Origin of the sequence: Robertkochia solimangrovi (assembly GCF_007279655.1) — a bacterium.
Taxonomy (GTDB): Bacteria; Bacteroidota; Bacteroidia; order Flavobacteriales; family Flavobacteriaceae; genus Robertkochia; species Robertkochia solimangrovi.
The window spans coordinates 1-86,953 of the sequence record NZ_QKWN01000015.1 but is presented as its reverse complement, the minus strand read 5'-3'; the positions used below and the strand labels follow the sequence as shown (position 1 = coordinate 86,953).

General features: G+C 41.3%; 67 protein-coding genes, 1 tRNA gene and 1 riboswitch. Of the genes, 52 read left to right on the top strand and 16 right to left on the bottom strand.

The features are described 5' to 3' along the window. Positions 1-356: 356 nt before the first annotated feature. Positions 357-430 (bottom strand) — tRNA-Arg (locus tag DMZ48_RS17835). A 248-nt stretch (positions 431-678) separates the two neighbouring features. Here DMZ48_RS17835 and DMZ48_RS17830 point away from each other — a divergent pair. From DMZ48_RS17830 to DMZ48_RS17790, 9 genes are all read left to right on the top strand, one after another. After that, positions 679-2,571 carry an Nramp family divalent metal transporter gene (locus tag DMZ48_RS17830; protein ID WP_143956531.1) on the top strand — a complete coding sequence of 631 codons (1,893 nt, stop codon included), beginning with the start codon at positions 679-681 and terminating at the stop codon, positions 2,569-2,571. A gap of 141 nt (positions 2,572-2,712) precedes the next feature. Next, positions 2,713-2,809: riboswitch (TPP riboswitch) on the top strand. A 99-nt stretch (positions 2,810-2,908) separates the two neighbouring features. Further along, entirely contained in the window at positions 2,909-3,112 is a 204-nt protein-coding gene (gene thiS, locus DMZ48_RS17825) for a sulfur carrier protein ThiS (RefSeq protein WP_143956530.1), read from the top strand. A 38-nt stretch (positions 3,113-3,150) separates the two neighbouring features. Further along, positions 3,151-5,007, top strand: coding sequence for a phosphomethylpyrimidine synthase ThiC (gene thiC, locus DMZ48_RS17820; RefSeq protein ID WP_143956529.1), 1,857 nt, complete (start codon positions 3,151-3,153; stop codon positions 5,005-5,007). 3 nt (positions 5,008-5,010) lie between these two features. Continuing rightward, positions 5,011-5,592, top strand: coding sequence for a thiamine phosphate synthase (locus tag DMZ48_RS17815; protein WP_143956528.1), 582 nt, complete (start codon positions 5,011-5,013; stop codon positions 5,590-5,592). Then, complete coding sequence (locus tag DMZ48_RS17810) at positions 5,576-6,340, top strand: hydroxymethylpyrimidine/phosphomethylpyrimidine kinase (RefSeq protein WP_143956527.1); 765 nt, start codon at positions 5,576-5,578, stop codon at positions 6,338-6,340. Before DMZ48_RS17815 ends, DMZ48_RS17810 begins: the two co-directional genes overlap by 17 nt. Next, the gene (locus tag DMZ48_RS17805; RefSeq protein WP_143956526.1) at positions 6,337-6,984 is read left to right on the top strand and encodes a thiamine phosphate synthase; all 648 of its coding nucleotides are present in this window, start codon (positions 6,337-6,339) and stop codon (positions 6,982-6,984) included. The genes DMZ48_RS17810 and DMZ48_RS17805 overlap by 4 nt, the downstream gene beginning before the upstream one ends. Beyond that, entirely contained in the window at positions 6,969-7,742 is a 774-nt protein-coding gene (locus DMZ48_RS17800) for a thiazole synthase (protein ID WP_143956525.1), read from the top strand. Before DMZ48_RS17805 ends, DMZ48_RS17800 begins: the two co-directional genes overlap by 16 nt. Next, positions 7,735-8,847, top strand: a complete 1,113-nt coding sequence (gene thiH / locus DMZ48_RS17795) for a 2-iminoacetate synthase ThiH (RefSeq protein WP_143956524.1) — start codon at positions 7,735-7,737, stop codon at positions 8,845-8,847. The genes DMZ48_RS17800 and thiH overlap by 8 nt, the downstream gene beginning before the upstream one ends. After that, the gene (locus DMZ48_RS17790) at positions 8,838-9,890 is read left to right on the top strand and encodes a ThiF family adenylyltransferase (protein WP_143956523.1); all 1,053 of its coding nucleotides are present in this window, start codon (positions 8,838-8,840) and stop codon (positions 9,888-9,890) included. The genes thiH and DMZ48_RS17790 overlap by 10 nt, the downstream gene beginning before the upstream one ends. A gap of 84 nt (positions 9,891-9,974) precedes the next feature. Here DMZ48_RS17790 and DMZ48_RS17785 read toward each other — a convergent pair whose 3' ends face one another. After that, positions 9,975-10,589, bottom strand: a complete 615-nt coding sequence (locus tag DMZ48_RS17785; protein ID WP_143956522.1) for an RNA polymerase sigma factor — start codon at positions 10,587-10,589, stop codon at positions 9,975-9,977. A 125-nt stretch (positions 10,590-10,714) separates the two neighbouring features. Between DMZ48_RS17785 and DMZ48_RS17780 the strand changes: the two genes are divergently transcribed. From DMZ48_RS17780 to DMZ48_RS17750, 7 genes are all read left to right on the top strand, one after another. Next, entirely contained in the window at positions 10,715-11,863 is a 1,149-nt protein-coding gene (locus tag DMZ48_RS17780) for a FecR family protein (protein WP_143956521.1), read from the top strand. A 141-nt stretch (positions 11,864-12,004) separates the two neighbouring features. Continuing rightward, entirely contained in the window at positions 12,005-15,589 is a 3,585-nt protein-coding gene (locus tag DMZ48_RS17775) for a SusC/RagA family TonB-linked outer membrane protein (protein ID WP_143956520.1), read from the top strand. A gap of 12 nt (positions 15,590-15,601) precedes the next feature. Then, complete coding sequence (locus DMZ48_RS17770) at positions 15,602-16,993, top strand: RagB/SusD family nutrient uptake outer membrane protein (RefSeq protein WP_143956519.1); 1,392 nt, start codon at positions 15,602-15,604, stop codon at positions 16,991-16,993. A gap of 31 nt (positions 16,994-17,024) precedes the next feature. Next, on the top strand, positions 17,025-17,993 hold the full coding sequence (locus DMZ48_RS17765; RefSeq protein WP_143956518.1) for a hypothetical protein: 969 nt from the start codon (positions 17,025-17,027) through the stop codon (positions 17,991-17,993). Between the two features lie 58 nt (positions 17,994-18,051). Next, the gene (locus DMZ48_RS17760; RefSeq protein WP_143956517.1) at positions 18,052-19,236 is read left to right on the top strand and encodes a TlpA family protein disulfide reductase; all 1,185 of its coding nucleotides are present in this window, start codon (positions 18,052-18,054) and stop codon (positions 19,234-19,236) included. A 518-nt stretch (positions 19,237-19,754) separates the two neighbouring features. Next, positions 19,755-20,693, top strand: a complete 939-nt coding sequence (locus DMZ48_RS17755) for a helix-turn-helix domain-containing protein (protein WP_143956516.1) — start codon at positions 19,755-19,757, stop codon at positions 20,691-20,693. Between the two features lie 108 nt (positions 20,694-20,801). Beyond that, the gene (locus DMZ48_RS17750) at positions 20,802-21,569 is read left to right on the top strand and encodes an SDR family oxidoreductase (protein WP_422395445.1); all 768 of its coding nucleotides are present in this window, start codon (positions 20,802-20,804) and stop codon (positions 21,567-21,569) included. 67 nt (positions 21,570-21,636) lie between these two features. Here DMZ48_RS17750 and DMZ48_RS17745 read toward each other — a convergent pair whose 3' ends face one another. Further along, on the bottom strand, positions 21,637-22,341 hold the full coding sequence (locus DMZ48_RS17745; RefSeq protein ID WP_143956514.1) for a DsbA family oxidoreductase: 705 nt from the start codon (positions 22,339-22,341) through the stop codon (positions 21,637-21,639). Between the two features lie 113 nt (positions 22,342-22,454). Beyond that, positions 22,455-23,312, bottom strand: a complete 858-nt coding sequence (locus tag DMZ48_RS17740; RefSeq protein WP_143956513.1) for an SDR family oxidoreductase — start codon at positions 23,310-23,312, stop codon at positions 22,455-22,457. A 110-nt stretch (positions 23,313-23,422) separates the two neighbouring features. On the opposite strand from DMZ48_RS17740, the gene DMZ48_RS17735 reads away from it, so the two are divergent. Then, positions 23,423-23,794 (top strand): winged helix-turn-helix transcriptional regulator, encoded by a 372-nt coding sequence (locus DMZ48_RS17735; RefSeq protein WP_143956512.1) that lies wholly within the window; start codon positions 23,423-23,425, stop codon positions 23,792-23,794. A gap of 85 nt (positions 23,795-23,879) precedes the next feature. Here DMZ48_RS17735 and DMZ48_RS17730 read toward each other — a convergent pair whose 3' ends face one another. The 6 genes from DMZ48_RS17730 to DMZ48_RS17705 form a co-directional block, all read right to left on the bottom strand. After that, the gene (locus tag DMZ48_RS17730) at positions 23,880-25,280 is read right to left on the bottom strand and encodes an alpha/beta hydrolase family protein (RefSeq protein WP_143956511.1); all 1,401 of its coding nucleotides are present in this window, start codon (positions 25,278-25,280) and stop codon (positions 23,880-23,882) included. A gap of 14 nt (positions 25,281-25,294) precedes the next feature. After that, positions 25,295-27,265 carry a TlpA disulfide reductase family protein gene (locus tag DMZ48_RS17725; RefSeq protein WP_143956510.1) on the bottom strand — a complete coding sequence of 657 codons (1,971 nt, stop codon included), beginning with the start codon at positions 27,263-27,265 and terminating at the stop codon, positions 25,295-25,297. A gap of 57 nt (positions 27,266-27,322) precedes the next feature. Further along, positions 27,323-28,738 carry a RagB/SusD family nutrient uptake outer membrane protein gene (locus DMZ48_RS17720; protein WP_143956509.1) on the bottom strand — a complete coding sequence of 472 codons (1,416 nt, stop codon included), beginning with the start codon at positions 28,736-28,738 and terminating at the stop codon, positions 27,323-27,325. A gap of 9 nt (positions 28,739-28,747) precedes the next feature. Beyond that, positions 28,748-32,341, bottom strand: a complete 3,594-nt coding sequence (locus DMZ48_RS17715; RefSeq protein ID WP_143956508.1) for a SusC/RagA family TonB-linked outer membrane protein — start codon at positions 32,339-32,341, stop codon at positions 28,748-28,750. A gap of 84 nt (positions 32,342-32,425) precedes the next feature. Then, a complete protein-coding gene (locus DMZ48_RS17710) occupies positions 32,426-33,625 on the bottom strand; it encodes a FecR family protein (protein ID WP_143956507.1) in 1,200 nt (399 codons plus the stop codon). 99 nt (positions 33,626-33,724) lie between these two features. Next, positions 33,725-34,219, bottom strand: a complete 495-nt coding sequence (locus DMZ48_RS17705; RefSeq protein ID WP_143956506.1) for an RNA polymerase sigma-70 factor — start codon at positions 34,217-34,219, stop codon at positions 33,725-33,727. Positions 34,220-34,583: 364 nt separating this feature from the next. Here DMZ48_RS17705 and DMZ48_RS17700 point away from each other — a divergent pair, with 364 nt between their 5' ends. The 6 genes from DMZ48_RS17700 (at position 34,584) to DMZ48_RS17675 (ending at position 43,434) form a co-directional block, all read left to right on the top strand. Further along, a complete protein-coding gene (locus DMZ48_RS17700; protein ID WP_162558757.1) occupies positions 34,584-35,120 on the top strand; it encodes an RNA polymerase sigma-70 factor in 537 nt (178 codons plus the stop codon). 72 nt (positions 35,121-35,192) lie between these two features. Continuing rightward, positions 35,193-36,158 carry a FecR family protein gene (locus DMZ48_RS17695; protein ID WP_162558756.1) on the top strand — a complete coding sequence of 322 codons (966 nt, stop codon included), beginning with the start codon at positions 35,193-35,195 and terminating at the stop codon, positions 36,156-36,158. Between the two features lie 93 nt (positions 36,159-36,251). Continuing rightward, positions 36,252-39,626, top strand: a complete 3,375-nt coding sequence (locus DMZ48_RS17690; RefSeq protein WP_143956503.1) for a TonB-dependent receptor — start codon at positions 36,252-36,254, stop codon at positions 39,624-39,626. A gap of 12 nt (positions 39,627-39,638) precedes the next feature. Then, complete coding sequence (locus tag DMZ48_RS17685) at positions 39,639-41,051, top strand: RagB/SusD family nutrient uptake outer membrane protein (protein ID WP_143956502.1); 1,413 nt, start codon at positions 39,639-39,641, stop codon at positions 41,049-41,051. Next, positions 41,051-42,088, top strand: a complete 1,038-nt coding sequence (locus DMZ48_RS17680) for a dipeptide epimerase (protein ID WP_143956501.1) — start codon at positions 41,051-41,053, stop codon at positions 42,086-42,088. The genes DMZ48_RS17685 and DMZ48_RS17680 overlap by 1 nt, the downstream gene beginning before the upstream one ends. A 2-nt stretch (positions 42,089-42,090) precedes the next feature. Beyond that, entirely contained in the window at positions 42,091-43,434 is a 1,344-nt protein-coding gene (locus DMZ48_RS17675) for a serine hydrolase domain-containing protein (protein ID WP_143956500.1), read from the top strand. Between the two features lie 29 nt (positions 43,435-43,463). Here DMZ48_RS17675 and DMZ48_RS17670 read toward each other — a convergent pair whose 3' ends face one another. After that, entirely contained in the window at positions 43,464-44,861 is a 1,398-nt protein-coding gene (locus tag DMZ48_RS17670) for an acyltransferase family protein (protein ID WP_338420317.1), read from the bottom strand. A 144-nt stretch (positions 44,862-45,005) separates the two neighbouring features. On the opposite strand from DMZ48_RS17670, the gene DMZ48_RS17665 reads away from it, so the two are divergent. The 12 genes from DMZ48_RS17665 to DMZ48_RS17610 all read left to right on the top strand — a co-directional run bounded on the left by DMZ48_RS17665 (position 45,006) and on the right by DMZ48_RS17610 (position 65,258). Continuing rightward, on the top strand, positions 45,006-46,769 hold the full coding sequence (locus tag DMZ48_RS17665) for a carbohydrate-binding domain-containing protein (RefSeq protein WP_143956499.1): 1,764 nt from the start codon (positions 45,006-45,008) through the stop codon (positions 46,767-46,769). Between the two features lie 102 nt (positions 46,770-46,871). Beyond that, on the top strand, positions 46,872-47,978 hold the full coding sequence (locus DMZ48_RS17660; RefSeq protein WP_143956498.1) for a sensor histidine kinase: 1,107 nt from the start codon (positions 46,872-46,874) through the stop codon (positions 47,976-47,978). Further along, positions 47,975-48,700 carry a LytR/AlgR family response regulator transcription factor gene (locus tag DMZ48_RS17655; protein ID WP_242009249.1) on the top strand — a complete coding sequence of 242 codons (726 nt, stop codon included), beginning with the start codon at positions 47,975-47,977 and terminating at the stop codon, positions 48,698-48,700. Before DMZ48_RS17660 ends, DMZ48_RS17655 begins: the two co-directional genes overlap by 4 nt. 117 nt (positions 48,701-48,817) lie before the next feature. Further along, positions 48,818-49,552 carry a sulfite exporter TauE/SafE family protein gene (locus DMZ48_RS17650; protein WP_199288022.1) on the top strand — a complete coding sequence of 245 codons (735 nt, stop codon included), beginning with the start codon at positions 48,818-48,820 and terminating at the stop codon, positions 49,550-49,552. A gap of 459 nt (positions 49,553-50,011) precedes the next feature. Then, on the top strand, positions 50,012-53,176 hold the full coding sequence (locus DMZ48_RS17645) for a SusC/RagA family TonB-linked outer membrane protein (RefSeq protein ID WP_143956497.1): 3,165 nt from the start codon (positions 50,012-50,014) through the stop codon (positions 53,174-53,176). Between the two features lie 65 nt (positions 53,177-53,241). Further along, positions 53,242-55,035, top strand: coding sequence for a RagB/SusD family nutrient uptake outer membrane protein (locus tag DMZ48_RS17640; RefSeq protein ID WP_143956496.1), 1,794 nt, complete (start codon positions 53,242-53,244; stop codon positions 55,033-55,035). Positions 55,036-55,115: 80 nt separating this feature from the next. Continuing rightward, entirely contained in the window at positions 55,116-55,787 is a 672-nt protein-coding gene (locus DMZ48_RS17635) for a basic secretory protein-like protein (RefSeq protein WP_143956495.1), read from the top strand. A gap of 75 nt (positions 55,788-55,862) precedes the next feature. Next, a complete protein-coding gene (locus DMZ48_RS17630; protein ID WP_162558755.1) occupies positions 55,863-57,674 on the top strand; it encodes a discoidin domain-containing protein in 1,812 nt (603 codons plus the stop codon). Positions 57,675-57,961: 287 nt separating this feature from the next. Beyond that, positions 57,962-59,020 carry an efflux RND transporter periplasmic adaptor subunit gene (locus DMZ48_RS17625; protein ID WP_143956493.1) on the top strand — a complete coding sequence of 353 codons (1,059 nt, stop codon included), beginning with the start codon at positions 57,962-57,964 and terminating at the stop codon, positions 59,018-59,020. Between the two features lie 24 nt (positions 59,021-59,044). Then, positions 59,045-62,116, top strand: coding sequence for an efflux RND transporter permease subunit (locus tag DMZ48_RS17620; RefSeq protein WP_143956492.1), 3,072 nt, complete (start codon positions 59,045-59,047; stop codon positions 62,114-62,116). A gap of 6 nt (positions 62,117-62,122) precedes the next feature. Continuing rightward, entirely contained in the window at positions 62,123-63,430 is a 1,308-nt protein-coding gene (locus DMZ48_RS17615; RefSeq protein ID WP_143956491.1) for a TolC family protein, read from the top strand. Positions 63,431-63,503: 73 nt separating this feature from the next. After that, positions 63,504-65,258: a family 43 glycosylhydrolase gene (locus tag DMZ48_RS17610; protein WP_143956490.1), complete on the top strand. Its 1,755-nt coding sequence runs from the start codon at positions 63,504-63,506 to the stop codon at positions 65,256-65,258. A 13-nt stretch (positions 65,259-65,271) separates the two neighbouring features. Here DMZ48_RS17610 and DMZ48_RS17605 read toward each other — a convergent pair whose 3' ends face one another. The 3 genes from DMZ48_RS17605 to DMZ48_RS17595 all read right to left on the bottom strand — a co-directional run bounded on the left by DMZ48_RS17605 (position 65,272) and on the right by DMZ48_RS17595 (position 69,004). Continuing rightward, positions 65,272-66,690, bottom strand: a complete 1,419-nt coding sequence (locus DMZ48_RS17605) for a hypothetical protein (protein ID WP_143956489.1) — start codon at positions 66,688-66,690, stop codon at positions 65,272-65,274. A 34-nt stretch (positions 66,691-66,724) separates the two neighbouring features. Next, positions 66,725-67,879, bottom strand: a complete 1,155-nt coding sequence (locus DMZ48_RS17600) for an acyloxyacyl hydrolase (RefSeq protein WP_143956488.1) — start codon at positions 67,877-67,879, stop codon at positions 66,725-66,727. A 144-nt stretch (positions 67,880-68,023) separates the two neighbouring features. Then, positions 68,024-69,004 (bottom strand): GlxA family transcriptional regulator, encoded by a 981-nt coding sequence (locus tag DMZ48_RS17595; RefSeq protein WP_143956487.1) that lies wholly within the window; start codon positions 69,002-69,004, stop codon positions 68,024-68,026. A 133-nt stretch (positions 69,005-69,137) separates the two neighbouring features. On the opposite strand from DMZ48_RS17595, the gene DMZ48_RS17590 reads away from it, so the two are divergent. The 5 genes from DMZ48_RS17590 to DMZ48_RS17570 are packed head-to-tail and all read left to right on the top strand — an operon-like array spanning position 69,138 to position 71,502. Then, positions 69,138-69,695 (top strand): dihydrofolate reductase family protein, encoded by a 558-nt coding sequence (locus DMZ48_RS17590; RefSeq protein ID WP_143956486.1) that lies wholly within the window; start codon positions 69,138-69,140, stop codon positions 69,693-69,695. A gap of 45 nt (positions 69,696-69,740) precedes the next feature. After that, on the top strand, positions 69,741-70,169 hold the full coding sequence (locus DMZ48_RS17585) for a VOC family protein (protein ID WP_143956485.1): 429 nt from the start codon (positions 69,741-69,743) through the stop codon (positions 70,167-70,169). A 15-nt stretch (positions 70,170-70,184) separates the two neighbouring features. Further along, positions 70,185-70,631, top strand: a complete 447-nt coding sequence (locus DMZ48_RS17580) for an SRPBCC family protein (protein WP_242009248.1) — start codon at positions 70,185-70,187, stop codon at positions 70,629-70,631. A gap of 27 nt (positions 70,632-70,658) precedes the next feature. Further along, the gene (locus tag DMZ48_RS17575) at positions 70,659-71,087 is read left to right on the top strand and encodes a VOC family protein (RefSeq protein ID WP_143956484.1); all 429 of its coding nucleotides are present in this window, start codon (positions 70,659-70,661) and stop codon (positions 71,085-71,087) included. Beyond that, positions 71,080-71,502 carry an SRPBCC family protein gene (locus tag DMZ48_RS17570; RefSeq protein ID WP_143956483.1) on the top strand — a complete coding sequence of 141 codons (423 nt, stop codon included), beginning with the start codon at positions 71,080-71,082 and terminating at the stop codon, positions 71,500-71,502. Before DMZ48_RS17575 ends, DMZ48_RS17570 begins: the two co-directional genes overlap by 8 nt. A 479-nt stretch (positions 71,503-71,981) precedes the next feature. Here DMZ48_RS17570 and katG read toward each other — a convergent pair whose 3' ends face one another. Next, positions 71,982-74,225 carry a catalase/peroxidase HPI gene (gene katG / locus DMZ48_RS17565; protein WP_143956482.1) on the bottom strand — a complete coding sequence of 748 codons (2,244 nt, stop codon included), beginning with the start codon at positions 74,223-74,225 and terminating at the stop codon, positions 71,982-71,984. A gap of 743 nt (positions 74,226-74,968) precedes the next feature. Here katG and DMZ48_RS17560 point away from each other — a divergent pair. The 12 genes from DMZ48_RS17560 (at position 74,969) to DMZ48_RS17505 (ending at position 85,584) form a co-directional block, all read left to right on the top strand. Continuing rightward, complete coding sequence (locus DMZ48_RS17560) at positions 74,969-75,352, top strand: hypothetical protein (protein WP_143956481.1); 384 nt, start codon at positions 74,969-74,971, stop codon at positions 75,350-75,352. Positions 75,353-75,362: 10 nt separating this feature from the next. Next, the gene (locus DMZ48_RS17555; RefSeq protein ID WP_143956480.1) at positions 75,363-76,154 is read left to right on the top strand and encodes an LOG family protein; all 792 of its coding nucleotides are present in this window, start codon (positions 75,363-75,365) and stop codon (positions 76,152-76,154) included. Beyond that, the gene (locus DMZ48_RS17550) at positions 76,132-76,377 is read left to right on the top strand and encodes a hypothetical protein (protein WP_162558754.1); all 246 of its coding nucleotides are present in this window, start codon (positions 76,132-76,134) and stop codon (positions 76,375-76,377) included. Before DMZ48_RS17555 ends, DMZ48_RS17550 begins: the two co-directional genes overlap by 23 nt. Positions 76,378-76,732: 355 nt before the next feature. Beyond that, a complete protein-coding gene (locus tag DMZ48_RS17545; protein WP_143956478.1) occupies positions 76,733-77,173 on the top strand; it encodes an Hsp20/alpha crystallin family protein in 441 nt (146 codons plus the stop codon). Between the two features lie 63 nt (positions 77,174-77,236). Beyond that, the gene (locus tag DMZ48_RS17540) at positions 77,237-77,677 is read left to right on the top strand and encodes a hypothetical protein (protein ID WP_143956477.1); all 441 of its coding nucleotides are present in this window, start codon (positions 77,237-77,239) and stop codon (positions 77,675-77,677) included. A 223-nt stretch (positions 77,678-77,900) separates the two neighbouring features. Then, on the top strand, positions 77,901-79,148 hold the full coding sequence (locus DMZ48_RS17535) for a PAS domain-containing sensor histidine kinase (RefSeq protein WP_143956476.1): 1,248 nt from the start codon (positions 77,901-77,903) through the stop codon (positions 79,146-79,148). After that, the gene (locus tag DMZ48_RS17530; protein ID WP_143956475.1) at positions 79,145-80,185 is read left to right on the top strand and encodes a response regulator; all 1,041 of its coding nucleotides are present in this window, start codon (positions 79,145-79,147) and stop codon (positions 80,183-80,185) included. The genes DMZ48_RS17535 and DMZ48_RS17530 overlap by 4 nt, the downstream gene beginning before the upstream one ends. Before the next feature lie 84 nt (positions 80,186-80,269). Further along, a complete protein-coding gene (locus tag DMZ48_RS17525; RefSeq protein ID WP_143956474.1) occupies positions 80,270-81,115 on the top strand; it encodes a universal stress protein in 846 nt (281 codons plus the stop codon). A 93-nt stretch (positions 81,116-81,208) separates the two neighbouring features. Then, positions 81,209-82,099, top strand: coding sequence for a dienelactone hydrolase family protein (locus DMZ48_RS17520; RefSeq protein ID WP_143956532.1), 891 nt, complete (start codon positions 81,209-81,211; stop codon positions 82,097-82,099). 138 nt (positions 82,100-82,237) lie between these two features. Then, complete coding sequence (locus DMZ48_RS17515; protein ID WP_143956473.1) at positions 82,238-83,329, top strand: NADH:flavin oxidoreductase/NADH oxidase; 1,092 nt, start codon at positions 82,238-82,240, stop codon at positions 83,327-83,329. A 387-nt stretch (positions 83,330-83,716) separates the two neighbouring features. Further along, complete coding sequence (locus tag DMZ48_RS17510) at positions 83,717-84,253, top strand: lipid-binding SYLF domain-containing protein (protein ID WP_143956472.1); 537 nt, start codon at positions 83,717-83,719, stop codon at positions 84,251-84,253. 296 nt (positions 84,254-84,549) lie between these two features. Beyond that, the gene (locus tag DMZ48_RS17505; RefSeq protein ID WP_143956471.1) at positions 84,550-85,584 is read left to right on the top strand and encodes a TlpA disulfide reductase family protein; all 1,035 of its coding nucleotides are present in this window, start codon (positions 84,550-84,552) and stop codon (positions 85,582-85,584) included. A 222-nt stretch (positions 85,585-85,806) separates the two neighbouring features. On the opposite strand, the gene DMZ48_RS17500 is transcribed toward DMZ48_RS17505, so the two are convergent. Beyond that, on the bottom strand, positions 85,807-86,685 hold the full coding sequence (locus DMZ48_RS17500; protein WP_143956470.1) for a cation diffusion facilitator family transporter: 879 nt from the start codon (positions 86,683-86,685) through the stop codon (positions 85,807-85,809). Positions 86,686-86,953: the final 268 nt, after the last annotated feature.

Genomic DNA, 86,953 nt, shown 5'->3' with positions numbered 1-86,953 from the left:
TTTTTTTTTTGCCCCATAAATTAAGCTCAAGCGCTGGCTTGGTTTTGAAAGAAGACTAAGGATTATCTCTGTGATCCTGAATACGCTCCCTACTGCAAATAAAAAAGTCAGGTCTGCTACCGCATCCCTGTTTTTTTTTGCCCCATAAATTAAGCTCAAGCACTGGCTTGGCTTATAAGAAAAGAAGAGGATTACTACCGTGATCCTGAAAACGCTCCCTACTGCAAATAAAAAAGTCAGGTCTGCTCTCGCATCCCTGTTTTTTTTGCCCCATAAATTAAGCTCAAGCGCTGGCTTGGCTTAATTTATAGAACAAAAAAAAGCCGGTGCATCCGCACCGGCTTTTTTGAGTGATGTGATCGAGACAGGATTCGAACCTGTGACCGTCTGCTTAGAAGGCAGATGCTCTATCCAGCTGAGCTACTCGACCAGTTCGATTAAAGGCTAGCTTTAACCTCACATGCTTTATTTGTAAAGCGGTGCAAATATAAAGACCATATTCGAACCGCACAATATAAATTTCAAAAAAAATGAAACCATTTCAATTTAAGAAATTAATTGATTAAAAATCAGTTCTTTAGTTCTGGTTTTGAGAAAAATATTTCATAATTACCATCATGTCAGTGACTTCAATTACTTTTGTTAGGTAAGCGATTGCATTATTACCAACCAAAACCTATGCGTAAAACTCATCACCATCGCTCGTTAGATGAAGTTCATGAATCGGTAGATACCTCTGGGAAACGATCCCGGTTCGGACGTATACTCGCTTTTTTAGGTCCGGCATACCTCATCAGTGTCGGTTATATGGATCCCGGAAACTGGGCTACCGATCTGGCCGGTGGGAGTCGATATGGTTATGCGCTTATCTGGGTCTTACTCATGTCGAATATCATGGCACTCTTACTGCAAAGTCTTAGCGCCCGACTGGGAATTGTTCGCGGACGTGACCTGGCTCAGGCTTCTGCAGAGACCTATCCGCCAGTCGTGAATTTTTTCCTGTATTTCCTCGCGGAGATCGCTATCGCTGCCTGTGACCTTGCCGAGGTGATCGGGATGGCTATCGGACTCCAGCTACTTTTCGATATTCCATTGATCTGGGGTGTTTGCTTAACCGTCTTCGATAGCTTTATCTTACTTTTCCTCATCAGTAAAGGAATGCGTAAGATGGAGGCTTTTATCATTGCGCTGATCTCGGTGATCGGACTTTGCTTTGTGGTAGAAATGATCCTGGCAAAACCGGATATGTCTGAGCTGGTAACGGGATTTGTGCCGACGTTACCCGATGACGGCGCATTGTATATCGCAATTGGAATCATCGGAGCCACCGTAATGCCGCATAACCTTTACCTGCATTCTTCCCTGGTGCAATCCAGGAAGTTCGAACATAACCGTTCCGGAATACGGCAGGCGATTCGTTTTAATTTTATAGATTCCGCGATTGCACTCAACCTGGCTTTCTTTGTCAATGCGGCCATCCTCATCCTTGCAGCAGCTGTCTTTTATAACAGCGGTCATTTCGAAGTGGCGGAAATTCAGGATGCGCATCAATTACTGCATAATCTTCTTGGAACCAAATGGGCTCCCATACTTTTTGCCCTTGCCCTGATTGCAGCTGGTCAAAGTTCAACGCTTACCGGAACTCTTGCCGGCCAGATCGTGATGGAAGGTTATCTCAATCTCCGGATACAACCCTGGGTAAGGCGTCTAATCACGCGTTTGCTGGCGATAGTTCCGGCTTTGATTACCATATTGTGGTTCGGACCAGATTCGACGGGAGAACTGCTTGTATTAAGCCAAGTAGTACTCAGCCTGCAACTCGGATTCGCCATGATCCCACTGATCCATTTCGTAAGCGACAAGAATCTGATGAACGGATTCGAGATCAAATGGCCCACAAGAATAGTTTCCTGGCTCGTTACCCTTGTGATCGTCGGACTCAATGCCAAGTTGGTCTTCGATGAAATGATAGGGTGGATTCAAAATTCGGAGGATCCGATCTGGATCTATGCGATCGTTCTTCCTTTAGTGATCGGCGCTGTAGTGCTGTTATTATACATCACCTTTATGCCCTGGTTACGTTCTAAAGGATACGTAATGCGTCCATCCGGTATACCCCATAGCTATCCGGTTGATATTTCCCTGACCAGGACCGATCGGTTCTACAAACAGATCGCTATTGCCATCGATTTTACAGATTCTGATAAGAAGAGTTTGACCACCGCTTTTCGTCTGGGAGGTACTGATGCAACCTACCATTTAATTCATGTGGTAGAAACTGCCGGTGCTCTTGTATATGGGAAGCAGATCGATGATCTCGAAACCGAGAAGGACCTTGAAATGCTCAATGCCTATGTACAGGAATTCGAACGAAACGGAAGTCAGGCGAAGGGCATTCTTGAATTCGGTAAACCTTCCAAGGCGATCGCAGCTGTGGTGAACGCTCCGGAAAATAAGATCGACCTCCTGATCATGGGTCGCCATGGTCACGATAACATCACCGACCTGATCTTCGGTACCACCGTCAACCGGGTTCGGCATAAAGTTAAAATTCCGGTTTTTATAACCTGATCATCCCCAGTTGTATTAGGATCACTAATGCCACTAGTGCCACCAGTATCACCAATGTCACTTGTGTCACCAATGTCACTTGTGTCACCATTGTCATCATTGTCACTATGTTATTCCATGTTTTTATTTTATATTTGACATCGTAAACTTTAGGGGTGTCGGTTAAGTCCGGCTGAGATAATACCCTTTGAACCTGATCCAGGATAATACCTGCGAAGGGAAAAGTTAACCGATCTTTTGCTGTTTTTGTTTTACTTAATAAACGTATCAGTAATTGTATCACTTTTCTACAGGAACAATTCCCTAAAAGTTTACAGCTATTAAAATTTTAAAAATTATGATAACTGTAAACGTAAACAATCAATCCCATTCATTCGAGGGTTCTCTGAATCTTGAGGAACTTCTTTCCGTACTTTCAATGACTTCAAGAGGAGTCGCCATCGCTGTTGATGAAGAGATCATCACCCGGTCGTTATGGCAGAAATATCGGCTTGCCGACGGAAATAACGTGGTCATTATTCAGGCTACTCAGGGAGGTTGACGGTTACAGCATTTAAAAACGCGTAAATCAATCAACTTATGAAGAATGATCAAATGCCCTCCGGGCAAAGCATCAGCAGGGATCCTTTTCCCAATGCTGAAAAGATCTATGTGAACGGTACTCTGTACCCGGAGATCCGGGTGCCGATGCGTAAGATCGTACTCGACGATACCGTAGACAAATTCAAGAATACCCGAACGCCAAACGAACCGGTTTTGGTTTATGATACGAGCGGACCTTATACCGATCCAACCATTGAGATCGATGTTCGCAATGGGTTACAGCCGGTGCGTCAGCAATGGATTGCTGCCCGGGAGGATGTCAATTTATTACCGGGGCTTTCCTCAGAATTCGGACGAGAAAGAGCTTCAGACCCTAAATTGGAGGAATTGCGTTTTCAGGTGAACCGAAAACCACTGAAAGCGAAAGAAGGGAAGAATGTTACCCAGATGCACTATGCTAAAAAAGGGATCATTACACCGGAAATGGAATACATCGCCATTCGGGAAAATCAGAGATTACAGGAACTAAAAGAAATTACCCCGCAGCATAATGGTGAATCCTTCGGGGCTTCGATTCCAGAGGTGATCACACCGGAGTTCGTAAGGGACGAGGTTGCCCGTGGAAGGGCAGTGATTCCTTGTAACATCAATCACCCGGAAAGTGAACCCATGATCATCGGTCGAAACTTTCTGGTAAAGATCAATGCCAATATCGGTAATTCAGCGGTTACCTCTTCTATCGAGGAGGAAGTGGAGAAAGCGGTTTGGGCTTGTCGATGGGGAGCCGATACCATCATGGATCTTTCCACAGGAAAGAATATTCATGAAACCCGGGAGTGGATCCTTCGAAATTCTCCGGTACCAATTGGAACCGTGCCTATTTACCAGGCTCTCGAAAAGGTAAATGGTAAGGCCGAAGACCTGACCTGGGAGATCTTCCGGGATACCTTGATCGAACAGGCAGAGCAGGGCGTGGATTATTTCACTATCCATGCCGGGGTACGACTTCGCTATATTCCCCATACTGCAAAGCGGGTTACAGGTATCGTTTCACGAGGTGGTTCGATCATGGCAAAATGGTGCCTGGCGCATCATCAGGAAAACTTCCTTTATACTCATTTTGAAGAGATCTGTGAGATCATGAAAGCTTATGATGTGTCTTTTTCCCTGGGTGACGGATTACGACCTGGAAGTATAGCGGATGCAAATGATTATGCACAATTTGCAGAATTAGAGACGCTTGGAGAACTGACGAAGATCGCCTGGAAGCACGATGTACAATGCATCATTGAAGGCCCGGGCCATATTCCGATGCACATGATCAAAGAAAATATGGATAAGCAACTGACTGAGTGTGGAGAAGCTCCCTTCTACACATTAGGACCGCTTACCACGGATATTGCACCCGGCTATGACCATATCACCAGTGGGATCGGAGCCGCGATGATCGGCTGGTACGGATGTGCTATGTTGTGTTATGTAACCCCAAAAGAACACCTGGGATTGCCGGATCGTGAGGATGTAAAGACCGGAGTTATTACTTATAAGATCGCTGCTCATGCTGCGGATCTTGCGAAAGGCCATCCCGGAGCACAGCACCGTGATAATGCGATGAGTAAGGCGCGTTTCGAATTCCGTTGGAACGATCAGTTCAACCTTTCCCTGGACCCTGATACCGCAAGGGAATTCCATGATGCAACACTTCCGTCGGAAAATGCAAAGGTGGCCCATTTTTGTTCGATGTGTGGACCCCATTTCTGTTCGATGAAGATCACTCAGGATGTACGGAACTATGCAGAAGAGCACGGACTCGAAACCGAAGAAGCGCTGGAGGAAGGGATGAAGAACAAGTCCAGAGAGTTCAGGGATAAAGGAAATGAGGTCTATCTGTAAATCATGATCATCCTAATAACACAGGAGATAGGTATAAAAAATGAGATGGTCCTTTTGCAGGAAATGTTTCGGGAAGGACTATCCCGTTTGCATGTTCGTAAACCAGGTATGAACAGAGAAGGGTTGCGCGAATGGCTACAGGGATTTGATGCGGAATTCCATACCAGAATGGTAATACAAGATCACTTTGACCTGTTAGAGGAATTCAACCTGGGTGGCAGACATCTCAAGGAATCCATGCGAAATTCGGATTTACCCGAAGTATACCCTTTTGAGATGACGGGCGGATTGATCAGTACCGCGGTTCATGATCCGGATTCTCTGGAAAAAGTAACCACATTCGATTACGCTTTTCTGAGTCCGGTTTTTGATTCCATTTCGAAGGATAAATATCACGGAAGGAAATTTCATCTATCGGATCCTCCTTTGCCGGTTTTTGCTTTAGGGGGAATTACCGCGGAAAATGTTGGAGCTCTACCTCGAATGGGATATTCGGGAGCTGGGGTATTAGGAAGCATATGGAATAGGGAAGACCCGATAAAAGAATTTATAAAAATTAGAGAAGCCAGTGAAAACATCTTTTAACCGAGCAATGGTGCTTTGTGTCTCAGGTTTTGATCCTTCGGGGGGAGCGGGTATGCTCGCAGATATCAAAACTGTAAATTCTCTGGGGTGTTATGGAACCGGTGTCTTAACCGCAAATACTATTCAGACACCTGAAGAATTCTTTTGCTGTGACTGGATTCCCGATCATACCGTTTTGAAACAATTGAAAGTACTGCTTAACTGTAACAAGATCAAGGCAATTAAGATCGGTATTGTTCAGAATCTTGCCTTACTCGACAAAATTCTCGATCAGATCCGGATTACCGAACCCGAGATCCCGGTTGTCTGGGATCCTGTGATCAGTTCGAGTACTGATTACCGTTTCACCAAAGATGAGATGCTGCAGGATCCCTATTTGCCGGAGGTACTGAAAAAGATCACCATGATCACTCCAAATATTCCGGAGATCCGACAATTCGCATCCTCTTCTTCAGTCTCAGAGGGCATGAAATATGTAACCAGATTTACGCATTGTTATCTCAAAGGAGGACATAGTGAAACAGAAAAAGGAACAGATGTACTACATCTTAAAGGGGGATCGACTTATAAGATCTCCGGAGAGGAAAGAATACTTCCGCCAAAGCATGGAAGCGGATGCGTGTTGTCTTCAGCATTGACTTGTGGACTTGCAACAGGAGGTGATTTTTTGACCGCATCCAGGTTGGCAAAAGACTTTACTGAAAGATTTCTGAGTAGTCACCCATCATTAACAGGATATCATTTATGATCGCAAAATTACATTATATCAGTCAGGGCGAGTCGTCGGCCCTTCATCTGGAAAATATCGGGAGAATGCTCGATGCCGGGTGTAAATGGGTGCAGTTACGTTTAAAGGATTACCCGATTGAAATTATTGAGGATACGGCAAGGGCAGCAGTAAAACTTTGCAGGAATGCTGGAGCTACGATCATCATCAATGATCATGTGTCGATCGCAGCAAAAGTGGGTGCGGATGGCGTACATCTCGGTAGTTCGGATACCGATCCGAAAGTAGCAAGAAAAATTCTGGTATCCGGATTTATTATAGGAGGTACGGCAAATACCCTGGAAGATTGTATTCGTTTACAGCTTGCCGGTGTTGATTATATAGGACTTGGTCCACTGCGATTTACGACTACCAAAAAAAAATTGAGTCCGGTACTTGGAATCTCAGGCTATCGAAAACTACTACAGGAGTACAGGCAGGATGGTGGATCGCTACCGATCATTGCGATCGGTGGAATCATTGCTGCAGATCTTCAAGATTTATATAGGGCAGGCTTACATGGGGTTGCCGTTTCCGGATGGCTTACTGAATCAGATTTCCCATCCGAACGTATAGATCAAATCAACAGAACATTCGAAAAAGAAAGCATATGGAGTCAGTTTTAAAAATAGCGAATAAAACATTTAATTCCCGCCTTTTTATGGGTACGGGAAAATTCAGAAACAGTCAGGAAATGAGAGAAGCTGTGATCAGTTCTGAAAGCGAATTGGTAACTGTTGCACTCAAGCGGGTGGAGGCCGGAAGTCCTGAAGATGATCTGCTCTTACATCTTGGTATTGAGCAAGTATCTTTATTGCCGAATACATCTGGGGTTCGTACCGCTGAGGAAGCAGTATTTGCGGCCCGAATGGCACAAGAGGCTCTGGGCACGAACTGGGTAAAGGTTGAGATTCATCCCGATCCTAAATATTTGCTTCCGGATCCGGTAGAGACACTTAAAGCATGTGAAGAATTGGTGAAGCTTGGTTTCGTAGTGATGCCGTACATCCATGCTGATCCGGTATTATGCAAAAGACTTGAGGAAGTAGGTGCCCAATGTGTGATGCCCCTGGGAGCTCCAATCGGAACAAATAAGGGCTTGAGAACCCTTGATTTCCTGGAGATCATTATCGAACAAAGCAATGTGCCGGTTGTTGTAGATGCCGGTATCGGGAGTCCTTCCCATGCGGCACAAGCAATGGAGATCGGTGCTGATGCCGTATTGGTCAATACCGCAATTGCGGTTTCATCCGACCCTGTGAAAATGGCATCAGCCTTTAAAATGGCCGTGATCTCAGGTAGGATGGCCTTTGAAGCAAAACTTGGAGGAATAAATAATCAGGCTGCAGCCAGTAGTCCTTTAACTCAGTTTCTGTATGAATAGTTTCAAATTGATACTCGACCAGTACCAATGGGATGACATATTGGAGGAGATCATGAATAAGTCGGCGGGCGAAGTAAGGCAAGCCCTGAATAGTGCAAACCCCGGACTTGAAGAGCTAAAGGCCTTGATATCACCGGCAGCCAAACCATTTCTCGAACAGATGGCGATGAGGAGCCAGCAGCTTACCCGCAGGCGCTATGGGAATACCATGCAGATGTATGCACCGCTTTATCTGAGTAACGAGTGTCAGAACATCTGCACCTATTGCGGGTTCAGTCTTACCAATAAGATTCCGCGAAGAACCCTCACGGATGAAGAGATCTTAAAGGAGGCTCGTTTTTTGAAAGCAAAAGGCTATCAGCATATCTTACTGGTGACCGGAGAAGCGAACCGAACGGTAGGGGTTGAGTATCTGTGCAACGCTATCCGACTTTTGAAACCACACTTTGCCAATATTTCAATGGAAGTACAGCCCTTGGATCAGGATGAATATGAACGTTTAATCAGTGCCGGACTCTACGCAACCCTGGTGTATCAGGAGACTTATCACAGGGAGACTTATAAGATGCACCACCCCAAAGGGAAGAAATCAAATTTTGATTATCGATTGGAAACACCGGATCGATTGGGTAGGGCAGGTATTCATAAGATCGGATTGGGTGCTCTATTCGGTTTGGAAGACTGGCGGGCAGACAGTTTCCTTACGGCTTTACATTTGAAGTACCTGCAAAAGACCTACTGGAAAACCCGGTATTCGATCTCTTTTCCGCGATTAAGACCATTTAGCGGAGGACTTGATCCAAAAGTTGAAATGACCGATGCAGATCTTGTTCAATTGATCTGTGCTTATCGCATTATCGATGGTGATGTGGAGCTTTCACTATCAACCCGTGAACGGGAGATCTTCAGGGATCATGTAGTAAACCTGGGAATTACTTCTATGAGCGCTGAATCTAAGACGAATCCGGGAGGGTATGTAGTAGCCCCTGAATCGCTTGAGCAATTTGAAATTTCGGATGAACGTTCGGTGGAAATGATCGCCGATATGTTAAAGCAGCAAGGACTGGAACCTGTTTGGAAAGATTGGGAAGGATCATGGAGTTAGAAAAGACATCTTTAAACGAGCGCTATTCCCGCCATATCAAGTTGAATGAAATAGGATATGCAGGTCAGCAGAAGATCACAGCTTCGAAAATATTGGTGATCGGGGCCGGCGGACTCGGTTGTCCCTTACTTCAATATCTGGTTGCAGCTGGAGTGGGTACCATAGGCATTGTGGATAATGATGTTGTATCCCTGAGCAACCTGCAACGTCAGGTGCTGTTTTCCACTTCCGAAATCGGTAAGCTTAAAGTGAACGTTGCAGCATCACGTTTAAGCGAATTAAATCCTGAGGTCTCTATTATTCCTTATCCTGTAAAATTTCAATCTGATAATGCACTTGACCTACTTGAGGGATATGATATTCTCATCGATGGTAGTGATAATTTCAATACTAAATATCTGGCAAATGATGCTGCGGTTCTTTCTGGCAAACCTTTGGTTATGGCTTCGATATTTAAATTTGAAGGGCAACTCAGTGTCTTCAATTATAAGGGGGGACCTACCTATCGATGCCTTTTTCCGGATCGGGGAGATCCTGAGTTAACTCCGGCATGCAATTCTGTAGGGGTGCTGGGAGTATTACCGGGTATGATGGGGGTGTTGATGGCGAATGAAGTACTTAAAATGATCCTTGAACTGGGAGATATTCTGTGCGGTAAGCTCTTGAAGATCGATCTGTTGACGATGAAGCAACAAGTATTCACTTTTCATAAGGATCCGTCGATTGAGATTACAGCATTGGTATCTGAAAATAGTCTGTGTTCATTAAACAGGGAAATCGATCTGAAGACCTTTCAGATGCGACCTGAAGAATTCTTTTTACTGGATGTCCGGGAAACAGAAGAACGCAAAGTTAAAAGTATAGGAGGTTATCATATTCCGCTCACTGAATTATCCGTTCGCTACGAAGAACTCAAACCTTTTGACAATATACTTGTGTATTGTGCCAGCGGAAAGCGAAGCGAACAGGCTATACAATGGCTTTCAGATAAATACAGGAATAAAGTGTTTTTCAATCTTACAAGGGGCATTGAGGGGAATTGAGAGTTATGAATTAAGAATTAAGAATTAAGAATTATGAATTGAGATTTGAATTATAATCAACCATTTATAATTTACCACTTACCACTAGAAACTTTCAACCCGTTCTTCGCACGCTTTACGGTAAAAATTTTTCGGACTTTTATGAAGGAGCAGAAAAAGAAGGTATTCATTTTCCCCTTTGAAATTTTCCCGGATCTTTTGATAAGCGATTCGCATTTGTGATTCTACGGTTTTGACAGAGATGTTCATTTCTTCGGCTATCTCACGGTATTTGAGGCCTTCTATTTTATTTTTCAGCAATATCTCACGGCAGCGTTCCGGAAGTTCAGCGATTACCGACTTCAGTTTCCTGATTTTATCGGCCATAACTTCTTCATCAGATTCTAGATGTGCTGATAAAGCACGGAATTTAAGATCATCAAAGAATTCCTGTTCCTTCTTTTTTTGTCGGTAATGATCGACATAGATATTATAACATATTCTGGAGAGATAGCCTTTCAAATTGGTGATCCTTTCTGCATTTTCCCGTTGTTCCCATAGAGATATAAATGCCTGTTGTACAATGTCTTCCGATTTGTCATTATCTTTAACATAGGCATTGGTATAGGAGAATAACAATTGATAATAGCGTTCAAAGAGACTTTTAAAAGCTCCCTGATCTCCATCTTTAAGTGCACTTATCAATTGTAGTTCAGTCATCTGAATGGATACTTTTACGCTTAAGGAATCAAGATTGAAAGTGTAAATATTAAAAAAAATTAAATTTCTTTTAAGGGTTTTTACAAATTAGCAAGATTTATTAATAGAACAAGGAATAAATAACATTGGAAGATCTGATTCAAAAATATATCGATGATACCCTTTCGAAGGAGGAAGAACAACGATTACGACTTTGGCTTTCAAACCCGGAGAATCGTCAAATTTTCGACAAAATCCTGAAAGAAGATTTTGATCTTCATTTTGCGATTAACGAAAGAGATACGGGGGAAGCCTATTTACGACTTCTTAAGCGAATGGAGCGAACGCCATTCCAGCGTGAGAAGAAATCGGATTCCCGTTTAGGTTGGTTGAAATATGTTGCTGTTTTCATCGGAATTATTGGTCTGGGATATCTTATAAAACTGAACAATCCATTTGAAACAACTATAATACCTGCAAAAACGGAATCGATCACTTTGGAACTTGAAGATGGGTCTATCGAGATTCTTGATGAAACTGGGAACCGGCAGTTTACTAATGCAAAAGGGGAGGTAATTGGTAAACAGGAAGCTGATCGCCTAACCTATCAGTCCGGAAGTTCAAACGACAAGTTAGCTTATAATACGTTGAAAGTCCCATTTGGAAGGAAATTCGATTTATACTTGTCAGACGGTACCAGAGTGGTTTTGAATTCCGGCAGTGCTATACGTTATCCGGTTAAATTTCTTTCAGGTGATCGCAGAGAGGTGACTTTAATCGGGGAGGCCTATTTCGACGTGGCCAAAAATGAGTCAGCACCATTCAGTGTTTCGACGGAAGAGCTCAAAGTTACGGTGCTGGGTACCGAATTTAATGTGACCTCTTATCCGGAAGATACCAATGTCGATGTTGTACTGGTAGAGGGATCGGTTGCTCTTTCAGCTTTCGATGGTGCATCACGTGCAATGCTGGAACCCGGTATGAAGGGTGCTTTGAATAAGACCTCCGCAGAAAATTCTATTATCGTTTCTCAAGTCAATACAGCGGTGTATACTTCCTGGATGACTGGCCGACTTATTTTCCGGGATATGCCATTTAGAAATATCGCAAGAAAACTGGAAAGACAATACAATGTTAAGATAGTGATCGAAGATGAAGCGCTTTCCTATGAGCCATTCAGTGGAACACTTGATCATGAAGACCTGGAAAAGGTGCTTTCCTATTTTAAAGACCTTTATCAAATGAATTACAGAATAGAGAATGAAATCATTTACATAAGTCAACCTAAAAATTAAGTGCCGATGAATTGATAAAAATTACCAGCTAACTAAAACATTGATCGCACTTTATATAAAAAACGGAAGGTGCTGGAACCACCTTCCGTATGTTTTAAGTGATCAATATTCATTAACCACTAATTATCAACACCTAAAAGTATGAAAAAAATTTTTAGGGAATACGGCTATTTTTGCCGGGTTCCTAAACTTGATCTGAAGATGAGATTAACCTTTTTATTGTTATTTACTGTACTACTCAGTCTTCACGCCAATGATAGTTATGCACAAAAGGCGAGGATCTCACTTGACCTCGAAAATGTAACACTTAAGGAAGCGATCGACAGAATTGAAACTACCTCTGAGTTTAAATTTATCTACCGGTCGAATGAGATCGATCTCAATCATACCATTTCTATACATGCCAGTAAAGAAAGGATCGATACTATATTGAATTCCCTTTTTAAAGGTACTCAGATAGATTTTGAAGTACGGGATACCCAGGTTTTACTACGCGCTAATAAAAAAGGATCTAATCCTGTAAAGATGCCGCACCCTGTTGTATCCGGACAAACAATCATTACGGTTTCCGGAATGATCACCGATGAAAAAGGGGTACCGCTCACTGGTGTATATGTAACTACGGTAGATGATAAACTCGGAACAGTTAGTGATTTTGAAGGAAAATATAGAATTCAGGTTCCTGAGGAGACTACCGGACTAAAATTTCATTATATCGGTTTTGAGGAACAGATCATTGAACTGTCTCAATATCCTAACCTGAGCAATGTGGTAATCACCCTGAAGGAAGAGGTGAGCAAGCTGGATGAGGTGGTGGTTACCGGATATCAGACCATCGCCAAGGAACGTTCGGCCGGATCTTTCGGACAGGTTGGTCCGGAACAATTGCAGACACGTCCTGCATCCATCAACCTATTAGAACGTCTGGAAGGAACAGTTGCCGGACTTGATTATAACAACGGAATCATAACTATCCGCGGAAGAAGTACCATAAATCTCGGATATACCCCATTGGTGGTGGTAGATGGTTTCCCGGTTTCAAACCCATATAATGTCAATGTAAATCCAGAAGATGTTGAATCAGTTAACATTCTTAAAGATGCTTCCGCAGCTTCGATCTGGGGAGCCAGAGCCAGCAATGGAGTGATCGTTATCACGACAAAGAAAGGGAAAGCTAACCAAAAGCTGAAGATCGATGTTTCTACATTCACCTCCATTACCGAAAAGATTGATTATTCCGATATGGACTGGATGAATACTTCCGATCAGATCGATCTGGAGAAGGAATATATCGATAAGGGCTGGAACCTGAATTATAGTACACCACTGAATTTTAATTATTCGGTGACCTTGCTTGATGAAGCTCAGATGTATCTTGACGGGCTTGCACCGAATGGAGATCAATGGACCAATGCGGAATATACTAAGTTTGTAAATGATCTCCGCGGAAGAAATGCCGCAGAACAATGGGAAAAACATCTGTTGAGGAGTCCGATTCTGAACACCTATAATCTCGCAATCTCTTCCGGAAGTGAGCATAATACTACCTACGCTTCCCTGATGTACAATGAGCAGAAAGGTGCTGCGATCGGTAATGCAAATAACCAGCTTATCTTCAACATGCGCGATACCTATCGTTTCAATGATAAGATCGAATTCTATGCCGGACTTACCGGAATTGCTCAAAAAACATTATTTAACGGGATCAATCCGTCAAGCCTTCAAAATGAATCGGCTTATAATGAACTGGTAGATGAATACGGGCAAAGAATTCAATATTATAAGGCTTGGCATCCATGGGCTTCTGAAGAAAGGGAAGCCTTGACGGGTATATCTCATTCTTATAATGCTCTTGACTACATCGAGCATAATGACAATACGGAGGAATCACTTTATCTGAGAGCTCAATTAGGATTAACCGCTGAGGTTTTCAAGGATCTGAAGTTCTCTACCAGTTTTCAATACGAAAAGGGATATAACAATACGGATGAATTCCAGTCGATGGATCACTACGATCAAAGAATTCGTGTGGCCAATATGTATGTGGATGATCCGGCAACTGCGGCGGTTGAAAATCAATTCATGGTACCGAAAGGAACGCGGTATGAATATATAAGAAGAAAATCGAATTCGTGGGTTTTCAGAAATACACTTACTTGGGATAAACATTGGGGGAAGCACGAGTTCAATGTCTTTGGAGGTTTGGAAATGCGCAAGATCACCTCTGAATATCTCACCGACCGTAAATATGGATTCAACAAACAGACCCTTACGTCTGTACCCGTAAATGAACTCGCCTTTGAGGGAGGGATGTTAAGCAACTGGAATGGGAGTCGATTTTATGATTATGGATTTGATTTTGCCAATGGTGATCAGCGTGAATTATCAGGATTTGCCAATGCATCCTATGACTTTGACAATCGCTATGCGATCAATGGAAGCTTCAGAATCGACCAAAAGAACCTGTTCGGAAGTGATCCGGATTTCAGATATAAACCGCTCTGGTCTGCAGGGGTAGCGTGGAATGCAGAAAATGAGGATTTCCTTTCTGGAGTTAACTGGATTAACAGACTTCGTGTTAGAGCCACGCTTGGGGTCAATGGAAATGCCAGTAGCAATCTTTCTCCTTATGCAAGAGCGACTAATTTCTTAAGACAGTGGGGAGGAACGCTGCTCGATATGATGATCCTTACCCAACCTGCCAATGATAAATTAAAATGGGAGGAAACCAGAACTACCAACCTGGGAATTGATTTTGACCTTTTCGGGAGTCGATTGGGAGGAACTATTGAATATTATAACAGACAAAGTGATGACCTTATCGCAAGAAGATCGCTGGATATTACCAATGGTTTTGATAGTGCAGAAGTCAATTATGCATCGATGGTGAACCGTGGGGTTGAATTCACCCTGAACACCTCCATTCTGAGAGCGAAGGATTTCGACTGGAGAATTCAGGCGAACATCGCGTATAATCATAATGAGGTGACCGGAATCGAAGATCAGATTCAAACGCCGAACCAAATCGTGGAGAATGGAAGCCTTGCTGTAGGGAAACCGTTAAACAATTTATATAGTTTCAATTATGCCGGTCTCGATAACGCCGGTACTATACTTCTGGAAAATACCGATGGCACCACTAAGTCCTGGTTGGACAGAGTTGATTCAGAAGAGGAATTGATTTATCACGGAACAACAATAGCACCATGGTTTGGTGGTTTGAGCAGTACAGTGACCTTTAAAGGATTTGACCTGACGGTGAACACGACTTATAAATTTGGTTATGTATTAAACCATAATTATGGTCGGGGATATCTCGGTTGGTCGCAACGTCAGCGTATGAACGAGATCTGGAATGAAAGATGGCAGGAACCGGGGGATGAACTTACCACAAGAGTTCCTAAAATCGCCTATCAGGGTGTGAATCCTTATAACGGACTTAGTGAGAGTAGAACACATAGTTTTAATGCAGATTATTACTATATGTACTCTCAGGATAATGTGATCAAAGGAGATTTTATCCGTGTGAGAGATCTGATACTTGGTTATACGATGCCATCGGAATACCTTTCTTCGATCTTCCTGTCCAGTCTGAGGATCAGTGCACAGGTAAGGAACCCTTTTCTATGGGTTGCCAATGACAGGGGTGTAGACCCGGAGGCCAGATATACCATGGCTTACGATAACCTTAAGACCTTTACGTTCGGACTCAGAGCAACATTTTAAAAATTTTAGAAAATGAAAAACCTATTCATATTAACATTCATTGCCATTCTCTTCGTCTCCTGCAATGCAGATGAATTTCTGGATGTGGTACCTACCGGTTCGAAGATACCGAATACCATTGAAGATTATGACAAACTACTTGAAGATCACCAGACGGCGAATCCTACGTGGGCCAACATTTATTATATGGATCCCGATACGTATCTGACCGATGAGATCTATAATGCGATCACCTATGAATTTCAGCGAAATCAATACCGCTGGAGTCAGGATCAATTCCTGCAAAATGAAGATGATAATAACTGGAAATATAAGTATCAACGCATTTATGTTTATAACCTGATCCTACAGGATGTAGATGAGGCGGATCTCGGGGACCGGACGGAAGAAGATCGCAAGATCATAAAAGGACAGGCTTACGCGCAACGTGCCTTTGATTACTTTTTTCTGGTGAATGAGTACGGACCTCATTATTCAACTGAAAATCTTGATGTTCCGGTAGTTCCTATGCCGTTGGTGCCAGACCTTACCGCTCAGCTCCCAAGAGCTACGGTTGGTGAGATCTATGAGCAAATAGCAAAGGATCTCGATGTTGCAGAACCTTTATTGAGCGAATACAAGCCTGTGGATGAGGTTAATTTTCGTCCCGGAAAGGCGTCTGTAATGGGATTAAGAGCCTGGATCGCTTTGTATCAGGGAGATTTTGATGCAGCAGCACAATTCGCTGATCGTGCCTTAGGCCTTTATGATTTTATGTATGATTATACGCAACTAACCCATAGAACACCCGGGAATCCCTGGTCAGGTCTCTCCACTACGGAGTTCCAGTTCGGGACCGATTCAAAAGATAATATATGGGGAAAATATTACAGTTATTATTTTAACAGGCCCGCCTGGCTCTATAACCCTGATTTGTTATCGCTTTATGATCAGGATAATGACTACCGGTTTGTGATCTTTTCCAGTAATCTTACCTATGGAGGTATGGATGTAAGTCCGAACGTTGCCTATGCCAGAATAAATGCGGAACGTCAGGTAGGACTAACTACCCCAGACCTTTATATGATCAGTGCAGAGGCACATGCAAGGTTGGGACATAATGAGGAAGCGATCACTAAATTGAACACCCTTTTAGAGAACAGGATCCTCAATTTTACACCATTATCAACTTCCGATTTTGTAAATAGCGAAGATTTACTCGATTACATCAAACTGGAGCGGCGTAAGGAATTCTATGCAACCGGAAAAACATGGTTCGATATGAAACGATACCATGCTTATGGAGAGGAAGTGCCGGTATTTACCCGCACGATAGAGGGGCAGACCTATACCCTTGAACCGGGGAGTGAGAAGTACATAGTGCCGATCTCACCTAAGATCCTTGGCCAGAATCCAAATTTGTAAAAGGTTGCATTAATTTAAACTTTAAAGAACAATGAAAAAATTACCATTATATATGCTGCCCATACTTTCGTTATTTACAGTGTTCTCCTGTAGTGATGAAGGCTTTGAAGATCCGGTACGGGAAGCTGTTAACCCGGAAGATCTGCCCTGGATGGCAACGACCAACCTCGAAGTCAGTGGGGTGGAAGAAAAAGAGAATTTTGTATGGGAGACCAACCTGCTTACCTCAGAAGAATACTGGGGTGTCGAGGATGTGGAATATCAGGTTGCTATAAATTCAGAGGTGGAGAAAACCAATTTCAGCAAGATCGAATTCTATATTACGCTTCAGGAAGAGAACGGATATAATTATAGTGCGCCATTTGATTACGAAGGAAAATTAGCGGCTACTGTTAATCAGTGGAATGAAGAGGGAGAATTTTCTTTGAGCTTCAATGTAGAAGATACCTATGCGATGTTTATCGATAATTTGAAATTCGATCGTAGTGCTAAACTTGCAAGAGCAGGAGATCTGTTCGAAGTACATTGGGTGATCTACGGAAAGGATGGAGAGACTTTTGATTCCAGATTGCAATCCGGTGCTAAATATCGATTTACTTTCCTGACCAAGTTACTGGATTTTGCACCGCCCATCTGGGCCGGAACCTATAACTATGAATGGATAGAAGCAACAGCGAATGCAGTTCGATATGGGAGGATCACAGTAGGTCAGACCGGTACGGTAACGATCAGTCAGGTCGAAGGACAAACCTATTATATGAGTAATCTTATGTTTGGGTATTATTATGCCGGAGCTGGAAATGTGGTATATGATTTTCTTGACGGACTTGTTTATGTGGAAGGATCGCGACAGGAAAAATGGCACATCATTAATATTGATGGTCCTTCCATGGATATTGCACTTGAATACCAGTATAGTGCAGGTTATGATGAGTATTGCACGGTAAGGATCACCCGTACCGACGGCACAGACTGGCCAACGCATATCTATACCGAATAATCTTCAATTTCAGAGCAAGGGAGGAAAACTCCCTTGTTTTATTTTTATCAGTTTTAATATGAAAAGATATTATACAGGACTACTCCTGAGTATACAATGTTGCCTGATTTCATGTAAACAGGAATTACCGATGAGCGGTACCCATCATAAATTTCATGTAAGCGGAGAACTGGAATCATCCTATTCCGGAGAATTCTATGCCAGAATTAAAGATACTTCCTTCGAGCAGGGTTTTCGCATGGATACCCTAAGAGTTACGGAAGGAAAATTCGAATATACAGGGGAGGTTATGAGTTTGGAAAAGCGAACTTTTTACTCCAGAGATTCTATTTTAAGAAAGATAATTCCCGGAGGGTATATACCGTCGAAAGCCAATGAACTCGTATTTTATGTTTTTCCTGGTGCTGATCTTTCCGTGTCTGGTAGGTTAGACACTTTTGTGAATGCTTATCCCAACGGTGATCCTGCCAATGCATCTATCGCAGCACTAAACCGATCGATATATCCAATGATCGATGCACGAGCTGAATCGATTCAAAATTCAATATTGACGAAAGACAGTATCTTGAAAACAGCACTAAAAGTAAAATCCGATTCACTCTACGACATGATTCTTTCAACGAAGAGACAATTTATCGATAAAAATCCCGGTACGATTGCTGCCATCGATATTTTTTTAGATATGCTGAGTAGAAAAGAGCTCACTGAAAATGAAGCATTACAGATCTTCGAAAGTTTTGAAGGGGATGCAATCGGGAATTCGATCTATATGGAAGCCGAAAGCCGTATCAAAGGAATTCGATTTACGTCGGTAGGAGAAGAGGTACCAGAAATAAAAACCTACGCTACACTCGATGGTACTATCTTTGATCTGCAATCGCTACGTGGCTACTTCGTGATACTGGACTTTTGGGGAACCTGGTGTGCACCTTGTGTATCGGAAATGCCTGAATTAAGTAAGTTTTATCATAAGCATCAGAAAGATCTCAGGATCGTAGCCATCAATTCAGGCGATACCCCTGAAAGGATTCGAAGTTTCCTAAAGAGCAAACCGGAATATGATTGGTTTCAATTATTGAGTGCAAAAGGAGAAGATCCGGATAATTTTGTAAGTGCGTTTAATGTGACAGCATTCCCCACTAAGATCATCGTGAGCCCGGATGGAAAAATTCTGGCAAAATATGTTGGATATGATGAAGGGTTGTATGTCATTCTTGAAGATCTATTCAAGGAAGAGCGGTGAGCTTGATTAAGTGTTGAGAATAACTGGTGTCTGGTTGGAGACTTCTGGTCTGCTGGTGCATTGGAAAGTGTCGATCCTGTCTGCCGCAGGCAGGCTCTTTCCTAATACAGGCGTCTGTATTAGGTTTCGTCTAGTGTCGTCGCAATTTAGAGCCTTTAGCCCTAAATACTGGAATGACTTGGGGTTAAAGTTTTCTTCGCAGACTCAGGTTTTGAGTGTGATCTTACATTGTAAAAAGTGAGGGCCTGCTTTTAAAATTTATAAGAATTGAAGTTAATTAAGGGACTTTGAGAAGGGAATAGAAATCAGAAAACAGCCTACAGTCTACTGCTATACTGATTTAACAAGTCACTTTGTAACAGGTTTACAGGTAACAAGTAACAGTGTAACCAAAATGAAAGCCTAAAAACGGTCACCGTTATACAGGGATATTGTTAATTTACCATAAACAACCGTCTCCCCGTTCTTCTCACTTGCACTGAAAAATCCGTATCTTTGAAATTTACAAATACATACTTGTGAGACAGATCGAAAATACGTCTATAGAGGATTTTTATAAGGAGATCGCGGAAAATACGGGTATTGAAGTCAATGACCTTTTGCCACCTGACATCAATAAGAATATCGGGCATTTTAATGTTTTTAAGATCGCTGATATGATAAGGGAAGTCAAGCAGACAAAACGGATGCCTTATAACCGAAGGTCCTATTATAAGATAAGTCTTATAAGAGGTAAGAACAGAGCAGAATACGCAGATAAAGTGATTGAGATCGAAACGAATGCTCTTTTATTTGCAACGCCCAGAGTTCCGTATCATTATTATGCCTTAGAAGAAGACCAGGAGGGTAGTTTTTGCGTATTTACAGCGGATTTCCTTTCAGGAAGGAATACTAGTATTGTACCGGATGATTATCCGATATTCCAAACGGGTGGGGCTCCGATATTTGAGATCAGTGAAACACAGACTATGGAATTACAGTCGATATTTGAAAAGATGCAAAAGGAGATCATTACAGATTATCCTTTTAAATATGATCTGATCAGGAATTACGTGATGGAATTGATTCATTACGGGCAAAAACTGCAACCGGCTCCGGTACTTCAAGGATCTCCAAATGCCTCCAAAAGGATCATATCACTGTTTATCGAACTGCTGGAACGACAATTCCCTATCGAATCACCGGCTCAGCGACTAGGATTGCGAACCGCCGGAGATTATGCAGAACGACTGGCCATACATGTGAATCATCTCAATCGTATCTTAAAAGAGAATACGGGAAGGACAACTACGGAGATCATTAATAATCGTATTCTTCAGGAAGCGAAGATACTGTTAAAACAAACCGATTGGAATGTATCGGAAATCGCATACGGCCTTGGATTTGAGGAAGTGGCGCATTTCTCGAACTTCTTTAAGAAAAGAGCTGCGATCACGCCGGTAAGCTTTAGATCTTGAATAACAATGTTTGAAATTTGCAAATAACCGATTGATTGATATAATCAGAAAAGTTCATGCGATAACGACCTTTGCCCCATCAATATTCATAATATAAATATTTAAATGATGGAAAATTCAAAAACAAAAATAGCATTGGTCACTGGTGGTAGCCGTGGTCTTGGTAAAGCAATGGCAATAGCCCTTGCCGGTAAAGGAATCGATGTTATGATTACCTACCATAGTAATGCCGAACAGGCAGATGCGGTGGTGGCAGAGGTGGAATCTCTGGGAAGAAAGGCCCGTGCCTTTCAGCTGGATACTGCTGTAATTTCTTCCTTTGATAATTTCTTTGATGATATCACGAGCTATCTGAGCAGTACTTATGGAATAGGTACCTTTGATTTCTTGATTAATAATGCGGGAGTAGGTGTAAATGCCCCGGTGTTACAGACCACGGAGGAGCAATTCGATCAGATGATCGATATACATTATAAAGGGGTCTTTTTTCTTATTCAGAAAGCGTTATCCTTCATGAATGAAGGAGGAGGGATCGTTAATGTTTCTTCAGGACTGGCAAGATTCAGTGTGCCGGGATATGGTGCCTATGGATCGGCAAAAGGGGCTATTGAGGTACTGACAAGATACCTTGCCAAGGAATTAGGCGACAGGAAGATCAGAGTCAATGTTGTCGCACCTGGTCCGATTGCTACAGATTTTGGAGGGGGAGCTGTAAGAGATAATAAGGAGATGAATGCGATGCTTTCAAGTCTTACTGCATTAGGTCGTGTAGGAAATGCTGATGACATAGGAGGCGTAGTTGCATTTCTATGTACCGAAGATGCCAAATGGGTAAACGGTCAGCGTATCGAAGCTGCAGGGGGTATAAATCTGTAACCAGTATAAATATTGGAAAAAGAAAAGCCCTGTTGAATCAACAGGGCATTTTCATGCTATATTTGAGTTAGCAACAATCTCCGTCCGGAGAACATGATTCTCCCTCGATTACGGAAAGTGTTTGTTTATGCTGATCCTCCCATTCTTTAAAAGAGGTTTGCAAAGACTGTAAAAAGACTTCAGGTGACTGCGCGCCTGAAACACCATACTTTCGGTCAAAAACGAAGAAAGGTACACTTTTGATTCCTAATTTACCGGCGGTTAACTGATCGTTTCTTACCTCATGCGAATACTTTTCAGATGTAAGTGCATCCACAAGTTTTTGAGGATCCAGACCGATTTCACGTCCGATCTCCAAAAGTGTGGAAGTGTCATCGAGATTTTTTGTCTCAATGAAATAGGCATGGAGTAACTTTTCTTTAGCCTCCTCCTGTTTTCCATGAGCTGCGGCAAAATGGATCAATTGATGTGCACGGAAGGTATTGGTGACGGTTGTTTTGTCAAGATTATAGTCCAATCCTTCTTCTGCAGCTGCTGAAGAGACATTATCCATCATCTGTTTGGCTTCTTGTTCTGTAACACCATACTTTTGAGCAAGATGTCCCAGTGTAAAAGTTTCCGGATCGGTTTTAGTATTCGGATCTAATTGGAAACTTTTCCAAATGACCGTTACTTTATCTTTATCTTCAAATGTATCGAGCGCTTTTTCAAACCGTCGTTTGCCGATGTAACACCATGGACAAACCACATCACTCCAAATCTCTATTTTCATGCTACTTCTGTTTATTCGTTCTTGGACGTGTCTAATATACTTTCATTACATTTCACAAAGAAATTTCCATCCCAATTATCCCTAAGATCACCAATATCACCAGTATCACTAATTCAAAATCCGTATAAAGTGCTTAATGCCGCTTTCAATCCTGTGGGCTTTCTCCCCAGTAGTTTTTCAAGATCAGGGAATATCGTTTCATGCTGCCCTTTGCTTATATCGGTAGCAAAGGCAGATACCATTGCTTTCACAAAATCGGGTAATCCAACAGAGGTCAACAATGCTTCATATTCTTTTTTATCAGCATTTACATAGGCGACCTTCTTACCGGAAAGTTCACTGAGTGTGGACGCTATATCTCCAAAGGAGTAAGCCTCAGCTCCGGATATTTCATAGATCTTGTTCTCTTTTATCTCACTGGTTAGCACGTTGGCAATTCCTTCGGCCATTTCGTCTCTTAGCGCAAACGATACTTTTCCGTCACCTGCAGGCAGGTAAATTCCTTTTTCAAAGACTTGTTCTCCCGCAAACATCGGTATGGCATCCATATAGAGGTTGTCACGAAGTATAGCATAGGACAATCCACTTTTTATAATGTATGTTTCTGTCTGGAAATGACTCTTCATAAAAGTATTCACCGTAGACTCCGGATCTTTCATGCTTACACTGGTATAGGCGATAAAAGCAACACCTTGCGATACTGCAGCATCGATCACGTTCTTATGTTGCTGGAATCTCTCCTGGTCCAGACCTGAGATCAATAACACTTTGTCAACACCTTGCATGGCTTGTTTAAGCGATTCAACATCATCATAAGATCCGGTTCGAATCTGGATACCTAATGCTTTTAGTTCTTTTCCTTTTTCCTGGCTTCTAACCAACCCGGCGATTTCATTTGCCTCCGTAGTTTTCAGAAGATGTTTGATCACCGCTGATCCGAGGTTACCGTTGGCTCCTGTTATTAAGATCATAATATCATTTTTTAGTTTTATAAATACAAAATTACCTATATTTGCTATATAAAATATAGCAGTATCCTTTTGTATACTGCTATACAAAAGGATACTTAATCGGAAACTGTATGGAAAACTCATATTTCAATGGCATTAGCTGCCCCAATGAATATGTTCTGGCCTTAAAGGACACATTGAATGTTATCACCGGAAAATGGAAACTGGCGATTGTAACAACCCTATTGTTTGAGAAAAAGCGATTTTCTGATATTCAGCGAATGATTGTGGGGATAACACCTAGAATGTTATCAAAAGAATTGAAAGAGCTGGAGATGAATGGGGTAGTGGTTCGAAAGGTTTATGACTCGACACCGGTTCTTGTGGAATATGAACTCACCGATTCCGGTAAGAAGTTAAAGCATATCATAGATACACTGGTACAGTGGGGTCTTGAACACCGGGAGCAGGCTATTGCGGCATTTGCGGAAGCTGAGGCTTGATTCTTCAGGATACCAATAAAAAAAGCTGCCATTTCTGACAGCTTTTCGGATAAAAATCCAGCTAACTAAATCAAACATTCAAAAATTATTGCTCTTTGAACTGTTGATTGATCCATTTACTGATGGCTGCTAACACTTCTGGGGCGAATACTTCTTGTAATTCTCCCATTTCGCGGTTGGTACAGCTTACACAATGCTGATAGAAATGATTCAGGCCCTGATAGGTAACTGTCGTTAAATTATTTCCCTTGATACCGCTACTGAATCCCTCCAGGTTTTCCTTTGCGGGTACCATGATATCCCGATCACCATTTACTGCTAATACAGGAATATTGATTTTCGCCATATAAGGTTCAGGTTCATAGCGGATCATATATCGGTACCAGGGTGAATTTGCCTGTCGATTATAGCGATACAGGAAATTTTCATCTCTTCCATCTACTAATTGTAATTGTTTTAAAGTCTCTTCATCCTTTAGTGCCATCCATCCTTGTAGACTGTTTTTTATTTCAGTTTCTAAAGAATCTGGGTCTGAATTTTTATAGACTGTTGAAAATAATTCGTTGAATAATTCCATATAGTCACTAACCACTAAAGAATCTATTCCCTGTGCATTAAGGATCGCCTTGTTCTGTAATTCAAGTATCTTCATCCCGCTGACACCTACTCCAGATAGACTGATCATGAAATTTACATGTGGGTTACGGGAAGCTACGATCGTTGAGATTATACCTCCTTCACTATGACCGATAAGTCCGGTCATCTCCGGACTCGCCGATTTATTGTCAATAAGGTATTCGAGTGCTTCTTCGGCATCATCTGCAAAATCAGCGGTGGTTGCCTTTTCAAAATCACCTCCGGTTTCACCAATTCCGCGATCATCGACACGTAAAGATGCAATACCCTTACGCGCCAGTGCATCAGCCAGAACAGTAAAGAATTGATGTCCGGCATAGACATAATCCCGATCTTGTTTACCGGTTCCTGAAATTAGAATCGCAACCGGATAATGTTCTTTATCCTTTGGAGTGGTTAGCGTACCTCCGTAAGATATTCCGGTTTTTTTTCCTGTAAAATTTATCCGGGTCACTTCATAGGGAAACGGAGGAGTAGGATGTTGTGGAAAAGTAAGAGGAAGTACTGAATCAACAATATGAAGTGCAACCTCATATTCCTTAGTATTTGGTAAAGAAAAATTACAATTCCACTGACTATCGTTTTCCATCTTCGCTTTTAAGCTAAAGCCGAATTGCGCATTGGTTGCAATAATACTATCTTCCTTAATGATCACCGGCATAGAAACATTATTGTAGCCATAGTCCGGCAAACTCAATTGTAGCGTGTCATTGGCAGACAGATCCATTTTCCCTTCCAGAACAATTCTTTGCGAAAGGAATTGTCCCTGGCGCACTACCTGAGCTCCTGAAATATTGATCATCAGGAAAATAATTAGCTGCAAAAGGTGCTGCATTATATTTCTCTTCATTGTCTTTTTATCAATTATTCACTTTTAAGATATTCGATGATGATAGCGATCTCATCTGCCAGTTCACTTGGACTTCCATTATAACCGGTAGATCTCCATCGAAGTCTTCCATTTTGATCGATGATCATTTTCTGTGGGATTCCAGAGAAACTGAAGGCTTTAGAATATTTATGATAGGTATCATCCATTTTTCCGGTTTCCGGATTTATGGCATCATAAAGGACATGGAAATCATAACCCTTCTCTTTCAGAAAAGCTTGAATATTCTCCCGGTAGGTCTTAGAAGTTTCCTGTGTATCAACAAAATAAAATTTTACTTTATCATCTTTTGCATACACATTGGATACCATTTGCATTCCAGGCATCGCTCTTTTACATGGGGCACACCAGGTTGCCCAGAAATCGAGTACCACAATGCTGCCTTTCTGTTCTGATAGTGTTACTTTATGCTCTTTATTACTTTCAAGAGTGAAACTCTCAATAGGTTCATCGATCAGTGAGCTCAAAAGTTCACGACGATGTTCATCCTCATTCTCTTTCGATCTTAATGAATTCAGGTAATTTTCAAAATTTTGTGGATCTCCTCCGTTTTGAATATAGAGTTGTTTTAAAGTTTCGAACATTTCCGGTGTAACTGCATTTGATTTTAAAGATTCAGAAATATAGGAAGTGGCTTGCTCCTTGTTTCCGTTTCTCAAAAGCATTCTTGTATATGCAGCGTTGAAATCGGCATTTGAGTAACCCAGAAATGGTTTTATTTTTTCCAGATATTTTTGAGACCGGTCATAATCTTTCGTTTGCTCGAGGATGCGAGCATAGGTCAGATATTCACCTTTAGCTTCCCCTATCAGTTGTTTTTGCCATTCCGAAGGCGTAAGCTTTCCCTGATAGAATTTTGGAACGATCAATTCATTTTTTGTAATCTCAGGTACTATCCTGTCTCCGAACATTTTCAAGCTATCTATAGGCATGGTCTCCCGTGTATAAGGAATAGATACAAGATGCCAGCTGTAGTCTATTAGGTTATAAATATCAGACTTTTCAATAGTATCGAAGATAAAGTCATAACTGCCAGTGTCTACGATATCCTGATATGAGATAGCCTTAATGATCTTGGCGAGATAATTTCGTTCCATACCGGTCATAATTCCATTGAACTTTGACTTAGGAAAATCCTTGATGAATTTGGAATACCCTTTTTTTCGTTCTTTAGCATCGGCAGTTCTGAAAAGTTTCCAGATGGTCTGGTCTCTGCTTAATACGCCTTTCGGATATTTGGCTACAATAACGGTTTCAAGAGAGTCTTTATAGGATTGATCAGTATTTGCTAACAACTCAATGGTTTGTTGTAGTTTCCATTGTTGGAATACGTTCAGGTCCTGCTCCATCAGAAAGGCAATCTCCTCCTTGATCCTGTCATCGATATTGCCTCCATGCATGATCTGTCTGAGTTTCAATCCTTCATAGAATATATTTAGTCTGCTTTCCGGATGAAATTTCATTTCATTATTGATCCACATCATGGTTACCTCTCTTTCGATCATGGCAGTGCTATCTACAATGGCAGGAGTTTCATCCTGAAAATCCGGACTTCTCAATAAACCCCAGGCAAATCTGCTTAAGGGAGTTTTATCCAGCATCCAGCTGTATGTCATATTACCTCCTTTGTCGATGATCGAATCATTCTCAAAAGTACAAGTGATCAATCCGGTGTGTTCAGGAAGGGTGATAGTAGCTTCCCAAGTATTACCTTGCGTATTGGTGAGTTTCAGATCGTCTGCTATCCAATGATTGTTATCAAATATGTACACTTTCCCAGAGATAACTTTACTTTCTTTCAGGGGAGTATTGGATGTATTATAAGTGATTTTCACCCTATCCCCGGGATTTGGAAATTTGGGTGTTACCTTAAAGATATTTTCCTGTGCATTAACAGCCAGACATAGTAATATCAGACTGATTAAAATTATTAATCTGTTTTTCATGAGGGAGTGTATTTTAAGTCCACCTGATAGGGTTCAGGTGGACTTGATTATAAATGTTTAAGGATTTTGCTCCAGGTCAGGGGCATAGGTGAATAGAATCGAAGCAAATGGAAATTGATATCGGTCTGCTCCGGGCTCCAGCGTATATGTTTCCTCCAACCAGGAATGCGTAATGGTTTTTGCAAATCGGGGATCTTTATTCAGACGTTTTAGATCGAACCATCTGAAACCAGCACGGCACATCAATTCTCTTCTGCGTTCTTCCAGTACTTTTATCAACGCCTCTTCTTCATTTTCAGCGGTTAATGCCGTGAAATCTTCGGCGGTGAAACGTTTTTGACGCAAGGTATTGATCGTTGCCATTGCACCGGATATATCACCGGTTCTTGCCAGACATTCTGCTTTGATCAGTAATACCTCAGGAACGGTAGGACCTGCATTTCTAGCCTCTCCGGTCAAAGTTTCATGGCAATATGCCCGACCTTCCGTAAAACTACCCCAGGTTACATCACTTATTGGTCTGGTGAATAGCTGGTATCGGAGATCAGAGGCTTCAAAGGAATTTAAAAGCTCATCGCTTAAGGAAAGCAGGGTCGGTGAATATTGATAAGTCGTTCCGCTCATTTTTGAAAGAATGATTTCCGGATCGGTATCCCTTCTCGGAAAACCATAGTCTGCTACAGAAGTATAGTCTTCAAGAGAAAGAAGCCCGTCCTGAATAGCCAGTGTTCTTTCTGCCGCATCCAGTGCTTCCTGATATTTTCCCATGTAAAGGTAGGCTCTCGAAAGCAGGGCATAGGCTGATGCTTCTGAAGGATAAACCACATCCGTTCCGGAATTGATCGGATTTAATCCGGACTGCGTTGCTTCTGTAAGATCACTGATCACCTGATCATACACTTCCTGAACGGTTGCACGGGTAATCTCCTCTTCAACAGTTGGTGTCGTGAACATCGGTATCCCCGGATCATTGGCAGAAGTATTGGAGTCATAAGCCTTACCGAAAATGTTCACCATGGTAAGGAAAATAAAAGCTCTGTGAACCTGAGCCTCTCCTTTTAAAGCCAGTTTTTCTGCTTCTGTCCCATTCTTACTGTCCATCACCTCATCAATGACCACATTTGCATAGTACAAGGCCGTGTACATAACATTTAGACTGTAATCTTCTTCATTCGTATATTGAATGGAATCTGCCCATTTATAGGTTTGTTTATAAGGTCTGTAATAATCTGAGGTGCCGTAATACTGGTCGAAATAGTTTGCATGGTCATCCCGGATCACAATATCATCGGATGCCAGATCAACAGAAGCATACGATCGGTCCAATACATAAACATTGTTTAACAGGTATCTGAAGTTCTCCGTTTCTTCGGGTACTAATTTACCTTCGGTGGGTATTTCAACATAATTATCACAACCGACCAGGGATAGCGTGGTAATTATTATATATAAGGATCTGATTATATTTTTCATCTCTGATAATTAAAAGTTAACATTGATTCCGATTGAATACATTGCTGTTGGTGGTAATTTGATCAGGTTTCCAGCGGTATAGGGAAGGAAATCTGGATCAATACCTTCGTCATTCTTAGCCCAGATCAACCCGAGGTTCCTAGCGGCAAAGGTCAGCGAAGCATTATTGATAAAGGTGTTTTTCATGTATTCGGTGAGGTCGTAGGAGAGGGAGATCTCTCTTAATCTGATATGGTCACCGTCAATGATTCTGTCATTGCTGAAGATATATCTGCTATATCCATAACCATACATTCCAGACATCGCCGGGACATTGGTATTCGCTTCATCTCCAGCCACTCTCCATCGGTCATCGATCTCAGCAGACAGGTCATATTGATTGAAGGTTCCATATCTGGAAATATAATTTGAATATGCCGGTTTGAACAGAACATAATCGAATTTAAATGTGGCCAGGGCATAAAGCGACCATTTTTTGTAATTGATAGTGGTGTTGAGACTTCCGTAATATTTCGGGGTACGTGTCCCCATATACTCCATATCCTCGATATCGGTTAGCAGGGTATAGTTATCAACGATGTCTCCATCTTTGTTATAAACCTGCATATTACCATTTTCATCAAGACCCGCCGACCGGAAGGCGAAAATACTGTTAAGTCCATACCCGATGATCGGAGGAGTAGATCCTGTACCGTTCAGATAGTTCGAGTAGCTTTCATATCGAGTATCGGTTACTTCATTCTTATTATAGGAAAGTACCAAACCGGTGTTCAAACTGAAATCATTCGATTTTAGAACTATACCATTCAGGGTTAGATCCACCCCTCGACCTTCCAAAGTAGAAGTGTTTCTGGTCAACGTATTATTCGGCAATCCATAGAATTGCGAGACTGGGAAATCCTGTAAAAGATCTTCACTGTTTTTTCTGTAATATTCTACAGTCCCGTTTAACCTGCTATTGAACATACTGAAGTCAAGTCCGAAATTCAATACTCCGGTTTTTTCCCAGCGAAGCGCAGGATTGGCAGCAGCGCTGATACTCGCATACGGATCACCGGTGAAATAATCGGAATCAACCAGGGAAATATTGGTAAAAGGGTAGGTGGTCAGACTGATGTTTCCATTATAACCAAAGGAGGTACGGAAACTCAGATTGTTTAGGAAATTCACATTCTCCATAAAAGATTCTCGTGTGATATTCCATTTAAACCCGGTAGACCATAAAGGAGTTCTGCGGTATTTCTTATCGAGTCCGAAATTGTTATAATCATCCAGACGTATACTTCCTGACAATACATATTTATTTAGATAGGAGTAAGAAGCATTTCCGTAATACGAAAGAAATCTTTTCCGTTGGTTTTTATACGAATTTCCATATGAGGTGTTCGTATTATAACCATAGATATTCATATAGGTCGTCGAAGGCAGATCGATGGAAGTTTGGGTAACGGGGTTATAGCCGTATAGTTTTCCGGATTCATTGATCTCACGAGTTTGACGTACTTCGATACCTCCGATCGCATCAACATTGTGTTTTTCATTGAAATTCCTACTGTATCTTAACTGACCTCTGGCTGTATAACTGCTGGTTATATAGCGATTCTTAGAATAAATACCACCTTCCGGAATGTTTCTGGTGATCGTTCCGGTAACCGGGTCGAGATACGTGGCCATATTTATCGAGTTCCTCGTAAAATAGGTGTTCTCATTATACATAAGGTCATTATATACATAGGCTCTTTCAATATAATAGGTACCTATAGCATCGAGTCCTTTGAACAAGGGAACCGTCATCTGAATATTCGCAGAATAGTTCTGATTTTTGTTGGTGTTATCGCTATTGTTCAATTCATCGATATAGTTATATTGCCACGGAAGGTATCCGGCATTTTCAAATTCCCTGATATCTTCACTATAGAAGTTTCTGTAATAGTTTACGGAATTACCATTTTCATCCACCATCTGATCGTAGGGTAAATAGGAGGTGAGGGAAGCTGCGATTGGGGATAATCCGAGTCCGTTCTGTTTATAATCGAAGAAGGAACCTTTTAAACTCGTATTGAAATCTACAAAATTGAACAGCTTGAAATTCTGATTCAGAGTAAGTGTTAATCTTTTGCCTTCGGTTCCTTTCGCCTGTGTTTTTTCTTCAGAATAGGAAGCAGAGGTAAAATAGGTGTAATCATCCTGTCCACCACTTATAGAAAGATTGTAGTTTGCTGACGAGGCTGGCTGGATCAGGTATTTAGTGATCTGATCATAGTTATTCCTACCTCTGAGAAGCTCGAGTTGAGCATTCATTTCAGCCTGAGATATATTTCCTCGTCGATACTGGAACATCGTTTCCATTCCCTGACTGATAGGATAGGAGGAATACAAACTGGTCGCCATGGCTGGATCAGTTACAAATCCTTTTTCGATAAGTTCAGACTCCATATCCAATACTTGTGACGAATTCATCAAGGGCAAAGAACTTAAAGAGGGTTTGTTTGAGAAGGTATAGTTCTGGGAAAAATTGATGCGAACTTTACCTGCCTGACCTTTTTTGGTATCGATAACGATGACTCCGTTAGCAGCGCGGGCACCGTAGATGGAGGCCGAAGCAGCATCTTTTAAGAAGGTTATGTTTTCAATATCATCCGGATTAAGTGTCCGGATATCCAATTCTGTAGGTACACCGTCAACCACGATCAGCGGCATATCTTCCGCCTGATAGGTCGATTGGCCTCTGATACGGAAATTATAACTGGTATTACCTTCGGTCTCTCCCATAAGGTTTCCATAAACGAAGGTGTTGTCTGAATCATATAGCTCTACCTGAAGTCCGGCAACCTGTCCTTCAAGTCGGTTGATCACATTATTGGTAGGTACCTTTTCTAATTCTTCGCTGCTGATTACGGAAAAGGATCCCGTAGCACGTTCCCGGGAGATCTTCTGATATCCTGTAGAGACAACGGTTACGGCATTCAATTCACTGATATCTTCCTCCATGGTTACATCGATCACCGGATCTTTGGTTACCTCAAAGAATTGTTGCTTATAGCCGAGATAATTATAAACCAAGGTGTCGCCAATCGCCGCCTGTATACGGTAGTTCCCGTTTTCATCAGTGGCAGTACCTTTTCTTGTACCTTTTCTCCATACGGTAACACCGATCAGGGGTACGTTATAACTATCGGTAATTCTACCGTTCACAATGAGTTCTTGTTGATTTTCTCCGAACGCAGAATATACATTCTGATCTTCTGCAGGAACGATCACGATCATTTTAGCTCCGGCAAATTTTGCGCGGTAATGAATTCCGATCAATTCATTGGTCAGGGTGAGAATATCGATATCTTTCACATTCAATGTAGCCTGTTTACCGGCATTGAATAGCATATCACTATAGAAGAAATCAACACCGGTTTTTTGCGATATAGAACGCAAAATTTCCGAAATAGGTTGATTTTTAACTTTTATAGTTACTTTCTGAGAGAAAGCAAATACGGCAATGTTGGTGAATAAGATAAACAGGATCAATGACTTCCTCATAAGTTCCAGTAATTTATCAGCATAGTTGGCACTGACACCACAACAGGTTGTGGATAATTTTTTTTTCATACTTTTAGGTGTTGGGTTTGTTAATTAATTCGCTTTAATTCGACAACTGAACATCGACCGGAAAGTGTTGCAGCATTTTCCGGTTTACTTTTTTAAAATGGTCACTTCATAATGGTGTTGGTTTTTGTTGATTGTATAGTTAATGTTAGATGATTGACTGATTAGCTCCATTAAGTAATCAAGGGGTTGGTCCTTTAATACCGCTCCCGTAAAGGTGATTTTTTTCAAGGATGGGTCTGTAAATGTCACCGTTACGTCATACCATCGGGCCACCTTCGTCAGAATGGTATTTAGGTTTTCATTTTTGAAATAGAACTTGCCATCTTTCCATGCCGTGTATAGTTCTGTATCGACCGTATTGATCGATATGTTTTGACCAAATGAACGGTTGAAAACGGCTCTTTCTCCGGGAGCAAGTACCACAGTTGCTGAATCCTGGAGCATTCTCCCCTTAAGATGGTCTAATGCTACTTTTCCATTGATCAGCGTGGTGGCAAATTCGATGTCTTCTTCGTAAGCACTAACATTGAATTCGGTTCCTAAAACCGTGATATTGCCAGATTCGGTAATTACCCGAAATGGTTTTTCGGCATTGTGTGTCACTTCGAAGTAACCTTCACCTTTTAACCTCACACTTCGCTCATTAGCGTTGAATTTTACAGGATAGGTGAGTTCCGATTCGGAATTCATCCAAACACGCGTTCCGTCAGAAAGGGTTAGTGAATACATTCCTCCAATAGGAACAATAAGCGTGTTGAGTTCATTATTAGGTGCTTCTGTATTCTGAGTATTATAGACCAGGATATTGTTAGTATTGATCACCGAACTGTCTTTTCGGATGATTTGATCACTGTTCTTATCGAGGGTTAAACGGGAGCCATTACCTAAGATCAGAACTGCCTTTTGTTCTCCTGGTTTAGGCAATACCACGAGCTGATTATCAGTTTTTGAGGTGTTCAGAAAAAACCAAAGTCCTGATATTCCAATTAACAGCGTAATCACAGCAGCGTATTTTATCCAGGGACTTATAGTATAACGTATCGTTTTCTGATCATTCGCAATCCGTAACTGTAATTTTTCAAAGGCCCGCTCCGTATTGAGATTACGATAGAATTCTTCCTTTTGCAACAAGTTATCATGATTGGTAATGGTCATAAACTTTCGTGCGTTATTCTGGTCCCGTAACCATTCATTCAGGACGTTCTGTTCGGCTTCAGAAATGTTCTTTGCCATATACGCACGTATCAGTGCTGCTATTCTTTCTTCTTCCTGAAAATTGTTCATAGTAAGGAAATTTTCCTGGTCGTTAACCGGACTTTAAAAAAGTGTTATATCTATACCACTTAAAAAAGGGTCTAATGGGTGGAAAAAAAATTGAAAAGATTATAAAAAAGCGAGAATCAATACGATCAATGGGTGATTCCTCAGTTGATTTTGTAGTAGTTCAATAGCTCTTGTACGTTGTGATTTAACCGTATTCACACTGATTTCCATCAATTCAGCAATCTCTTTGTATTTCATTCCTTCCAGGCAACTGTGCTCAAAAACTCTTCGACATTTTTCGGGTAGGTTCTGCAACGCCTGTATGAGCACTGAATGAACTTCTTCTTCAAGAAAATCGAAATCGAAATCTTCTGAATCTCCTGTATCGAAATCAGGATCCAGGCTGTGGATTTTCTGGTTTTTCCGTATGTGGTCGATACTGGCATTACGAACCATTTGGTAGAGGTAAGGTTTGATATCTTTGATCGATTCAAATCGAGTTCGTTCATTCCAAAGCTTAAACATTACATCGCCAACCACTTCTTCCGCGATGTATTCATCTTTGACAAATCGCATGCTGTATCCCATAAGTCGCGGATAAAGTGTTTGAAACAATTCCTTAAAGGTTGCTTCATCAATGGTTCTATGTTTGCCTGTGCTGTTGATGAAATTGGTTTAACGATGTAAATATAGAATATATGAATAAATCAGATAACAAGTATATTTCATAGGGGGCTGTTCTCCTTGTCTGAGAAATACCGTTACCCGTCTGATCTGATCAACCTTTTGCGATTATACGAATTTTTCGAATGGTAATTGTAGTTGTTTCCCTTGTACGTTAAAAGAATAGGAATCGTCTGAAATTCTCCGGTAAATTTATAAATTAGCTACCTTTCACAATTGAATTTTTCTAATAAAATTATTTAAGCCCCCGGATTTGAACGATAACGGAATAAACAATTCTTTTTTCATAAACCAGTTGAAGCAAGGAGATCACAAGGCTTATGAAACATTATTCCAGTTATATTTCGATAAACTTCATCATTACGCATGGTCATACCTTGAGGATGCAGAAGAGGCAAGGGAGATTATTCAGAATGTTTTCTTTAAGCTCTGGAAAAAACGCACCGACTTAAAGGTTGATATGAACCTGAACGCTTATTTATTTAAAATGACCAGGAATGAATGTCTGGATTATTTTAAACATTTAAAGGTAAAGACAAGGTACAGAGATGAGATTCAAAAGGAACGACTGAAGTTAAATGTAGCTTCTTTACAGGATGATCCGAGTCAGATGTTCATCGAAAGCGAGCTTAACAAAAAAGTTAATTCCCTTATCAACCGATTGCCTGATGCTTGTCGTGAAGTTTTTATCAAGAGTAGATTTGAAGGTTTAAAGTACCATGAGATCGCTGCCGAAATGAATATCTCACCAAAAACTGTAGAAAATCAAATTTCTAAAGCGTTACGCTTTTTACGTCAGGAACTTCAGGATTACCTGACCTTGTTTCTATGAATTTCATAAAAATTTCAGTACTGCGTAGGGGAAAACTTCTTAAGGATCGTTCTATTTCAAATAAGGATGATCATGACCAAAGCAGACCTGTTATCATTTATTCGTAATCAATGCGACGATCAGCGCCAACGTGAGATCATTCACTGGATAAATGAAACTCCGGAGAATAAGATCTATTATCATAAAATAAAAGCGGAATATATCGCTTCTTTTTCTGACTTAAAGCTATCAGATTCCGGTTTTGAATTCCGAAAATTCAAGTCCCGAATTTCCCGTAAAAGTATTCCTTTCCTGCGCATTGCGGCTGTACTGTTGCTATTATTAATTTCTGGAGCTTATCTGTATTTCGGAAGCGAGTCGATTTTCTCTCCTGTAAATTCTGATGCCTTTATTGCAAAGACCACTCAGCAAAAGGAGGTCGAACTTCCTGATGGTACTACAGTGATCTTAAATTCAGAGAGTAAATTGACCGTAGCTGATGATTTCAATACCCAAAACCGAATTGTTTTTTTAGAAGGGGAGGCCTTTTTTTCAGTTACAGAGAATAAGGACAGACCCTTTATAGTGAAGACTCTTAATGGAATTGATGTCAAAGTTTTGGGGACAAAATTCAATGTACGGTCTTATGATACCGATGAAACCGTAGAGACCACGCTTGTCTCAGGAAAGGTTGAGGTTTATGAAAATAACACCACACTCCCGGTTGCAACACTTAAACCTCATGAAAAAGCAATCTTTCATAAGGAGCACAAAAGTCTGGTTGTAACTACCGTTGAGACCAGGCCTATAACATCCTGGAGCAGAGGAGAGCTCGATTTTGAAAATACGCCCATAAAAGTAGTCCTAAAAGATATTGAACGCTGGTATGATGTAGCGTTCAACATTGAAGATCAGGAAATCGAGTCGTATACGCTTTCCGGAAAATTCAAAAGAGAAAACACCATTAAAGAGGTTCTTGAAGTACTTGAAGCCTCATCACCTATAAAATATGAATATAATGAAAGCCAAAAACTGATCACATTGTCTATCAGCAATTGATAAAGAGAAAGAGGAGTGCGGCCACACTCCCCTTTTAAAGCTTTAGCAGTTGTTTGAAATTAATCCATTTACAAACTAAAACCGTTTAAAATTATGAAAAAAAAGCATAATCATGCCTGGCATGCATTACGTATGCATTGTACTTTACTCAAACCCTTGCGAATCATGAAGATCTACTCCGTATTAATGGTGCTGACCATAGCCAAAATTTCAGCGACCAGTGTTGCAGTTTACGGACAAACTATCAATATAGATAAGAAAGATACTCCCTTAAAAGTGGTTCTGACCGCATTGGAAGAACAAACAGATTTCACCTTTTTCTATAATAATAAGCTCGTTGATGATCAAACGTTGATCTCAGTATCTGTAACGAGTGAAAGCATTCAGAACGTTTTGGATGCAGTTCTGAAAAATACACCGTTTCAATTTAAAATAATCAATAAGAACATTGTACTTTTTTCTCCTGATGAGCGGGAAAGACTGGCATTTTCATCCGGTGAATCGCTGCAAAATATTGATGTAATCACCGATGTAAGAATACAGAGTCCAGTTACCGGCACGGTTCTCGATTCAGAAGGAGTACCCTTACCGGGTGTAAATGTTATGATACAAGGTACTTCAGAGGGTACTCAAACCGATTTTGACGGTAATTTTACTATTGCTGCTACCGCTGGTGACATACTGGTATTTAGTTATATCGGGATGCAACGCATTACCCGAACCGTGAATGCAGAAGGTATGGTGTTGAATGTAACTATGCAAACCGATACCAATGAGTTGGATGAAGTGATCGTTGTAGCGTATGATAAACAAAGTAAATCTTCTTATACGGGATCTGCAGTGAATGTAGATGTAAAGAAAATAGAAGAAACTCCTTTGGCTTCCTTTCAGGATGCCTTGCAAGGAAATGTTTCCGGAGTTCAAATGTCTACCCAAAGCGGACAACCCGGAGCTGCACCCGATATCCGAATTAGAGGGATCGGTTCTATAAACGCAGGATCTGAACCACTCTATGTTGTGGATGGAATTCCGGTTGTATCCGGGAATATTTCTCAGATCGCTACAAGTTCGAATACTATTGCTGGAATAAATCCGAAAGATATTGCCAATATCACGGTTTTGAAAGATGCTTCTGCTACTGCGATCTATGGTTCCAGAGGTGCCAATGGTGTGATCCTGATCACCACAAAGCGAGGTAACTCTGGAAAAACCCGGTTTGAAGCCAGTACGCAATACGGTCTGAGTGAAATGATCCTCCCGGATAGAAATAAACCGCTCAATACCGCTGAACTTTCAGAATTACTGATCGAAAGTCGCATCAATAACGGGGAGTCACAGGCTGAAGCGGAAGCTTATATCTATAACCGCATCGATCGTAATGTGGATACAGACTGGACCGATGTGATCACACGCACAGGTGAATACAAGCAATACAACATCAGCGCCAGTGGAGGAAGTGACAAGACCAATTTTTACTCATCACTCGGACTTTTCGATCAGAAAGGGGTGATCATTGGGATCGATTATAAAAAAATGAACGCTAAGGTGAATTTCAGTCACCAGGCAACCGACAAATTACGTATTGATATCGGACTTGCGGCAAATCACCAGGTTTTACATACCAATGATGATGCCGGTAATGCCAATAACCCGGTAAGAGCTATGTACAGAGAAGTTCCATGGGAACCGGTATACAATGAAGACGGTAGTTACAACACAGATATTCTTTTAACCTATAATCCGGTCGGGTTGGTGAATGAGAATATTCGGGAAACGAAATTATATGGAATTCTAGGGAATCTCGGATTGACGTATACTATTACTGAGAACCTGAGTTTTGAAACAAAAGGAAACTTAGATTTTAATCTTGCAGATGAATTTCAATATGATAATCCTTATTTCGGAGCAGGAAGGAATGACGGTGGACGAGGTCAGGCTTACAATAATAAGGTTATTAACTATAACATTACGAACCTGCTCAAGTATAACTGGAACATCAATAACGATCATCATTTGAACTTTATTCTTGGTCAGGAGGCACAAAAAATCGAACAGAGTTCTGTTTTTGCTTATGCCAGTAATTATGGGGCACCGGGACTGACTAGCCTGGCTAATGCCTCGGTTTACCGGGAGGCTTCGAGTTTCAAGACGGCATCATCACTGGCATCATACTTTTTCAATGTAAATTATACATTGATGAATCGCTATATCTTTAATGTGACCGCCAGAAGGGATGGTTCGTCGAGATTTGGTTCCGATGTACGATATGCCAATTTCGGTTCAGTCGGGTTTGCCTGGAACATCAGTTCAGAATCATTTATGGAGAATGTGGATTTTGTAAAAATGCTGAAATTCAGATCCAGCTACGGGATTAACGGAAATCAGGAGATAGGTGATTTTGCTTCACGCGGACTTTATTCCACCGGAGCCGACTACGACGGAGAACCCGGATATATCTACGATCAGCAATCAAATCCACAATTAACCTGGGAAAAGAATAAACCGTTCAACGTAGGAATCGATTTTAATATTTTCAATCGTCTTAGTGGTACGTTTGAATACTATACCCGCACAACAACCGATCTTCTTTTCGAAGTGCCGATCTCCGGTACCAATGGAATTACCAGTTACCTGTCGAATATCGGGGAAATGAAGAATTCAGGATGGGAGGTCTCCTTGAGTTCCCGTAACATTGAAAACCCTGAAGGTTTTAGTTGGGTCACGGATGTTAATTTTACTACTAATAGCAATGAGATCACGAAGCTGAAAGATGAGGAGCCGATTATTGGAGATCAATATATACGTGAGATCGGAGATGATTTCTATACATTCTATATGCCGGGTTATGCCGGTGTGGATCCGGAAAACGGGGATGCTTTGTGGTATACCGATGAAACCGAAGCTGAAACAACGAATGATTACAGTGAGGCAAATCCATATAAACAGGGAAGTGCTCTGCCGGAATTTTATGCCGGACTTACCAATACTTTTAATTATAAAGGTTTGAGTCTCTCGTTCATGCTTTATGTGAACTATGGTAATAAAGTATATGATTACTGGGGAAGATATGTGAACAGTGATGGTAGTGCCCAGTTGAATGACCGTGGGAATATGACCAGAAACATCTATGAAAACCGTTGGCAGGAACCCGGTGATATAACCGATGTACCGAAAATGGTATATGGAAATACCCAATCCGGACTTTCCAGTCAACATTCTACCCGATTTTTATACGACGGTACTTATTTACGATTACGTGATGTAACGCTGGCCTATACGCTACCACAACCAATTTTAGATAAGATCGGGTTTTCCAATATCCGGTTGTATCTGAAGGGAACAAATATGCTCACCTGGGTAAAGGACAAAGATATCGAACTCGATCCCGAAGTAGGGATCAATGGTCAGTCTGACTTAAGAATACCGATATCAAAGCAATTTTTACTCGGATTGGATTTTTCATTTTAAAAGCAGAACATCATGATTAGAAATATAAGAATACCATTCATAAGTTTTATAACTTTACTTTGTGTTACTTCATGTAGCAACGACTTTTTGGATATTGATCCCGAGCAGAATGTAGCAGCAGAGAATGCCATTACAGATCTCAAAACGTTGCAAACTGCGATGAACGGTGTATACAGTACCCTGCAAAATAATGACTATTATGGAAGAAGTATGTATGTGATCCCTGAACTGATGGCAGATAACCTTTATCTGAGTTCGAGGAACACCGGAAGATATCTCGATTATAATAATTTTGTGGTCAGTGATGAAGATGCCTATGCAGAAGGTACCTGGAATGCATTGTATGTGGTCGTCGCTAATGCTAACCGGGCGATCGCAGGGGGAGAGTCGCTTACAGCGATATCGGACACACAACAAAATCAGATCGATCAACTTGTGGGAGAAGCCTACGCTATTCGTGCACTGGCTCATTTCGATCTGGTGAGATTGTTTGCTCAACCTTTTAATTATACAGATGATGCAAGCCATCCGGGAATCCCGGTTATAAGTACGGTGAATGAGGATGAGATCCGTCCGGCACGAAATTCCGTAGCGGAAGTTTATCAACAGATCGTAGGTGATCTTCAACTCGCGATATCCTATATGAGTACAAATACGGCTGATGGCAGATTTTCAATGAGTGCTGCAAAGGCTCTTGCAGCCAGAGTTGCCTTGTATAAGGAGGATTATGCGATGGCGATTTCATATGCAACTGAAGTGATCGATGGCGGAAATTTTGATCTGATAGGGTATGAAGATTATGCTGCGATCTGGGCTTCGGAATACAATGAAGAATCCATCTTTGAAATAGTAAATACAATAGCGGACAATGCAGGTACCAACGGACTCGGACATTATTTTGACCCGGATGGTTATGCCGATGCTTTGGCGACAACAGACCTTTTTGATAGCTATGCATCGGGAGATATCAGATTGAGTACGCTGGTTCCGGGATCTAAAACCGGAGCTGAAGAAGAAGCATTGTTCGTGGGTAAATTTCCACAAGGAACCTCTCATGATGATAATGTACGCATACTCAGACTTGCCGAGCAATATCTCATTAGAGCGGAAGCCTATGCGAAGACAGATCAGGAACAGGAAGCCCGAGCCGATGTTAATACGATTATCCAAAGAGCTTTGCCGGGAACTGCTGAGGTAACAGAAACCGGGGAAGCACTTCTTATTAGAATTTTGGATGAAAGACGAAAAGAGTTTGCCTTCGAGGGGCAGCGCCTATTCGATCTCAATCGGAATAAAATGGATGTAGAAATCGTCCAGGGCGAAAATGTAATCCATGCAATATATCCGAATGAAAAATTCATACTTCCTATACCTTTAAGCGAAATGAACGCCAACCCAAATATGGAACAAAACCCAGGATATTAATGTTTAAATTATCTTATAGTCCGTACACCTTACAGAATAAATACGTATTCCGAATCGCGGGAAATGCCCGCTCCAGTACTCCATTGATGCTGGTAAGAATCTCATTTGATAACATCTGTGGTTATGGGGAGGCATCAATGCCTCCCCGCTACGGAGAATCTCATCAAACCGCAGCTGAATTTCTCAGCAAGGTTGATCTTTCCCGATTTAAGGATCCGTTTGACCTGGAATCAATCCTTGGCTATGTCGATAGTATTTCACCGGGAAATCCTGCAGTAAAGGCTGCCATCGATATTGCCTTGCATGATCTTATCGGAAAAATGACGGGATTACCTGTTCGTTCGTATTTCGGGTTGTCCGCTGTACCTATGAAGACTTGTAAGACCATTGGTATTGATACTCCTGACATGATCGCAAAAAAGGTTCAGGAAGCTGCAGAATTTCCCTTTTTGAAAATAAAACTGGGAGATGATAATGATGAGGAAATCATCAGAGTGGTTCGTGAAAATTCAGATCAGCCCCTTTATATCGATGCAAATCAGGGTTGGAAGACCGGTGAAATCGCATTGGAGAAAATCGAGTGGCTGAAAGAGGAAAATGTTGAATTTATTGAACAACCGCTTCCTGCGGAACAGTTGGATGATCTGTCCTGGCTCGTGGCTCGTTCTCCATTACCCATTGTAGGAGACGAAGGAATACAGCGATTTTCTGATGTGAGAACTGCGTCGGAATTCTATCATGGTATCAACATCAAACTGATGAAATCTACCGGTCTCAGAGAAGCCTATAAAATGGCACAAACCGCAAAAATGATGGGACTCAAAGTTATGTTTGGGTGTATGGCAGAAACCTCTTGTGCAATAGGGGCTCTAGCGCAACTCGGACAGCTGGCGGACTGGCTGGATCTTGATGGGAACCTTGGTGTAACCAATGATCCTTTCTCCGCCCATACTGTTAAGAACGGAACTGTATACCTCAATGAACTTCCTGGAATTGGATTAAAAGAACCTGACTGGGATCAAATTACCAAAATCTGAAAATGAATAAATCCTACAAAATGATACGCTGTTTATTGCTGTTGACGGTGCTATCAGTCATTGGTTGTAAACAGCAGGTTGTAAAAGGAAAGATCGAAACCACTTTTAAGAACGATACCGTTCTGGATAGTTTCTTTAGTGTTTTACATGAAAAGAAAATGTTTAACGGTGCGGTTGCTATTAAGAAACAAGGGAAACTGATATTCAAAAAAGGATACGGTATCGCAAACTTCGAAATGGGTACACCCTTTACACCCAACACTGCAATGGAAATTGCCTCTGTTTCTAAACAGTTCACCGCAGCAGCTGTACTCAAACTTTATAGTGAAGGGAAGCTGGATATTTCACAATATGTGCGTCAATATCTCGGGGATGATTTTCCTTATAAGGAAATAAAGGTTTATCAGTTGTTGAATCATTCGTCTGGTCTTGCCGATTATGAAGACTATTTTAAAGAGCATTGGGATACCTCGAAAATTGCTGATAACCGTGATATTTTACAATATTTCATGAAAGAGCAACCCCCGTTGATCTCAAAACCAGGTTCGCGCTATCATTATTCGAACTCCGGTTATGTTTTACTTGCGGAGGTGGTGAGATCTGTCTCCGGGCAGTCCCTTGATGAGTATCTCGAAAAGGAAGTTTTCGCAATCTCAGGCATGGTGAATTCCGGATTCTATGATCGTGATACAATCTGGGAGCTTAAGAATTACGCTCCTGGATATTTTCTGGATCCTATACAATGTACTTATATCAAGCCTGAATTACTGAAAGGCAAGGAATATTATCATTTCCTAAGCGGAAGACTGGGCTCAGGAAGATTATCATCCAGTGTAGAAGATCTCATAAAATGGGATAGTATCCTATATAAGGGAGCCATCCTCAATACCGAAACTTCCAAGCTTGCGTTTACGGTTCATATGCCTGAAAATGATTTTTCTGATTATGGCTTTGGATGGCATGTTCAGGAGGATGAAGATCTGGGCAAAATTGTCTATCATACCGGAAGTTGGGCAGGAAATCATTCCTATATCAAAAGGTTTACCGATGATGAAAGTCTGATCATCATTTTGAATAATACGCATGAATCTGCAAATATGAAGGCGATCAGAACGACAATTGATGCTTATGTGTCGGGAAAAGGTTTAAGTTTTCCGGATCAGAAAGCAGTGGACCTTCTCGAAAAGGAGATCTGCCAACTTTCTCCGGAAACCGTTGAAACCTGGAAAAATGAACATAAGGATCTCGATTGGGATGAAACGGATTTGACAGCACTTAAGAAACGATATATAGAAAATAAAGAACCGGAAAAAGCGAAGATCGTTTCTAAGCTTATTTCGAAGTAAACAGAAGGTCTATAACCGCCCTTAGTGTTCTATAAGAATCGCTGTTTTAAACGCTTGCGTATTGGTTCGTCATATAGCTTAAGACACAACCACCCGATGGTAATGGCAGCGATGAGGACTCCAAGTCCTACCGGCCAGGCATCTGCTAAGGTGAGTTTGTTATCATAGACATATCCAAAATACCAATAAATAAGGGGATAATGGGTGATATATAATGGATAGGAAAGTCCGCCAAGAACTTTTGCGAACTTTACGGAGCGCTCGCTTTTGATACTTCCGCTGGCACCGATATATACGATCAATGGAAATAGAAGTATCACACTGAGGGAATCATAAATTCCGTTCTGCCATAGATTTTCTTCTCCTCCAATACGAGGGAAAGCAAGAATGGCCAGTAACAGCATGCTACTGATCAGGTATCCCTGTTTCATTTTACCAGGCTTTATCAGTCGGAACACTAAAAGTCCGGCAAGAAAAGGATAGCTCAATCGAGTCAAACCGATAAGGAATTGTTCCGGGGCAAGAGACCATCCTCCGATGAGGTCACCTCTCGGACCGAAAACGGCAACATGGATCAGTGCTGCTCCGGCGACGAACAAAAGTACTGCCAGGATCTTATTCGAAAGTTTCCTCAGAATTAAAGCATACAGAATATTTGCAAGATATTCAAAAAAGAGTGTCCATGCCGGACCATTCAACGGATGCATCTCTCCCCAGCCACGTATATCGAGGGATGGAGGGATTGGCAACAAGGTGAATCCGACGAACATCGTTAGCAGAAGCTGCCAAACGGGAACCTCACTGATACCTGGAAAAACAACGGATGCCTGTGTATAATAGAATATGGCTCCGATGATCATAGCGATGACGACCATGGGGTGCAGACGAATCAAACGACGCTTGAAAAAATCCTTATAACTCATTTTGCCCCAGCGATCATCATAGGCATAACCGATAACGAATCCTGAAAGCACAAAAAAGAAATCAACCGCGAGATAACCATGGTTGACGATCTGTTCATTATGATTTTTAGCATGGGCTTCCAATATGTGAAAGATCACTACGGTGATTGCTGCCAATCCCCGAAGTGCGTCAAGGATTTGAAAATGGGGTTTGGTCGATAGGGTTTTCTCTGTCATTGATAATGGAATAGTAAAGGGGTTTAAAAATAGGGAAAAATTTGTTGGGTTTCTTTTAAAACTTTTGGTCTGCTGCACACCGGAAGTGACGATCCTGCCTTCGGCCTTCTGCGAAGTTGGAGTGACTCCCGATAACCTTCGGGACTCCTGTCCTCGGCGGCGTCGAGTGTCGTCGCGATCATAGTGCTGGCGCACGATGCTGCTGGAGTGACCTGTGGTGAAAGTGATCTTCGCAGGCTCAGGGTTTTTTGGGTCTTCCCGGCAACAGGTTTTCTCTCGCGGGCTCATTTTTTGTATGGATAAAAACATTGGTCGGCTTTTCTACCGGGATGGTATATAAATAACTCCTGTTGGTATATTTAATTTCTTCTCATGAACGGATCACTATAATTTTAGCCAAATGATTCTGAGAATCGGTAAATAAAATGAAATATGAGATCTAAAATCTTTTTTATCTGTTTAAGTACTGTTTTATCATTCTATTTTATCGGATGTAGCAGTGATTCTTCAGGGGTTGAAGAGGATGCTGAAGGAATTGATGGGACAGCCAGAATCATTTCTGCAACCACTTTTAATGAGGCGGCTTCCAGTGAAGATATCAGTTACGAGTATACAGAAGGTGGGGATACTCATGAAGAAAACAATGATTATGTGATCGATGAATCAGCGATCATCGAGATTACACTCAATGGGAATTCCATAAGCGCCTCCGATGCTTCTGTGACTATTAGCGGAACTAAAGCTGTAATTACCGCTGCCGGAACCTACAGAATTACAGGTACGCTGGAAGATGGACAAATCCTGGTAGATGCGGATGCTGAGGATACGATCAAAATTCTTTTTAATGGAATCGATATTTCCAATGCTACGAATTCACCCTTTGCGATCATGAGTGCGGCTAAAACGGTAATTCAGGTAGTTGAAGGTACCGAAAATCGACTGACAGATGCTGGAACTTATATTTTTGAAGATGATGATGACGAACCGGATGCAGCGCTTTTCAGTAAAGATGATCTGACGATCTTCGGTGGAGGAGAGCTGATCGTTACCGGAAATTATAATGAAGGGATAAAGAGTAAAGATGGTTTGATTTTAAAGGAAACAACTATTACAGTTTCTTCGGTAGATGACGGGATTCAGGGAAAAGATTACCTCATAGTGTATTCAGGGAATGTAACTGTGGATTCAGCCGGAGATGGATTGAAATCAAATAATGATGAAGATGCAGATCTGGGATATATACAGATCGATGAAGGAACATTCATTATCACTGCTGAAGCGGATGCTATTCAGGCAGAAACGGCGGTTATGATCAATGGGGGTGATCTTACGCTCACCTCCGGAGGAGGGAGTACTTCGGTGATCAGCGATGATGATTCCGCGAATGGAGTCAAGGCCGGATCAACCATTATCATCAACAATGATGCGGTAGTTACGGTGAATGCTGCCGACGATGCGGTACATTCAAATGCTTCCATTGCAATAAATGGCGGTACCTTCATCCTGGCATCCGGAGATGATGCGATTCATGCTGATGGTATTCTGGATATTTTCAACGGAGATATCACAATTACAGAATCTGTAGAAGGAATTGAAGGTGCATATATAACGATTTCAGGAGGTAAGATTGTTCTTAATTCGAGTGATGACGGAATCAATGGTGCAGGAGATGAGACTGGTTCGGTTTATACCCTCGATATTACTGGCGGAAATATCTATGTAAATGCATCCGGTGACGGAATTGATGTAAATGGTTCCATTACCATGTCAGGAGGAGCTGTCATTGTTGATGGTCCGGTGAATCGCAATAATGGGGCTTTGGACTATGATCGGTCATTTACGTTAACAGGAGGATACCTGCTGGCGGTGGGCAGTTCAGGTATGATGCAAACCCCTGGTAATGATTCAACGCAGCCTGTTTTAGCAGTAAGGTTTGATCAGAATATCGATGCCGGAACTATCCTGCATCTGGAATCGACAGAAGGAACCGATATATTTACCTATGCACCGGCAAAGACCATTCAATCCATCGTTTTTTCATCGCCTGACTTTACAACAGGTGACGCTTACAATTTGATTTTGGGGGGTAGCGGAGACGGTACCATAGAAAATGGATTATATCTGGATGGAAACTATACCCCGGGTACCTTATATCACACTTTTACAACAAGTAGCAATCTTACCAGTATATACTAAACCTAACTACTTTTTCATAGTCAGTCGCAAACCTGTTATGCTTCGTCAGGCAGGTTTGCTTTTTAAATTAATTTTTCTACAACTTTTAATGATCTTTGTGCTATGATCAGAAAATTTACCATCAGGAAGAAAATCTTCATTCATCTCTGGATTTGGATCGCAGTAATCACGATGTTCCTTCTTCAGAGCTATTTCGACAGGGGAGTCTTCCCGGTAAGACTTATCACAGTACTAACGCTTGCTATAGGTATATTTTACCTGAATTATGCCGTATTGGTGCCTAAATTTTTATTACAGAAGAAGGCAGGCAAATATTTTCTGGCCGTTTTATTGGTGATAACTGCAGCTATTTTAGTGGATAAACTGACGCCTTTCAATGATATGCCGCACAGATTTCGACAGGAAATGTCGGAAAACTTTTCACAGGATGCTATTCCACCTGATGCGGTTCCACCGAATATGAGGGAGATGATGCCACGATTTGAAGAACCCGGCGGTCCTAAAAAATTCATCGGTTTTGATATCATGTTTCCCTTATTCTTTAACCTGGTTTTCATAGTAATCGGAACCTCGGTGAGAATATATGAAGAGTGGAACAGAAACGAATTGAAGAAACAGGAGATCGAGAATAAGAACAAAACAGCGGAACTACATTATTTAAAGCATCAGTTAAATCCTCATTTTCTGTTCAATTCCCTGAATAGCATCTATTCATTGACATCAAAACGATCTCCGGACGCACCGGAGGCCGTCATCACACTTTCTGAGTTGATGCGGTATATGCTGGATAAGAACGATAATGATTATGTTCTCCTGAAAGATGAGCTGGAATATATAAGAAATTACATGAAGTTACAGCGGTTACGTATCGCTAACAATGCAAATGTAACTATCAATATTCACGGGAATGTGCTGAGACAGCGAATACGACCGCTGTTATTGATCTCTTTTATTGAGAATGCTTTTAAATATGGAACCGATTTTATGGGGAATACAGAAATCAAGATCGTGATCAATATCGAAGAGGACGTACTTTATTTCAAATGTGTCAATATTATCGGGAATAGCAGTAAGAACCAGGAACGATGGGGGATCGGACTGGTGAATACCCGGGAGAGACTCGAATTGTTGTATCCGGAAAAACATGAACTGACTGTCATGGAAGAAAATGGTAAATTTATAGTGGATCTAACCTTAACTCTTGTATGATGCGTTGTGTTATAATCGATGATGAACCACTGGCAGTAGATGTTATTGAATCCTATCTTCAGCATATGGATGATATGGAGATCGTCGCGAAGTGCCATAATCCTATTGAGGCTATTTCAATTCTGAAAAAAAATAAGGTGGATCTGGTGTTTCTGGATATTGAAATGCCTAATCTCACAGGAATAGATCTCGTGAATATCGTTGAACATATTCCACAGTTCATTTTCACCACTGCCTATCCACAATATGCCCTGGAAGGGTTTGAACTCAACGCGACCGATTATCTCATTAAGCCAATCGCATTTCAACGATTCCTGAAAGCCGTTACCAGAGCCAGAAGTTTGCACCAGAAAGAACTTCAAAGTGAAGAGATCAGTCCTAAACCCGTAACACCCCCAAGCTTTAATCCTTTTATATTTGTACGGTCTGAATATGAGAATATAAAGATCGAAACCGCTAGCATACAATACATTCAGGGGTTAAAAGACTATATAAAGATCTTTACGGATACAGGAGATAAACCGGTGCTAACCCTTTCGAGTTTTAAGGATATCATGGAAAAACTTCCGGAGGATCAATTTCTCAGAGTACATCGCTCCTATATAATCAATATCCGAAGTATTCGTGCATTACAGAAGACAAAGATCGTGCTCTATGACGGAACAAGAATACCTGTAGGAGAAACGTTTAAAGATGAGGTTTGGGAACGCCTCGGGGTTTAATCGGAATGTTTATGAAGCATCATGCTTTTTGCTGTTTTTTATCATATTAACCTGTTCATTTGTTTAGTACCTTAGTTCTTATATTTCCGGCAATGAGTAACCCTAAAAGATGATACTTTGGATAAGATCAACTATATATTCCTGATACTGGCTTTGGTTGCAGAGGTAATCGGTACGATCGGGGGTTTTGGTTCTTCGGTGTTCTTTGTTCCTATAGGGAATTTCTATTTCGATTTTCATTCCGTGCTCGGACTTACAGCGCTATTTCATCTATCCAGTAACCTCAGTAAGATCTTTCTTTTCAGAGAAGGACTCGATAAAAGGCTGTTGCTTTACATCGGGGTGCCTTCGGTAATTTTTGTGATCCTTGGAGGTTTTTTATCCAAAGTCTTTTCAGGTAGGATCCTGGAGATCATCCTGGCGGTCTTTCTTATTGCCATGAGTCTCATCTTCCTGATCAGAAAGAATCTGGTCATAGATCCGGATAATAAAAATGCCGTTGCCGGAGGAGTACTCTCTGGTTTTTCTGCGGGTCTTCTCGGTACCGGAGGAGCGATCCGCGGACTTACCATGGCAGCTTTTAATCTGGAAAAGAGCGTGTTTATCGCCACCTCAGCCTTTATCGATTTTATGATCGATTTCACAAGGACCTTTGTTTATTTTTGGAATGGTTATATCGGGAAGTTGGAATGGACCTATCTTCCCTTTTTATTTGTGATCGGGATCGTAGGAACCTATCTGGGAAAACGCATTTTAAAGTATATACCTCAGGAACGCTTCAAGCAGATTTCACTTGCATTAATCCTGCTGATAGGATTAGTTACCCTCATAAACGTCTCTCTTAAGAATTGATTTTCAACGGTTTTTTCAACTTTCGTTTATCTGAAAATTAATCACGATTATTTTCGCTGATTTGACAGTAGGATATGTTACTGCTTTGGATTTGGAAATGATCGTAAAGCGACTCTAAAGTTTCTGCTATAATAAACGAAATTTCATAAAAAAAGTTAAGTGAATCGTTTTAGTTGACCGTTTTAGGACGTTTTTAGAGATAAAACCTTCATTTAGACTCACGATTTTCTCTAAAAATCTAAAATTCGAACCTTTTACTGTTGAATTTTATTCATCGATTTTAAATAATCATTAAATTAAATTCATGATTAGCACATATTTTTAATAATATTTCAATTTTAACTGCATTTTAAAGAAAAGTTAACCTTTACCCTTGATTTCATCATTTAAAAATTTTTACTTGCTAAATCGATTAACTAAACCGATTTAGTAAGAATAAACAATTAAACTAAATGATGTATGAAAAACAATTTACGCTTGCATAAAGTGTTACCTGAAAACTTTATTGAAATTGGTTTTTCACTGCGTTCCGGAATTGGAAGAAGTGGAATTCCCTTTTTGTTTTTGATGTTTATGCTTAGCCTCGGCAGCATAAATATCTACGCTCAAAATCAGAAAACCATTACGGGTATTGTAAAGGATAATACAGGCCTTGCGATTCCTTCTGTTTCGGTAATGGAAAAAGGAACCTCCAACGGGGTTCAAACCGATTTTGATGGGAATTATTCCATTACTGTACCTACCGATGCTGTTCTTGTCTTTTCTTATTTAGGGATGAAGACCGTTGAAGTTCAGGTTGGAGCTGATTCAGTAATTGATGTAACGCTCGAAACCGATCAGCAACAACTCGATGAAGTGGTTCTTGTGGGGTATGGTACTCAGAAGAAAATCAGTGTCGTTGGGGCACAATCCACAATTGAGCCTGCCGAACTCCAGCAACCGGTATCTAATTTAACCACAACATTGGCGGGTAGGGTAGCCGGTCTGACAGGTGTTCAGCGTTCCGGTTTACCCGGTTATGATGGTGCAGATATTTGGATTCGCGGTATCAGCAATATCAGTGGAGATAATTCTCCTTTGATTCTTGTAGACGGGGTACAGCGATCCATGAATAATATCGATCCACGTGATATTAAATCTTTTACCGTTCTAAAAGATGCATCAGCTACTGCGATCTATGGTATACGAGGAGCAAATGGGGTTATCCTGATCGAGACCAAAAGAGGGATCGTCGGAAAACCTGAAGTCTCTATCGATTACAATGAGGGGGTTACCCAATTTACTCGTATGCCGGATCTAGCCGATGGCGTATTGTATATGCAGTTGGCTAATGAAGCTTTAACAACCCGCGGACAGGTGCCTAGATATTCTCAACAGACCATCGATCGTACTGCCTCAAACTACGATCCATTACTCTATCCGAATGTTGATTGGTTTGATACTGTTTTCAATGATTTTGGAAGAAATCGTTCTGCTTCGGCGAACGTGAGTGGTGGCGCTGAGAAGGCTACTTACTATGTTTCTCTGTCTTATTATGATGAGACCGGATTATTTGTAACCGATGGCTTGGAAAACTATGAATCGGATACAAAATATAAACGCTACAATTTTACCTCGAATCTTTCGCTGGATATTACCGAAACCACCCATATGCATCTTGGAGTGCAAGGATATGTATCGGAAGGAAATTATCCATCAGAGTCGGTTGATAACATCTTTTCTCAGGCCATGCTCGTTCCTCCGGTGGAATACCCGGTACTATATCCGGGAGGATATGTTCCCGGGATCAGTTCGAACGGAGACCTGCGAAATCCTTATGCAGATGTAGCCATGCGAGGGTATAGAAATGAAAATAAGAATCAGGTATATTCAAACCTGAGATTGACTCAGGATCTGGATTTCTTTACAGAAGGCCTGAGTCTTACCGCTATGTTCGCCTTCGATGCCTATAACGAACATTTCATCACAAGAAGTAAAAGGGAAAGTACCTATTTTGTAAATCAGGATTATCCATATACGGAAGATGGGGAGATCATTCTGAACGAAACCTTTGCAGGATCCAATTATTTAGGATTTGATCCGGATAATGGGGGAAATCGCCGTTTTTACCTGGAAACCAGCCTAAACTACGATCGCAGCTTCGGAGATCATACCGTAACAGGATTACTTTTATTTAACCGATCGGATTTTATCGATGCCTTTGCAGAAGATTTTACAGGATCGATTCCCTACAGAAACCAGGGGTTTGCGGGAAGGGTGACCTATTCCTATGACAATAGATACTTCGCTGAGGTCAATGCCGGATACAACGGTTCCGAAAATTTCAGTCCGGATAACCGATACGGTTTCTTTCCTTCCTGGGCTGTTGGTTGGGTAGTATCCAATGAATCCTTTTTTGAACCTTTGTCTAATGTGGTTGACTATCTGAAAATACGATATTCAGATGGTCTGGTAGGATCCGCTTCCGGTGCCGGCCGTTTTGCCTACCTGAGCCGTGTGGAAGACGGACAGGATGGTTACAATTTCGGAGAGAATGTTTATGGTGTGGGTGGTATTGCAGAGACCTATGAAGGTGTTGATGTTACCTGGGCAGAATCGAGAAAACAGGATCTTGGACTCGAACTGAATATGTTTGATAACAGTTTCAGACTGATCTTCGATCTGTTCAAGGAACGTACGGAAGGGGCATTCCTTCAGCGTTCTGATGTACCGGCGTATATCGGACTGGTAAGTGATCCTTTTGGAAATCTCGGGGTAACCGAGAACAAAGGTTTCGATGGCACTTTAGAATACAACAAATATTTTAATGAGGATTTCAGTCTTAAATTCCGAGGAACCTTCTCTTATAATAAGAATAAGGTTATTGAGAATGGTGTACCTGAACAACCCTATGAATGGTTGAACAGACAAGGCAGTGGTTTACTGGCTAGATGGGGATATGTTGCCGAAAGATTGTACACCCTCGAAGATGATACTGATGGCGATGGCTTTATCACCCCTTCAGACGGAGATGGAATTCCTGAGCAGTTCGGACAGATCATGCCCGGAGATATTAAATACACCGACCTCAATGGAGATGGCCGTATAGATGCTTATGATCAAAGACAGATCGGAGATGGCGATGTTCCTTATTTCACGTATGGATTAGGAATCAGTGCTCAGCTTAAAGGGTTTGATGTAAGTCTTTTCTTTCAGGGACAAAGCGCTGCAGATATCATGATGAGCGGTATCGGTATTCAGCCTTTTATCGGTGACGGGGGTAGAGGAAATCTATATACTGTAGCTCAGGATCGATGGACACCTGAAAATAATGACCCTTATGCAATGTATCCAAGATTATCCTATGGATCATCAGGGATCGGCCAGACCAACAATACTCAACAAAGTACCTGGTGGTTGCGCGATATCAATTTCCTGAGATTAAAAACCGCGGAGATCGGATATACACTACCGGAATCGGTAACTCAAAAGATGAGACTGGATAATGTAAGATTTTACCTGAGAGGAACCAACCTCTTTACCATCAGTGATTTCGATCTGTGGGATCCTGAACTGTTGACGAGTAACGGGGGACAGTATCCGAATATTTCTGTTGGATCCCTGGGTGTAAGCTTCAGATTTTAATGATGAACCGTCTCACTAATAAATCACTTGAGATTATGAAAGTAGAAAAGTTTAAATCAATAACTATGAAATATATAGCAGTGCTGCTGTTGTCAGTACTATTATTTTCCTGTGAGGATGATTTTCTGGATCAGGTTCCTGATGATCGTCTGACCTTTGACCAAACATTCTCTCAACGAAATACCGTTGAGCAGTACCTGGCAAATATCTATTCAAGAGTTCCGGATGAACATGCCCAGCGATATGTCGATTATTTCAATGCAGGTCCATGGACCGGAGTATCTGATGAGGCAGATTACACCTGGTCCAGTGTTTGGTCGAACTCGATGAATATCGGTGACTGGAATCCTACTTCAGGAAGTGTGAATAATATATGGTCCAGCTTTTACAGAGGAATTCGTTCTGCCTCAACTTTTATTCAAAATGTGGAGAATTGTCAGAACTGTACCGATGAAAAATTGAAACAGTATAAGGCCGAAGCACGTGCTTTGAGGGCATTTTTCTATTACAATCTAATGCGTAGCTGGGGTCCGGTAATCCTGTTGGGTGACGAACCGATCTCCCCGGATGCCGACCTTAGTGAACTCAACCGAAGCACCATGGATCAATGTGTGGCTTATGTAGTTTCCGAACTCGATACAGCAGCTGATGAACTGACGGATTTTCCTTATGATGGTCAGAATGCGGGTAAAATGAGCAGACCCTTTGCTTTGGCACTCAAAGTTAAAGTACTTATGTTAAATGCCTCACCGTTATTCAACGGTAACAGTGACCTTGCCGAATTGGTCAACGCAGATGGCACATCGCTAATCAGTCAATCGGTCGATGTTTCCAAATGGCAGGCTGCTGCTGATGCTGCTAAAGATTTTTTGGATGAATTCGTACCGGGAACTTTTTCATTATACCGTGAAAATGATAGTAACGGAACGTTTAGTCCGTATCTGTCTACCCGAAATGTTATGATTACTGACTGGAATGAGGAGATCATCTTTGCGCGTCCCAGAGGACAAAGCTACTTCTTTTATGATGTCACTCCATTTCATGCACAATACTCGAGTGAAGTAAAAGGAGGGGGGGCTCTAAGCGCCACTCAGGAGATGGTGGATGCTTATTTTATGGCAAACGGCCGATCTATTGACGATCCTGAATCCGGCTATAATACTGATGGCTTCTCCGATTTTCAGGCTCCTTATGATATACAGGAAAGAGAAACCTATAACCAATGGGTGAACCGCGAACCGAGATTCTATGTGGGGATCACCTATAATAACAGTTTATGGCTAAACAGAAACTATGGTAATGTGGTGACAGAAACCTGGTATGGAGGGAATTCCGGAAGAGCAGTAGGGGGTAACGATTATTCCAATACCGGATACGTGGTTAGAAAAAATGCCACTACGGATGTATGGTGGAATACCGGTTATGCAATTCCCATGCTCAGACTGGCGGAGATCTATCTTGATTATGCCGAAGCTTTGAATGAAGCAGCACCGGGAAATACTGAAATTCTGGAATACCTTAACAGCATCCGTGAGCGTGCCGGAATCCCGGGTTACGGAGATACCGGGCTTCCGGTACCGGCATCTCAATCGGCCATGCGGGAGGCCATTCATAAAGAACGCCGCGTTGAACTGGCCTTTGAAAATGTACGATACTTTGATGTTAGGCGGTGGAAACTTGCAGAGAATGCTTTTTCCGGTGCGATGCATGGTCTGGATATCAATGCACCCTCAGAAAGCAATTTCTACAATGTGGTAAGTTTTGAGAACAGAGTATTCAATCCCAGACATTATTTATGGCCGATTCCTCAGGACGAGATCAATAGTAATCCGATGTTGATCCAGAATCCCGGGTGGTAAAAAAGCCAAATTGAGTTAGCGCGTTTATATAGGTTCCTTCCAAATTAAATTGGAAGGAACTTCACTTAAAAGTTTTAAAAATGAAATTATCTAAAATCAGTCTTATATTATTTACCGTTGTTCTTTTTAATAAAGTGACAGCACAACATGAAAGCACTTATACCAAAGGAAACCTCAGTATTTCCTTCATCAATGAAGATCCGGATCTGAAAACGGGAACAGAAGATAAATTCATAAATACCGTATTCAAGGTGTATCCCAAATTGCTCAAAAAGTTCAACTCAAGTGCCTTAAAGGATATTACCATAAAGATCGATACCGCCTATACGGGCGTTGCCTATTGTTCCGGTGGATCCATAACGGTTAGCGCCGCGTGGTTAAAGAAGAAGCCAACCGATATCGACCTGATCACCCATGAGGTAATGCATATCATTCAGGCTTATCCTAATGAGGGTGGACCAGTCTGGCTTTCAGAGGGGGTTGCCGATTACGTAAGATATAAGTTCGGAGTCGATAACGAAGAAGCCGGATGGTCATTGCCCGATTTTAATGCCAGTCAGCATTATACTAACAGTTATCGTGTTACTGCGCGATTCCTGGTTTGGGTAAGTGATCATTATAATAAAAAGCTGGTCTATATTCTGGATGATCAGATGCGGACCAAAACATACACTGAAAATTCATGGAATGATTTAACCGGGAAGAGTGTGGATGAGCTTTGGCAGGAATACAGCAGTAATCCAAAAATATAAGGGCGAAACCTACTATCGTATACAGCCATTATAAATTAAACTAACCAACATTTAAGATTCACTTTTATGAAAAATATGAAAATTTACAGCTATATCCTGTGTGCTTTGATGTTTGCCACATGGACCGCTTGTGAGACAGATGAGGGTATGTATATCGACGGTCTTCCAGAGGCAGTGATCAATACCGATCCGGCAGATGCCCCACCAAGAGGCTTAACGGAATCCTGGTTTGAACATACCGATTCTCTTAACCGACAATATTATGAATCTAATATTGCGGTATATTATGATGCAGAAGTTGACCGATCGATAGAGTGGCCATTCACATTTTCTGAAAATGTATGGAATTCAGCATTGGATACTTATGGGAGTATAGGTAATGATATTCTCTATGCCATTTATCATGGCGAATCCGTTACCGGGTTGAACTATCTGACCTATTTTTCTTCCGTGGTTGACGGAAGTCTGATCGATCTTCCGGTCTCCGGGGTTGAAATGACCGAAGAGGAAATGACGGCGATCATATCACAGATTGGATATCTTATCGAGTTTTCTTCAAACGGACTCGAGGGTTCGCCCGCCAGTGTTATTTGGGAAACCGAATTCAATAAGATCTTTGTCTTTAGTATCTATGAGGGATTGGAAATGGAAGCTGAAGCTGAAATCGTCAAATCTTCCTATGCCGGAACCACGCTGAATGGGGTAAGTTGGTTCAGTGAGTGGTATTTGCCTCTTTATGAAACCTATGGAGGCAAGGCCATGTTGGCCAATTTCTTTAATATACTTTCGCAGAACTATGCGACTGATGGAGATAGTTATGCCAAGGATATGGATTTTGGGGAATATATTCACTTTATGAGTGGTGCAACCGGAGCGGATCTGCAACCTATGGCTGAAGAGGTATTCGGTTGGACGGATGCCGATCAGGCACAATTGTTACAGGCTCGTGTAACCTATCCTAACCTGGCCTATCCATTTGATCCGGTATCACAGATCCGTGATCTTTCAGAGACTGCAACGATTACCGTTAGTAAGGACAATGATGGCGGACCTACAGCGAATGAAGGATCTCTAAAACTAATAGATAATGATCCGAACTCAAAATTCCTGACTGGAAATTATCCCAATGTAGCATCAGATTTCTGGCTACAACAGGAATTGGAAGTTGCTGAAGCAGTGAACAAATATACGCTGATCTCCGGAAATGATGCACCGGCAAGAGACCCCAGATCCTGGAGACTTCAAGGTTCGAATGATGCCCTTACCTGGGACTTATTGGATGAGCGTATTGGATTTACTTTCTCAGCGCGCAATCAAACCAAAGAATTTGATTTCGATAATACGGTTGCTTACAAATTTTACCGCTTGGAGATCTATGAGAACGGTGGAGATTATAACTTCCAGTTAAGCGAATGGCGTTTATATATTCTGGAAACTCTGACCGCGCCCGAACCTGTCGATTATACACTCAATGCCACGATCTCCGTCAGCGCCGATAATACCGGCGGACAGAATGCAGCTGAAGGGTCATCCAGTTTGATCGATAACAATACGGGTACAAAGATGTTCCTGGGTGGGTATACGTCTGATTTCTGGATGCAGCAAGACCTTGCGGAAGCAAAGATCGTCGTGAAATACACGCTCACTTCGGGTAATGATGCCGAAGGAAGGGATCCAAAGGATTGGGAACTGCTGGGATCAAACGATGGTACAACCTGGGATTCACTCGATAGTAGAGTCGATCAGGTATTTGAGAGCCGTAATCAAACCAAAGAGTTTAACGTCTCCAACACTACCGCTTATCTTTATTATCGGATGAATATCACCGCAAATAATGGAAGTGCAGATTTTCAGTTGAGTGAATGGAGACTTATTGGAATGGAATAATACATGTTCATAGTCAGTTATATTCTTTAACCCGGGAGACCTAGTCCCCGGGTTTTTTTCTTGGAGGCTTTTATGGATAACCATTAAAAATAGTTTAGAAATATGATTTGTTTTCTGTGAAAGTCGTAAACGTAATTTTGAGACTGTTAAAAATTGCTTAAAAAATCTATTGAAATTAAACCAATTTTAATTTTTTTAATCACTTTCATGCCGCAGTTCGGTAAAACGATTTTGTCTGACTGCAAACCTGCCGGATTTCAGGTCCGGAACCCTAAAACTAATAATGCATGAAAATTAAAAACTTATTCTATCTGCTCATTGTCCTGGCGGTACTTACACTGGTGGGGTATCGGATATTTAAGAATGCCTCGGAGAGTCCAAAAGCTGCTGCCGGAGGAGGAAGATCGGAGGTCCGGGTGAAAGGGATGATCCTGAAACCACAGCCGTTTGATGATAATCTTTCACTGACCGGTACACTCGAAGCCAATGAACAGGTTGAGATCAGAAGTGAGATTTCCGGAATGGTAGAAAGTATCAACTTCACCGAAGGATCAAAAGTTCAAAAAGGACAGTTACTACTTAAGATAAATGATCAGGAACTGAGAGCGCAGTATTCAAAGGTAAAAACTGCAGAGCGACTGGAATCTGAGAATGAGCGAAGAGCTAAATTATTACTGGAGAAGAATGCCATTAGCCAGGAAGAATACGACCTGGCCCAAGCGAACTATCAGTCGGCTAAAGCAGAATCTGAGCTTGTATCAGCACAATTGGCCAAGACATCGATCAGAGCGCCTTTTTCCGGAAAACTCGGATTAAGAAATATATCGGTAGGAACCTATGTTACGCCTACAACCACCATCACCAAATTGGTGAATACCCAACAATTGAAACTCACTTTTTCAATTCCTGAAAAATATGCTGCTACCATGGATCGCGAAGGTTTTGTAACCTTCAGAGCTCCAAATTCAGAAATTCAGCATAAAGCGAAGATCTATGCTATTGAGCCAGAGGTGGATATTCAGACAAGAACCCTCAAATTAAGAGCGATCGTTGATAATGATGATTCCGGAATCTATCCGGGGATGTTCGTCAATGTGGCACTACCACTTTCTACTGTGGAAGATGCTCTGATGGTTCCATCAGAGGCTCTGATTCCGATTCAGAACGGAAAGGTCATCTTTGTATACAAAGACGGTATCGCGAAAGAGGTCAAAGTTCAGACTGAAACACGTACCGATCGTATGGTGCGTGTTATTTCCGGGCTAAAACCAGGAGATACCATACTTACATACGGAGTGATGGCGTTGACAGACGGAATTCCGGTATCCGTTTCGATTGAAGAATAAATGATGATCTAAAACCAGCACTTCATGAATTTATCTACCCTCAGCATCCGACGTCCAGTATTGGCGATTGTGATGAACATCATGTTGATTCTGTTCGGGATCATCGGATTTACCTATTTAGGGGTTCGGGAATTTCCTTCCATCGACCCTGCACAGGTTTCTGTGTCGACCAGTTATGCCGGAGCAAATGCCGACATTATTGAATCGCAGATCACCGAACCACTTGAAAAGGCAATTAACTCCATTGATGGTATCCGAAACATTACTTCTACCAGTTCTCAGGGCTCAAGCCGGATCAATATTGAATTCAACCTTGACAAAAACCTGGAAGAAGCTGCCAATGATGTCCGTGATAAAGTTTCTCAGGCCGTGAGAAGTTTACCGGAAGACATCGATGCACCCCCGGTAGTATCTAAGGCAGATGCCGATGCAGAAAGGATCCTTTCGATGACGGTACAAAGTGATACCAAGAATATTCTGGAACTTACCGATTATGCGGATAACGTAATTTCTCAGCGTATTCAGACGATACCGGGCGTAAGTAGTACACAGATCTGGGGTTCCCGAAAATATGCGATGCGTTTATGGATCGATCCCGTTAAAATGGCTTCCCATGGCCTCACGGTATTAGATATCAGAAATGCTCTTCAGGCACAGAACGTTGAGCTTCCTTCAGGAAAACTTACCGGAGTTACGACTGAACTTGCGGTTAAGACCATTGGAAATCTTTCTACCGAAGAGGAGTTTAATAATATGATCATCTCTGCGGATAATGATCGTGTACTCCGTTTTAGTGATGTTGGAAAGGCCTATCTGGAAGGAGAGAACATGGAGACCAAAATGAGTGATTCGGGACAACCTATGGTAGCTGTGGCCGTTGTGCCGCAGCCGGGAACGAATTACCTGGATATTGCTGATGCATTTTATGAAGAATATGAAAAACTGCAGAAGGATCTTCCTGAAGGTTTTAAACTGAATGTCGTTATCGATGATACGGTCTTTGTTAGAAAAGCGGTGGAAGAAGTGGCTGAAACCCTGCTCATTTCCATAGTTCTCGTAATTCTTGTGATCTTTTTATTCTTCAGAGACTGGTCGATGGCGCTACGTCCACTATTAGATATTCCGGTATCTCTCATCGCCACATTTTTTATCATGTGGTTACTCGGATTCTCTATCAATGTATTGACGCTTCTCGCGATTGTACTCGCCACCGGACTTGTGGTGGATGATGGAATCGTGGTTACAGAAAATATTTATAAGAAGGTAGAAGAAGGGTTCTCTCCGATAGAGGCTGCGATCAAAGGTTCTAAAGAAATCTTTTTTGCAGTAATCTCAATTTCTGTTACCCTGGCTGCAGTATTCCTGCCGGTGATCTTTCTCGAAGGTTTCGTAGGTCGCTTGTTCCGGGAATTCGGTGTGGTTCTGGGAGCAGCGGTATTGATCTCTGCATTCGTGTCGCTGACACTTACTCCAATGCTAAATGCCTACCTTATTAAACCGGGAAAACAGAATCAGTCTAAATTCTACAAGGCTACTGAGCCTTATTTTGTAGCGATGAACAAGAACTATGCAAATGCATTGGGCAAATTCATGAAACGCAAATGGCTAAGTTTTCCGATCCTTGCGATCTGTGTGGTGTTCATCGTGGTATTCTATATCGTGTTGCCTAAGGAAACCGCTCCTTATGAAGACAGAAGTTTTGTTAGACTGAGTGTAACCGCACCGGAGGGATCCACCTATGAATACATGGATAAATACATGAATGATATCACTCAGTTGATCAATGATTCGATTCCGGAAAAAAAGGTGAGTCTTGTACTAACTTCTCCTGGGTTCGGTTCATCCACGGTGAATTCCGGTCGGGCGAACATAGCCCTGGTGGAGCCAAAAGATCGTACGCGTTCTCAGCATGAAATCACGACCCAACTCGGAATCTGGGCTAAATCATATGTGGGCGCAAAAAGCAGTGTTTCCGAGCGCCCTACGATCTCGGTTAACAGAAGGGGAGGTCCGCCGATCCAATATATCATTCAGGCTCAGAACTTCGAGAAACTGGAGGAAAAGATTCCGTTGTTCATGGCAGAAGTTGAAAAGGATCCTACGTTCGCTTTTACCGATGTGAACCTGAAGTTCGATAAGCCGGAACTCTACGTTACCATCAATCGTGAAAAGGCACAAAGTCTTGGGGTATCGGTACGTGATGTTGCTCAAACCCTTCAACTCTCTTTAAGTGGACAACGTTTCGGGTATTTTCTCATGAATGGAAAGCAGTATCAGGTGATCGGTCAATTCGATAAAAAAGACCGTAGTGCGCCTATCGACCTGACGACGATCTTTGTGAGAAATGATCAGAATCAATTGATACAGCTGGACAATCTTGTCGATGTGACTGAACACAGTAGTCCGCCACAGTTATTCCACCATAACCGATATCTGGCAGCTACCGTTTCTGCGAGTCTTGCGCCGGGTTATACCATTAGTGATGGAATCGATGCTATGGAGGCGATTAAAGCCAAGGTGCTCGATGATACCTTTACCACCGATCTGGGAGGCGAATCCAGAGATTTTGTGGAAAGTAGCTCAAACACTTCCTATGCATTTGCACTGGCATTGTTACTGATCTTTCTGATTCTGTCTGCACAGTTCGAAAGTTTCATCGATCCGCTGATCATAATTCTCACCGTACCGATGGCTGTTGCAGGAGCTTTGTTCTCCTTGTGGCTCTTCGGTGAGTCCTGGAATATTTTTAGTCAGATCGGTACCATTATGCTTATCGGTCTCGTGACTAAGAATGGTATTCTGATCGTTGAATTTGCTAACCAGTTAAGAGAAGAAGGAATGGCTAAATCAGAAGCAATCGTAAAAGCAGCCGAATCACGTTTGCGTCCGATCCTGATGACGAGTCTTACCATCGTACTGGGTGCTTTGCCTATTGCGTTATCGCTCGGAGCAGCTTCCACGAGCAGGATTGGAATGGGAGTAGTGATATGCGGAGGTACACTGTTTTCACTGGTACTTACCCTTTATGTGATTCCTGCCGTGTATGACCTCTGGTCAAGACCAAAAAGACAACTTCCCGAATTCGATGAAAATTAATGCCGTATGATCAAAAAATCACTATATATATCCTTCGTCAGTATTTTAAGTCTTTGTGCTACTTACGGACAGGATCTACTCTCTACTGAGGATGCAGTTTCCAGAGTGTTGGAAGAAAATTTTTCCATTAAACTGGCACGTAATAATGTGGAAGCAGGAGAATTGGGAGTCAGTGCGGGTTATGCCGGAATGTTACCAACGGTAAGCGCGGTCGTAACCGATAACAACCGTATCCTGAATATGGAGCAAACAAGGTCAGATGGAACTGTGAATAAACTGGATAATGCCCGTAATAATAGTCTTAACTATGGGGTTGCCATGGATTGGACCATCTTTGACGGATTTGAAATGTTTGCCCGCTATGATGAATTAGAAGCGAACAAAAATTTCAATACGGCAGAGTTGAAGGTTTCTGTACTAACCACCGTGAATGATGTATTGGTAACCTATTATAACCTGGTACAGATCCAGCAGCAATTGAGTGCGCTAGATAGTTCACTCGTCATTTCAAGACAAAGGCTGGAATTGGCTGAGAACCGATTTTCTATTGGTAAGGCTTCGAAGCTTGAGGTATTGAATGCCAAAGTCGACATCAATACCGATCAGACATTATATCTGCAGCAACAGGAATTGTATAAGAACAGTAAGATCAGGTTGAATGAACTTTTAGTACGGGAATTATCCACGGAGTTTAAAGTTGAAGATTCAATTCATGTCGACCCTGCGCTGATGCTTCCTGAGCTGAAGTCAATTGCGATGGAACAAAACCCGAACCTGGTAATGCAGCAGATCAATCAAAGAATTGCGGAATTACAATTAAAACAGATCAAGGCACAACGCTATCCGGAAGTAGCCCTGACCGGAGGCTATGATTTCAGTGAGACCGAATCCAGTCTTGGATTTACCACCAGTTCTTCCTCACGAGGATGGAACTATGGTTTCAGGGTAAGCCTGAATGTATTTGATGGTTTCAACCAGAACAGAAATGAAAAGATCGCAAGGATACAGGTAGATAATAGCAAACTCGTTTTAGCGGAACAGGAGCAAAGCCTGATGTCTCAACTCGAATCGACTTATCAGACCTATCAGACCAATCTGGGATTGATCGATCTGGAAAGGGAGAATGTAGATATAGCACGTGAAAACCTGAACATCACCATCGAGAAATTCAGAATCGGAACCATAACCACACTAGAGTTTAGAACTGCGCAATTGAATTATATCAATGCACAGCTACGATTGAATGAGGCAGTTTTCCAGGCAAAGATCTCTGAGGTGGCCTTAAAAGCATTAACCGGAGATCTCAGCATTTAATACGTTTTAGCAACGGGATTACAGGAATTAATTTTATTGGGTACATTTGAGTAAATCAATACACCCTTTATTCATGTTTTCAATAAGAAGTTTTGGTCTGTTGTTCGTGTTTTGTTGTTTCTTCTCCTGTAAGAACCAGGAATTCAAAGGTGAAAAAGTTACCGAAGAACGGTCGGCATCATTTGCTACCTATTGTAATCCTCTTGATCTCGATTACCGGTTTCAGTTAGAGGAACCTTCCCGTAGAGAAGCGGCAGATCCAACTATACTATGGTTTAAGGATCGTTATTATCTGTTTGCCTCCAAATCCGGGGGCTTTTGGCATTCTAAAGATCTTGTGGATTGGGTATTTGAGGAAACCCGGACTATCCCGGTCGAAGATTATGCCCCTACCGCTATAGCAATACGGGATACGCTTTATTTTCTTGCCTCTTCTCATGAAAGAAATACAATTTACAAGACATCGGATCCACTTGAGGGAGAATGGGAGGTCGCCCGAAAGGATATAGAAGTTCCGGTATGGGACCCGGCTTTCTTTTTAGATGATGATGAGCGATTATATCTGTACTGGGGATGTTCAGACAAGGAACCGTTACTAGGAGTTGAGCTCGATTATCGGAAAAATTTCAATTTTTTAGGAACTCCGACTGTACTGAAGCATGCGGAACCCGAAAGGTTCGGATGGGAAGTTCCGGGTGATTATAATACCTTAACCGGTCAGGCACCCTGGATCGAGGGTGCCTGGATGAATAAACATAATGGAAAATATTATCTGCAATATTCAGGACCGGGAACAGAATTTAAAAGTTATTCAGACGGAGTCTATGTTTCTGAGGGTCCCTTAGGTCCTTTTGTGCCTCAGGAGCATAATCCGTTTGCCTATAAACCAGAAGGATTTGCGGCGGGTGCAGGGCATGGTAGTACCTTCAAAGATATCTATGGAAATTACTGGCATATCGGGACCATCACCATCTCCCAAAAACATATGTTTGAACGGCGACTCGGACTCTACCCTGCGTTTTTTGATGATTCCGGTGTTCTGTATACAAACACCTCTTTTGGAGATTACCCTAAATTCATTCCTCGAAGTAGGATCGATAATTTTCAGGATACTTTTCCAGACTGGATGCTTCTTTCCTATAAAAAGCCGGTAGAAGTTTCCTCCTCAATAGATTCTTTAGCCCCTGAGAATATGAATGATGAAGATATTCGTACGTTATGGGCTGCAAAGTCCGGAGCAGTAAATGAATTTGCAATGATCGATCTGGAAGAGGTTGGGGCGGTAGCAGCAATCCAGCTGAATTTTGCAGAATTCCAAACCAATCTTTTCGGCAGAACCCCTGGAAATAAATTTCGTTACAGAATCTCTGGTTCAGTAGATAAAAAGAACTGGACATTGCTCGTGGACCGCTCACAAAATGATTCCGATCGTACACATAATTATCACCCTCTTGACTCTTTAGGGGGATATCGGTTCATCAGAGTGGAAAATCTGGAAGTTCCTTCGGGAAGCTTTGCGATCAGTGGTTTCAGAATCTTTGGTAAGGGTTCCGGGGCAAAGCCGGACGCAACTTTGGGTTTGGCTGTTATCAGGAATACCGCAGATCGTAGAAGCTGTCGGTTAAGTTGGGATAAGGTTACTGGTGCAACAGGGTATGAAGTGCATTATGGTTCGGCACCCGATAAATTATATCAGTCGTATATGGTGTATCAGGATACCACTCTGGAGATCCATTCCCTGAGCAGTGATCAACACTATTATTTCAGCATCGATTCATTTAATGAAAATGGTGTTAGCAGCGGACAGGAATTAGTTACGCTGGAATAGTACAGGGTATAATTTAATCCTCCTCCTCTTTTATAATATTCTTGAACTTGCTTTCGAGGAAAGGGATTTCAAGTCCAACCACGAATTGCCAGCGCGTATATCGTAACCTGGAGTCAGTATCCGTATTGTAGTCCAGATCTATATCCGGAATCTGTAAAATATGGCTGAGATTTTTGGAAGTACTGCTGTAAGTAGTTCCGAAAACGAGATTTGACCAGCTGAATTCCCAGGTACAACCAAATCCGAAATGGATATAATTTGCATTGATACTCAGTTTTTTTACCTGAGGTGAGGTAAAATCAAGGAGAGGGGTTTCATCTTTGATCGCATTAAAATCGGAAGAGCAGCTCAGATAAAACAATAGATTTTCAGAGTAGTTATATTCAAATCCGGCTCCAAAATTGATAACAGAGTTTCTTTCTTCATAGAACCGGTCTGGAGCATTAATTTTCGTAAAAGATTCATGATCAGGAATATCGATTCTTTTATATAAAGAAACGGGCGCATAATAATCAAGGTTCAGCGATAGTTTATGACGATTGATGGGAATTCCAACGCCAATTGATACGGCAAAGGGTTCTTTTCTGATCGCTTTAAGATCTTTTGCCTGGAAATCGGTAAAACTGTCGTTCTCAGTGTCCAGATTGACGAGTATTTCGCGATAATTATAAGATGCATCGTGAAGTACTTCAATATAAGGAGTGGTAATATTTACGCCAAGTTCGAAAGAATCAAATTCATAATTCGCACCGATCTTGAATAGCAGGCCATATGATTTTTGTGAAAAATCTGATTGGGTCTGATAGTTCCCTAAAACTTCTTCAGGATAGAAAAGCGTGTAATTGATCCCGCTATTGCCTTTTAATTCATAGACAATTGCAAAGATGGTAGTACCCACACTAAGTCTTTCGGTAAGTTTTTTGGCCCAGGTGAGGCCAAACCATTCATCCTTGATCTTTGATCCAAGATTTAAATTGATCTGATAATTCTCGGCAGCTGTTTCATTTTCCGGATTGGTGATCGGTTCCATTTCACTGCGGTATCCCATCTGAATATCCTGAGATGATTTGGAGAGGAAGGATATAGCGAATCTGCTATTGAATAGATTAAAGGTACTTCCTGCAATCGAAGGGATCGCATTGAAGTTTCGGTTACTCAGTTTGGTATTACTATCCAGAATGTTCTCCAGTTTCAGGTTGGTCAGTTGAAATGCCTTGGCACTGAATCCGATACCGGTGTTTTCAAGTACTGCCAGCCTTGAGGGATTATAATAGGCGAGTCCGAGATCTTCTACGCTACCGGTTACATTACCGGATAATAGTATGGATTTATTTCCATAGTTATTGAAATTGTAATTTCCCTGTTGTGCATGAAGAGAGCCTATCCAGAAGGAAAGTAAAAGAAGGATATTATGGTAAACTTTTAATTTCAATTGTGGTCTTCTTTAAATTCAGTTATGCTGGTTATTACCACCGGAATGGCCGGAAACCTATTCCGAATTCAATCCAGTCAGCAGCAATTCCATTTGCTTTTAATCCGATCTGAGCATACATCAGTTCATTGATATCGTATCGGGCTGCCGGTCTGAAAAAAACGTTATTCTTATCGTAACTATCGGTTAAATGGATACCGGCTTGTACCAGAATGGTGAGCCTCCAGAACATAAAATCATATCCCGCATGTACTGCATAAATGGAAGTATCATCGGGATCCTCGTTTATCGCTTTAAGACTATTGTCGTTAAAGAAATCAAATCCTATTGTGGCACTGTGCATATTGTTGAACTTATGCTGATATTCCAATAGCAGTGAAAGTGTTCCCCAATGGGTATCAGTACCAGCTTCAAAATCATTCTGAACAACTCCCATGGCAAAATAGGTGTTGATGAGATGCTGTTCTTCAGGTTTATAAAGGCCTTTTCTTACGGTACTTTTAAAGCGCGGTGAAACCAAGGTTTCAGGTTCGAATCCCGGATCGACAATATTCTGATCTGCATTGTAGTTATAACGCATACCGAGATGAATTCCGAACATATTCAATCCATAATTAGGGGTATTCGAACGTCCGTTACTGAAGTGGGTAAAATCAATCCCGGTGACAAGATCCATTTCCCGTGTCCATTTATATGTCCAGGTAAATCCCACACTAAAATAAACCGCCATTCGAGCTCCTATCGCTATGTTTAGAGGATTGTTTTCAGCATCATAAGGATTCAGATGATAGGTGAGTCCGAGTGCGGGAGAGACTGAGAGCACATCTCGTTTATGCATAGGGGTTACCGGAAAATCTATAAAACCGAAAACAGCATTGGGGTTACCGAAGATTTCCGGGTCTCCGATGAATCCTGTATAGGCCCCGATACCATATTGGGGATAGCCATAGGTGCTCCAGATATCAGCATCCTGACTTTGCCACCCGTATCTGAACTCCAGAGCTCCATACCCCGAATCGAGTTTAGAGTCCAGATCTGATCCGGTATATAAATGCATACCGGAATGCCCTCTGAGCATAATTGAACGGTATTTCCCCCGTTTTGCCGTTTCAACTTTCTCCTGACCATAGGTCCTGTTTAAAGGGGCGAAAAACAGTATAGAAATCAGGAATAAAATGCATGACCTCATTTTAATTCATTGATTTTTTGTTACTCTAATTTAAGAAAATTTTTGATGGAATTATTTGAGATCCTTGAGTAAAACTACTGTAATTCAGTAATTTAAAATTGATTTAAACAGGGTGTGTCACCGAGAATAAAATGGGATTTCCCGTTAAAATACAGGTGCTCGTTTATAATGATTTTGATAATCGACTGGTGTCATTCCGGTGATCTTCCGGAAAACATCCCGAAAAGCTTTAGCATCGGAATATCCTACATCATACATAACTTCATTCACATTCTTATGACCGATCTCCAATTGTTTCTTAGCTGCCTCTACTTTGACCATTTGAATATAGGCAATGGTGGTATTCGAAGTAGCTTTTTTAAACCTTCTTTCAAAAGTTCTTCGGCTAAGCGAAATTCGGTCACAAAGATCATCGACATTTAGTTTGTCTTGATAGTTTGATTCGATGTATTCCTGAATCTTTATGATCTCCACGTCATTATGTGATTTTTGTCCATGAAAAATTATAAAGGGTGACTGACTGTTCCGGTTAATATCGATCTGAAAGATCTTGGATGACAGTACTGCTAGTTCTCTTCCTGCAAATTTCTCGATCAGGTACAGGATAAGGTTAAGTGAAGAGTAGGCACCTCCGCTGGTGTAGATTCCATTTTCATCCGTGATGATTCTGTCACTTACCAGATTGATCTTTGGAAACATCGATCTGAAATCTTCAGCAGCCAGCCAGTGTGTCGCACAATCCATACCATCGAGCAATCCTGTCTCGGCAAGAAGAAAAGCACCGATACAAAGACTGGCAACTTCAGCTCCCAGGTTATGTTGTTGAAGAATCCAGGGTACAAACTCCCGATTATTCTCAATTACTTTGCTATAATCGCCATGAATCGCCGGAATAATGATAAGGTCAGTTCGATCGACTGATTTGATATCAGTGTCCGGAATAATGGAAAAGATTCCATTGCTCAACCTTGCTTTTTCGTTGGTAGCAACCAATTGTAATTTAAAGACTGCCGGCTTTCCCGCTTTGATCATGGCTTCGTTGGTCATGCTGAACATCTTATAGGTAGCCTCCAGGTTGCTCAGACTCGAATTGCCACTGGGAACCAGTATAGATATATGTCTCATTTTAAGTAAATTATGTATGTTTTAAAGGTATTGAATTCTACTGTCGTAATCAACCCTCGAGATTGTCGTAATTACACCTCCAGATAGAGAAGTATTCATTGTATCTTTGAGTATCAGTCATTTATGAAAGGAAATGGGACGAGTAAATTCCTTTACGTTTATTACCCTTAACGGATTTTATAAAGATGCTTTTGGGGATATTGCATGGCATTCTCATAATGAGAAGGCCACGGCCTATTCAACAGCCCAGCTCGCATCCGGTAATCTATTACTTTTTGGTCGAATCACTTATGACATGATGGCTGCTTTCTGGCAGTCTGAACAAGCCTGGAATAGCTTTCCGGAAGTAGCAGAAGGGATGAATCGAGCTGATAAACTTGTTGTATCTACCAGTAAAAGCATAAATACCTGGAGCAATACTTCTAAATTAGAAGGTGAATTAACGGTTGAAGTGTCGAGGTTAAAAAGGGAGCTGGAGCGGGATATCACTGTTCTGGGAAGTGGCAGTATCGTTGCTCAATTGGCGGAAGCCGGATTGATTGATGAATTCCAGATCTTAACAGATCCTGTTGTAATTCCGGACGGGACTCCACTTTTTACCGGAATTAAAAGAAACTTAAAATTATTGCTGACCGGAACGGAGGATTTTGGAAACGGGTCGCTGTTACACCACTTCCGACCGATCGAATAGGAACATTATCTAAAAAAATTAATAATAATCAAAAAACAAACAATTATGAATTTAGTTAGTAACCAGGAATTTTGGTTAAACCTTCCGGTAAAGGATGTTTCAAGGTCCAGAAAATTCTACAGTGACCTGGGTTTTGAAGAAATCGACATGCATAAGGGGAGTTCGGATATGGCCGGATTCCATCTTGGAAAGTCCCGGGTGCCCCTGATGTTATTTCCTGAGGCACGATTTAGTCATTTTGCAGATAATCCGGTAGTAGATACCAATAAGGGGACAGAGGTATTTCTTAACATCGATGCTGCCAACAAGGCTTCCGTAGATAATTTTAGTGACCTTGTAAAAACTGCCGGGGGGGAAGTATATGTTGAACCGGAAACGGTAGAAGGCTGGATGTACCTGATGGCGTTTAAAGATCCTGATGGACATCGTTGGGGCGTTCTGCATATGGATATGTCTCTGATGCAGGGTAAGTAATGCAAATTATGGACTATGAAAGATTTTAATAGTATGACCCATAGTATCGTTATTGATGCTGACAGAGAAAAAGTCTGGAAGACTTTATGGGAAGATGAAACATACCGAAAATGGACTGCAGCCTTCATGGAAGGATCACATGCAGTAAGTGACTGGAATGAAGGGAGTAAGATTCTGTTCAAAGGCCCGGATAATAATGGAATGGTTTCTATGATCGCTGAGAAGATCGAGCCTGAGCTTATGACATTCAGACATCTGGGTGTGCTTAAGGATGGTGTAGAGGATACCACAAGTGAGGAAGTCAAGGCATGGGCAGGTTCCAGAGAAAAATATGTTCTAAAAGATCAGGATGGACATACGCATCTTGAAGTAGTGATGGATATCAGTCCGGAATACGAACAAATGTTCGATGAAATCTGGCCAAAAGCATTACTGAGGGTAAAGGAACTATCAGAAAAATAATTAGAAGAATAACTTAAATTTTAAATAATGAAAGCACAACCCTATTTAAATTTTGATGGCAATACAGAAGAGGTATTTGATTTCTATAAAAGCGTTTTCGGAGGAGAATTTCTGATGAAGATGAAAATGTCGGATGGCCCCGGACTGGATGATCTTCCGGAGGATGAAAAGAATCGAATCATGCATATTTCATTGCCTATTGGAGATGGAATCATTCTTATGGGATCCGATATTGTTCCTTCTATGGGACATAAACTTACAGTAGGAAATAACGTGTATGTCAGTTTACATCCGGATAGCCGGGAAGATGCTGACAGAATTTTTAACGGACTTTCTTCGGGAGGAGATATCGAGATGCCGATGGCGGATCAGTTCTGGGGAGATTATTTCGGTAGTTTCGCCGATAAGTACGGAGTACGATGGATGATCAATTATAATGCAAAAAGCAATGAGTGAATCGAATAGTATTACAGTGCAAACACAGATTAAGGCTCCTGTCGATAAGGTATGGGAATACTGGACTACACCTGAACATATCATAAACTGGAACAATGCCAGTGACGACTGGCATACGCCTAAAGCGGAGGTCGACCTGAAAGTTGGAGGTAGGTTTACGAGTAGGATGGAGGCTAAAGATGGAAGTTTCGGATTTGATTTTGGAGGAGAATATACTGAGGTCACGGATAGCGCATTTATCGCGTATGTTATGGATGATGGAAGACATGTATCCATTACTTTCGATAGTGAGGGAGGTGAAACCACAGTAACTGAAACCTTTGACCCTGAAAATCAGAATCCGTTGGAAATGCAACGGCAGGGATGGCAGGCGATTCTGGATAATTTTAAGAAATATACCGAGAAGGAGTTTTGAATTTTGGATTAAGGATTAAGGATTAAGGATTAAGGATTATGAATTATGAGTTAAGAATTGAGGATTGAGAATTGAGAATAATAAAGGGTTATGGGTTATGAACCACGGATTACAGGATACTATATCCCTAACCTAACTCCTTCCCCATGAAACAGAAAACAGCATATAGCCTACAGCTTACTGTGTTAAGATGTGACAATGTTACCAGTAACCTTGTAACGTGTAACAGAAAACAGAAAACAGCCTACAGCTTACTTCATTACTGCTTTACTGTGTTAGAGTGTTACCAGTAACCTTGTAACGTGTAACCTTGTAACAGAAAACCGTTTACTGCTTCACTGCTTCACTGTGTTACGATGTGACTATGTGACGTTATTACCAGTAACCCTGTAACCCTGTAACCCTGTAACTCTGTAACATAAAAAAAGGAGCGCTTTTGGCGCTCCTTTCAAGTTAACAACATTAAGTAAGTTCAGTATTTAAGCGAGATCAAAACGATCAAGGTTCATGATCTTATTCCATACTGAAACGAAGTCTTTTACAAATTTCTCTTTGGCATCAGAGGCTCCGTAAACTTCAGCAAGTGCTCTCAATTCTGAGTTAGATCCGAAGATCAGATCTGCTCGGGTTGCACTCCATTTCTTTTCTCCAGTTTTGCGATCAGTTCCTTCGAAAACTTCTTCATTTTCGGAAACTGATTTCCAAACGGTGGTCATATCCAGAAGATTCACAAAGAAATCATTGGTTAATGCACCGGGTTTATCGGTAAATACACCGTGTTTGGAATCGTCGTAGTTTGCCCCTAATACACGCATTCCACCGAGTAATACGGTCATTTCGGGAGCGGTTAGGGTTAATAACTGGGCCTTATCGATCAATAATTCTTCTGTGGAAACATCAAATTTGGTCTTTCTGTAATTTCTGAATCCATCTGCAAAAGGCTCCAGGTAGTTGAATGCATCAATATCGGTTTGTTCTGCGGAGGCATCCATACGACCCGGTTTAAAGGGAACAGTTACCTTAAAACCTGCATTTTGAGCAGCTTTTTCTACTGCAGCACATCCTCCGAGAACAATTAGATCAGCGAGGGATACTTTTATATTTCCAGTCTGTGCTCCGTTGAAGTCTTTTTGGATTCCTTCCAGCACATTCAAAACCTTAGCCAGTTGTTCAGGCTTGTTCACTTCCCAGTTCTTCTGAGGTTCCAGTCTTATTCTGGCACCATTGGCACCTCCTCTTTTATCAGAGCCTCTGAAGGTTGAAGCGGAAGCCCAGGCTGTCGAAATCAATTCTTGTATAGAGAGACCTGAGTTCAAAATCTTGGTTTTAAGTGCAGCGATATCCGTCTGATCAATAAGAACGTGATCAACCTGAGGAATCGGATCTTGCCAGATCAACTCTTCCTGAGGTACTTCTGGTCCGAGATAACGTTCGATAGGACCCATATCACGATGGGTGAGTTTATACCAGGCACGGGCGAATGCATCGGCAAATTCGTCGGGATTCTCGTAGAATCTGCGGGAGATCTTCTCATAAATCGGATCGAACTTTAACGATAGGTCTGTGGTTAGCATCGTAGGACGATGTTTCTTATTGGGATCAAAAGCATCAGGAATTGTCGCCTCAGCATCTTTTGCTACCCATTGTTTAGCCCCTGCAGGACTTACTGATGGTTCCCATTCGAATTTGAACAGGTTGTCAAAGAAATGATTGCTCCATTTGGTAGGCGTTTGTGTCCATGTTACTTCGGGTCCACCGGTGATAGCATGAGTACCCACACCCGATTCAAAGGTATTGGCCCATCCGAAACCTTGTGCTTCGATTGGCGCTGCTTCAGGTTCGGGCCCGACATAATCAGCAGGACTTGCAGCACCGTGTGTCTTACCAAAGGTATGTCCACCTGCAATAAGTGCTACGGTTTCTTCATCATTCATCGCCATGCGTTTAAAGGTTTCCCGAATATCCTTTGCTGCGGAAATAGGGTCTCCGTTTCCATTAGGTCCTTCCGGATCGACATAGATCAGTCCCATTACCACGGCAGCAAGCGGATCTTCAAGATCGCGTTCTCCTGAATACCTTTTATCATCCAGCCATTTGTCTTCGCTTCCCCAGTATACGTCCAGTTCCGGTTCCCAAACATCTTCACGGCCTCCCGCGAAACCAAAGGTTTTAAAGCCCATGGATTCCAGTGCCACATTTCCGGTTAATACCATCAGGTCTGCCCAGGAGATCTTATTACCATATTTCTGTTTGATCGGCCATAACAAACGGCGAGCCTTATCAAGACTAGCATTATCTGGCCAACTGTTCAAAGGTGCAAAACGCTGTTGTCCGGCTCCGGCACCACCTCGGCCATCTCCGATACGATAGGTTCCTGCACTATGCCAGGCCATACGGATGAAAAGTCCACCGTAGTGACCGAAATCGGCAGGCCACCAATCCTGAGAATCGGTCATTAAATCATTCAAGTCCTTTTTAAGAGCTTCATAATCCAAACTATTGAAAGCCTCTTTATAATTAAAATCCTCACCCATCGGATCGGATAATGAAGAATTCTGTCTTAGAATATTTACCTTAAGTTGATTTGGCCACCAATCACGATTAGTGGTTCCTCCTCCGGCACTGCCTTTAGGTGCCCCGCCAGCAAACGGACACTTACTTTCACCATTGACGTTATAACTTGCGCTACCTGTTACATCTCCAGGATGTGATTTGTTTTCCATTTGAATAAAATTTAATTATTTAAGCTAAAATTACGATTATTAAAAATTATAGTTTATGATTTGTGATAGGTTTTATTTATGGAAATATATTAGAAAATTATTCGAATAATTTAGTGATTATTCGTTAAATCTCAAAGGGTTAGGTAGTTAAGAGTTAGGTTAAGTTTTTACTTTGATATGGTTGGAAAACGGTAATGAAGAAAACAGTGATGCAGAAAGTAGTAATGAAAAGAGCTGTTTTCCATCTTCTGTCTTCCGTTTTCTGTTACAGGTTACACGTTACCGGGTTACTGGTAACATTGTCACATCGTAACATCGTAACACAGTGAAGCAGTAATGCAGAAAACAGTGATGCAGAAAGTAGTAATGAAAAGAGCTGTTTTCCATCTTCTGTCTTCCGTTTTCTGTTACAGGTTACACGTTACAAGGTTACTGGTAACACTCTAACACAGTAAAGCAATAAAGCAGTAATGAAGTAATGCAGTAACCTGTTGGCTGTTTCCCGTTTTAAGATTCAAGGGGGAGGGAGTTAGGTTAGGGATATAGTAACCAGTAATCCGTGGTTCATAACCCATACCCCTTAATTATTCTCAATTCTCAATTCTCAATTCTCAATTCTCAATTCTTAACTCATAATTCATAACTCATAATCCATAACTTATCATTTTCCTCTAAATTGATATATATCATTGAAAAACCTGGACAGTAGATATACCTTGGTGATTTACTTAAAACAGACAATTATGGAAACTTATGTGAGTAATTCGGTACTTCATTTTGAACATACTATTTGGCACAATGAATTACTTTTTTGGGAAGATGAGATCAAAATATTCAGGAATCGACTGGAACAGATTCTGGATCGATGGACGAACCATGCCGTACTTGCAGATCTTGATCATTTTCAAAATCAATTTGAGATTCATCAGGCTAAGATCGATTCGTTGCGCGACGCCATAGAATATCATGAACATACATTGGCCATAATGACTGTATCAGACCCTGAAATTATCAATGTAAACAGCTATAAATTACATTTGAACATCAGAAAACGAATGGAGACTGAACGAGAAGTCTACAATGACCTTAAGAAGCAGTTCTTCGGCTATTTGTCGAGATATCTTTAAACGTATTAAAATGGACTCACAAAAAGGTTTCTTAACAAAAGAAGAACAAATGTTCCTCAAAGGTCCTCGGGACAGGATCAAGGAATTATTGTTCACGATGCGGGTACAGTATCATTTTATCAAAGCGTTCAGAAAGATGCACTTTATGGGACCTTGTATTACTGTTTTTGGTTCAGCCCGGGTCGATAAAGATCACCCTAACTATAAAATGGCCGAGGCGGTCGGAGCCTCACTGGCCGATATGGGATTTGCAGTTATGACCGGGGGAGGACCCGGAATTATGGAGGCGGCTAATAAGGGGGCTTATATGAACGGCGGTTATTCGGTAGGATGTAACATTATCCTGCCTCAGGAACAAAAGCCGAATCCTTATCTGCATAAATGGATCAATATACCGTATTTCTTTGTTCGGAAATTTCTTTTGATCAAATATTCTTATGGATTCGTGGTAATGCCGGGAGGGATCGGGACACTGGATGAATTGTTTGAAGCACTGACGCTTATACAAACCAAAATGATCGAACATTTTCCAGTAGTGCTTTTTGGTAAGGAATATCATAAGGAACTATATCACCATATACAATTAATGGCAGCAAATGAGAGTATCAGTAAGGAAGATATGAACCTCCTGTTTATCACTGATTCCATTCAGGAAATGAAAAATCATTTGGAGATTCATGCCATTGAGCAATTCGGCCTGATCAAAAAACCAATAAAGCGGAAATGGTGGTATGGTGAAGGGTGGAATAACCATAGTAGGAATGAAAAATCATATAGAAATGATCACAAGATTGCCACATAAAGCGTTAGAATATATCAGATCGCATTTTAAAGAGGCGGTTCTATTGGATGTTAGCAGGAACAGCGATAAAAGATTTGGTGGAATGGTCTACACCGCTAATATCCGTGAAAATGCCAACCAACATGAGTTCCTGTTCGATATTAAAGGCGAATTGCTAAGGCATCATATTATCAGGAAAGAGGGTGATGCGTTTGAAGATCCTATGGTGATAAATGATTTTTGAGGCGGATTGGGATTGTTAAAATCTTTTCGTCTACCGTCACCTGTCACATGTAACACAGTAACGCTGTCACCTGGTAAAGTAGTAATGCAGTAAGCTGAAGGCTGTTTTCCGTTTACCGTTTACAGTATTCTGTCCCCGTCACCTGTCACATGTAACACAGTAACGCTGTCACCTGGTAAAGTAGTGAAGCAGTAATACAGTAATGCAGTAAGCTGAAGGCTGTTTTCTGTTTACTATAGTCTGCTTCCCGTTATCTGATTATTTAACATGCTAAATTGAGCAATATCAATTCACAAGCGCTTCCTAAGTGGTAATTTGGGGTCATCAAGGAAATAAACATTAAATCTTTAATATCATGTCACTTATTAAATTTAACAGAAGATCACCATGGTTGGATTCCGAAATGACAAGATTTTTGGATACTCAGGATTTCTTTAATGATGCTTTCTGGAACAAAACCATGCAAAGACAACCGGCTCTTAATATCAAGGAGACCGAAGAAGAATTCAGGATCGAACTGGCAGCTCCCGGTTTGACCAAAAAGGATTTCAATATTTCCATCGAAGATGGCTATTTGAACATCAGTGCCGAAAAAAGAGATTCTAAAGAAGAGAAAACTGATAATTATACCCGTCAGGAGTTTAATTACAATTCCTTCAGCAGATCTCTGTTACTGCCTGATTCCGTTAAGGAAGAAGGTATTGAAGCTACCTATGAGAATGGCCTTCTCCAGTTAAAACTGGCTAAAAAGGATGAAGCAAAAGTGCATGCTTCCCGTTCCATTAAAGTTAGCTGACCATACTAATGATAAGGGTGGAGGTCTGGGACTCCACCCTTTTTAACTTTAAATTCCTTTACAATGTCACATTATTTCAACCCCCGTTATATGGAATGGAAAAGTGCAGATGAAATGCATGAAGATTCCAAAAGTTGGCTTTCCGAACTTGAATTTATGATCACAGAGCAGCATTTTCTTGATGATCTTTTCGGAAATTACTTTATCAAGCTGAGTTCTGAAAAGTATTTGGAAAAAGGCAGAGATCTGGTGGAAAGACTGGAAATGAGTAAAAATGGTGTAAAGTCTATGATCAGAGATGTTCAAAAACATAATAATGAACTGGAAATATTGTTGGATGGGGTAGATCAGCCCTATGAGGAGAAAGAAGTGAAAGCAGATCATCTTTTGATCAGAGAAAGAATGCATGAACTGTCTCATGGATTTAAAGAATTGAAATCCGATTTTTTCATTTTGATCGGAAATATAATGGTAGCCGAAAAAAGGAAAAGACTGCTATCCTGATATTGAAGGCAGACCGGAACAACATTTAGCGTTTCCCTTTACTGTTACCATAGCTATCAATGTATGGGCTCTTTTCGTTTAGGTACAGGCTATTCGTTTTCTGACTTGTTACATTTAACAAAATTGGTTAAATTTAATAGAGTTTAAACGGGCTGCCTGATTGAATATCAATCTCATAAATCTACAGCTTAAACGAATTACATATCGTAACTGAATTACGAATATGAAGTTTGATCAAAAGGATAAAGATATTTTTAATGTACTCTCGGAGGCTATACCAGAGGGGATACTCGTTGTTAATGAGAGACAGACGATCATACTGGCAAATACTTCGCTGGAATCGATGTTCGGCTATGATAAAAATGAACTTCGCGGGCAAAATTTAAACAAACTTATTCCAATACCCTTTCAGGGAGTACATCGTTCACATTTTGAAAATTATTTCAGGAACTCCAGAAAACGGAAAATGGCTGCCGAAAGGAATCTATATGGTATCCGAAAGAATGGAAAAGAATTCAGGGTTGAAATAGGTTTGAATCCTTTTAGCATTTATGGACAGGTATATATCCTGGCGCTGGTCATGGATATAACCGATAGGATGAGGACAGAAGCACAGATCAGAGAACTAAATGAGGAATTGGAGGTAAAGATCAGAAAACGCACTTCAGAACTCAGAGAAACTATTGAAAAACTTACAAAAGAGGTACAAAGACGAGAACAGGCGGAAAGTAAAACCCGCGAAGCACTGGAAAAGGAAAAAGAATTGAATGAGCTTAAATCAAATTTTCTTTCTCTGGTTTCTCATGAGTTTAAAACCCCGTTGAGTAGTATGCTTACCTCTGCTGTACTGGCTGGTAAATATACCGAAAGTGAACAACAGGATAAGAGGGATAAGCATCTGGAAATTATCAAGAGTAAGATCAGGAACCTGGATTCCATACTCAATGATTTCCTCTCTATGGAGAAGATGGTTTCCGGAAAGTATGATTATCATTATTCGACCTTTAACCTGAGTAAAGTTTTTAATGAAGTTATCTATGATGCCAATATGATGCTCAAATCCGGGCAAAAAATCAATTATCCGGAAAATGCTGATGAGATCATGATCCAGCAGGATGAAAAGGTATTTAGTGTCATTCTTTCCAATATAATTCAGAATGCCATCAAGTTCTCGCCAGAGAATTCATGTATTAAAATCACCATCGATGCTCTTTCTGAAGGGGTATACAAGATTAGTATCCATGATAATGGAATAGGGATTCCGGAAAAGGATCAGAAGCATATTTTTGAGAGATACTTCAGGGCGGGAAATGCGTTGATGATTCAGGGAACCGGTATCGGGTTGAATATGGTCAGAAGTCACCTGACCAATCTCGGGGGGCGCATCAGCTTTATAAGTGGAGAAGGTAAAGGAACTACCTTTTTTATAGAAATTCCGGACCGTTCATTTCAAAAATCCGAGAGCCTATGAAAAGCTTACTGATCATTGAAGACGATTCGGTGTTGCGTGAAAATATAGCGGAGCTCTTAGAATTACAGCATTACCGGGTTTTTCAGGCTGCAGATGGCTCTAAGGGTATAGATCTTGCAATAAAGCATCAACCCGATCTGATTATCTGTGATATAATGATGCCTGAACTCGACGGTTACGGGGTATTGGAAAGACTTTCTTCAGACCCCACTACTCAGGCGATTCCCTTCATTTTTCTCTCGGCAAAAACAGAAAAAAAAGAAGTTCGTAAAGGGATGGACCTTGGGGCTGATGATTATTTGACGAAACCATTTGAGGAGGAGGATCTTCTTCATGCCATCGAAAGCCGTATTGCAAAAATGGATCTGTTAAGATCAGAATTCAGCCATAGGTTGAATCAACATGAAGATATCATTACCCTCGATGAATTAAAGAACTTCTTCTTTGAGGAGGGAACCATACTTTCTTATAAAGAAGGAGAGGTGATTTATTTTGAAGAGAATCATGCCAATCAGATCTTTCTGATTGAACGGGGTATGGTGAAGACGCATAAAACGGATAGCCATGGGAAGGAGTTAATCACAAAGGTGTTTCGCGAAGATGATTTCTTCGGGTACACTTCTTTTTCACATCAATCCACCTATGAAGAAAATGCTACTGCAATTAGTGAAACCACCGTTTTTGCTTACAGTAAACAAGCCTTACATGATATTCTGGAAAAGAATATCCATCTGACTCTGGAATTGTTTGATTTTATTTCAGAGGATCTTTCGGAATCGCGAGATCGTTTACTTAGAATGGCATACGGATCGGTCAGGAAGAAAACTGCCGCCACTATTCTGCAGTTCATGGATGTCTTCGAAAGAAATAACCGTAAAGGATTTCGGATCAGCAGGGCTGACCTTGCCAGTGTTGCCGGAATTACCCCGGAAAGTTTTATCAGAACCATGGCAGAATTTAAACAGGAGAAACTTATCGTTATTGAGGATCGGTATATCAGGATCATCGATACAGAAGGCTTGAGAAAGATCATTTGATCGTTTAATAATCAGGCTTTTTGATATATATCATGAACTTCCTGAAATTCCGCAGATAACTTTGTTGTTATTAAATATCAAGCGATGAAAAATATTCTGATTCCTACAGATTTTTCAGAGAATTCCTGGAATGCTGTTACCTATGCTTTGTCATTTTACAGGAAGGAGTCCTGTACGTTTTATCTGCTTCATGTGATCGATGTTATGGTGGGGGCAGTGGTAAATGCTGCCTTCGATACACCGCTTCAGGAGATCGATCATGAAAGAATTGCTGCGTCAGAAACTAAACTTATGAAATTATACGATCGTGTAATTTCCCGGGAATTGAATCCGCATCATACGATTAAATTAATTTCAGAAACAGATACCTTGGTGGAATGTATACGTAAATCAGTAGTTAATTATCATATAGACCTTATTGTCATGGGAACCCGAGGTGCGGATGGGATCAGAGAGAAGACAATTGGGACACACACTGTTGAAGTACTGACAAGAGTAAAATGTCCGTTACTGATCGTCCCCCGGGAAGCATGCTATTCAAAACTCCGGGAGGTGGTCTTTCCTACCGACTACAGGATGCCTTGTACTACGGGAATAGCAGAACTACTGAAGAAACTGATACTACTGGATCAGGTACCCATACGATTTCTTCATATTGTTAAAAAACATTCTGATTTACTATCTGTGGAGCAGGAACTTAATAAAATAACGTACAGTGATAATTTCAAAGATTTTGAAAACAGTTTTCACACGCTTACGAACCACAATCTGGAACTCGCTGTTGAGTGTTTTACCGAAAGCAGGGATATCAGTCTAATCGTGATGGTCGCTAAAAATCTGAATTTTTTTCAACAGATACTGTTTAATCCCAGGGTAGCCGAGATCAGTTATCATACCCGTATTCCTTTTCTGGTATTACATGAGGTATAAATTATTGTGATGTTCAGTCTGATAGTATCACTGCCTTATTTTGTATATTTATGGAAAGACCAGTTTCATTCACCAACCAAATATACACCGATCATGTCCGAACTTAAAAAAGAAGATATCAAACAGGAAGTTTTTGACCTTTATGATGATTACGCACATAACCGTTTGACAAGAAGGGATTTTATTCAGAAACTTTCTTTATATACAGGAGGTAGTCTAACACTTCCAGCCTTGATGAGCTTTATGATGCCTGATTATAAGGGAGGTGTTCAGATCAAAGCAGGTGACCCGCGTATCGAAGAGTCCTATATTGAATATGATTCCCCAAAGGGAGGAGGAAAGATCAAAGCTTTACGCTGTGTTCCTAAGGAACATTCTGGAAAAATCGGCGGGGTAGTGGTGGTTCATGAAAATCGTGGATTGAATCCGCATATTGAAGATGTAGCCAGGAGAACTGCAATTGCCGGATTTATAGCGCTGGCACCCGATGCATTATCTCCCTTAGGGGGCTATCCCGGAAATGATGATGATGGAAGGGCTTTACAGCGAGAACGAGATCGGGATGAGATGCTGGAAGATTTTATAGCGGCTTACCATACACTTAAATCAGAGGAGCGCTGTAACGGTAAAGTCGGTGTAGTCGGTTTTTGTTTCGGTGGGTGGATCAGTAATATGATGGCTGTAAAAATACCTGATCTGTCGGCGGCAGTTCCGTTCTATGGCGGACAACCTGAAAGTAGTGATGTTCCACAGATCCAGGCACCTTTATTACTACATTATGCCGGATTGGATACAAGGGTGAATGCAGGGTGGCCGGAGTATGAAGCAGCTTTAAAGGCAAATAATAAAGCGTATACAGCCTTTATATATCCGGAAGTGAATCATGGTTTTCACAATGATACCACACCCCGATATGACAAGGAAGCCGCTACGCTGGCATGGTCTCGTACCGTAGATTTCTTTAAGGAAAAGCTGGAAGGGTAGTTTTAGCAGGGATTGATTATCGGATTCACTATTCGAGAATTGATAAGGTTGTCCGTTCATTGAGGTTTTTTAATATAAAGTAAGGAGCGGCTACATTTAACGTCTGAAGATTTAGAAAAATTAAATCAGTTTATTGCTATGTCAAAATTATTCAGTCAACTTTCAATAAAAGATATCACCTTTAAAAATCGGATCGTTACTTCACCTATGTGTATGTATTCAGCGGAAAACGGATACGCTACCGATTGGCATTTGGTACATTATGGGACCAGAGCAATAGGAGGCGCTGGTACCGTTTTGCTGGAAGCTACCGCTGTAATTCCTGAGGGAAGAATTTCTACAGGAGACCTTGGAATCTGGAGCGACAAACATATCCCCGGATTAAAGCGTATTGCTAACTTCATCAAGGAGTCAGGGAGCGTTCCCGGAATTCAGATAGCTCATTCCGGAAGGAAGGGAAGCTACAAAGTTAGCGGCGCCGATAGTCGATTGCTCGAGACCGAAGAAGAAGGCGGATGGGAGGTTAGCGGACCTTCGGCGATACCCTTTTCAGAAGGAGCGTTAACGCCCAGAGAACTTGATATTGAGGAGATCAAAGAAATTCGAAATAATTTTAAAGAGGCTGCTGCCCGTGCTGCTGCTTCCGGATTCGAAGTATTGGAAATTCACAGTGCTCACGGATATTTATTGCATTCCTTTCTTTCTCCTGTATCCAATAAGAGAAATGATCAATATGGTGGGAGTCTGAAAAATCGTGCAAGACTATTGTTCGAGATCGTTTCGGATGTTCAGGAAGTATGGCCGGAAAACCTTCCATTAGCGGTTAGAATTTCAGCGACTGACTGGATCGATGACGGTTGGGATCTGGAATCTTCGTTATGGTTAAGTGAAGAACTCGCATCAAGGGGAGTTGATATCATAGACGTGTCCAGTGGAGGTTCGTCTCCGGATGCAAAGATACCGGTAGGGCCGGCCTATCAGTTACCTTTGGCTAAATCTATAAAGGAAAAGGTTGGAGATAATATCGCTGTCGGAACAGTAGGTATGATCACCAATGCTGCGCAAGCCGAGACCATTCTTCTGAATCAGGATGCGGATTTTATATTCCTGGGAAGAGAACTTTTAAGAAATCCTTATTTTCCACTGAATGCTGCCCGGGAATTGAGAGCTGACATACAGGTACCGAAACAGTATGAACGCGCTTTTCCAATTAAAAAAAGCGTAGTTTAAAGAATAATTCAAAGAAATAACTAAAGCACCAGAGCCATCATCGTTCCGGTGTTTTTTTTCGGCGATTAGGCTGTTACCAGTAACCTTGTAACAAGTAACTCTGTAACAGAAAACAGAAGACAGCCTACAGCTTACTGTACTATTGTTTACAGGTTTACTGCATTACTGTTTACTGCTTCACTACCTTAGGATGTAACCATGTAACAACGTAACATAGTAAAATAGTGACACTATGAACTTTCTATTAAATAATTGATATTCAATGTATTTAAATTTAATTACTAGCGTATTTTCTATTATATTTATATCCTCTTGCCCGCATAGCGTATTATGAACAATCCCTTCGGATTTTGTTTGGTTTTAATAATCTAAAAAAGCAGCGTTTCAATGAAGTATTTAGTAAAAAGTATCATCGTTCTGATGATTATGGCAGGAGTTACCCATTCGATGAATGCACAAAGTGAAAAGGATCAAAAGATTATAGCGGATTCAGAAGCCGCTGTTAAAACACTTTTAAAGGTAAATCCGGAGATCAGGAGTTATTTTGATAAATCAGCGGGTTGTGTTGTGTTTCCGAATGTCGGAAAAGGCGGTTTCATCGTTGGTGGTGCTGCCGGTAGGGGAGTATTATATCAGTATGGCCAGAAAAAGGGTATCGCCAGTATGAAAGAGTTTAATTTTGGTCTTGAACTTGGCGGTCAGGCGCTGATCGAAGTCATCTTCTTTGAAAAACTCGAGGATGTCGAAGATTTTAAGAAAGGTAAATTCCAGTTCGATGCCGGTGTCTCTGCCGCTGCACTGGAGTCAGGAAAGAGTTATAATGCAAAATATAAAGACGGGGTTGCTGTATTTACCCATACCAAAAGCGGAATGATGGCCGAAGCATCTGTTGGCGGACAAAAATTCAGCTATAAGGAGTTTTAAGTAAGGTGATAGGAGCGAGTGTACGTTTTTCGGCTATTGATGCATGACGCACACTCGCTTTTGTTTTTCCATTGAAATACAAATAGCACCGCTGGAAACGTTTTATTTTAAAGTTCAAATCAATTTTGAGTATGAGTGAAATTTTCCAATGTACTTTCCTTTGGACCTATTTCATTTATTGTTAGATCATTAAGGATCTCTAATTTTTTTGTAAGAAAATTCTGTTTGATTTTACCGGTACATCCTTTTAATTTGCGGTCTATTGTAGTATTGGCTCCCATTTTAAATCAAGTAAGATGTACCAAACGATACCCTTCTTTCTTTCTGTTTTTTTTCTTTCATGTTCCGGGAGGATGCAACATCCGGAATATTTAGCCATTTCAGGCAAAATCTCCAATGCCAGTTCTCAGGAGTTCTATATCGATGCTTCTGATGAAGTAACAAAAACAATCATGTTAGAACCTGACGGTTCTTTCCAGGATACTCTTGCGGTAGGTTCTCCAGATGGCATACTTCAATTAAAATTGAATGAGGGGAACGTAATTGCAACGATATATGCGGAAAATGGTGCTGACATGTATTTTCAGGCAGATCTTTCAGATTTCCGCAACACCTTGCATTTTACACAGGATCTTGCCGGCTATAATAATTACAGAAACGATCGGTATGTGATCATGAATTCTAAGGCTGGATATAATAAGAATTGGGTAAAACTGGATAAAAAGAAGTTTACAAACAGTGCCGAAATATTAAAGGACAGTTTGTGGAATGCTTTACATTCTTATGCTGATGTGAAAGCGACACATGTAAAGGAGGAAGAAGATTTCATTGAAGGATATATGACTACTATTTATGATATCTATGAACAGGAGCATAGTGAGTCGGTAAAATATACAGTAGGTAAGGCTTCACCGAAATTTGAAAATTTTGAAAATTATGAAGGTACGACCACCTCGTTAAGTGATCTTAAAGGGAATTTTGTATTTATCGATGTATGGGCAACCTGGTGTAAGCCATGTAAAAAGGAATTTCCTTATCTGGAGGCTTTACAAAAGGAATACACTGAGAAGAATATTATATTCGTTAGTATTTCTATCGACCGACAGGAAGACAAGGAAAATTGGAAAAAAGCGATCCGTGAGAATGCACTGGGTGGTATACAATTGATAACTCCCAATGGGGAGGATGCTGATTTCTTAAGGGATTACAGCATTCGGTCGATTCCTCGTTTCATCCTGATCGATCCTGAAGGAATTATTATTGATTATAACACCCGCAAACCTTCCGAAACCGAAGCACTAAAAGAAATTTTTTCCCGCTTAAAAATGTAAAAATCAATCACTGTAGTATAAAAGTCAAAGCGTCAGCGAGCCGTAAAGTCACTCAAGGGCGTTTTGCGCAAGCAAAACAATCTGTATCCATGATAGGGCAATGCGCCAGCGAGCCGTAAAGTCACTCAAGGAAGTTTTGCGCCAGCAAAACAAACCGCGACACTAGAGAACTGATTGCGCCAGCAATCAGGATCGACACTAAGCACCGTCAGGTGCACGTCACTAGAAGGTTAGTCTGTCCGGCTCAATATGTATCAACACATTCTCCAGATTCGGAATTTGCTCCATCAGGTAATCCTTAAGATCATGGGCAATCTCATGGCCTTCCCGTACGGTAATATCACCGTTTACGATAATATGCAGGTCGACATGATAGCGCATTCCGGATTTTCGGATAAAACATTTTTCCGTTTCGATCACACCATCAACTTCTTTTGCGTGCATTCTGATCTCTGCGATGAGATCATCATAAAGGTGCTCGTCCATAATCTCCCCGAGAGCAGGACGAAAAATCAAAAAGCTGTTATAAAGAATGAACCCCGAAGCAAAAAGCGCCGCCCAGTCGTCGGCAGTTTCATATCCTTCTCCAAAGATCAAAGCGATCGAAATTCCGAGAAAAGCCATAACTGACGTAATCGCGTCACTACGGTGATGCCATGCATCTGCTTTTAAGGATGAACTATTCGTTTTTATACTTTTATTCAATACGATCCGATAGGACACTTCTTTCCAAACGATTATGGTTCCCAGAATAATGAGCGTCCAGGCTTTAGGTGTTTTATGCGGGGTCATTATATGCTGGATGCTTTCATAAGCAATAATGGTGGCAGAGGTAACCAAAAAAGCCACCACAAGGAAAGTGATCAGTGGTTCGATCTTTCCATGTCCATACGGATGGTTATCATCTGCAGGTTTCTTGGCATATTTAAGTCCGAAAAGCACCAATAACGAAGAGAATATATCGGTAGTTGACTCAATAGCATCAGCGATTAGTGCATAGGAATTACCAAAGATACCGGCAAGTCCTTTGATCACGGCCAGACTTGTATTACCGATGATGCTGAAATATGTGGTGCGGATCGCGGTATTTTCATTATCCATAACCGGGCATTTCAGAAGGTGGGTGGATTCAGTTGGCGAAGTTACTACATTTAATTAGATTGACCATTTGGAATTACGATGAAACGATAAGGATTTTACTTAACCCAGTGACGTGCACCTGACGGTGCTTAGTGTCGATCCTGATTGCTGACGCAATCAGTTCTCCAGTGTCGCGGTTTGTTTTGCTGGCGCAAAACTTCCTTGAGTGACTTTACGGCTCGCTGGCGCATTGCCCTATCATGGATACAGATTGTTTTGCTGGCGCAAA

Excerpts from the sequence above, each read along its gene's own strand:
- DMZ48_RS17830 (WP_143956531.1), top strand. The coding sequence starts at position 679 with ATGCGTAAAACTCATCACCATCGCTCGTTAGATGAAGTTCATGAATCG.
- thiS (WP_143956530.1), top strand. The coding sequence starts at position 2,909 with ATGATAACTGTAAACGTAAACAATCAATCCCATTCATTCGAGGGTTCT.
- thiC (WP_143956529.1), top strand. The coding sequence starts at position 3,151 with ATGAAGAATGATCAAATGCCCTCCGGGCAAAGCATCAGCAGGGATCCT.
- DMZ48_RS17815 (WP_143956528.1), top strand. The coding sequence starts at position 5,011 with ATGATCATCCTAATAACACAGGAGATAGGTATAAAAAATGAGATGGTC.
- DMZ48_RS17805 (WP_143956526.1), top strand. The coding sequence starts at position 6,337 with ATGATCGCAAAATTACATTATATCAGTCAGGGCGAGTCGTCGGCCCTT.
- DMZ48_RS17800 (WP_143956525.1), top strand. The coding sequence starts at position 6,969 with ATGGAGTCAGTTTTAAAAATAGCGAATAAAACATTTAATTCCCGCCTT.
- thiH (WP_143956524.1), top strand. The coding sequence starts at position 7,735 with ATGAATAGTTTCAAATTGATACTCGACCAGTACCAATGGGATGACATA.
- DMZ48_RS17790 (WP_143956523.1), top strand. The coding sequence starts at position 8,838 with ATGGAGTTAGAAAAGACATCTTTAAACGAGCGCTATTCCCGCCATATC.
- DMZ48_RS17785 (WP_143956522.1), bottom strand. The coding sequence starts at position 10,589 with ATGACTGAACTACAATTGATAAGTGCACTTAAAGATGGAGATCAGGGA.
- DMZ48_RS17775 (WP_143956520.1), top strand. The coding sequence starts at position 12,005 with ATGAAAAAAATTTTTAGGGAATACGGCTATTTTTGCCGGGTTCCTAAA.
- DMZ48_RS17770 (WP_143956519.1), top strand. The coding sequence starts at position 15,602 with ATGAAAAACCTATTCATATTAACATTCATTGCCATTCTCTTCGTCTCC.
- DMZ48_RS17765 (WP_143956518.1), top strand. The coding sequence starts at position 17,025 with ATGAAAAAATTACCATTATATATGCTGCCCATACTTTCGTTATTTACA.
- DMZ48_RS17760 (WP_143956517.1), top strand. The coding sequence starts at position 18,052 with ATGAAAAGATATTATACAGGACTACTCCTGAGTATACAATGTTGCCTG.
- DMZ48_RS17750 (WP_422395445.1), top strand. The coding sequence starts at position 20,802 with ATGGAAAATTCAAAAACAAAAATAGCATTGGTCACTGGTGGTAGCCGT.
- DMZ48_RS17745 (WP_143956514.1), bottom strand. The coding sequence starts at position 22,341 with ATGAAAATAGAGATTTGGAGTGATGTGGTTTGTCCATGGTGTTACATC.
- DMZ48_RS17740 (WP_143956513.1), bottom strand. The coding sequence starts at position 23,312 with ATGATCTTAATAACAGGAGCCAACGGTAACCTCGGATCAGCGGTGATC.
- DMZ48_RS17735 (WP_143956512.1), top strand. The coding sequence starts at position 23,423 with ATGGAAAACTCATATTTCAATGGCATTAGCTGCCCCAATGAATATGTT.
- DMZ48_RS17730 (WP_143956511.1), bottom strand. The coding sequence starts at position 25,280 with ATGAAGAGAAATATAATGCAGCACCTTTTGCAGCTAATTATTTTCCTG.
- DMZ48_RS17725 (WP_143956510.1), bottom strand. The coding sequence starts at position 27,265 with ATGAAAAACAGATTAATAATTTTAATCAGTCTGATATTACTATGTCTG.
- DMZ48_RS17720 (WP_143956509.1), bottom strand. The coding sequence starts at position 28,738 with ATGAAAAATATAATCAGATCCTTATATATAATAATTACCACGCTATCC.
- DMZ48_RS17715 (WP_143956508.1), bottom strand. The coding sequence starts at position 32,341 with ATGAAAAAAAAATTATCCACAACCTGTTGTGGTGTCAGTGCCAACTAT.
- DMZ48_RS17710 (WP_143956507.1), bottom strand. The coding sequence starts at position 33,625 with ATGAACAATTTTCAGGAAGAAGAAAGAATAGCAGCACTGATACGTGCG.
- DMZ48_RS17695 (WP_162558756.1), top strand. The coding sequence starts at position 35,193 with ATGACCAAAGCAGACCTGTTATCATTTATTCGTAATCAATGCGACGAT.
- DMZ48_RS17690 (WP_143956503.1), top strand. The coding sequence starts at position 36,252 with ATGAAAAAAAAGCATAATCATGCCTGGCATGCATTACGTATGCATTGT.
- DMZ48_RS17685 (WP_143956502.1), top strand. The coding sequence starts at position 39,639 with ATGATTAGAAATATAAGAATACCATTCATAAGTTTTATAACTTTACTT.
- DMZ48_RS17680 (WP_143956501.1), top strand. The coding sequence starts at position 41,051 with ATGTTTAAATTATCTTATAGTCCGTACACCTTACAGAATAAATACGTA.
- DMZ48_RS17675 (WP_143956500.1), top strand. The coding sequence starts at position 42,091 with ATGAATAAATCCTACAAAATGATACGCTGTTTATTGCTGTTGACGGTG.
- DMZ48_RS17670 (WP_338420317.1), bottom strand. The coding sequence starts at position 44,861 with ATGAGCCCGCGAGAGAAAACCTGTTGCCGGGAAGACCCAAAAAACCCT.
- DMZ48_RS17665 (WP_143956499.1), top strand. The coding sequence starts at position 45,006 with ATGAGATCTAAAATCTTTTTTATCTGTTTAAGTACTGTTTTATCATTC.
- DMZ48_RS17660 (WP_143956498.1), top strand. The coding sequence starts at position 46,872 with ATGATCAGAAAATTTACCATCAGGAAGAAAATCTTCATTCATCTCTGG.
- DMZ48_RS17655 (WP_242009249.1), top strand. The coding sequence starts at position 47,975 with ATGATGCGTTGTGTTATAATCGATGATGAACCACTGGCAGTAGATGTT.
- DMZ48_RS17645 (WP_143956497.1), top strand. The coding sequence starts at position 50,012 with ATGAAAAACAATTTACGCTTGCATAAAGTGTTACCTGAAAACTTTATT.
- DMZ48_RS17640 (WP_143956496.1), top strand. The coding sequence starts at position 53,242 with ATGAAATATATAGCAGTGCTGCTGTTGTCAGTACTATTATTTTCCTGT.
- DMZ48_RS17635 (WP_143956495.1), top strand. The coding sequence starts at position 55,116 with ATGAAATTATCTAAAATCAGTCTTATATTATTTACCGTTGTTCTTTTT.
- DMZ48_RS17630 (WP_162558755.1), top strand. The coding sequence starts at position 55,863 with ATGAAAATTTACAGCTATATCCTGTGTGCTTTGATGTTTGCCACATGG.
- DMZ48_RS17625 (WP_143956493.1), top strand. The coding sequence starts at position 57,962 with ATGAAAATTAAAAACTTATTCTATCTGCTCATTGTCCTGGCGGTACTT.
- DMZ48_RS17620 (WP_143956492.1), top strand. The coding sequence starts at position 59,045 with ATGAATTTATCTACCCTCAGCATCCGACGTCCAGTATTGGCGATTGTG.
- DMZ48_RS17615 (WP_143956491.1), top strand. The coding sequence starts at position 62,123 with ATGATCAAAAAATCACTATATATATCCTTCGTCAGTATTTTAAGTCTT.
- DMZ48_RS17610 (WP_143956490.1), top strand. The coding sequence starts at position 63,504 with ATGTTTTCAATAAGAAGTTTTGGTCTGTTGTTCGTGTTTTGTTGTTTC.
- DMZ48_RS17600 (WP_143956488.1), bottom strand. The coding sequence starts at position 67,879 with ATGAGGTCATGCATTTTATTCCTGATTTCTATACTGTTTTTCGCCCCT.
- DMZ48_RS17595 (WP_143956487.1), bottom strand. The coding sequence starts at position 69,004 with ATGAGACATATATCTATACTGGTTCCCAGTGGCAATTCGAGTCTGAGC.
- DMZ48_RS17590 (WP_143956486.1), top strand. The coding sequence starts at position 69,138 with ATGGGACGAGTAAATTCCTTTACGTTTATTACCCTTAACGGATTTTAT.
- DMZ48_RS17585 (WP_143956485.1), top strand. The coding sequence starts at position 69,741 with ATGAATTTAGTTAGTAACCAGGAATTTTGGTTAAACCTTCCGGTAAAG.
- DMZ48_RS17580 (WP_242009248.1), top strand. The coding sequence starts at position 70,185 with ATGAAAGATTTTAATAGTATGACCCATAGTATCGTTATTGATGCTGAC.
- DMZ48_RS17575 (WP_143956484.1), top strand. The coding sequence starts at position 70,659 with ATGAAAGCACAACCCTATTTAAATTTTGATGGCAATACAGAAGAGGTA.
- DMZ48_RS17570 (WP_143956483.1), top strand. The coding sequence starts at position 71,080 with ATGAGTGAATCGAATAGTATTACAGTGCAAACACAGATTAAGGCTCCT.
- katG (WP_143956482.1), bottom strand. The coding sequence starts at position 74,225 with ATGGAAAACAAATCACATCCTGGAGATGTAACAGGTAGCGCAAGTTAT.
- DMZ48_RS17560 (WP_143956481.1), top strand. The coding sequence starts at position 74,969 with ATGGAAACTTATGTGAGTAATTCGGTACTTCATTTTGAACATACTATT.
- DMZ48_RS17555 (WP_143956480.1), top strand. The coding sequence starts at position 75,363 with ATGGACTCACAAAAAGGTTTCTTAACAAAAGAAGAACAAATGTTCCTC.
- DMZ48_RS17550 (WP_162558754.1), top strand. The coding sequence starts at position 76,132 with ATGATCACAAGATTGCCACATAAAGCGTTAGAATATATCAGATCGCAT.
- DMZ48_RS17545 (WP_143956478.1), top strand. The coding sequence starts at position 76,733 with ATGTCACTTATTAAATTTAACAGAAGATCACCATGGTTGGATTCCGAA.
- DMZ48_RS17540 (WP_143956477.1), top strand. The coding sequence starts at position 77,237 with ATGTCACATTATTTCAACCCCCGTTATATGGAATGGAAAAGTGCAGAT.
- DMZ48_RS17535 (WP_143956476.1), top strand. The coding sequence starts at position 77,901 with ATGAAGTTTGATCAAAAGGATAAAGATATTTTTAATGTACTCTCGGAG.
- DMZ48_RS17530 (WP_143956475.1), top strand. The coding sequence starts at position 79,145 with ATGAAAAGCTTACTGATCATTGAAGACGATTCGGTGTTGCGTGAAAAT.
- DMZ48_RS17525 (WP_143956474.1), top strand. The coding sequence starts at position 80,270 with ATGAAAAATATTCTGATTCCTACAGATTTTTCAGAGAATTCCTGGAAT.
- DMZ48_RS17520 (WP_143956532.1), top strand. The coding sequence starts at position 81,209 with ATGTCCGAACTTAAAAAAGAAGATATCAAACAGGAAGTTTTTGACCTT.
- DMZ48_RS17515 (WP_143956473.1), top strand. The coding sequence starts at position 82,238 with ATGTCAAAATTATTCAGTCAACTTTCAATAAAAGATATCACCTTTAAA.
- DMZ48_RS17510 (WP_143956472.1), top strand. The coding sequence starts at position 83,717 with ATGAAGTATTTAGTAAAAAGTATCATCGTTCTGATGATTATGGCAGGA.
- DMZ48_RS17505 (WP_143956471.1), top strand. The coding sequence starts at position 84,550 with ATGTACCAAACGATACCCTTCTTTCTTTCTGTTTTTTTTCTTTCATGT.
- DMZ48_RS17500 (WP_143956470.1), bottom strand. The coding sequence starts at position 86,685 with ATGGATAATGAAAATACCGCGATCCGCACCACATATTTCAGCATCATC.